This window comes from Pseudomonas sp. PSPC2-3 (genome assembly GCF_049898265.1).
Classification (GTDB): domain Bacteria; phylum Pseudomonadota; class Gammaproteobacteria; order Pseudomonadales; family Pseudomonadaceae; genus Aquipseudomonas; species Aquipseudomonas veronii.
Genome location: NZ_JAFCXJ010000012.1, coordinates 1 through 115343, shown reverse-complemented (window position 1 = coordinate 115343; position 115343 = coordinate 1). Strand labels below are relative to the sequence as shown.

At 62.4% G+C, this 115343-nt stretch carries 94 protein-coding genes and 4 pseudogenes (1 of these 98 running past the window's edge); 60 read left to right on the top strand and 38 right to left on the bottom strand.

What is annotated here, in order from left to right; genetic code table 11:
* The 5 genes from rfaP to glnE form a co-directional block, all read right to left on the bottom strand.
* Positions 1–175 carry the start of a lipopolysaccharide core heptose(I) kinase RfaP gene (gene rfaP / locus ACP7E3_RS26330; RefSeq protein WP_261753730.1) on the bottom strand. Its footprint begins 632 nt before the window's first position, so only the first 175 of its 807 coding nucleotides appear in the window; the start codon lies at positions 173–175; the stop codon falls past the left edge of the window.
* Positions 172–1296 carry a glycosyltransferase family 4 protein gene (locus ACP7E3_RS26325; protein WP_046384935.1) on the bottom strand — a complete coding sequence of 375 codons (1125 nt, stop codon included), beginning with the start codon at positions 1294–1296 and terminating at the stop codon, positions 172–174. Before ACP7E3_RS26325 ends, rfaP begins: the two co-directional genes overlap by 4 nt.
* Positions 1296–2357 carry a lipopolysaccharide heptosyltransferase I gene (waaC, locus tag ACP7E3_RS26320; RefSeq protein ID WP_017849805.1) on the bottom strand — a complete coding sequence of 354 codons (1062 nt, stop codon included), beginning with the start codon at positions 2355–2357 and terminating at the stop codon, positions 1296–1298. The genes ACP7E3_RS26325 and waaC overlap by 1 nt, the downstream gene beginning before the upstream one ends.
* 1 nt (position 2358) lies before the next feature.
* The gene (gene waaF / locus ACP7E3_RS26315) at positions 2359–3393 is read right to left on the bottom strand and encodes a lipopolysaccharide heptosyltransferase II (protein ID WP_201021750.1); all 1035 of its coding nucleotides are present in this window, start codon (positions 3391–3393) and stop codon (positions 2359–2361) included.
* A 204-nt stretch (positions 3394–3597) separates the two neighbouring features.
* Positions 3598–6537 (bottom strand): bifunctional [glutamate--ammonia ligase]-adenylyl-L-tyrosine phosphorylase/[glutamate--ammonia-ligase] adenylyltransferase, encoded by a 2940-nt coding sequence (gene glnE, locus ACP7E3_RS26310; protein WP_046384938.1) that lies wholly within the window; start codon positions 6535–6537, stop codon positions 3598–3600.
* Between the two features lie 383 nt (positions 6538–6920).
* Here glnE and aceE point away from each other — a divergent pair, with 383 nt between their 5' ends.
* From aceE to msrA, 4 genes are all read left to right on the top strand, one after another.
* A complete protein-coding gene (aceE, locus tag ACP7E3_RS26305; protein ID WP_046384939.1) occupies positions 6921–9566 on the top strand; it encodes a pyruvate dehydrogenase (acetyl-transferring), homodimeric type in 2646 nt (881 codons plus the stop codon).
* Between the two features lie 11 nt (positions 9567–9577).
* Complete coding sequence (gene aceF / locus ACP7E3_RS26300; protein WP_426124869.1) at positions 9578–11218, top strand: dihydrolipoyllysine-residue acetyltransferase; 1641 nt, start codon at positions 9578–9580, stop codon at positions 11216–11218.
* Between the two features lie 304 nt (positions 11219–11522).
* Entirely contained in the window at positions 11523–14216 is a 2694-nt protein-coding gene (locus ACP7E3_RS26295) for a putative bifunctional diguanylate cyclase/phosphodiesterase (protein ID WP_046384941.1), read from the top strand.
* A gap of 73 nt (positions 14217–14289) precedes the next feature.
* Positions 14290–14937: a peptide-methionine (S)-S-oxide reductase MsrA gene (gene msrA / locus ACP7E3_RS26290; protein WP_017849811.1), complete on the top strand. Its 648-nt coding sequence runs from the start codon at positions 14290–14292 to the stop codon at positions 14935–14937.
* 129 nt (positions 14938–15066) lie between these two features.
* Here msrA and ACP7E3_RS26285 read toward each other — a convergent pair whose 3' ends face one another.
* Positions 15067–15903 carry a 23S rRNA (adenine(2030)-N(6))-methyltransferase RlmJ gene (locus ACP7E3_RS26285; protein WP_017849812.1) on the bottom strand — a complete coding sequence of 279 codons (837 nt, stop codon included), beginning with the start codon at positions 15901–15903 and terminating at the stop codon, positions 15067–15069.
* A gap of 251 nt (positions 15904–16154) precedes the next feature.
* Between ACP7E3_RS26285 and ACP7E3_RS26280 the strand changes: the two genes are divergently transcribed.
* From ACP7E3_RS26280 to ACP7E3_RS26270, 3 genes are all read left to right on the top strand, one after another.
* Positions 16155–17432: an O-acetylhomoserine aminocarboxypropyltransferase/cysteine synthase family protein gene (locus ACP7E3_RS26280; protein WP_017849813.1), complete on the top strand. Its 1278-nt coding sequence runs from the start codon at positions 16155–16157 to the stop codon at positions 17430–17432.
* 299 nt (positions 17433–17731) lie between these two features.
* Positions 17732–18679 (top strand): hypothetical protein, encoded by a 948-nt coding sequence (locus ACP7E3_RS26275; protein WP_057003784.1) that lies wholly within the window; start codon positions 17732–17734, stop codon positions 18677–18679.
* Entirely contained in the window at positions 18669–19058 is a 390-nt protein-coding gene (locus ACP7E3_RS26270) for a hypothetical protein (RefSeq protein WP_108526067.1), read from the top strand. The genes ACP7E3_RS26275 and ACP7E3_RS26270 overlap by 11 nt, the downstream gene beginning before the upstream one ends.
* Positions 19059–19192: 134 nt before the next feature.
* Here ACP7E3_RS26270 and putP read toward each other — a convergent pair whose 3' ends face one another.
* On the bottom strand, positions 19193–20677 hold the full coding sequence (gene putP, locus ACP7E3_RS26265) for a sodium/proline symporter PutP (protein WP_046384943.1): 1485 nt from the start codon (positions 20675–20677) through the stop codon (positions 19193–19195).
* A 462-nt stretch (positions 20678–21139) separates the two neighbouring features.
* Here putP and putA point away from each other — a divergent pair, with 462 nt between their 5' ends.
* Together putA and ACP7E3_RS26255 are read left to right on the top strand one after the other, a co-directional pair.
* A complete protein-coding gene (putA, locus tag ACP7E3_RS26260; RefSeq protein WP_108526065.1) occupies positions 21140–25093 on the top strand; it encodes a trifunctional transcriptional regulator/proline dehydrogenase/L-glutamate gamma-semialdehyde dehydrogenase in 3954 nt (1317 codons plus the stop codon).
* Between the two features lie 167 nt (positions 25094–25260).
* Positions 25261–27063 carry an acyl-CoA dehydrogenase gene (locus tag ACP7E3_RS26255; RefSeq protein ID WP_261754550.1) on the top strand — a complete coding sequence of 601 codons (1803 nt, stop codon included), beginning with the start codon at positions 25261–25263 and terminating at the stop codon, positions 27061–27063.
* Here the strand turns inward: ACP7E3_RS26255 and ACP7E3_RS26250 are convergent.
* Entirely contained in the window at positions 27060–27353 is a 294-nt protein-coding gene (locus ACP7E3_RS26250) for a cell division protein ZapA (protein ID WP_017849820.1), read from the bottom strand. The genes ACP7E3_RS26255 and ACP7E3_RS26250 overlap by 4 nt on opposite strands.
* Positions 27350–27580 (bottom strand): hypothetical protein, encoded by a 231-nt coding sequence (locus ACP7E3_RS26245; RefSeq protein WP_017849821.1) that lies wholly within the window; start codon positions 27578–27580, stop codon positions 27350–27352. Before ACP7E3_RS26245 ends, ACP7E3_RS26250 begins: the two co-directional genes overlap by 4 nt.
* 246 nt (positions 27581–27826) lie before the next feature.
* Here ACP7E3_RS26245 and ACP7E3_RS26240 point away from each other — a divergent pair.
* The 5 genes and pseudogenes from ACP7E3_RS26240 to selO all read left to right on the top strand — a co-directional run.
* Positions 27827–28579, top strand: a pseudogene (locus tag ACP7E3_RS26240) (MCP four helix bundle domain-containing protein); the annotation flags it as partial.
* Positions 28580–28609: 30 nt separating this feature from the next.
* Positions 28610–29482 carry a methyl-accepting chemotaxis protein gene (locus tag ACP7E3_RS26235; protein WP_371928164.1) on the top strand — a complete coding sequence of 291 codons (873 nt, stop codon included), beginning with the start codon at positions 28610–28612 and terminating at the stop codon, positions 29480–29482.
* Positions 29483–29713: 231 nt separating this feature from the next.
* Positions 29714–31456: a potassium/proton antiporter gene (locus tag ACP7E3_RS26230; RefSeq protein ID WP_046384946.1), complete on the top strand. Its 1743-nt coding sequence runs from the start codon at positions 29714–29716 to the stop codon at positions 31454–31456.
* 49 nt (positions 31457–31505) lie between these two features.
* Positions 31506–34889 carry a mechanosensitive channel MscK gene (gene mscK, locus ACP7E3_RS26225; protein WP_046384947.1) on the top strand — a complete coding sequence of 1128 codons (3384 nt, stop codon included), beginning with the start codon at positions 31506–31508 and terminating at the stop codon, positions 34887–34889.
* 48 nt (positions 34890–34937) lie between these two features.
* The gene (gene selO, locus ACP7E3_RS26220; RefSeq protein WP_288075140.1) at positions 34938–36401 is read left to right on the top strand and encodes a protein adenylyltransferase SelO; all 1464 of its coding nucleotides are present in this window, start codon (positions 34938–34940) and stop codon (positions 36399–36401) included.
* A 6-nt stretch (positions 36402–36407) separates the two neighbouring features.
* On the opposite strand, the gene ACP7E3_RS26215 is transcribed toward selO, so the two are convergent.
* Entirely contained in the window at positions 36408–36809 is a 402-nt protein-coding gene (locus tag ACP7E3_RS26215) for a helix-turn-helix domain-containing protein (protein WP_017849826.1), read from the bottom strand.
* Complete coding sequence (locus ACP7E3_RS26210) at positions 36806–37102, bottom strand: type II toxin-antitoxin system HigB family toxin (RefSeq protein ID WP_017849827.1); 297 nt, start codon at positions 37100–37102, stop codon at positions 36806–36808. The genes ACP7E3_RS26215 and ACP7E3_RS26210 overlap by 4 nt, the downstream gene beginning before the upstream one ends.
* Positions 37103–37340: 238 nt before the next feature.
* Here ACP7E3_RS26210 and trxC point away from each other — a divergent pair, with 238 nt between their 5' ends.
* Positions 37341–37775 (top strand): thioredoxin TrxC, encoded by a 435-nt coding sequence (gene trxC / locus ACP7E3_RS26205; protein WP_017849828.1) that lies wholly within the window; start codon positions 37341–37343, stop codon positions 37773–37775.
* Between the two features lie 41 nt (positions 37776–37816).
* On the opposite strand, the gene ACP7E3_RS26200 is transcribed toward trxC, so the two are convergent.
* On the bottom strand, positions 37817–38587 hold the full coding sequence (locus ACP7E3_RS26200) for a ParA family protein (protein ID WP_017849829.1): 771 nt from the start codon (positions 38585–38587) through the stop codon (positions 37817–37819).
* 337 nt (positions 38588–38924) lie between these two features.
* On the opposite strand from ACP7E3_RS26200, the gene ACP7E3_RS26195 reads away from it, so the two are divergent.
* Genes ACP7E3_RS26195 through ACP7E3_RS26100 form a run of 20 tightly spaced genes read left to right on the top strand, consistent with a single transcriptional unit; the run spans position 38925 to position 56225 of the window.
* Positions 38925–39644, top strand: coding sequence for a beta-ketoacyl synthase chain length factor (locus ACP7E3_RS26195; RefSeq protein WP_046384950.1), 720 nt, complete (start codon positions 38925–38927; stop codon positions 39642–39644).
* The gene (locus ACP7E3_RS26190) at positions 39620–40432 is read left to right on the top strand and encodes a lysophospholipid acyltransferase family protein (RefSeq protein ID WP_426124860.1); all 813 of its coding nucleotides are present in this window, start codon (positions 39620–39622) and stop codon (positions 40430–40432) included. The genes ACP7E3_RS26195 and ACP7E3_RS26190 overlap by 25 nt, the downstream gene beginning before the upstream one ends.
* The gene (locus ACP7E3_RS26185) at positions 40410–40679 is read left to right on the top strand and encodes a phosphopantetheine-binding protein (protein WP_046384951.1); all 270 of its coding nucleotides are present in this window, start codon (positions 40410–40412) and stop codon (positions 40677–40679) included. Before ACP7E3_RS26190 ends, ACP7E3_RS26185 begins: the two co-directional genes overlap by 23 nt.
* 9 nt (positions 40680–40688) lie before the next feature.
* Positions 40689–40943 carry an acyl carrier protein gene (locus ACP7E3_RS26180; RefSeq protein ID WP_017849833.1) on the top strand — a complete coding sequence of 85 codons (255 nt, stop codon included), beginning with the start codon at positions 40689–40691 and terminating at the stop codon, positions 40941–40943.
* A complete protein-coding gene (locus tag ACP7E3_RS26175; protein ID WP_017849834.1) occupies positions 40940–41485 on the top strand; it encodes a membrane protein in 546 nt (181 codons plus the stop codon). Before ACP7E3_RS26180 ends, ACP7E3_RS26175 begins: the two co-directional genes overlap by 4 nt.
* Positions 41482–43152 (top strand): AMP-binding protein, encoded by a 1671-nt coding sequence (locus ACP7E3_RS26170; protein ID WP_426124858.1) that lies wholly within the window; start codon positions 41482–41484, stop codon positions 43150–43152. Before ACP7E3_RS26175 ends, ACP7E3_RS26170 begins: the two co-directional genes overlap by 4 nt.
* Positions 43145–43879: a glycosyltransferase family 2 protein gene (locus ACP7E3_RS26165; protein WP_079442695.1), complete on the top strand. Its 735-nt coding sequence runs from the start codon at positions 43145–43147 to the stop codon at positions 43877–43879. Before ACP7E3_RS26170 ends, ACP7E3_RS26165 begins: the two co-directional genes overlap by 8 nt.
* Entirely contained in the window at positions 43876–44811 is a 936-nt protein-coding gene (locus ACP7E3_RS26160; protein WP_057003644.1) for a glycosyl transferase, read from the top strand. Before ACP7E3_RS26165 ends, ACP7E3_RS26160 begins: the two co-directional genes overlap by 4 nt.
* Complete coding sequence (locus ACP7E3_RS26155; RefSeq protein WP_126588445.1) at positions 44795–46336, top strand: HAL/PAL/TAL family ammonia-lyase; 1542 nt, start codon at positions 44795–44797, stop codon at positions 46334–46336. Before ACP7E3_RS26160 ends, ACP7E3_RS26155 begins: the two co-directional genes overlap by 17 nt.
* Positions 46329–46757 (top strand): acyl-CoA thioesterase, encoded by a 429-nt coding sequence (locus ACP7E3_RS26150; RefSeq protein WP_426124855.1) that lies wholly within the window; start codon positions 46329–46331, stop codon positions 46755–46757. Before ACP7E3_RS26155 ends, ACP7E3_RS26150 begins: the two co-directional genes overlap by 8 nt.
* Positions 46751–47437: an outer membrane lipoprotein carrier protein LolA gene (locus ACP7E3_RS26145; protein WP_426124853.1), complete on the top strand. Its 687-nt coding sequence runs from the start codon at positions 46751–46753 to the stop codon at positions 47435–47437. The genes ACP7E3_RS26150 and ACP7E3_RS26145 overlap by 7 nt, the downstream gene beginning before the upstream one ends.
* On the top strand, positions 47409–49739 hold the full coding sequence (locus tag ACP7E3_RS26140) for an MMPL family transporter (RefSeq protein ID WP_046384957.1): 2331 nt from the start codon (positions 47409–47411) through the stop codon (positions 49737–49739). Before ACP7E3_RS26145 ends, ACP7E3_RS26140 begins: the two co-directional genes overlap by 29 nt.
* A 33-nt stretch (positions 49740–49772) precedes the next feature.
* The gene (locus ACP7E3_RS26135; RefSeq protein WP_026140390.1) at positions 49773–51020 is read left to right on the top strand and encodes an NAD(P)/FAD-dependent oxidoreductase; all 1248 of its coding nucleotides are present in this window, start codon (positions 49773–49775) and stop codon (positions 51018–51020) included.
* Positions 51017–51751: a class I SAM-dependent methyltransferase gene (locus ACP7E3_RS26130; RefSeq protein WP_261754549.1), complete on the top strand. Its 735-nt coding sequence runs from the start codon at positions 51017–51019 to the stop codon at positions 51749–51751. Before ACP7E3_RS26135 ends, ACP7E3_RS26130 begins: the two co-directional genes overlap by 4 nt.
* The gene (locus ACP7E3_RS26125) at positions 51748–52230 is read left to right on the top strand and encodes a hypothetical protein (RefSeq protein WP_046490803.1); all 483 of its coding nucleotides are present in this window, start codon (positions 51748–51750) and stop codon (positions 52228–52230) included. The genes ACP7E3_RS26130 and ACP7E3_RS26125 overlap by 4 nt, the downstream gene beginning before the upstream one ends.
* Positions 52227–53393: a beta-ketoacyl-[acyl-carrier-protein] synthase family protein gene (locus ACP7E3_RS26120; RefSeq protein ID WP_079442688.1), complete on the top strand. Its 1167-nt coding sequence runs from the start codon at positions 52227–52229 to the stop codon at positions 53391–53393. Before ACP7E3_RS26125 ends, ACP7E3_RS26120 begins: the two co-directional genes overlap by 4 nt.
* Positions 53390–53851 carry a hotdog family protein gene (locus ACP7E3_RS26115; RefSeq protein ID WP_177029556.1) on the top strand — a complete coding sequence of 154 codons (462 nt, stop codon included), beginning with the start codon at positions 53390–53392 and terminating at the stop codon, positions 53849–53851. The genes ACP7E3_RS26120 and ACP7E3_RS26115 overlap by 4 nt, the downstream gene beginning before the upstream one ends.
* Complete coding sequence (gene fabG, locus ACP7E3_RS26110; RefSeq protein ID WP_017849847.1) at positions 53848–54576, top strand: 3-oxoacyl-ACP reductase FabG; 729 nt, start codon at positions 53848–53850, stop codon at positions 54574–54576. Before ACP7E3_RS26115 ends, fabG begins: the two co-directional genes overlap by 4 nt.
* The gene (locus ACP7E3_RS26105) at positions 54576–55802 is read left to right on the top strand and encodes a beta-ketoacyl-ACP synthase (protein ID WP_046384962.1); all 1227 of its coding nucleotides are present in this window, start codon (positions 54576–54578) and stop codon (positions 55800–55802) included. Before fabG ends, ACP7E3_RS26105 begins: the two co-directional genes overlap by 1 nt.
* A 27-nt stretch (positions 55803–55829) precedes the next feature.
* Complete coding sequence (locus ACP7E3_RS26100) at positions 55830–56225, top strand: hypothetical protein (RefSeq protein WP_017849849.1); 396 nt, start codon at positions 55830–55832, stop codon at positions 56223–56225.
* Between the two features lie 108 nt (positions 56226–56333).
* Here ACP7E3_RS26100 and ACP7E3_RS26095 read toward each other — a convergent pair whose 3' ends face one another.
* Positions 56334–57248 (bottom strand): LysR family transcriptional regulator, encoded by a 915-nt coding sequence (locus ACP7E3_RS26095; protein ID WP_017849850.1) that lies wholly within the window; start codon positions 57246–57248, stop codon positions 56334–56336.
* 124 nt (positions 57249–57372) lie between these two features.
* Here ACP7E3_RS26095 and ACP7E3_RS26090 point away from each other — a divergent pair, with 124 nt between their 5' ends.
* Positions 57373–58641 (top strand): MFS transporter, encoded by a 1269-nt coding sequence (locus tag ACP7E3_RS26090; RefSeq protein WP_079442686.1) that lies wholly within the window; start codon positions 57373–57375, stop codon positions 58639–58641.
* Between the two features lie 11 nt (positions 58642–58652).
* Here the strand turns inward: ACP7E3_RS26090 and ACP7E3_RS26085 are convergent, their stop codons facing one another.
* The 11 genes and pseudogenes from ACP7E3_RS26085 to pilM form a co-directional block, all read right to left on the bottom strand.
* Entirely contained in the window at positions 58653–59162 is a 510-nt protein-coding gene (locus ACP7E3_RS26085; RefSeq protein ID WP_017849852.1) for a cytochrome b/b6 domain-containing protein, read from the bottom strand.
* 198 nt (positions 59163–59360) lie between these two features.
* Positions 59361–60428 (bottom strand): uroporphyrinogen decarboxylase, encoded by a 1068-nt coding sequence (hemE, locus tag ACP7E3_RS26080; RefSeq protein WP_017849853.1) that lies wholly within the window; start codon positions 60426–60428, stop codon positions 59361–59363.
* A gap of 242 nt (positions 60429–60670) precedes the next feature.
* On the bottom strand, positions 60671–62089 hold the full coding sequence (locus ACP7E3_RS26075) for an FAD-dependent oxidoreductase (protein ID WP_017849854.1): 1419 nt from the start codon (positions 62087–62089) through the stop codon (positions 60671–60673).
* Positions 62090–62121: 32 nt separating this feature from the next.
* Positions 62122–66567, bottom strand: a complete 4446-nt coding sequence (gene gltB / locus ACP7E3_RS26070; protein WP_046384965.1) for a glutamate synthase large subunit — start codon at positions 66565–66567, stop codon at positions 62122–62124.
* 350 nt (positions 66568–66917) lie between these two features.
* Positions 66918–68486 (bottom strand): SPOR domain-containing protein, encoded by a 1569-nt coding sequence (locus ACP7E3_RS26065; protein ID WP_057003635.1) that lies wholly within the window; start codon positions 68484–68486, stop codon positions 66918–66920.
* Between the two features lie 10 nt (positions 68487–68496).
* Positions 68497–69597 (bottom strand): 3-dehydroquinate synthase, encoded by a 1101-nt coding sequence (gene aroB, locus ACP7E3_RS26060; protein WP_017849857.1) that lies wholly within the window; start codon positions 69595–69597, stop codon positions 68497–68499.
* Positions 69598–69722: 125 nt separating this feature from the next.
* The gene (gene aroK / locus ACP7E3_RS26055; protein WP_026140392.1) at positions 69723–70241 is read right to left on the bottom strand and encodes a shikimate kinase AroK; all 519 of its coding nucleotides are present in this window, start codon (positions 70239–70241) and stop codon (positions 69723–69725) included.
* A gap of 4 nt (positions 70242–70245) precedes the next feature.
* Positions 70246–71499, bottom strand: a pseudogene (locus ACP7E3_RS26050) (type IV pilus secretin PilQ); the annotation flags it as partial.
* A gap of 141 nt (positions 71500–71640) precedes the next feature.
* Positions 71641–72612, bottom strand: a complete 972-nt coding sequence (locus ACP7E3_RS26045) for a pilus assembly protein PilP (protein WP_057003634.1) — start codon at positions 72610–72612, stop codon at positions 71641–71643.
* Positions 72609–73163, bottom strand: coding sequence for a PilN domain-containing protein (locus ACP7E3_RS26040; RefSeq protein WP_046384969.1), 555 nt, complete (start codon positions 73161–73163; stop codon positions 72609–72611). Before ACP7E3_RS26040 ends, ACP7E3_RS26045 begins: the two co-directional genes overlap by 4 nt.
* Complete coding sequence (pilM, locus tag ACP7E3_RS26035) at positions 73160–73813, bottom strand: type IV pilus biogenesis protein PilM (RefSeq protein WP_177029558.1); 654 nt, start codon at positions 73811–73813, stop codon at positions 73160–73162. Before pilM ends, ACP7E3_RS26040 begins: the two co-directional genes overlap by 4 nt.
* Positions 73814–74033: 220 nt before the next feature.
* Here pilM and ACP7E3_RS26030 point away from each other — a divergent pair, with 220 nt between their 5' ends.
* Positions 74034–76496, top strand: a complete 2463-nt coding sequence (locus ACP7E3_RS26030) for a penicillin-binding protein 1A (RefSeq protein ID WP_371920078.1) — start codon at positions 74034–74036, stop codon at positions 76494–76496.
* A gap of 199 nt (positions 76497–76695) precedes the next feature.
* Here ACP7E3_RS26030 and ACP7E3_RS26025 read toward each other — a convergent pair whose 3' ends face one another.
* Together ACP7E3_RS26025 and rpmE are read right to left on the bottom strand one after the other, a co-directional pair.
* Positions 76696–77964, bottom strand: a complete 1269-nt coding sequence (locus tag ACP7E3_RS26025; protein WP_017849864.1) for a malic enzyme-like NAD(P)-binding protein — start codon at positions 77962–77964, stop codon at positions 76696–76698.
* Between the two features lie 353 nt (positions 77965–78317).
* Positions 78318–78536: a 50S ribosomal protein L31 gene (gene rpmE, locus ACP7E3_RS26020; protein WP_128192084.1), complete on the bottom strand. Its 219-nt coding sequence runs from the start codon at positions 78534–78536 to the stop codon at positions 78318–78320.
* A gap of 225 nt (positions 78537–78761) precedes the next feature.
* Here rpmE and ACP7E3_RS26015 point away from each other — a divergent pair, with 225 nt between their 5' ends.
* From ACP7E3_RS26015 to ACP7E3_RS25970, 10 genes are all read left to right on the top strand, one after another.
* Positions 78762–80981, top strand: coding sequence for a primosomal protein N' (locus ACP7E3_RS26015; protein WP_108526685.1), 2220 nt, complete (start codon positions 78762–78764; stop codon positions 80979–80981).
* Positions 80982–81212: 231 nt separating this feature from the next.
* Entirely contained in the window at positions 81213–82949 is a 1737-nt protein-coding gene (argS, locus tag ACP7E3_RS26010; protein WP_057003632.1) for an arginine--tRNA ligase, read from the top strand.
* 1 nt (position 82950) lies between these two features.
* On the top strand, positions 82951–83652 hold the full coding sequence (locus ACP7E3_RS26005) for an SPOR domain-containing protein (RefSeq protein WP_017849870.1): 702 nt from the start codon (positions 82951–82953) through the stop codon (positions 83650–83652).
* Positions 83653–83924: 272 nt separating this feature from the next.
* Positions 83925–84455 (top strand): ATP-dependent protease subunit HslV, encoded by a 531-nt coding sequence (hslV, locus tag ACP7E3_RS26000; RefSeq protein ID WP_010563201.1) that lies wholly within the window; start codon positions 83925–83927, stop codon positions 84453–84455.
* Positions 84456–84493: 38 nt separating this feature from the next.
* Positions 84494–85831, top strand: coding sequence for an ATP-dependent protease ATPase subunit HslU (gene hslU / locus ACP7E3_RS25995; protein WP_046384972.1), 1338 nt, complete (start codon positions 84494–84496; stop codon positions 85829–85831).
* 146 nt (positions 85832–85977) lie between these two features.
* Positions 85978–86355 carry a gamma-butyrobetaine hydroxylase-like domain-containing protein gene (locus ACP7E3_RS25990; protein ID WP_057003631.1) on the top strand — a complete coding sequence of 126 codons (378 nt, stop codon included), beginning with the start codon at positions 85978–85980 and terminating at the stop codon, positions 86353–86355.
* Positions 86356–86604: 249 nt separating this feature from the next.
* Positions 86605–88284: a class II poly(R)-hydroxyalkanoic acid synthase gene (phaC, locus tag ACP7E3_RS25985; protein ID WP_046384973.1), complete on the top strand. Its 1680-nt coding sequence runs from the start codon at positions 86605–86607 to the stop codon at positions 88282–88284.
* Positions 88285–88447: 163 nt separating this feature from the next.
* Positions 88448–89293 carry a poly(3-hydroxyalkanoate) depolymerase gene (gene phaZ, locus ACP7E3_RS25980; RefSeq protein ID WP_017849874.1) on the top strand — a complete coding sequence of 282 codons (846 nt, stop codon included), beginning with the start codon at positions 88448–88450 and terminating at the stop codon, positions 89291–89293.
* Between the two features lie 88 nt (positions 89294–89381).
* Complete coding sequence (gene phaC / locus ACP7E3_RS25975) at positions 89382–91064, top strand: class II poly(R)-hydroxyalkanoic acid synthase (protein ID WP_079442680.1); 1683 nt, start codon at positions 89382–89384, stop codon at positions 91062–91064.
* Between the two features lie 28 nt (positions 91065–91092).
* Entirely contained in the window at positions 91093–91713 is a 621-nt protein-coding gene (locus ACP7E3_RS25970) for a TetR/AcrR family transcriptional regulator (protein WP_017849876.1), read from the top strand.
* Between the two features lie 113 nt (positions 91714–91826).
* Here ACP7E3_RS25970 and ACP7E3_RS25965 read toward each other — a convergent pair whose 3' ends face one another.
* From ACP7E3_RS25965 to ACP7E3_RS25955, 3 genes are all read right to left on the bottom strand, one after another.
* Entirely contained in the window at positions 91827–92696 is an 870-nt protein-coding gene (locus ACP7E3_RS25965) for a phasin family protein (RefSeq protein WP_057003629.1), read from the bottom strand.
* A 12-nt stretch (positions 92697–92708) separates the two neighbouring features.
* Complete coding sequence (locus ACP7E3_RS25960; RefSeq protein WP_046384976.1) at positions 92709–93131, bottom strand: phasin family protein; 423 nt, start codon at positions 93129–93131, stop codon at positions 92709–92711.
* A gap of 104 nt (positions 93132–93235) precedes the next feature.
* On the bottom strand, positions 93236–93511 hold the full coding sequence (locus ACP7E3_RS25955; protein WP_017849879.1) for a polyhydroxyalkanoic acid system family protein: 276 nt from the start codon (positions 93509–93511) through the stop codon (positions 93236–93238).
* A gap of 144 nt (positions 93512–93655) precedes the next feature.
* Between ACP7E3_RS25955 and ubiE the strand changes: the two genes are divergently transcribed.
* The 12 genes and pseudogenes from ubiE to ACP7E3_RS25895 all read left to right on the top strand — a co-directional run bounded on the left by ubiE (position 93656) and on the right by ACP7E3_RS25895 (position 103686).
* The gene (gene ubiE, locus ACP7E3_RS25950; protein ID WP_017849881.1) at positions 93656–94426 is read left to right on the top strand and encodes a bifunctional demethylmenaquinone methyltransferase/2-methoxy-6-polyprenyl-1,4-benzoquinol methylase UbiE; all 771 of its coding nucleotides are present in this window, start codon (positions 93656–93658) and stop codon (positions 94424–94426) included.
* Complete coding sequence (locus ACP7E3_RS25945; protein ID WP_017849882.1) at positions 94426–95049, top strand: ubiquinone biosynthesis accessory factor UbiJ; 624 nt, start codon at positions 94426–94428, stop codon at positions 95047–95049. The genes ubiE and ACP7E3_RS25945 overlap by 1 nt, the downstream gene beginning before the upstream one ends.
* Entirely contained in the window at positions 95046–96650 is a 1605-nt protein-coding gene (ubiB, locus tag ACP7E3_RS25940; RefSeq protein WP_046384977.1) for a ubiquinone biosynthesis regulatory protein kinase UbiB, read from the top strand. The genes ACP7E3_RS25945 and ubiB overlap by 4 nt, the downstream gene beginning before the upstream one ends.
* 41 nt (positions 96651–96691) lie before the next feature.
* Entirely contained in the window at positions 96692–97084 is a 393-nt protein-coding gene (hisI, locus tag ACP7E3_RS25935) for a phosphoribosyl-AMP cyclohydrolase (protein WP_017849884.1), read from the top strand.
* 2 nt (positions 97085–97086) lie between these two features.
* Complete coding sequence (locus ACP7E3_RS25930) at positions 97087–97419, top strand: phosphoribosyl-ATP diphosphatase (RefSeq protein ID WP_017849885.1); 333 nt, start codon at positions 97087–97089, stop codon at positions 97417–97419.
* 25 nt (positions 97420–97444) lie between these two features.
* Positions 97445–97723, top strand: coding sequence for a twin-arginine translocase TatA/TatE family subunit (locus tag ACP7E3_RS25925; protein ID WP_017849886.1), 279 nt, complete (start codon positions 97445–97447; stop codon positions 97721–97723).
* Positions 97724–97733: 10 nt separating this feature from the next.
* Positions 97734–98144: a Sec-independent protein translocase protein TatB gene (tatB, locus tag ACP7E3_RS25920; RefSeq protein ID WP_017849887.1), complete on the top strand. Its 411-nt coding sequence runs from the start codon at positions 97734–97736 to the stop codon at positions 98142–98144.
* Positions 98141–98935 carry a twin-arginine translocase subunit TatC gene (tatC, locus tag ACP7E3_RS25915; protein WP_017849888.1) on the top strand — a complete coding sequence of 265 codons (795 nt, stop codon included), beginning with the start codon at positions 98141–98143 and terminating at the stop codon, positions 98933–98935. The genes tatB and tatC overlap by 4 nt, the downstream gene beginning before the upstream one ends.
* Positions 98932–99639 (top strand): 16S rRNA (uracil(1498)-N(3))-methyltransferase, encoded by a 708-nt coding sequence (locus tag ACP7E3_RS25910; RefSeq protein ID WP_057003627.1) that lies wholly within the window; start codon positions 98932–98934, stop codon positions 99637–99639. The genes tatC and ACP7E3_RS25910 overlap by 4 nt, the downstream gene beginning before the upstream one ends.
* Positions 99640–99719: 80 nt before the next feature.
* Positions 99720–100778 (top strand): annotated as a pseudogene (locus ACP7E3_RS25905) (methyl-accepting chemotaxis protein); the annotation flags it as partial.
* Positions 100764–101636 carry a methyl-accepting chemotaxis protein gene (locus ACP7E3_RS25900; protein ID WP_371928175.1) on the top strand — a complete coding sequence of 291 codons (873 nt, stop codon included), beginning with the start codon at positions 100764–100766 and terminating at the stop codon, positions 101634–101636. The pseudogene ACP7E3_RS25905 and the gene ACP7E3_RS25900, both read left to right, overlap by 15 nt.
* Before the next feature lie 142 nt (positions 101637–101778).
* Positions 101779–103686: a methyl-accepting chemotaxis protein gene (locus ACP7E3_RS25895; protein ID WP_426124836.1), complete on the top strand. Its 1908-nt coding sequence runs from the start codon at positions 101779–101781 to the stop codon at positions 103684–103686.
* A gap of 3 nt (positions 103687–103689) precedes the next feature.
* On the opposite strand, the gene ACP7E3_RS25890 is transcribed toward ACP7E3_RS25895, so the two are convergent.
* The 9 genes and pseudogenes from ACP7E3_RS25890 to ACP7E3_RS25850 all read right to left on the bottom strand — a co-directional run bounded on the left by ACP7E3_RS25890 (position 103690) and on the right by ACP7E3_RS25850 (position 113855).
* Entirely contained in the window at positions 103690–104424 is a 735-nt protein-coding gene (locus ACP7E3_RS25890; protein ID WP_017849892.1) for an amino acid ABC transporter ATP-binding protein, read from the bottom strand.
* Positions 104417–105376, bottom strand: coding sequence for an amino acid ABC transporter permease (locus ACP7E3_RS25885; protein WP_017849893.1), 960 nt, complete (start codon positions 105374–105376; stop codon positions 104417–104419). Before ACP7E3_RS25885 ends, ACP7E3_RS25890 begins: the two co-directional genes overlap by 8 nt.
* A gap of 208 nt (positions 105377–105584) precedes the next feature.
* Positions 105585–106382: a transporter substrate-binding domain-containing protein gene (locus ACP7E3_RS25880; RefSeq protein ID WP_046384982.1), complete on the bottom strand. Its 798-nt coding sequence runs from the start codon at positions 106380–106382 to the stop codon at positions 105585–105587.
* A gap of 220 nt (positions 106383–106602) precedes the next feature.
* Positions 106603–107403: a transporter substrate-binding domain-containing protein gene (locus tag ACP7E3_RS25875; protein ID WP_046384983.1), complete on the bottom strand. Its 801-nt coding sequence runs from the start codon at positions 107401–107403 to the stop codon at positions 106603–106605.
* Positions 107404–107553: 150 nt separating this feature from the next.
* A pseudogene (mdoH, locus tag ACP7E3_RS25870) lies at positions 107554–110162 on the bottom strand (glucans biosynthesis glucosyltransferase MdoH).
* Positions 110155–111834, bottom strand: coding sequence for a glucan biosynthesis protein G (locus tag ACP7E3_RS25865; RefSeq protein ID WP_186354518.1), 1680 nt, complete (start codon positions 111832–111834; stop codon positions 110155–110157). The pseudogene mdoH and the gene ACP7E3_RS25865 overlap by 8 nt, the downstream one beginning before the upstream one ends.
* Positions 111835–112157: 323 nt before the next feature.
* Positions 112158–112595, bottom strand: coding sequence for a D-aminoacyl-tRNA deacylase (gene dtd / locus ACP7E3_RS25860; RefSeq protein ID WP_017849898.1), 438 nt, complete (start codon positions 112593–112595; stop codon positions 112158–112160).
* Positions 112592–113563: a prolyl aminopeptidase gene (gene pip / locus ACP7E3_RS25855; protein ID WP_017849899.1), complete on the bottom strand. Its 972-nt coding sequence runs from the start codon at positions 113561–113563 to the stop codon at positions 112592–112594. The genes dtd and pip overlap by 4 nt, the downstream gene beginning before the upstream one ends.
* A gap of 103 nt (positions 113564–113666) precedes the next feature.
* Positions 113667–113855, bottom strand: a complete 189-nt coding sequence (locus ACP7E3_RS25850; protein ID WP_426124831.1) for a hypothetical protein — start codon at positions 113853–113855, stop codon at positions 113667–113669.
* A gap of 97 nt (positions 113856–113952) precedes the next feature.
* On the opposite strand from ACP7E3_RS25850, the gene ACP7E3_RS25845 reads away from it, so the two are divergent.
* The coding region (locus tag ACP7E3_RS25845; RefSeq protein ID WP_426124829.1) for a DUF6531 domain-containing protein at positions 113953–115343 on the top strand (1391 nt) is incomplete at its 3' end.

The window sequence follows — 115343 nt, the reverse complement described above, 5'->3', positions numbered from 1 at the left end:
CCCAGCCGATACCACGGTGAATCTTCACGAAATAACCGCGGCCCTCGACCTCTGTACGCAAGGTACGACGGGCATCGAGTTCGCGGTACACCAGGCCGTCCAGCTTCTCGACTTCGGCGAACGCATCGCGTCCGGCCCAAAGGGTCTTGAACGGTTCGGCAAGCATCAACTTCATCGGTTCGGCTCCGCCAGGATCAGGTCCGCAGCGTACTGCGGCATGCTATAGAGGTCGGCCGTCTCGGCGAAGGCCAGACCATTGCGACTCATGGTCGCGCGCGCTTGTGGATCGTCGAGCATATCGACCAGGTATTGATTGAGTTGAGCCTGTTCGAACGGCTCGTCCAACACCCGGCCATTGCCGGCCTTGTCGATATAGAAGGCATAACCGCAGACCTTGCTCACCAGCACCGGCAGGCCGGCGACAACCGCCTCGATCAGCACCATGCCGGCCGCTTCGTTGTAGGCCGGGTGGATCAACAGGTCGGCCCCCAGCAGAAAGCGCGGAATATCGCTGCGCCCCTTGAAGAAATGCACTTGCTCGCCCAGGCCCAGTGCGGCGCTCTGTAATTGGAATACTTTGGGGTCGTCCTGGCCGATTACAAACAGCCGGGTACGTTTCTTCAGCGCCGACGGCAATGCGGCCACAGCCTTGAGGCTGCGGTCGACGCCCTTGGTCTTGAAGCCGGAACCGATCTGCACCAACAGCAAATCGTCCTCGGCCAGGCCGAACTCATCGCGAAACTGTGCGCGGATCTGCGCGGCATTCGGCGGCGCGCGCCGGTCACGGGCGATGCCCGGCGGCAGCAAATGAAAGCGCTGCGCCTGGGTGCCGTAGTAACGCGTGAACAATTCCTGCTGATGGGCCGAGAGCACCATGATCTGGGTCTTGGCGCTCTGTTCGAAAACGGCGCGCTCGTACTCGGCAAAGTGTTTGTAGCGGCCGAACCAGCGGTACATCGGGTTGCGCAGGGTTTGTGCCTTGTCTTCAAACACGCCATCGGCGGCGAAGTACAGGTCCAGCCCGGGCATTTTATTGAACCCGACCACGCGGTCCACCGGGCGCTTGGCCAGGTCGGCCTGAATCCAGGCGTAGAGTTTTTCGTTGCGGCGATGGTTGAACAGCGCCTTGACCGGCGCCACCAGCACTTCGAAACCGGGCGGTACATCGCCTTCCCAGATCAGGGTGTAGACACGGATCTGATGACCGCGCTGCTGGCACTCCAGGGCGATACGCATGAAGTCGCGCTGCAAGCCACCGAACGGAAAATACTTGTACAGAACAAACGCCAGTTGCATCAGTGCATCTCCTCGGCCAGTAACAACGTGCTCAGCCGGCTCGCCACACGCTCAGGGTTCAGCCGCGTGAAGCACAGGGGCGATTCGCGCTTGATGTCGAACCGACGCAGATCGTCGGCCGTGGGTTGATAGGTACACTGTTTCAGCAGGCAGGGCGCACACGGGAAGTCGCTGGCCAGGTGAATCTGGCTCTTGCCGTAGGCGCCGGTCAGGCCGGGGTTGGTGGGGCCGAACAGCGAAATGGTCGGCACGTCCAGGGCTGCAGCCAGGTGCCCGAGGCCGGTGTCCACCGCAACGCAGGCGCGGGCGCCGGCGAGCACGCGGGCGACGCCGGCCAGGTTCAGTTTGGGCAGCACCTCGGCGTTGTCCAGGCCCAGGGCCAGGCGTTCGGCGCGGGCCTTTTCGGCGGCATTGCCCCATGGCAACTTCACGTCCACGCCCAGGCGGCCCATGCGCTCGGCCAGCTCGCGCCAGTAGGCTTCGGGCCAGTGCTTGGTGTCCCAGGTGGTGCCGTGCAGCAACAACACAAACGGCTTTTTCGGCGGCAGGCCGAGCAGCTTGTCGACGCTCAGGCCGTAGTCGCCCAGGGCCTTGGGCAAGTCATAGCCGAGGGCCACGGCGAACAGCTGGCGCAGGCGCTCCACCGCGTGCTGCCCGCGGGCCACGGCCAGGCGCCGCGAATAAAAGCGCGCCGCGATCGGTTCACGCGCCGAGTTTTTGTCAAACCCGGCCACCGGGGCGCGCACGTAGCGGGTCAGCCAGGCGCTTTTGAGCAGGCCCTGGGCGTCGATCACCAGGTCGTATTTGGTTGACTGGATACGCTGCTTGAAGCGCCGCCATTCGCCACTTTTGAAGGTTTGCCAGAGGTTCTTGCGCCAGCGGCGAATCGCCACCGGGATCACCTTGTCCACCGCCGGGTGCCAGGTGGGGATCTCGGCAAAGCCTTCTTCCACCACCCAGTCGAATCGAATGCCCGGGATCGCCCGCGCCGCATCGGTCAGTGCCGGCAACGCATGAATCACGTCGCCCAGGGATGAGGTCTTGATTACCAGTACCCGCAACTCAGTGAACCTCGACCACAGTGCCCTGCAACCGCTGCAAGGCTTCGTTGACCGGTTGCGGCAATAACTGGCGCAGGCAGTTGTAGTGGCCGAAACGGCAGGTGCGGTCAAAACACGGGCTGCATTCCAGGCCCAGGCGCACCACTTCGACCTTGTCGGCCAACGGCGGGGTAAACCCTGGGGAGGTCGAGCCGTACACCGCGACCAGCGGGCGGTTCAGCGCCGCCGCGACGTGCATCAGCCCGGAGTCGTTGGACACCACCGCATCCGCGCAGGACAGCAAGTCGATGGCCTCGGCCAGCGAGGTGTCGCCACTGAGGTTCACCGCTTCTTCGCGCAGGCCGGGGATCAGGCGCTGGCGGATGTCTTCACCCACCGCATGATCGTTCTTCGAGCCGAACAGCCACACCTGCCAGCCTTCGCGGATCTTCGTCTCCGCGACTTTGGCGTAATGCTCCGACGGCCAGCGCTTGGACTCGCCAAACTCGGCACCGGGGCACAGCGCGAGCACCGGACGGTCGAGGGCCAGGCTGAACTTGGCCAGGGCCGCGTCGCGGGTGATCGGGTCGATCTGCAGGCTCGGGCGCGGATACGGCGTCGGCAACTCGGCACCCGGCGCGTAGGCCAGGGCCATGAAGCGTTCGATCATCAGCGGGTAGCGCGCCTTGTCGAGCTTGCGCACGTCGGTGAGCAGACCGTAGCGAAACTCGCCACGCCAGCCGGTGCGCTTGGGAATGCCGGCGAAAAACGGCACCAGCGCCGATTTCATCGAGTTGGGCAGCAAGATCGCCTGGTCGTACTGCCCGGCCAGGGATTTGCCGATGCGACGGCGGGTCGCCAGTTCGAGGGCGCCATGGCCGAGCGGGAAGCTCAAGGCCTGGCGCACTTGCGGCATGCGCTCAAGGATCGGCCGGCTCCACTCAGGGGCGAGCACGTCGATTTGGCAGTCGGGATGACGTTGTTTGAGGCACTGGAACAGTGTCTGCGCCATCACCATGTCACCGACCCAGCTGGGCCCAACGATCAGAATATTCATGTAGTTTCCACAAACGATGCGGGGAGGCTTACGCCTCCCCGCCTCGATGATTACTGTAGATCGCACTTTGTGTGGCAGCGGGCTCGCTCGCGATAGCATCACCGCGGTCCGCTAGACAGACCGCAGCGCCTGCATCACGAGCAAGCCTGCTCCCACATGAAGCCGGTTTCCACATTAGATTGGCGTCGCTCATTTAATCGAGTGTCAGCTTAACCCCAGCGCCTGCCAGATTCGCATCACCTGGCGCCGTTCGTCGGCGAACTGATCCCCGGCCACCGTACCGGCTTCGTTCTGCAAAGCCTGGCGGTGCGCCGCGGAACGGTAGGCCTTATATACCTCGCGCAGTAAATGGGCATCGGCGGCGGGCATCAGCCCGACCTGCTCCAGGCCCTCCAGAATGCGGATATTGTCGGTGTAGCGCAGCAACGATGGATGTTGCGCAGACCATGCCAAAGCGGCGTATTGCACCATAAATTCAATATCGACGATACCTCCGGCGTCCTGCTTGAGGTCGAACGCCACCGTCGGTTCGAAGGCATTCGCGCCGGTACCGGCCGCCGTGGCCCGGGTCCCGAGGTTATCGCGCATCTTGGCGCGCATCTCGCTGACCTCCTGGCGCAGCTTCGTCAGGTCGCGTTCACGGCCCAACACCTTGGCCCGCACCTGCTCGAAGGCGCGGCCCACGTCCTGGCTGCCCACCAACACCCGCGCGCGGATCAGGGCCTGATGTTCCCAGGTCCAGGCTTCGTTTTCCTGATAGCGCGCGAAGGCGCCGAGGGAACTCACCAGCAAACCGGATGCGCCCGACGGCCGCAGGCGCATGTCCACTTCATACAATTGCCCCGAGTTGGTCTGGGTGGTCAGCAAGTGGATGATCCGCTGGCCCAGGCGCGTGAAAAACTGCGCGCCGTCGATCGGCTTGGCGCCATCGGTTTCGGCCTGCGGGTCGCCGTCATGGATAAACACCAGGTCCAGGTCCGAACCATGCCCCAATTCGATGCCGCCGACTTTCCCATAACCGACAATGATGAATCCAGGATCGCACACGCTGCCATCCAACCGCTGCGGCGCGCCGTGGCGGGCGACGGTCTGGCGCCAGGCCAGGGCCAGCACTTGTTCGAGGATGGCTTCGGCGAGCCAGGTCAGGTAATCACTGACTTTCATCAGCGGCAGGCTGCCGGCGATTTCCGAGGCGGCCACGCGCAAGCGGTGAGCCAGCTTGAAGTGCCGCAGCGCTTCCATCTGCTGCTCAAGGTCGTCTTCGGGGATACGCGTAAGGCGTTCGCGCAGTTCGGCGGCGAGTTCCGGCGCCAACGGCGGCTTGAACAAGCGGCCTTCGTTGAGCAATTCGTCAAGCAGCAGCGGGAAGCGGGTGATCTGTTCGGCGATCCACGGGCTGGCGGCGCACAAGGTCAACAGGCGCCGCAGGGCGTCGGGGTTTTCCGTGAGCAACACTAGGTAGGCGGACCGCCGGGCGACGGCTTCCACCAGCGGCAAGACGCGCTCCAGCACCAGGTCCGGGTTGGCGTGCTCGACGGCCTGCGCCAGCAGACGCGGGATAAACGCATCCAGGCGCTCGCGACCGAGGCGCTGCATGGCGCGCAATTGCGGGCTGCCGCGCAGGCCGGCCAAGGCTTTGAGCGCTTTGGGCGCGTCAGTGAAGCCACCTTCGGCCAGTTGGCGGCAGGCGGCGTCTTCGTCCTGGGACTCTTCCCACAGTGGCAACCATTCCCCACCGACGACCAATTCGCTTTCTTCGCCGTCTTCTTCATCCGGATCGGCGATCACCTGGCGGAAGTGCCAGTCTACCCGCCCACGCCAGTACATCAGGCGCTCATGGAACGCGGCCCAATCGGCGAAGCCGAGCATAAAGGCAATGCGCGCCTGGTCTTCGGGGCTGTCCGGCAGCATCTGGGTCTGGCGGTCGGCAATCGCCTGGATCGCATGCTCGGTGTAACGCAGGAATTCGTAGCCATCGCGCAACTCGGCGATCACCGCCGGCGGCAGGTAGCCCTGGCCTTCCAGGGTGCCCAGCACCTTGAGCAACGGCCGTTGCTGCAGGCTGAGGTCGCGCCCGCCATGGATCAACTGGAACGCCTGGGCAATAAATTCCACTTCGCGGATGCCGCCCGAACCGAGCTTGATGTTGTCGGCCATGCCCTTGCGCCGCACTTCCTGCTGGATCAACTGCTTCATGGTGCGCAGCGCTTCGATGGCGGAGAAGTCCAAATAGCGGCGGTAGACGAACGGTCGCAGCATGTCGAGCAGTTGCGCACCGGCCACCTGATCGCCGGCTACCACGCGTGCCTTGATCATGGCGTAGCGCTCCCAGTCGCGGCCCTGGTCCTGGTAATACTGTTCCAACGCATTGAAGCTGAGCACCAGCGCGCCCGCCGAACCGTAAGGCCGCAGGCGCATGTCGACACGGAAGACAAAACCGTCGACGGTCATCGGGTCGAGGGCCTTGATCAGTTTTTGCCCCAGGCGAATGAAGAACTCCTGGTTATCCAGGGCGCGCTTCACCCCCACCGTCTCGCCGCCTTCGGGGTAGGCGAAGATCAAGTCGATGTCGGATGACAGGTTCAGCTCCACCGCGCCGAGCTTGCCCATGCCGAGGATCACCATCTGCTGCGGCTCACCGCTGCGGCGCCCGGTCGGCGTGCCGAACTGCGCGCAATGGCGCTGGTACAGCCACTGGTAGGCCTGGTCGATGCTGGCGTCGGCCATGTCGGAGAGGTCGCGACAGGTTTGCACCAGATCCGCCTGGCGGGTCAGGTCGCGCCAGATGATGCGGACTTGCTGGCGGGTACGCTGGCGGCGCAGCACGCGGCCCAACTCATCTTCTGTTTCAGCCTGTTGCACGGCACCGGCGATCTGCCCGCACAGCTCGCCCGGCGCAAAGCCACGGTCCAACTCGCCCCAGGCGACCAGTTCGAGCAACATCAACGGGTCACGAACACTCTGTTCAATCACGAAATCACTGGCCGCGCACACCCGCGCGAAATCGGCCCAGCGTTGCGGCGTCCATTCAGAAAGGCCATGATCGTCGTCCAGCGCGGCCACTGCGTCACGGAATGACTGTTCGGCCCGAATGGCGAACGGCAAGAGAACGGCCGGCAGCTCGGCCAGCGTTGGAAGGCTCATGGTCTATCCTTGAACGGCGCGTAAAGGCCTTGTTGTGGTGAACGCAGGAGGCAGGCGCGATGAATGACTGTCGAACAAAAGTTAGAAATAGCTGAAAATTCATAAATTTTGGCAGGTAACATTAAATTTCTACCTTTTCTTCTTCGCAAAAGATCAACAATAACGATTATGCTCACCTAACGGACCGAGCAATCCGCTCAGTCTTGTGTAGTTTTACTACTCGTATATACATTCGAAAGGCTGAAATGGCCGACGATTTGTAGTAAAACTACAGGACGCCGGAGCAACCTCCGGCCATCCAAGAATTTATGTCGTCTGCCCACAAGGCCAGTCGCAAACTTCAGGCAACCGATTCTGGTAGCCTTTCCGCCCTGGAGCAAGCCATGCAAGACCTCGATCCCGTCGAAACCCAGGAATGGCTGGACGCCCTGGAATCGGTTCTCGACAAAGAAGGCGAAGACCGTGCTCACTATCTGATGACCCGTATGGGCGAACTCGCGACCCGCAGCGGCTCGCAACTGCCCTACGCCATCACCACGCCATATCGCAATACCATCCCTGTTACCCACGAAGCACGCATGCCTGGCGACCTGTTCATGGAACGCCGCATTCGCTCGCTGGTACGTTGGAACGCCATGGCGATGGTAATGCGTACGAACTTGAAAGATTCTGACCTGGGCGGTCACATCTCCAGCTTCGCTTCCAGCGCAACGCTCTATGACATCGGCTTCAACTACTTCTTCCAGGCCCCGACCGACGAACACGGCGGCGACCTGATCTACTTCCAGGGCCACACCTCGCCAGGCGTCTACGCCCGTGCGTTCATGGAAGGTCGCATCAGCGAAGAACAGATGAACAACTTCCGCCAGGAAGTCGACGGCCAGGGCCTGTCGTCCTACCCGCACCCTTGGCTGATGCCTGATTTCTGGCAGTTCCCGACCGTTTCCATGGGGCTGGGCCCGATCCAGGCGATCTACCAGGCGCGCTTCATGAAGTACATGGAAGCCCGTGGTTTCATCCCCGAAGGCAAGCAGAAAGTCTGGTGCTTCCTGGGCGACGGCGAGTGCGACGAGCCGGAATCCCTGGGTGCCATCTCCCTGGCCGGCCGCGAGAAGCTGGACAACCTGATCTTCGTCATCAACTGCAACCTGCAGCGCCTCGACGGCCCGGTTCGCGGCAACGGCAAGATCATCCAGGAACTCGAAGGCGTGTTCCGCGGTGCTCAGTGGAACGTGACCAAAGTCATCTGGGGCCGTTTCTGGGACCCACTGCTGGCCAAGGACGTCGACGGTATCCTGCAACGTCGCATGGACGAAGTCATCGACGGCGAGTACCAGAACTACAAGGCCAAAGACGGCGCGTTCGTGCGTGAACACTTCTTCAACACGCCTGAACTCAAGGCGATGGTTGCCGACCTGTCCGACGACGAGATCTGGAAACTCAACCGTGGCGGCCACGACCCGTACAAGGTCTACGCGGCGTACCACGAAGCGGTCAACCACAAAGAACAACCGACCGTCATCCTGGCCAAGACCATCAAGGGTTATGGCACCGGTGCCGGCGAAGCGAAGAACACTGCGCACAACACCAAGAAAGTCGATGTCGGCAGCCTGAAGCTGTTCCGCGACCGCTTCGACATCCCGGTCAAGGACGAAGAGCTGGAAAACCTGCCGTTCTTCAAGCCAGAGCCGAACAGCGCCGAAGCCCGCTACCTGAGCGAGCGTCGTGCCGCACTGGGCGGTTTCGTGCCACAGCGCCGTGCCAAGAGCGTCAACATCCCAACACCGGCGCTGGATACCCTCAAGGCCATCCTCGACGGCTCGGGCGACCGTGAAATCTCCACCACCATGGCCTTCGTGCGGATCCTCGCGCAGCTGGTCAAGGATAAGGAAGTCGGTTCGCGCATCGTGCCGATCATCCCGGACGAAGCCCGTACCTTCGGCATGGAAGGCATGTTCCGTCAGTTGGGCATCTACTCCTCCGTCGGCCAGCTCTACGAGCCAGTCGATAAAGACCAGGTGATGTTCTACAAGGAAGACAAGAAGGGCCAGATCCTCGAAGAAGGCATCAACGAAGCGGGCGCCATGAGCTCCTTCATCGCTGCCGGTACGTCGTACTCCTGCCACAACCAGCCGATGCTGCCGTTCTACATCTTCTACTCGATGTTCGGCTTCCAGCGTATCGGCGACCTGGCCTGGGCAGCAGGCGACAGCCGTACCCGTGGTTTCCTGATCGGCGGCACCGCCGGCCGCACCACGCTGAACGGCGAAGGCCTGCAACACGAAGACGGTCACAGCCACATCCTGGCGGCCACCATTCCGAACTGCCGCACCTTTGATCCAACCTACGGCTATGAGCTGGCGGTGATCATCCAGGACGGCATGAAGAAGATGACCCAGGAGCAGCAGGACGTTTTCTACTACATCACCGTGATGAACGAGTCCTACCAGCAACCTGCCATGCCGGCCGGTGTCGAGGAAGGCATCATCAAGGGCATGTACCTGCTCGAAGAAGACACCAAGGAAGCAGCGCATCACGTGCAACTGATGGGCTCCGGCACCATCCTGCGCGAAGTGCGTGAAGCGGCGAAGATCCTGCGTGACGAATTCAACGTCGGCGCCGACGTGTGGAGCGTGACCAGCTTCAACGAACTGCGTCGCGACGGCCTGGCCGTAGAACGCAACAACCGCCTGCACCCAGGTCAGAAGCCTGAGCTGAGCTACGTCGAAGAATGCCTGACTGGCCGTAAAGGTCCGGTGATCGCATCCACCGACTACATGAAACTGTTTGCTGAACAAATTCGCCAGTGGGTCCCGTCCAAGGAATTCAAAGTCCTGGGCACCGACGGTTTCGGCCGCAGTGACAGCCGCAAGAAGCTGCGTCACTTCTTCGAAGTCGACCGTCACTTTGTGGTGTTGGCAGCCCTGGAAGCCTTGGCTGACCGCGGTGAGATCGAACCCAAGGTGGTGGCTGACGCCATCGTCAAGTTCGGGATCAACCCGGAAAAACGCAACCCACTGGACTGCTGAGGAGACTTTTTGTGAGCGAACTCATTCGCGTACCTGACATCGGCAGCGGTGAAGGTGAAGTAATCGAGCTGTTTGTGAAGGTCGGCGACACCGTCGAAGCCGACCAGAGCATCCTGACCCTGGAATCGGACAAGGCGAGCATGGAAATCCCTGCTCCCAAGGCCGGCGTGGTCAAGAGCCTGAAAGTGAAGCTGGGCGATCGCCTGAAAGAAGGCGACGAACTGCTGGAGCTGGAAATCGAGGGCGCCGCCGCTGCGGCCCCTGCTCCAGCTGCCGCGGCAGCACCGGCGCCAGCGCCGGCTGAAAAACCTGCTGCTGCCGAGGCCCCTGCGGCCCCGGCTGCCGCACCGGCCGCAGCCACCATCCAGGACATTCATGTCCCGGACATCGGCTCGTCGGGCAAGGCCAAGATCATCGAACTGCTGGTCAAGGTCGGCGACACCGTCGAAGCCGACCAGTCGCTGATCACCCTGGAGTCCGACAAGGCTTCCATGGAAATCCCTTCGCCGGCTGCCGGCGTGGTGGAAAGCATCGCGGTCAAGCTGGAAGACGAAGTCGGCACTGGCGACTTCATCCTCAAGCTGAAAGTCCAAGGCGCTGCGTCGGCTGCTGCCCCGGCACCGGCCGCTGCGCCGGCTGCCAAGGCTGAAGCCGCACCGGCCGCCGCAGCTCCAGCGCCTGCCGCAAACGCCGAGGCCGCACCGGCCCCGGCGGCGGCACCGGCACGAAGCGGTGCCAAGGTTCACGCCGGCCCTGCCGTGCGCCAACTGGCCCGCGAGTTCGGCGTCGAGCTGAACGCCGTCACGGCCACCGGCCCGCACGGTCGCGTGCTCAAGGAAGACGTGCAGGTTTACGTCAAATCCATGATGCAGAAAGCCAAGGAAGCCCCGGCTGCCGGCAATGCTACCGGTGGTGCTGGCATTCCGCCGATCCCGGTCGTGGACTTCAGCCGCTTCGGCGAAACCGAAGAAGTGCAGATGACCCGCCTGATGCAAATCGGCGCGTCGAGCCTGCACCGCAGCTGGCTGAACATCCCGCACGTGACCCAGTTCGACCAGGCCGACATCACCGACCTGGAAGCTTTCCGCGTTGCGCAGAAAGCCGTGGCCGAGAAGGCCGGCGTGAAACTGACCGTGCTGCCACTGTTGCTCAAGGCCTGCGCGCACCTGCTCAAGGAGATGCCGGACTTCAACAGTTCGCTGGCGCCAAGCGGCAAGGCGATCATTCGCAAGAAGTACGTTCACATCGGCTTTGCCGTCGACACCCCGGATGGCCTGCTGGTACCGGTCATCAAGAACGTCGACCAGAAGAGCCTGCTGCAACTGGCTGCCGAAGCCGCTGCGCTGGCTGCCAAGGCCCGCGACAAGAAGCTCACCGCGGACGACATGCAGGGCGCATGCTTCACCATCTCCAGCCTCGGCCACATTGGCGGCACTGGCTTCACGCCAATCGTCAATGCGCCGGAAGTGGCGATCCTGGGCGTTTCCAAGGCGACCATCCAGCCGGTATGGGACGGTAAAGCCTTCCAGCCGAAGCTGATGCTGCCACTGTCGCTGTCCTACGATCACCGCGTGATCAACGGCGCCGCGGCGGCACGCTTCACCCAGCGCCTGAGCCAACTGCTGAACGACATCCGCACCATCTTGCTGTAAGCCGCGACGGGCCTCCCTTGCACGAGGGAGGCCCGATTGCATCGATTTCCGAGCGCCACGCTCGTACCTCAACCCCGCCACTTGGCGGGGCTTTTTTTGCGCGTTTCTTGGACAGTAAAAACAGGGTTGTACACCACCTATCACCCCGATTGCAGAAATCGACCGCGTAGCCGATATAACCCTTATAGCACTTAGCCTTCATCCTCTCTTGTCAGCCTGGGCTGCATGATGCAACCTTGCTGCAGGCAACAGTAAAGAGGGCGTGAGCCCGGCGCCGAGTGCGTTTTTTCAAGTGAGCTTCCCCATGAAAAGCCAACCCGATGTCGCCCGGACGGCGGCCGAGGTAGTGACGCAATTACCGGTGCCTTCGCGCCTCGGTATGCTGCGTTTCGAGCGGCTGAATGAGGCAAGCTGGGCCCTGCTCTACCTAGACCCCAATTGCGAGCGCCAATTCGGCCTGCCGGCGGTTGAACTGTGCGCGCTGATCGGCTCGCCCTACGCCAGCCTGATGGAGCCACAGGCGCGCTATCAACTGCACGATGCCATCCAGCAGCAACTGGCCGAGAGCCCTCATTACCTGGTGCGCTACACCCTGCACACCAACGACGGCCCTCTAAGCCTGCTGGAACTGGGCGAAGCCTACAAACAACACAATCGCCACCTGCTGCGGGGCTACCTGATGGTGGTCGACGGCCTGTTCAGCGAGATCCCGTCGACAGCGCCGACAGCAGACCTGGAAAGCCAGAACAGCCGCCTGCAGATCGCCCTGGAACTCAACCAGCGCGCGCAACAGGAACAGTTGCTGCACCTGGAACGGGTACGCGCCCAGCAAGAGCTGATCCTGCTGCTCGCACGCCAGCGCTACACCACGAATAATTCGCTGCAGGAAGCCGCCGAGCTGATCACCCGCAGCGCCTGCGATATCTACCAGATCGATTGCGCCAGCATCTGGAACCTCGAAGGCCAGCGCCTGGTGCCGATTTCGGCGTACCAGCGCGCCGATCAGCGCCACCACTTGCCTGAGCCAATTGACGCCAGTGGCTTTCCGGACTATCTCGAAGCCCTGCAGACCAGCCGGGCGATCGATGCTACCAATGTCATGCGCGACCCACGCACCCGCGAAATGGCCGAATCGCTGCAGGCCAACGACGTGTATGCAATGCTCGACGCGAGCATCCGTGTCGATGGCCAGGTCGTGGGTGTGCTGTGCCTGGAACAAAGCGGCTGCACACGCGTCTGGCAGTCCGACGAGATCGCCTTTGCCGGCGAGCTGGCGGATCAGTTCGCGCAAGTGATCAACAATCACAACCGTCGTACCGCCACCAGCGCCCTGCACCTGTTTCAGCGCGCGGTGGAACAAAGCGCCAACGCCTTCCTGCTGGTCAATTGCGATGGCGTGGTGGAGTACGTCAACCCCAGTTTTACCGCGATCACCCAGTACAGTACCGAAGAGGTCCACGGCCATCGCCTGGCGCAATTGCCCGCGCTGGAAAACCTCAGCGAATTGCTGTTCGACGCGCCGTCGAGCCTGGCCAAGAGCAACAGCTGGCAGGGCGAGTTCAAGAGCCGACGCAAGAACCTGGAACCCTATTGGGGCCAGCTGTCGATCTCCAAGGTCTATGGCGACAATCGCGAGCTGACCCACTACATCGGCATCTACGAAGACATCACCCAGACCAAGCTGGCCCAGCAGCGCATCGAGCGCCTGGCCTATACCGACAACCTGACCAACCTGGGCAACCGTCCGGCGTTTATCCGCAACCTCGACGAACGCTTTGCCCGCGACAGCGACAGCCCGATCTGTCTGTTGCTGGTGGACATCGACAACTTCAAGCGGATCAACGACAGCCTCGGCCACCAGACCGGCGACAAGCTGCTGATCAGCCTGGCCCGGCGCCTGCGCAACAGCCTCAGCGCCGGTGGCAGCCTGGCGCGCTTTGCCAGTAACGAATTTGCGGTATTGCTCGACGACACCGACCTGGAGAGCGGCCAGCTCGTTGCCAGCCAACTGCTGGCGACCCTCGACAAGCCGATGTTCGTCGACAACCAATTGATCAGCGTCACCGGCTCCGTGGGCCTGGCCTGCGCGCCGCTGCATGGCCGCGACCCGCAAACCCTGATGCGCAACGCCGGCTTGGCCCTGCACAAGGCCAAAGCCAACGGCAAACACCAGGTACAAGTGTTTACCGAAGCGTTGAACGCCGAGGCCAGCTACAAACTGTTCGTGGAAAACAACCTGCGCCGCGCCCTGACCCAGAACGAGCTGGACGTGTTCTACCAGCCCAAGCTGTGCCTGCGCAGTGGCCGCTTGTTGGGCATGGAGGCGCTGCTGCGCTGGAACCACCCGGAAAAGGGCATGATCCGCCCCGACCAGTTCATCAGCGTGGCCGAAGAAACCGGCCTGATCATCCCCATCGGCAAATGGATCGCCCGCCAGGCCTGCCGCATGAGCAAGCAACTGAGCGCCGCCGGCCTGGGCAACCTGCAGGTGGCGATCAACCTGTCGCCCAAACAGTTCTCCGACCCGGACCTGGTGGCCTCGATTGCCTCGATCCTCAAGGAAGAAGAACTGCCGGCCAACCTGCTCGAACTTGAGTTGACCGAAGGCCTGCTGCTGGAGGCCACCGAGGACACCCGTCTGCAACTGGACCAGTTGAAAAGCCTGGGCCTGACCCTGGCCATGGACGACTTCGGCACCGGTTACTCGTCGCTGAGCTACTTGAAAAAATTCCCGATCGACATCATCAAGATCGATCGCAGCTTTATCCACGAAATCCCGGACAACCAGGACGACATGGAAATCACCTCAGCCGTGATCGCCATGGCCCACAACCTCAAGCTCAAGGTCGTGGCCGAAGGCATCGAGACCGCCGAGCAGTTGGCGTTCCTGCGTCGGCACCGTTGCGACGTCGGCCAGGGCTATCTGTTCGACCGGCCCATCCCCGGTTCAGAGCTGCTCGAGAAGCTTAAACGCTACCCTCGCGGGCCAATCGCCTGACAGCGCTGTAACACTCGGGCACACTGGCTGTCTGATTCTTTACTGTTAACTCAACCTGACGAGAGGACTGCTCATGGTCTTGCGCTCGGAAATTCTGGTGAACAAAAACGTGCTTCCTACTGCAGAACAAGCTTTGCCTGGCCGCGAAACCCCGATGACGCTGCCGGAGACGCACTTCGTCAACGGCAACCCGCTGCTCGGCCCGTTCCTCGACGACGTCGGCTTCGCGATCTTCGGCCTGGGCTGCTTCTGGGGCGCAGAACGCAAATTCTGGCAGCGCGATGGCGTAGTCAGTACCGTGGTCGGTTATGCCGGCGGCTACACGCCGAACCCGACTTACGAAGAAGTCTGCTCGGGCCTGACCGGCCATAGCGAAGTGGTGCTGGTGGTGTATGACCAGGCCAAGGTGAAATACGAAGACTTGCTGAAGATGTTCTGGGAACTGCACAACCCGACCCAGGGCATGCGCCAGGGCAACGACATCGGCAGCCAGTACCGTTCAGTGATCTACGCCACCACGCCGGAGCAATTGGCGGCGGCGCAGGCCAGTGCGCAGGCGTATCAGCAAGAGCTGACCAAGGCTGGCCTGGGCCCCATCACCACGGAAATCGACGAGGCCCCGACGGTGTACTTTGCCGAGGCGTATCACCAGCAGTACCTGGCGAAGAATCCGCAGGGGTATTGCGGGATTGGCGGTACAGGCGTGACCTGCCCGATCTAAAAAAATGTGGGAGGGGCGGTGCGACGGTTCGACTTGCCCCCGATAGCAATGTATCAGGTACAGATGTATGGACTGACACACCGTTATCGGGGGCAAGCCCCCTCCCACATGGGCCTGCGCCAGACTCGGTTACTCAGCAATCAGCCAATCCATCTGCCACCCGCCCTGGGTCTGGCCCAATTGCTTGGACAGCCACGGCAGCAGCTCACGCAACTCCTCTTCCAAGCCCCACGGCGGGTTGGCAATCGCCAGGCCCGAGCCGGTCAGGGTGTTGGGCGTGTCCAACGGATGCACCAGCAATTCGACGCGCAGCAGCTTCGGCGCACCGGTGCCGGCCAGGTCCTGGTAGAAACGGCGCAGCATGCGCTGGTCCTTCACCGGGTACCAGATCGCTGCGACCGTCTGGCGCATGCGGCCGACCGCCTCTTTGAGCGACGCCGCACAGCGCTGCATTTCGTCGAGCTGTTCAAACGGCGGGTCGATCAGCATCAGCGCACGCTTTTCCGGCACCGGCAGCAACGCGCGTGGCACATGCCAGCCTTCGCCCAGGTGAACCTTGACGCGACGATCGCCCTTCATGTTGTCCTTGAGCAGCACGCCGTCTTCCGGGTGCTTTTCATTGAGCAGCACGCGGTCCTGGGGGCGGGTCAGGCGGCGTGCCAGCTCCGGCGAACCGGGGTAGTAGCGCAACTGGCCATCCGGGTTCATCTCGTGCAGCACGCGCATGTAGTCGGCGGTCAATGGCGGCAGATCGCTCTTGCCCCACAGACGGGCGATGCCTTCCAGGTATTCACCGGTGCGGTTGGCCTGATCGCCCTGCAGGTCGTACAGACCGATCCCGGCATGGGTATCGAGGTAGGCGAACGGCTGCTCCTTGCGCGACATCAAGGCGATGAGGCGGGTCAAGGTCAGGTGTTTGAAGACATCGGCGTGGTTGCCGGCGTGAAAGGCGTGACGATAATTCATGGTTGCTCCTGCGCAGGGGGCGAAGTTTACCTGCTACACGGGCAAAGGTGCAGGGCCGCATGCCGGGCGGTCCTTATGCCGCAAAGACAGGCGTCCTTGTGAAAACAATCTAATCCTTACAGCATGTGCGGGCTTGCCCGCGACACAAGCGACGCGGTATTACCTGCACTCCGCGATGATGCCATCGCAGCCAAGCCAGCTCCCACCCTGCCCGGGGGTGCCCTTAAAAACCAAGGAGGTCAACAATAACCATGAAAGACGCCACCATCGCCCTGCACCACGGCTTCAAGTCCGACCCGACCACCAAGGCCGTCGCGGTGCCGATCTACCAGAACGTCGCCTTCGAATTCGATAACGCCCAGCACGGCGCCGACCTGTTCAACCTGGACGTACCCGGCAATATCTACACGCGGATCATGAACCCGACCAACGATGTGCTGGAGCAACGCATGGCCGCGCTCGAAGGCGGTATCGCCGCGCTGGCCGTGTCCGCCGGCAGCGCAGCGATCCACTATGCGATCCAGACCCTGACCCGCGCCGGTGACAACATCGTCACCACGCCGCAGCTCTATGGCGGCACCTACACCCTGTTCGCCCACCTGCTGCCGAGCTTTGGCGTCGATGTGCGCTTCGCCCGCGACGATTCCGCCGCCGCCATCGCCGAACTGATCGATGACAACACCAAACTGGTCTACTGCGAGAGCATCGGCAACCCGGCGGGCAACATCATCGACCTGCAAGCCCTCGCCGACGTGGCCCACGCCCGTGGCGTACCGCTGATGGTGGACAACACCGTGGCCACGCCGATCCTGTGCAAACCGATCCAGTTCGGTGCCGATATCGTGGTGCATTCGGTGACCAAATACGTTGGCGGCCATGGCAACTCCCTGGGCGGCGTGATTGTCGACAGCGGCACGTTCCCGTGGGCGAAATACGCGGAAAAATTCCCCGGCCTCAACCAGCCCGAACCGGCTTACCACGGCGTGGTCTACACCGAAAAATTCGGCCCCGCCGCCTTCATCGCACGCGCCCGCACCGTACCGCTGCGCAACACCGGCGCAGCGCTGGCGCCGATGAACGCCTTCCTGCTGCTGCAAGGCCTGGAAACCCTGGCCCTGCGCATGGAACGCCACACCGAGAATGCCTTGAAGGTCGCGCAGTTCCTGCAAGATCACGCCGAAGTCGAATGGGTCAGCTACGCCGGGCTGCCCGATCATCCGCACCACGCACTCGCGCAGAAATACATGCAGGGCAAACCGTCGGCGATCCTGTCGTTTGGTCTGAAGGGCGGTTACGAAGCCGGTGTACGCTTCTACGACGCCCTGCAAATCTTCAAACGCCTGGTGAACATCGGCGACGCCAAATCCCTGGCCTGCCACCCGGCGTCCACCACCCATCGCCAGATGAACGAGCAGGAACAGGCCAAGGCCGGCGTGAAGCCGGAGATGATTCGCCTGTCGGTGGGGATCGAGGCGATTGAAGACTTGATCGAGGATCTGCAACAGGCGCTGGCTGCAACACACGCCTGAGGCCAGATAAGCGACCCGCGCGCCATGGCTAACATCTGCATGGCGCGTGAAGCAGGCGACCTTGTGCCGCAAGGTCGTCGGCGCAAAGGCAGTGAACATTCACGCCTCTGTCGGAAACCTGGCGCAACTCAGTAGCCCTTTTCCCAAAAGCAAAAAACCACCGAAAAATCCCCCGCCAAAACCACGACACCGCTCGAATCGCTATTTAAATTGCGCAGCCATGCTCATTCAAAAAGGACTGTTTTCATGGCAAGCAGCGACCGCCCTTCGAACCGATCACCATGGCTGGGGAGTCGCTAATGCCTCAGCCCTATGCCTTCATCAATGACCGCCAACAAACCTCGGTGGAGCTCAAGGCAAGTTTGCACTTGAACCCATACGCCGAAGCCAAGTTCGACACCCTCAATACTCACATCCGCAATGTTGTCGTACTGCCGGGACAGTTAGTGATCATCGGTGACGAAAGCACTGCGATCTGCACCCCGCAAGAGTCACACTTGATGCGAGCTGCCTGGGATATTCGGCATAGCGTGATGGCCGAAGGCGGGGATGCTTTTGCACTGCACAACTATGACTTGCTGAAAAAACTGCTGGGCTACGCTTCGCTGGGGATAGGCACGGCGGGTGATGCCTGGAGTCGACACTTGCAAAACATTGCAAAGACTCTCGAAGAAATTGATGCACTGCACAAACAATTCCTGCGCCGGGGAGGCGGTGCTACGCGAGATGAGTTCCTCGCTCGACGCCAAACCCTGTTTGCCAAACTGGACGCGCAAATGCGTAGTTTTGCGCGCTACGGCACAGGGCTACGCAATGAAGGTTCGATCAAAAAAATGCTGGGAATCTCGACCAAGAGCTATTTGCACAGCGGAGAGATAAAGAGGTACAGCGAAACGATTGCGCGGGTTTCGAAGACGGCAAAGCTGCTGAAAAAAGGCACGCCGCTGGGCATCGCGTTGAGTACGACTGCAACGGCGTTGGAGATCAAGGAGGCGTGTTCCACTGGAAGAGAGGAGCACTGCAGGAAAGCGAAGTATGTAGAGGCAGGTAAATTGACCTTCGGTGTAGCAGGAGGAATCCTTGGAGGTCAGATCGGAATGGGCTTGTGTGTCGCCGTAATGGCTCCTACAACCGGGCCATTCGCCTTGAGCTGTCTTTTGATAGCCGGCGGAGTCGGAGGCGCTGTTTTCGGGCACTGGGGTGGTGAAATTGGCGCTACGGCTGGAGAGGTTCTGTATGAATATTGAGTACTTCCTCAATCTCCCCACGAAAGACCAAATAGCACTTGGGTCAGCGGCCGCAATGCTCATAGCGGTTATTCTCGATCTATTTCTGGCCTATCGGAAATTAGAGGTGATGGAGCGCTATTTGGATCAGTGCAGCCTCTTGAGCACGTACAAACATCTTTTGAGCAACTCCTTACGTGGAAGATTGGGCAGGCTATGCGTGGTCTACGTGGCAATCGCTCTGCCGCGATGGAATGCAAAACGTGGCGTCGTTGATTTACAGCAGGTGGAGGCGTTTCCGAGCTGCCTAAAACTTGCTCTTCACGGGACAGCCCTGATCGGACTAGTCGGAGTTGCAGGCGCGATGATCTTTCATTTCCGTGATCAATTGAACGTATAAGCACCCGATTGCAGGGGCCAGATTTTGTTTGGTCGCTATCTACTTTGCTTAAGCACCAGAAGGAAAAACGGCCCGCTATCCAAAAGATAGCGAGCCGTTTTCTTCAACACATCAGGCGCATAACGCCCGAGGTTTTATTTGTTGAGGTTGTAGTCTTTCTCGGCAGCATCAAAGCGCTCAACCATACCCGCAGTCGGCGCGCCCAGCTTGCTGACGATGTAGATCGCCAGGCTGGCGAAGATGAAGCCTGGGATGATTTCGTACAGGCCCAGCAATTCGAAATGCTTCCACACGATCACGGTGATCGCGCCGACCAGAATGCCAGCCAGTGCGCCATTGCGGGTCATCTGCTTCCAGATCACCGAGATCAGCACCACAGGGCCGAACGCGGCGCCGAAGCCGGCCCAGGCGTAGCTCACCAGGCCCAATACGCGGTTATTCGGGTTGGCGGCCAGGCCGATGGCGATCACGGCCACCAGCAGCACCATGGCGCGGCCGACCCACACTAGCTCAACCTGGGAAGCGTTCTTGCGCAGGAAGGTCTTGTAGAAGTCCTCGGTCAGGGCGCTGGAGCACACCAGCAATTGGCAGCTCAAAGTGCTCATGACCGCCGCCAGAATCGCCGACAGCAGAACGCCAGCAATCCATGGGTTGAACAGCAGCTTGGCCAGCTCGATAAACACGCGCTCGTGGTTCTCGGTCACGGGGCCGGCCACTTCCGGGTGCGCCGAGAAGTAGGCGATGCCGAAGAAGCCCACGGCCACGGTGCCGCCCAGGCACAGGATCATCCAGGTCATGGAGATGCGACGCGCCTTGGCGATCGACTTCACCGAATCCGCCGCCATGAAGCGCGCGAGGATGTGCGGCTGGCCGAAGTAACCCAGGCCCCAGCCCATCAGCGAGATGATGCCGATGAAGCTGGTGTTTTTCAGCATGTTGAAGTTGTCGGGGTTCTTCGCTTCGATCGCCAGGAACGTGGTATCGATACCGCCGGTGGCCAGCAGCACGATGATCGGCGTCAGGATCAGCGCGAAGATCATCAGGGTGGCTTGTACGGTGTCGGTCCAGCTCACGGCCAGGAAACCACCGACAAAGGTGTAGGCAATCGTCGCCGCCGCGCCGGCCCACAGCGCAGTCTCGTAGGACATGCCGAAGGTGCTTTCGAACAGGCGGGCACCGGCCACGATGCCGGAAGCGCAATAGATGGTGAAGAACACCAGGATCACTACTGCGGAGATGATCCGCAGCAGGCCGCTTTTATCTTCGAAACGGCTGGAAAAGTAATCCGGCAGCGTCAGGGCGTCGCCGTTGTGCTCGGTCTGCACGCGCAGGCGACCGGCCACGAACAGCCAGTTGAGGTACGCACCGACGATCAGGCCGATGGCGATCCAGCTTTCCGACAGGCCGGACATGTAGATCGCGCCCGGCAGGCCCATCAACAACCAGCCGCTCATGTCGGAAGCACCGGCTGACAAGGCAGTCACCACGCTACCGAGGCTGCGACCGCCCAGGATGTAATCGGAAAGGTTGTTGGTGGAGCGATAGGCCATGAAGCCGATCAGCACCATTGCTGCGATGTAGATCACGAACGTGATCAGGGTTGGATTACTAACGCTCATAGAAGTGACGCCCTGGCTTTGTTTTTATGTAGCGGCGGTCTGTCAGACGGCCACCCACTGATCCAGTGAGTAAACGTAGCTGCATCGCGCGCATTTATGACTGACGTTTCCCCAGGAAAGCCGTCAGCCGATGAACCACACCATACGGGTGGTTGCACCTTGGCCGCGAATGCTATTCAACAAAGCAAATAAGGTGCAACCAGTTTCTCGCGAATAAGTTGCACCTCGATGTGTTTTACAGAAAACACCGCGTTTTTGCTCCTTTTCGGAGCAAGAACAGCCGATCTCAGAAGCAAATGCACCAAAGTGCAGCGGATTCGGTCGAGTGTCGATTTTTTCCCGATGGAACGGCGAAAAATTCATGCATAAAAAGGGTTGCACCCGGTTGCACCCCTTCCAGACCGAAGCTAATCTTGCCGCCAGCTGATGCCACTCGGTAGTGGCACCCATGAGGATAAGAAAATGGCTACAACCACCCTTGGGGTCAAACTCGACGACCCGACCCGCGAGCGCCTGAAGGCGGCCGCGACCTCCATTGATCGCACGCCGCACTGGCTGATCAAGCAGGCGATTTTCAATTACCTGGAGAAACTCGAGGGTGGTGCAACCCTGACCGAGCTCAATGGCTTGAGCAGCAAGGAGGCCGATGACGCCGGCGAGGTCCAGGCCGACCACGCCCATCAGTGCTTCCTCGAGTTCGCCGAGAGCATCCTGCCGCAATCCGTACTGCGCGCCTCGATCACCGCCGCTTACCGCCGCCCGGAGCCGGAAGTGGTGCCGATGCTGATCGAACAGGCTCGCCTGCCGGCCCAGATGGCCGAAGCCACGAATAAGCTGGCCGCGTCGATTGCAGAAAAACTGCGCAATCAGAAGAGCGCCGGCGGCCGTGCCGGCATCGTCCAGGGTTTGCTGCAGGAATTCTCCCTGTCGTCCCAGGAAGGCGTGGCACTGATGTGCCTGGCCGAAGCGCTGCTGCGCATCCCCGACAAAGGCACCCGCGACGCACTGATCCGCGACAAGATCAGCACCGGTAACTGGCAACCGCACCTGGGCAACAGCCCGTCGCTGTTCGTCAACGCGGCCACCTGGGGCCTGCTGCTGACCGGCAAACTGGTCGCCACCCACAACGAAGCAGGCCTGACCTCATCCCTGAGCCGCATCATCGGCAAGAGCGGCGAGCCGATGATCCGCAAGGGCGTCGACATGGCCATGCGCCTGATGGGCGAGCAGTTCGTCACCGGCGAAACCATCGCCGAAGCCCTGGCCAATGCGAGCAAGTTCGAAGCCAAGGGTTTCCGCTATTCCTACGACATGCTCGGTGAAGCCGCACTCACCGAACACGATGCGCAGAAGTACCTCGCCTCTTACGAACAAGCCATTCATTCCATCGGCAAAGCCTCGAACGGCCGTGGGATTTATGAAGGCCCGGGCATTTCCATCAAGCTGTCGGCCCTGCACCCACGTTACAGCCGTGCCCAGTACGAACGGGTGATGGACGAGCTGTACCCGCGCTTGCTGTCCCTGACCCTGCTGGCCAAGCAATACGACATCGGCCTGAACATCGATGCCGAAGAAGCCGACCGCCTGGAACTGTCCCTGGACCTGCTCGAACGCCTGTGCTTCGAGCCGCAACTGAGCGGCTGGAACGGCATCGGTTTCGTGATCCAGGCCTACCAGAAGCGCTGCCCGTATGTGATCGACTACGTCATCGACCTGGCGCGCCGCAGCCGCCACCGCCTGATGATCCGCCTGGTAAAAGGCGCGTACTGGGACAGCGAAATCAAGCGCGCCCAGGTCGAAGGCCTGGAAGGCTACCCGGTCTACACCCGCAAGGTTTATACCGACGTGTCCTACATTGCCTGCGCACGCAAACTGCTGTCGGTGCCGGAAGTCATCTACCCGCAGTTCGCCACGCATAACGCCCACACCCTGTCGGCTATCTACCATATCGCCGGTCAGAACTATTACCCCGGCCAGTACGAGTTCCAATGCCTGCACGGCATGGGCGAACCGCTCTACGAACAGGTCGTCGGCAAAGTGGCCGAGGGCAAGCTGAACCGTCCGTGCCGCGTGTACGCCCCGGTCGGCACCCACGAAACCCTGCTGGCCTACCTGGTGCGTCGCCTGTTGGAAAACGGCGCCAACACCTCGTTCGTCAACCGCATTGCCGACCAGTCCATCTCGATCCAGGAGCTGGTGGCCGATCCAGTGGCCAGCATCGAGCAAATGGCGACGCTGGAAGGCGGCTTCGGCCTGCCGCACCCGCGTATTCCACTGCCGCGTGACCTGTACGGCAGCGACCGCGCCAACTCGGCCGGTATCGACCTGGCCAACGAACACCGCTTGGCGTCGCTGTCTTGCGCCTTGCTGGCCACCGCGCACAACCACTGGAAAGCCGCGCCGATGCTGGGTTGCGCCACCAGCAATGAAGCCGCTGCGCCGGTGCTGAACCCGTCCGACCTGCGTGATGTGGTCGGCCACGTACAGGAAGCCACCGTCGATGACGTCGACAACGCGATCCAGTGCGCCATCAACGCCGGCCCGATCTGGCAGGCGACCCCGCCCGCCGAGCGCGCCGCGATCCTTGAACGCGCCGCCGACCTGATGGAAGGCGAGATCCAGCCGCTGATGGGCCTGCTGGCCCGCGAAGCCGGCAAGACCTTCGCCAACGCCATCGCCGAAGTGCGCGAAGCTGTGGATTTCCTGCGTTACTACGCGGTGCAGGCGCGTCACGATTTCACCAACGACGCCCACCGCCCATTGGGCCCGGTGGTCTGCATCAGCCCGTGGAACTTCCCGCTGGCGATTTTCAGTGGGCAAGTCGCCGCCGCACTGGCCGCCGGCAACCCGGTATTGGCCAAGCCTGCCGAGCAAACCCCGCTGGTGGCCGCACAAGCGGTACGTATCCTGCTCGAAGCCGGTATTCCGGAAGGCGTGCTGCAACTGCTGCCGGGCCAGGGCGAAACCGTTGGTGCGCGCCTGGTCGGCGATGATCGCGTCAAAGGCGTGATGTTCACCGGTTCCACCGAAGTCGCGCGCCTGCTGCAACGCAATGTCGCCGGACGCCTGGATGCCCAGGGCCGACCGATCCCGCTGATCGCCGAAACCGGTGGCCAGAACGCGATGATCGTCGACTCCTCGGCCCTGACCGAACAAGTGGTCATCGACGTGGTGTCGTCGGCCTTCGACAGCGCCGGCCAGCGTTGCTCGGCCCTGCGTGTACTGTGCCTGCAGGAAGATTCTGCAGACCGCGTCATCGAAATGCTCAAGGGCGCCATGGCTGAATGCCGTTTGGGCAACCCGGAGCGCCTGTCGGTGGATATCGGCCCGGTGATCGACGCCGAAGCCAAGGCCGGCATCGAGAAACACATCCAGGCCATGCGCGACAAAGGCCGCGCGGTGTACCAAGTGGCGATCGCCGACGGCGAAGAGATCAAGCGCGGCACCTTCGTGATGCCCACCCTGATCGAGCTGGAAAGCTTCGACGAGCTGCAACGGGAGATCTTCGGCCCGGTGCTGCACGTGGTGCGCTACAAGCGCAAGGAGATCGACCAGTTGATCGGCCAGATCAACGCTTCCGGCTACGGCCTGACCCTGGGCGTACACACGCGCATCGACGAGACCATCGCCAAGGTGATCGACAACGTTCATGCCGGCAACGTCTACGTCAACCGCAACATTGTCGGGGCGGTGGTCGGCGTGCAGCCGTTTGGCGGCGAAGGTTTGTCGGGCACCGGCCCGAAAGCCGGTGGTCCGCTGTACCTGTACCGCCTGCTGTCGACGCGTCCTACCGATGCGATCGAGCAGTCCTTCGTTCGCGGCGATGCATTGTCCGCACCGGATGTGCGCTTGCGCGACGCCATGAGCCAACCGCTGACCGCTTTGAAAGCCTGGGCCGACAGCCACACGCTCAGCGACCTGAGCGCGCTGTGCAGCCGGTTCGCCACGCAATCGCAAAGCGGTATCACCCGCCTGTTGGCCGGCCCGACCGGCGAGCGCAACAGCTACGCCATCCTGCCCCGCGAGCACGTACTGTGCCTGGCAGAAGTAGAAGGTGACCTGCTGACCCAACTGGCGGCGGTATTAGCCGTCGGCGGTTCGGCGGTATGGCCGGAAACCGAGCTGACCAAAGCCTTGTTCCCACGCCTGCCGAAAGAGATTCAGGCGAAGATCAAGCGCGTGGCCGACTGGACCAAGGACGATGTGCTGTTCGACGCAGTCCTGCACCACGGCGATTCCGATCAACTGCGCGCGGTTTGCCAGCAAGTGGCCCAGCGTGGCGGGGCGATTGTCGGGGTACATGGCTTGTCCCAAGGCGAGACGGCAATTGCCCTGGAGCGTCTGGTGATCGAGCGTGCGCTGAGCGTCAACACCGCAGCGGCGGGCGGTAACGCCAGCCTGATGACCATCGGCTAACTGCCGAAACGCGGTAAACATGTGGGAGGGGCTTGCCCCCTCCCACATTTTGGCTGTATTTCAATTCCTCGTCCGCGTTCTGCCCCTCCATCACCCAGATCAATCTTGCTATCCAGCCTTTATTCGCGCACTTAGACTCAGGCTCCTTCCCACACAGGTAAGCCGCCATGTCCGAGACGCTCCTCAGTTCCCGCAATCTGGCTTTCGAGCTGTACGAAGTCCTCGATGCCGAGGGCCTGACCCAGCGCGAGCGGTTTGCCGAACATAATCGCGAAACCTTCGACGCGGCCATCAGTACCGCCCGCACCATCGCCGAAAAGTACTTCGCACCGCATAACCGCAAAAACGACGAAAACGAACCGCGCTACGAGGACGGCAAGGCCATCCTGATCCCGGAAGTCAAACCGGCCGTGGACGCCTTCCTGGAAGCCGGCTTCCTCAATGCCGCGCGCAGTTTCGAAGCCGGCGGCATGCAGTTGCCGACATTGCTGTCCCAGGCCTGCTTCGCGCACTTCCAGGCGGCCAACGCGGCGTCAACGTCCTACCCGTTCCTGACCATGGGCGCCGCCAACCTGATCGAAAGTTTCGGCACCGAGGAGCAGAAGCAACGCTTCCTGCAGCCGATGATCGAGGGCCGCTTCTTCGGCACCATGGCCCTGACCGAGCCGCATGCCGGCTCGTCGCTGTCGGACATTCGTACCCGCGCAGAGCCTGCGGCGGACGGCAGCTATCGGCTCAAGGGCAACAAGATCTTTATCTCCGGCGGCGACCACCCGCTGTCGGAAAACATCGTGCATATGGTGCTGGCCAAACTGCCGGACGCGCCGGCCGGGGTGAAGGGCATTTCGCTGTTTATCGTGCCCAAATTCCTGGTCAACGACGATGGCAGCCTGGGTGAGCGCAACGATGTGCTGCTGGCCGGGCTGTTTCACAAGATGGGTTGGCGCGGCACCACGTCCACGGCGCTGAATTTCGGCGATAACGGGCACTGTGTCGGCTATCTGGTGGGCAAACCGCACCAGGGCCTGAGCTGCATGTTCCAGATGATGAACGAAGCGCGCATCGGCGTCGGCATGGGCGCGGTGATGCTCGGTTACGCCGGCTACCTGTATTCCCTGGAATACGCCCGCGAACGCCCGCAAGGCCGCCTGCCGGACAGCAAAGACCCGAGTACCGCGCCGGTGTCGATCATCCAGCACGCCGATATCAAGCGCATGTTGCTGACCCAGAAAGCCTACGTCGAAGGCGCCTTCGACCTCGGCCTGTTTGCCGCGCGCCTGTTCGACGACACCACCACCCTGGCAACCGACGTCGAACGCAAGCACGCTCACGAACTGCTCGACCTGCTGACGCCGATCGTCAAATCCTGGCCCTCGGAGTTCTGCCTCAAGGCCAACGAGCTGGCGATCCAGATCCTCGGCGGCCACGGCTACACCCGCGAATACCCGGTGGAACAGTATTACCGCGACAACCGCCTCAACCCGATCCATGAAGGCACCCACGGTATCCAGTCCCTCGACCTGCTGGGGCGCAAGCTCGCGCAGAACGGCGGCGCGGGCCTGAAGCAACTGATTCGGTTGATCGCCGAAACAGGCGCGCGGGCGCAGCAATATCCATCGCTGAAGGCCATGAGAGAACCGCTGGAACAGTTGGTGGCGCGCCTGCAAAGCGTGACGATCGGCCTGCTGACGGATCTCGCCCAAGGCAAGGTCAACAGCAGCCTGGCGAATTCGGCGCTGTACCTGAAGGTGTTCGGGCACACAGTGATTGGCTGGCGCTGGCTGGAGCAGGCGATTCGCGCCGAAGAAGGCCTGGCCAAGGGCAATGCGGCGGACACCGCGTTCTATAAAGGCAAGCTCCAGGCGGCCCGCTACTTCCTGACCTGGGAAGTACCGGGCTGCCATCATGAACTGGCAATACTGGAGGCCCGCGACGATACGTGCCTCGGCATGCAGGATGAGTGGTTCTAAGGCTGTCCGATAGCCTTGGAAATCACCTCGACCGTGGCGCTGACTTGCTCTTGGTAACGGTCGAGTTCCTGCTGGTGACGCTGTTGCATTTCGATCTGCTCGGCGCACAGGTTCAGCGCGGCCAGTACCAATAGCTTGTCACCGATCAGGGTCGGGTACTTTTTCTTGGTGGTGGCCAGGGAGGCCTTGAGCAGGGTCACGGCGTGCATCAGGGTTTGATCTTCCCCGGCCGGAGCCTTGATCGAGTAATCCTCTCCGAGAATCGAAACGACCTTTATCCCTTCGTTCATGCGCTGACAGGCCCTGCGCTCACACGCTCAACCAACGCCTGGATACGCGCAGCGGTGGCGCCGTTCTTTTCTTCCTGTTCCATCAGGTTCAATTGCAGGCTGTCGTTCTCATCCTTGGCGCGGGCCAATTGCGCCTTGAGGGATTCATTGGTGCCCAACAGGTCTTGATTCTGCTGTACCAGGTCGCTGACCAGTTGTTCCAGCTGGCTGAGGGATGCTTCTAACATTTTGATTTCCTGGGCTTTTTAAAAGGGCGGTGACGATAAAGAAAATTCGCCTCGGATGCCAGGGTTATCCCCGGCGCGCAGCCCGATTGTTAAGGGCCGGGCCGCACTTTCGAGCCTTAGTGACTGCATTTCCCCCATCTGGTTCCTGAATCGACCCGGCCCCTCGTCAGATGCGATAAAAACACACGCCACTTTAGACTTTAGTCGTACTGCCGATAGGTAATACTCACCCTGTCTCATAGCCGCATGGATCGCGCTTCTTCCCAGGACTCCCGCATGTCTCTTCGTAATATGAATATCGCGCCGCGCGCGTTCCTAGGCTTCGCGTTGATTGGTGCACTCATGTTGTTTCTCGGTGTGTTCGCCCTGAACCAAATGAGCAAAATCCGCGCGGCGGCAGAAGACATCACGCTGTCCAGCGTGCCGAGTATTCGCGCCCTCGATGAGTTCACCCAGCTGACATTGCGCCTGCGGGTGCTGTCATACCGCTTGCTGACCAACCGCGGGCCAGACGTGCAGCAAAAAACCCTGGAAACCATCGAACAGCGCAACCAGCAGATTCGGACCGCCCAGGGCATCTACGAAAAACTCATCGACAGCAGCGAAGAACGCGCGGCCTACGACGAATACGTGCGCCTGCTAGCCCAGTACCATCAGATCGAAGAGCGCATGAAGAGCATGTCGCGGGCCAATCAGGTCGACGAGCTGCGCGAGTTGCTCAACAGCGAGTTGCTGAGCAACGCCGAGCAGACCAACGCCGTGCTGGCGCGCCTGGCGGACATCAACAACAAGATGGCCCTGACCACCAATCAGCAGGCCAAAGACCAATACAACCTGGCCTTCGACCTGGTGGTTGGGCTGCTGGTCATCGCCACGACGCTGACCCTGTTGTTCGCCTGGCTGCTGACCCGCAGCATCACCCTGCCGATCGCCCAGGCCCTGGACGCGGCTGAAGAAATCGCCGAAGGCAACCTGACACGCCCGATCAAGGTCGATGGCCACGACGAAGCCGGCCGCCTGCTGGCTGCCATGGCCAAGATGCAGGACAAGCTGCGCGACACCCTGCAACGCATCGCCGGCTCGGCCACTCAGTTGGCTTCTGCCGCCGAAGAGCTTAACGCCGTGACCGACGAAAGCGCCCGTGGCCTGACCCAACAAAACAACGAAATCGAACAGGCCGCCACCGCGGTCAACGAGATGACCAGCGCCGTCGAGGAAGTCGCGCGCAATGCGGTGAGCACCTCCGAGGCCTCGCGCAACGCCACCACCTCCGCCGGTGACGGCCGCGACCTGGTGCAGGAAACCGTCAGCGCCATCGAGCGCATGAGCGGCGACGTGCAAGCCACCGCGACGCTAATCGGCGACCTGGCCAATGAGTCGCGCGACATCGGCAAGGTGCTCGACGTGATTCGTGGCCTTGCCGACCAGACCAACCTGCTGGCCCTGAACGCGGCGATTGAAGCCGCACGCGCCGGGGAAGCCGGCCGTGGCTTTGCCGTAGTGGCCGACGAAGTGCGTGCGCTGGCGCATCGCACCCAGCAGTCGACCAGCGAGATCGAACGGATGATCGGCAGTATCCAGGCCGGCACCGAGCATGCCGTGGATTCGATGCGCAACAGCACCGAGCGCGCGGAATCGACGCTGAACATCGCCAAAGGCGCGGGGATGTCGCTGGATACGATCAACACGGCGATTGTCGAGATCAATGAACGCAACCTGGTGATCGCCAGCGCGGCGGAGGAACAGGCGCAGGTGGCACGGGAAGTGGACCGCAACCTGGTGAACATTCGTGATCTGTCGGTGCAATCGGCAACCGGCGCCGGCCAGACCAGTGCCGCGAGCAGCGAGTTGTCGCGCCTGGCGGTGGACTTGAACGGGATGGTCGGGCGGTTTCGCCTCTAAGAATGTGGGAGGGGCGGTGCGACGATTCGACTTGCCCCCGATTGCGATTTGTCAGCTAGCTTATCTACAGCTGACCCACCGCAATCGGGGGCAAGCCCCCTCCCACATTTAGATCGGCGCCCGCCGCTAAAACCTTTTTGACAGCGCGGCAATTCAACAGGTTAGAATCGCTGGCACGCAGACTGCATGGTCAGAATGCGTCCGTCTTATTTTGCCCATGGAGTACTGCCTTTGAATGCGACCACCATCAACAGCCTGTTCTTGATCGGCGCGTTGCTGGTGAGTGCGAGCATTCTGGTGAGCTCTCTTTCGTCCCGCCTGGGCATTCCGATCCTGGTGATCATCCTGGCCGTGGGCATGGTCGCCGGCGTCGACGGCGGCGGCATCATCTTCGATAACTACCCGACCGCCTACCTGGTGGGCAACCTCGCCCTGGCCGTGATCCTGCTCGACGGCGGCTTGCGCACCCGGGTGGCGAGTTTTCGCGTGGCACTCTGGCCGGCGTTGTCGCTGGCCACGGTGGGGGTGTTGATTACCACCGGTCTCACTGGCATGGCCGCGGCCTGGCTGTTTGACCTCAACATCATTCAAGGCTTGCTGATCGGCGCGATTGTCGGCTCCACCGACGCCGCCGCGGTGTTCTCGCTGCTCGGCGGCAAGGGGCTCAACGAACGGGTCTCCGCCAGCCTGGAAATCGAATCCGGCAGCAACGACCCGATGGCGGTGTTCCTCACCGTCACCCTGATCGACATGCTCGCCAGCGGCCAGACCGGCCTGCACTGGAACCTGCTGTTGCACCTGGTGCGCGAGTTCGGCATCGGCGGCCTCATCGGCCTGGGCGGCGGCTGGCTGATGCTGCAGATGGTCAACCGCATCAACCTGGCCAACGGCCTGTACCCGATCCTGGTGATCGCCGGCGGCCTGTTCGTCTTCGCCCTGACCAACGCCCTGCACGGCAGCGGCTTCCTCGCCGTGTACCTGTGCGGCCTGGTGATCGGCAACCGCCCGGTGCGCAGCCGTCATGGCATTTTGCATATGCTCGACGGCATGGCCTGGCTCGCCCAGATCGGCATGTTCCTGGTGCTGGGCCTGCTGGTCACGCCCCACGACCTGCTGCCGATTGCGCTGCCCGCCCTGGGCCTGGCGCTGTGGATGATCCTGTTTGCGCGGCCGCTGTCGGTGATGGTCGGCCTGCTGCCGTTCAAGGCGTTCCACGGCCGCGAAAAAGCCTTTATCGCCTGGGTCGGCCTGCGCGGCGCGGTGCCGATCATTCTTGCGGTGTTCCCGCTGATGGCCGGCCTGCCCCATGCACAGCTGTACTTCAACCTGGCGTTCTTTATCGTGCTGGTCTCGCTGCTGGTGCAAGGCACCAGCCTGCCGTGGGTGGCCAAGCTGCTGAAAGTGACCGTGCCACCGGAGCCGGCGCCGATTTCCCGCGCCGCCCTGGAAGTTCACGTCACCAGTGAGTGGGAACTGTTCGTCTACCGCCTGGGCGCGGAAAAATGGTGCATCGGCGCAGCCCTGCGCGAGCTGAAAATGCCCGAAGGCACGCGTATCGCTGCACTGTTCCGTGGCCAGCAACTGCTCCATCCGTCGGGTAGTACGGTGCTGGAAGCCGACGATCTGCTCTGCGTGATCGGTCACGAACACAACCTGCCGGCCCTGGGCAAACTGTTCAGCCAGGCGCCGCAACGCGGCTTGGATTTGCGCTTCTTCGGCGACTTCATCCTCGAAGGCGACGCCCAACTGGGCGCAGTCTCGGCGCTGTACGGCCTGCAGCTCGAAGGCATCGACCCGGACATGCCACTGAGCCACTTCATCACCCAGAAAGTCGGCGGCGCGCCGGTGGTCGGCGACCAGGTGGAGTGGAACAACACGATCTGGACCGTCGCAGTCATGGACGGGAACAAGATTGGCAAAGTCGGCGTCAGATTCCCCGAAGGAAGTCGCCCGGGCCCCGGACTCTTCCTCTAAACTGCGGGGCAATACTGCCCCGATTCTTCACCTTGCTCGACCGGTCTCTATGCCAACCCTGCGCACTTTTCTCGCCACTGCCCTGCTGGGCCTGACCCTTTGTGTCGGCAGCGTATACGCCGCCGACCCGCCCAGCGCCGACGCTATCCAGCAAACCCTGGACAAGCTGCCCGACCGCAAGCTGCCCGACGCCGACATGAAGGCGCTGCAGGCGATCCTGCAGCAGACGCTGACTCACCTGGGCAACAAGCAGGATTACGAGCAGCGCCTGGTCGATCTCAAGCGCCAGTTGCAAGACGCCCCGCGCCAGACCAGCGAAAACCAGCGCGAACTGACCCGGCTCAAGGCCACCAAAGTCGTCCCGGTGGCCCAGCGCTACGCCACCTTGCCGGTGCCGCAACTGGAACAACTGCTGGTGCAGCGCACCACCCAGCAAGGCGACCTGCAAAAAGACCTGGCCGACGCCAACAGCCTGACCATCGCCGCCCAGACCCGCCCCGAGCGCGCGCAGACCGAAATCAGCAGCAGCCAGACGCGCATCCAGCAGATCAACGCGACCCTCAAGGCCGGCAAGGACAATGGCAAAACCCTCAGCGCCGACCAACGCAACCAGTTGAACGCCGAACTGGCGTCGCTCAATGCCCTGATCCCACTGCGCCGCCAGGAACTGGCCGGCAACAGCCAACTGCAAGACCTGGGCAACAGCCAGCATGACCTGGTGGTGGAAAAAACCGCGCGCCTGGAACAAGAGATCCAGGACCTGCAAACCCTGATCAACCAGAAACGCCTGGCCCAGTCCCAACAGACGGTGACCCAACAGTCCATCGAAGCGCAGAAAGCCGGCAGCAGCAGCCTGTTGGCCACGGAAAGCGCGGCCAACCTGAAGCTGTCCGACTACCTGCTCAAAAGCACCGACCGCCTCAACGACCTGACCCAGAAGAACCTGCAGACCAAGCAGCAACTGGACACCGTGACCCAGAGCGACTCGGCGCTGGACGAACAGATCAACGTGCTCAAGGGCAGCCTGCTGCTGTCGAAGATTCTGTACAAACAGAAACAGGCCTTGCCGCGCCTCACGGTCGACCGCAACCTCGCCGACGACATCGCCAACATTCGCCTGTACCAGTTCGAGGTCAACCAGCAGCGCGAACTGATCAGCTCGCCCAGCACCTATGTGGATAACCTGCTGGCCAACCAGCCGCCGGATGAGGTCACCCCGCAATTGCGGCGCACTCTGCTGGAACTGGCGATCACCCGCAGCGACCTGCTCGAGCGCCTGAGCCGCGAGCTGAGCGCGCTGCTCAATGAATCGATCACCCTGCAACTGAACCAGAAACAACTGCTGAGCACCGCCACCACCCTGCGTGCGACCCTCGATGAGCAGATGTTCTGGATTCCCAGCAACAAGCCGCTGGACACCGAGTGGCTGGAAACCGTCCCGGATCACCTGAGCAAGCAAGTCACCTCCCTGCCCTGGGCCTCCAGCGTCAGCGAACTGTACGACGGCCTGACCCAGCGCCCGCTGCTGTTCCTGCCGTTGCTGCTGTTGATCGGCGCACTGTTGTGGCGGCGCAATGCCTTGTACGCGCGGCTGAAAAAGGTTCACATGGACATCGGCCACTTCAAGCGTGACAGCCAATGGCACACGCCCCAGGCGATCCTGGTGAATATCCTGCTGGCCATGCCCGTGGCCTTGGGCCTGGCGTTATGCGGTTATGCGTTGCAGATCGACGCCCGCGGGCAAAACGCCAACCTGGGTGCCGCGCTGTTGCAGATCGCCCAGGCGTGGTTGGTGTTCTACACCGCCTACCGAATCCTCGCGCCAGGCGGCGTCGCCGAATTGCACTTCCGCTGGGAACGACCGCAGGTCGCATTCCTGCAAGGTTGGGTACGCAAGCTCGGGCTGGTGGTGCTGGCGCTGGTGGCCGTGGTGGCCATTGCCGAGCACCAGCCGGCAGCCCTGGCCGACGACGTGCTGGGCATCGGCGTGGTGCTGACCTGCTATGCGCTGATGGCCTGGCTGCTGGGTCGCCTGCTGTTGCACAGCACGACCCACGAGAAAGCCTCACTGTTCCGCAAAACCGCGGGCCTGTTGTTTACCGCGCTGCCCATCGCACTGTTTATCGCCGTGTGCTTCGGCTATTACTACACCGCGCTGAAGCTCAGCGACCGGTTGATCAACACCCTGTACCTGTTGATGTTCTGGCTGGTGATCGAAGCCACATTCGCCCGCGGCCTGGGCGTCGCCGCCCGGCGCCTGGCCTATTCGCGGGCATTGGCAAAACGCCAGGCCGCCAAGGAAGCCGGCGAAGGCGAAGCGGTGATCGAAGAGCCGACCCTGGACATCGAACAGGTCAACGAACAATCCATGCGCCTGATCCGCCTGGCCCTGCTCGGCGGCTTCATCGCGGCGCTGTACTGGGTGTGGTCGGACCTGATCTCGGTGTTCTCCTACCTCGACAACGTCACCCTCTACGAATACACCAGCGGCACCGGGGCCAATATCAGCATGGTGCCGATCAGCATCGGCGACATGCTCGGCGCGCTGATCATCATCGGCATCACCTTCGCCCTGGCGCGCAACCTGCCCGGCTTGCTGGAAGTGCTGGTGCTGTCCAAGCTGGACCTGGCCCAGGGCAGCGCCTACGCCACCACCACGTTGCTGTCCTACGTGATTGCCGGCGTGGGGTTTGTGGCGACCCTATCGACCCTCGGCGTGAGCTGGGACAAGTTGCAATGGCTGGTGGCGGCGCTGTCGGTGGGCCTGGGCTTCGGTATGCAGGAGATCTTCGCCAACTTTATCTCCGGCATCATGATCCTGTTCGAGCGCCCGGTGCGGATCGGCGACACCATCACCATCGGCAACCTGTCGGGCACGGTGAGCAAGATCCGCATCCGCGCCACCACCATCACCGACTTCGACCGCAAGGACATCATTGTCCCGAACAAGACGTTCATCACCGGGCAACTGATCAACTGGTCGCTGACCGACACCATCACCCGGGTCACCCTCAAGCTCGGCGTGGACTACGGCTCCGACCTCGACCTGGTGAAAGCCCTGCTGCTCCAGGCCGCGCGCGAAAACCCGCGGGTGCTGAAAGAACCCGAACCCCACGTGTACTTCCTCAACTTCGGCGAAAGCACCCTCGACCACGAACTGCGCATGCACGTGCGCGACCTCGGTGACCGCAACCCGGTGATCGACGAGGTGAACCGTTTTATCAACCGCGAGTTCAAGAACAACCACATCAACATCTCGTTCCGGCAGATGGAGGTTTACCTGAAGAACCTGCACGGCCAGGAGTACAAGCTGGTGCCGGTAGAAGACGAAAAACGCACCATCGCCAACCCGGCAGAGACGCACGACGCACCGGAACCGCCGCCGGGCAAAGTGGTGGACGCCCCCGAGCCGCCACCCTCCAAGCTCGACTAAAACGCCTATCCCCAGCAGAATGCTCGGACATTCTGCTGGAGATGGCCGGTGAAAGCCCTCGACGAACTGACCTTCGACAATCGCTTCGCACGCCTGGGCGACGCGTTCTCAACCCACGTCCTGCCCGAGCCCCTCGACGAACCGCGCCTGGTCGTGGCGAGCGACGCCGCCATGGCCCTGCTCGACCTCGACCCAGCCGTGGCCGAAACGCCAGTGTTCGCCGAACTGTTCGGCGGCCACAAGCTGTGGGCCGAAGCCGAACCGCGGGCGATGGTGTATTCCGGGCATCAGTTCGGCTCCTACAACCCGCAGTTGGGCGATGGCCGTGGCTTGCTGCTCGGCGAGGTGTATAACCGCGCCGGCGAACACTGGGACTTGCACCTCAAGGGCGCCGGGCAGACGCCGTACTCGCGGATGGGCGATGGCCGCGCCGTGCTGCGCTCTTCGATTCGGGAGTTTCTGGCATCAGAAGCCCTGCACGCATTGAACATCCCTAGCAGCCGGGCGCTGTGTGTGATCGGCTCGAGCACGCCGGTTTGGCGCGAGAAGCAGGAACGCGGGGCGATGGTGTTGCGCTTGGCCCGTAGCCATGTCCGCTTCGGCCATTTCGAGTACTTCTACTACACCCAGAAGCCCGAGCAGCAGGCGGCACTGGCCGAGCACGTGTTGAAGCTGCACTTTCCCGAGTGCCGGGAACAGCCCGAACCGTACCTGGCGATGTTCCGCGAAGTCGTCGAACGCAACGCCGCACTGATCGCCAAATGGCAGGCCTATGGCTTCTGCCACGGGGTGATGAACACCGACAACATGTCGATCCTCGGCATCACCTTCGATTTCGGACCGTTTGCGTTTCTCGACGATTTTGACGCGCACTTCGTCTGCAACCATTCCGATCATGAAGGGCGCTACTCCTTCAGCAATCAAGTGCCGATCGGGCAGTGGAACCTCAGCGCGCTGGCGCAGGCGCTCACACCGTTTATCAGCGTCGACGCCTTGAAGGAAACCCTCGGCCTGTACCTGCCGCTGTACCAGGCGCACTACCTGGACCTGATGCGCCGCCGCCTGGGGCTGACCAGCGCCGAAGACGATGACCAGAAACTGCTGGAGCGCCTGCTGCAATTGATGCAGAACAGCGGCGTGGACTACACGCTGTTCTTCCGCCGCCTGGGCGATGAACCGGCCGCGCTCGCAGTGGCGCGGTTGCGCGACGAGTTTGTCGACAGGAACGGCTTCGATGCCTGGGCGGATGCGTACAAGGCCCGCGTGGCGCGTGATGGCGAGTACAGCGAAGAACAGCGCCGAGCACGGATGCATGCGGTCAACCCGCTGTACATCCTGCGCAACTACCTCGCACAGAACGCTATCACCGCCGCCGAGTCTGGGGATTACAGCGAAGTGCGGCGGCTGCATGAGGTGTTGCGCAAACCGTTCGAGGAGCAGGCCGGGATGGAGCAGTATGCGCAGCGGCCGCCGGATTGGGGCAAGCATTTGGAGATCAGTTGTTCTTCGTAGAGTCGGCTAGATGAACGTCTCCACGGAAACCCCAAAGCGTTCGGCCAACCATTTAATCTGTCGCAGATTGAGCTTACGCTTACCGCTCAGAATCTCGGAAACGACTGACTGTGTGCCTAAGCCTGGCAGATCACTTTGATTCAAGCCGTGTTCGCGCATCATCGCGCGCAACACGTCAACACCACTGACGATGGGCATCGGACGATGCTCGTGATCGTAGGCTTCGATCCAGTCACTGAGAATATCCACCAAACTCATAAGCGGATTTGATTCGTCCTCCCCGACCAAATCCAGCAACTCGTCGAGGGCAGCAACCAGTGCATCGTAATCCGCCTCGTTTTTTGGCTTGCGCAGTAATGGTGAAACAAATTGCCAATGTTCAGCGGCGAGCTGAATGAGTGCGCTCATCTGATTGTCTCCTTCCACTTGTCTTGTTCGTATTCGCGGTGATCGAGCAGATGCTTGATGTAAATTCGTTGTGCTGGGTACCGCACGAAAGCAATTAACCTCAGTTTATTGCCACCGATGTCGAACACATGGAACTGCCCGACTTTATCCGTCGCAGGAAAAATGCCTTTCATTGACGCGAAATCTCCTGGGCTATTGCGCTTTATCCGTCGGTACCACTCATCCAAAGCACTCGCTGAGCGCGGCCACTTTTCCTTTGCTTCCCAGATCCTTTTCTCACTAATCACTCGCATGCAACATCCTTATCGCATCTTGCTATGAAGGTTAAACCCGAACTCAAACTATCGCAATTTGCTATAACCGCAAACAGACAGATGGCGGAAAACAGAACGCGCTCCAACAGCCTAGATAAGCGGCTTCACATCGACATGGCAGAAACTGTGAACGGATGAGTCACCGCTCCCACGCCTTGATAAACCCCAGACCTGACTCCAAATAGGATCTATTGGCCAGTCTCAAAGGAGCGCCACCATGTCCAACCCTCTCGTCATTCCCTGCCCGCACTGCAACGGCCTCAATCGCATCCCCGGCGAACGCCTGGGCGATGCGCCGAAGTGCGGGCGCTGCAAGCAGCCGGTGCTGCTGAACAAACCTTTTGAACTGAAACAGGGCGACTACGCCAGCCAGATCAAGGGCGACCTGCCGTTGCTGGTGGATGTGTGGGCCGATTGGTGTGGGCCGTGCAAGTCGTTCGCACCCATCTTCGAGCAGGCCGCTGCGCAGTTGGAAGGCAAGTGCCGGTTGGCCAAGCTGGACAGCGAGGCCAATCAGCAGTTGTCGGCGCAGTTGGGGATTCGCTCGATTCCCAGCTTGATTCTGTTCAAGAACGGCCGCGAAGTGGCGCGTCAGAGTGGGGCGTTTCCGTTACCGCAGTTGATGAGCTGGTTGCGTAGCCAAGGGGTGTAACTCGACCTTGAGCACAACGCAGGCCAGTGTGGTGCTTTGGGTCAGGCGTTTTCCAGCAGGTTATGCAACTCCACAAACTGCTGCGTCAGCTTGTGCCGTGGGTCCAGGTGGATCAGCGGTTTGTTCTGCTGGTGCGACTCACGCATGCGTACCGAACTCGCCAGGTACACCGGCAGCACCGGCAAGCCTTCGGCAATCAACTCATCGAGCATCTGCTGCGGCAAGCTCGCTCGCGCCTGGAACTGGTTGACCACGATGCCTTCGACTTCCAGGCCTTCGTTGTGGTCTTCCTTCAATTCTTCGATTTCCGCCAGCAGGCCATACAGCGCCTGGCGCGAGAAACTGTCGCAATCGAAGGGGATCAACACACGATCAGCAGCAATCAGCGCCGAAACCGCATAAAAATTCAACGCTGGCGGGGTATCCAGGTAAATCCGGTCGTAGTCTTCGCTCAGTTCATCCAGCAGCTTTCGCAGCTTGTTGATCTTGTGCTTGGCTTCGAGCTTGGGCTGCAAGTCCGCCAGCTCAGCGGTGGCGGTGATCACGTGCAGGTTGTCGAAGGGCGTTTCGTAGATATCCACCCGGTTTTTCTTGGCGAACGGCCCCGAAGACAGGGTTTGCTTGAAGAACTCGGCAATACCCATCGGTATATCGTCGCCGGTCAGCCCGGTGAGGTACTGAGTAGAGTTGGCTTGTGCATCGAGGTCCACCAACAGGGTTCGATAACCTTCACTGGCGCTGACCGCCGCCAGGTTGCAGGCGATGCTGGACTTGCCAACCCCGCCTTTTTGATTGAACACCACGCGCCGCATGGAAAAACCTCCGTGTACCAATGAATGCCCGAGTGTAGAGGGCAAAAGCGCCGGTTAGCTACCTCGTTCATCCATGCACTGCTGCATTAATGGTCAGGGCTAGCATCTAACGTACAAATGAAAAGGAACAGTCCGACAATCCAGCTCGGTTCTCAGTGAAGGACAATCTGTAAATCTTCCCCAGCAAATTGTAATCGGCCGTGAACAAATATTTACCAAAGTTTGCTAGAACCCCACAGCACCGGGATAATGCGCGCCATTCGGCTGCTGCTCCCTGTCCCGGTATTCGGGGCCAGTGGCCGCGCATGGAAGCCCGCAGGGGCGGGATATCTTCTCAGTGATCAATTTCAATATCAGCCAATGGCGCGCCTGGGCTCCGGGCCTCGAAAGTGCGGACGACTGGCGCGCCTGGTGCCAGGCGCCAGTGTTGCTACCCGCCAGCGAAGCCTCCCCCGACGTCTCGTTTTTACCGGCCATGCAGCGCCGCCGCCTGAGCCGTCTGGCGCGCATGGCTTTCAGCGTGGGCTGGCCGCTGGCCGAGGGCCTGCAAGACCTGCCGCTGGTGTTCGTTTCCCGCCACGGCGAAACCCCGCGCACCCTCGACATCCTCAGCGACCTGGCCAACGATCAGCCGCTGTCGCCGACTCAGTTCAGCCTGTCGGTGCATAACGCGGTGATTGGCCTGTGGTCGATCCTGCGCAATGAAACCAGCGAAATGACCGCCCTCGCCGCCGCCGGCGATGGCCTGGAACACGGCATGCTCGAAGCAGCGGCCCTGCTCAACGAAGGCGCCCCGGCGGTATTGCTGGTGATCAGCGAGGAACAGCCCCCCGAGGCCTACGCCAACTGGATCCACGACGTGCCCTTCCCCTACGCCCTCGGCCTGTTACTGACGCCGGGCGACGAGTGGCAACTGGAACTGCGCACCGGCACGGTCCAACACACTCACACCCAGTGGCCTCATGCCCTGAACCTGCTACGCACCCTGTTGACCGAACAGGGCGCCTGCCAACACGCCTGGAAGAACCGCGTATGGAACTGGCAACGCAAGCCCTGAACGACAAGCCACGGGACGCCTACTACTGGCGCCTGTTCGCCACCGCCGCCAGCTTCGCGCTGTTTGGCGTCGGCGGGCTGTGCCTGCGCTTACTGGTATTTCCGTTGCTCAATTGCCTGCCGGGGACTGCCAAGCAGCACCAACGGCGCGCGCGGCATACCATCAGTCGCCTGTTCTGGTTGTTCATTCGGTGGATGCAGCGCCTGGGCATTCTCACGTTCAGCGTCGACGGCGTCGACAAACTCGGGCGCCCCGGCCAGATGATCGTCGCCAACCACCCGTCACTGATCGACGTGGTGTTCCTGATCGGCCTGATGCGCCAGACCAACTGCGTGGTCAAGCAGAGCCTGTTTCAAAACCCGTTCACCCGTGGGCCGGTGCGCGATGCCGGCTACATCAGCAATGACGGCAGCGCGGACATGCTCGACGCCGCCGCCGATGCGCTGCGCGAAGGTCAGACCCTGATCATCTTTCCAGAAGGCACCCGCACCACACCCGGCGCGGCGCCTGCCTTTCATCGCGGCGGCGCCGCGATTGCGTTGCGTGGTGCGACAATCATCACCCCCGTGGTAATCAAGGTCAGCCCGACCACCCTGACCAAGGCCGAACCCTGGTATCGCATTCCCAAACGCCGCTTTCACTTCAGTTTACGGGTGGGTGCCGATATAGAACCACAAGCGTTCGCCGCACTCGGCCCCGCGCCCCAGGCCTCACGCAAGCTCAACGATTACCTGCATCACTATTTTATTAAGGAGCTCGCCGAAGATGAGCAACTCAAACAGCCTTGAGCACGACATAAAGACGCTGATCATCGAGGCCCTGGGCCTGGAAGACATCAGCGTCGACGACATCAACAGCGACCAAACCCTGTTCGGCGAAGGCCTGGGCCTGGACTCAGTCGACGCCCTGGAACTGGGCCTGGCGATCCAGAAAAAGTACGGCTTCAAGATCGATGCCGACGCCAAGGACACCCGCAATCACTTCACCAACGTGGCCAGCCTTGCGGCGTTCGTCACGGCCAAACAGGCAGCTTGAGACCGTACCATGCAAACTCGTGACGATATTTTCAACACCCTGCGCGCTGCCTTGGTGGAACTGTTTGAACTGGAACCTGAACGCATCACCCTCGAAGCCAACCTGTACCAGGACCTGGAAATCGACAGCATCGACGCCGTGGACCTGATCGACCACATCAAACGCCAGACCGGCAAAAAAATCGCCGCCGAAGAGTTCAAGGCTGTGCGTACCGTGAACGACGTGGTTGAGGCGGTGTACCGTCTGGTCCAACCGGCCGCATGAGCCGGCTGATCGGCCTTGGCCTGTTGCTGGCGGGGTTGCTGTACCCTTTCGCGGTGTATTACGGCACCGAGCACTTTGCACCGTGGCAATTCGGCCTGCTGCTCGGCAGCCTGTGGTTGCTGCGTGCGCTCACGGGTGCGCGGCGCCCCGGCAGCCGCTGGATGGCGGTGGCGATCATCCTGTTCTGCTTGGCCCTGGCCTGGTTCGACAACCCGCACCTGCTGCGCTGGTACCCGAGCCTGGTCAGCGCGTTCATGTTGGCGCTGTTCGGCCTGAGCCTGAAATACGGCCCGCCGATGGTCGAGCGCCTGGCACGCATGACCGACCCGCAACTGCCGCCGAAAGCCATTGTGTATACGCGCCAGGTCACCGTGGTGTGGAGCGTGTTTTTTCTGTGTAATGGCCTGCTGGCCGCCGCCCTCACCCTGTGGGCGCCGCTGAGCTGGTGGACGTTGTACAACGGCCTGATCGCCTACGGGCTGATGGGGCTGTTGTTTGCCGTGGAATGGCTGGTACGACAAAGGGTTCGAGGCCGCGTATGAATGGGTTGAAACTTGAGCACCTGCTGCTTGAGCCGTTGGAACAGCGCTTGGTCACCACCGAGCCTGCGATGAATCACGCCCAGCTGTGGGAGCAATCCCTGCGCCTGGCGGCAGGCCTGCACGCGCGCGGTATCCAGCGCGTGGCGGTGCATCTGGAAGACGCCGGCCTGCTGGCGATCGCCCTGCTGGGGGCCTGGCGCGCCGGGGTCGGCGTGTTGCTGCCCGCCGACCTGCAACCGCAGACTCGCCAACGCTGGGCCGACGCTGTCGACACCTGGCTGACCGACGCCGCGGACCTGGACGCGTTGTATCAGGCGCCGTTGAGCCCGGCCGCCCTCGACCTGGATGCGTGCCAATTGAGCCTGTGTACCTCCGGCTCCAGCGGCGAACCCAAGCGCATCGACAAGACCCTGCGCCAGCTGGCCAACGAGGTGCAGGCCCTGGAAACGCTGTGGGGCGCGGACCTCAACGACGCCTGCATCATCGGCAGCGTCGCCACCCAACACATCTACGGCTTGTTGTTCCGCGTGCTGTGGCCGTTGTGCGCCGGCCGCAGCTTCGTGCGCCGCCAGTTGGCCTTCCCGGAGGATTTGCAGCGCGCCAGCCGCGAGCACCCACGGTTCGCCTGGGTCGCCAGCCCGGCGCTGCTCAAGCGGATGGGCGACAACCTCGACTGGCCGGCCCTGAGCCGAGTGTCGCGGGTGTTCTCCTCCGGCGGCGCCATGCCCATCGACGCGGCCGCCAGCCTGTACGAACGCTTGCAACAATGGCCGACGGAAATCCTCGGCAGCTCGGAAACCGGCGGCATTGCCTGGCGCCAAGGCGCGCAGCCGTGGCAGCCGTTCGCCGGGGTAGAACTGAGCCAGGACGCCGACGGTGCCCTGCGCATTGCCTCGCCGTACCTGCCCGCCGGGCATATCGAACAGACCGCCGACGCCGCCCGCCTGCATGCCGACGGCCGCTTCGAGCTGCTCGGGCGCCTGGATCGCATCGTCAAACTGGAAGAAAAACGTATCTCCCTGCCCATGCTCGAACAGGCCCTGATGGCGCACCCCTGGGTCGCCGAAACGCGCCTGGGCGTGGTCCAGGAAAACCGCGCCAGCCTCGGCGCTCTCGTGGTGCTGAGCGCCGACGGCCTGCATGCCCTGCGCAACCAGGGCCGGCGTACCGTCACGCAAACCCTGCGCCAACACTTGAGCCAACACTGCGAAGCCCTGGCCTTGCCGCGTCGCTGGCGTTTACTGCGACAGTTGCCGCTGAACAGCCAAGGCAAGCTGCCCCAGGCCGAGATCGAAGCGCTGCTGCTGGCGCCCCGGCCGAAAGCCCCGGAGGTGCTGGAGCAAGTCGAAGCCGATGGCGAATGGACCTTGCAACTGAGCATCCCGCCGGACCTGGCCTACTTCAGCGGCCACTTCCCGGTGACGCCGGTGCTGCCGGGCGTGGTGCAGGTCGAGTGGGCGTTCAATCTCGGCCAGCAACTGCTCGACCTGCCGGCGACCTTTGCCGGCATGGAAGTGCTCAAGTTCCAGCAACTGGTGCGCCCCGGCGACCACGTCGAACTGCACCTGCGCTTCGACCCGCAACGCAGCAAGCTGTATTTCGCCTACCGCAACGGCGTCGCGGCCTGCTCCAGTGGCCGGATTCAACTGGAGCCTGCGCATGCATAACCCCTGCGCCCTGATCCCGGTCTACAACCATGAAACCGCCGTGCCGGCCGTGGTCCACAGCCTGCTCGACAGCGGCCTGCCATGCCTGTTGGTGGACGATGGCAGCAGCCCGGCGTGCGCGGCGGTGCTGGCGCAATTGGCGACCCTCGACAACGTCAGCCTGCTCACCCTGCCGAACAACCAAGGCAAGGGCAGCGCGGTGATGGCCGGCTTTCGCGAAGCGGCGCGCCTGGGCTTCACCCATGCCCTGCAAGTGGACGCCGACGGCCAACATGACTTGCGCGAAGTCGAGAGCTTCATCGATACCTCGCGCCGACACCCCACGGCGGTGATCTGCGGCTACCCCGAATACGACGACAGCGTGCCCAAGGGCCGCCTGTACGCACGCTACCTGACCCACGTGTGGGTGTGGATCAACACCCTGTCGCTGCAGATTCGCGATTCGATGTGCGGCTTTCGCGTGTACCCGCTGGGGCCGACCCTGGCGCTGATGGACTCGGCCTACATCGGCACCCACATGGATTTCGACTCGGACATCCTGGTGCGCCTGGCCTGGCGCAACCAGCCGATGCGCTGGCTGCCGACGAAGGTGCATTACCCCGCCGACGGCCTGTCGCACTTCCGCCTGTTCCGCGACAACGTGCGTATCTCGGCCATGCACACCCGGCTGTTCTTCGGCATGTTGGTGCGCGCACCGATGATTCTGTGGCGACGGTGGCAGGCATGAGCGACAGCAGCAAACACTGGGCCGACCGCGAAGAGCGTGGCAGTTTCTGGCTGATGAAACTCACCGCAGTCGCCGCCAGGCTGCTCGGGCGCCGGCTGTTGAGCCCGCTGCTGTACGGCATCGTGCTGTACTTCTTCCTGTTCGGCCGTACCGCGCGCCAGAGCACCTGGCAATACCAGCAGCGTCTGGCGCAATGGAGCGGCCGCGATGAGCTGCGCCCGACCCGGCGCAAAGTCTTCGGCCAGTTCATGGCATTTGCCGATGCGCTGCTGGACAAGCTCGACGTGTGGAACGGCAAGCTGCGCATCGAGCAGATCGAAATCCACGACCCGGCGCAATTGCGCGGCCAACTGCGCGGCGAACGCGGGCAGATGCTGGTGGGCGCGCACCTGGGCAACCTCGAAGTGTGCCGCGCGCTCGCGGAGATCGGCGAAAAAGTCACCATGAACGTGCTGGTCCACACCAAGCACGCCGAACGCTTCAACCGCCTGCTGGGCGAAGCCGGCGCGACCCACTTGCGCCTGATCCAGGTCAGCGAGCTGGACCCGGCCACCATGCTGCTGCTCAGCCAGCGCCTGGACGACGGCGAATGGCTGGCGATTGCCGGCGACCGCGTGCCACTGCACGGCGGGCGCACGGTGCGCGTGGACTTCCTCGGCCATGACGCTGCCTTCCCCCAGGGCCCGTGGCTGCTGGCCGGCCTGCTGAAATGCCCGGTCAACCTGCTGATGTGCCTCAAGCACCAGGGCCGCTATCGCCTGAGCATCGAACCGTTTGCCCAACTGATCGAATGGAAACGCAGCACCCGCGAGCAGGTCATCGCCCTGTGGACCGCACGCTATGCCGCACGCCTGGGCCAGTTCTGCCTGGAAGCGCCCCAACAATGGTTCAACTTTTACCCTTTCTGGAAGACCGATGACGACGCATCTTGAGCCGGTAACGTTTGGCGAACGCGCTTTGCGCATTGAAGACGTATTGGCCCTGGCCAATCGTCAGGCGCCCACGCACTTGCAGGATGATGCCGCGTATCGCCAGCGCATCGCCAAGGGCGCGCAGTTCCTCGACTCGCTGCTGGACAAGGAAGGCGTGATCTACGGCGTGACCACCGGCTATGGCGACTCGTGCGTGGTGGCGGTGCCGTTGCAGCACGTCGAAGCCCTGCCGCGGCACCTGTACACCTTCCACGGTTGCGGCCTGGGCAAGTTGCTCGACGCGCAAGCCACCCGCGCCGTGCTCGCGGCGCGTTTGCAGTCGCTGTGCCACGGCGTGTCCGGGGTGCGCGTGGAACTGCTCGAACGCCTGCACGCGTTCCTCGAACACGACGTGCTGCCGCTGATCCCGGAAGAAGGCTCGGTGGGCGCCAGCGGCGACCTGACGCCGCTGTCCTACGTGGCCGCGACGCTCTCCGGCGAACGCGACGTGCTGTTCCGTGGCGAACGCCGCCAGGCCATCGACGTCCACCGCGAACTGGGCTGGGCGCCGCTGGTCCTGCGGCCCAAGGAAGCCCTCGCACTGATGAACGGCACCGCCGTGATGACCGGCCTCGCCTGCCTGGCCTTCGCCCGCGCCGATTACCTGCTGCAATTGGCCACGCGCATCACCGCGCTGAACGTGGTGGCGCTGCAAGGCAACCCGGAACACTTCGACGAGCGCCTGTTCGCCGCCAAGCCGCACCCTGGGCAGATGCAAGTCGCCGCGTGGTTGCGCCAGGACCTGGCCATCGATGCGCCGACTGCGCCGCTGCACCGTTTGCAGGACCGCTACTCGCTGCGTTGCGCGCCCCATGTTCTCGGCGTGCTGGCCGACAGCCTGAACTGGCTGCGCTCGTTCATCGAGATCGAACTCAACAGCGCCAACGACAACCCGATCATCGACGCCGAAGCAGAGCGCGTGCTGCACGGCGGGCACTTCTACGGCGGGCACATCGCCTTCGCCATGGACAGCCTCAAGACCCTGGTGGCCAACGTCGCCGACCTGCTCGACCGCCAGCTCGCCCTGCTGGTGGACGTGCGTTACAACCACGGCCTGCCGAGCAACCTGTCCGGCGCCCCGGCCGACCGCGCGATGATCAACCACGGCTTCAAGGCAGTGCAGATCGGCACCAGCGCCTGGACCGCCGAAGCGCTGAAGAACACCATGCCGGCCAGCGTGTTTTCACGCTCCACCGAGTGCCACAACCAGGACAAAGTGAGCATGGGCACCATCGCCGCCCGCGATGCGATCCGTGTGCTGGAGCTGACCGAACAGGTCGCCGCCGCCACCCTGCTCGCCGCCAACCAGGGCGTGTGGCTGCGCGCCCAGGCCGCCGAGGCGCGCCCGTTGCCGCCGGCGTTGGCAGCGATGCACAGCGAGCTGGCCAAGGACTTCCCGCCGGTGATCGAAGACCGCGCCCTCGAAGGCGAGCTGCGCCTGTGCCTGCAACGCATCGCCGAGCAACACTGGAGGCTGCATGCGTAGCCCGGGCGTACTGCATTGCGACACGGAAATCCTCGTGCCGTTTTTCGACATCGACACCATGAACGTGGTCTGGCACGGGCACTACGTGAAGTACCTGGAAATCGCCCGCTGCGCCCTGCTCGACAAGATCGGCCATAACTACGCAGCGATGCTCGAGTCGGGCTACGCCTGGCCGGTGATCGACATGCAACTGCGCTATGTGCGCGGCGCCACCTTCGGCCAGACGCTCAACGTGCGCGCCAGCCTGGTGGAGTGGGAGAACCGTTTGAAGGTCAATTACCTGATCACCGATCTCGCCAGCGGCGAGCGTTTGACCCGCGCCATGACCGTGCAAGTGGCGGTGGACATCGCCAGCCGCGAGATGCAACTGGCCTCACCCACCGTCTTCACCCACGCCGTCGAAAAGGCCCTGAAATGCTGACCCTCGTAGGAGCGAGCTTGCTCGCGAAGATCGTCAACGATAACGCTGGCCACCTGACACCCCGCGGTGCCCTCAGGTTTTTCGCGAGCAAGCTCGCTCCTACAGTGTTCGCGTTGTTTGGTTTTTCGGCGGCGGCCCATGGGTTCGACTTACAGCAACTGAGCGATCAGTTGGCCAAACCCAGCGTGATCCACGGCAGCTTCATCCAGGAAAAACACCTGCGCGCCCTGCCGCAGCCCTTGGTCAGCAAAGGCACCTTCGTCCTGGCCAAAGACCACGGCCTGCTGTGGCTGCTCAAAACCCCGCTGCAACAGGATTACCGCATCAGTACCCAAGGCATTGCGCGGCGTGACGCCAACGGCTGGCAGACGCTGCCGAACAAGAGCGCCGGGGCCGAGCAGAACCGCCTGTTCCTCGCCGTGCTGCAGGGCGACAGCAGCGGCTTGCAGCGTGACTTCGACCTGCAACTGCAGGGTGAAGCCGAGCAGTGGCAGTTGACGCTGACCCCGCGCTCGCTGCTGCTCAAGCAAGTGTTCAAGCAGATCAATATCGACGGCGGCACGCTGGTCCACAGCATCGAACTGCTGGAAACCCAGGGCGACAGCACCGTGCTGCGCATGCAGGACAGCAGCGCCGACCTTCCCCTGAGCGATGCGGAGCAACACGACTTTGCCCAGTGAGCGTTTATTGCCGCGCCTGTTCCTGACCCTGCTGGTGGCCGTGCTGGCCCTGGCCGGCTGGCAATGGCGCCATGGCGCGCCGTTGTCGGCCAACCTGATGGAACTGGTGCCGGGCAACACGCCGGACGCCCTCGAACTGCAAGCCGAACAGCGCATGCAGGAACCGTTGAACCGCGAAATCCTGGTCCTCGTGGGGCACGCCGACCGCCAGCAAGCGGTCAACGTGGCCGAGCAACTGGGCGCGCGCTGGCAAGCCAGCGGCCTGTTTGAAAAGGTCCAATGGAACCTGCAAGCCGACCTGCCGGCACTGCGCGCGCAATTGTTGCGCGGGCGTTTGTCGATGCTCGCGGCCAAGGACCGCGAGCAACTGATCGACCACCCCGACGCCTTCATCCAGCAGCGTGTGCAAGCGCTGTTCGACCCGTTCACCGGGTTCAGCCTGGTGCCGAGCCAGGACGACTGGCTGGGCCTGACCGGACGCATTCAGAACAGCCAGCCGCAGAGCGGCGCGGTGCAATTGGATATCGGCAGCGGCGCATTGATCGCCGATGCCGACGGCAAGAGCTGGGTGCTGCTGCGTGCGCGCACCACCGGCAATGCCTTCGATATGAAACTGCCGCTGCAGGTCGCGGACCTGCTCCAGGCCAGTCGCGCCCAGGCCACCGAGCACGGTGCGCAACTGCTCGCGGCCAGCGGTTTGCTCTACGCTGCCAGCGGGCAACAGCAAGCCAGCCGCGAAATCACCTGGGTCGGCGGCGGCGCCACCCTCGGCATTCTGCTGCTGTTGCTCCTGGCGTTCCGCCGCTGGCGCGTGCTGCTGGCCTTCGTGCCGGTGCTGGTGGGCATGCTGTTCGGCGCGGTGGCCTGTGTGGCGCTGTTCGGGCATATGCATGTGATGACACTGGTGCTCGGCTCCAGCCTGATCGGCGTGGCGGTGGACTACCCGCTGCACTATTTGTCGAAAAGCTGGAGCCTGCAGCCGTGGCGCAGTTGGCCGGCGTTGCGCCTGACCCTGCCGGGCCTGAGCCTGAGCCTGGCGACCAGTTGCATCGGTTACCTGGCGCTGGCCTGGACGCCGTTCCCGGCGCTGACCCAGATCGCCGTATTCTCCGCTGCCGGCCTGGTCGGTGCGTACCTGTCGGCCGTGTGCCTGTTGCCGGCGCTGCTCAAGGGTGTCGACCTGCGCCCGGCGCAATGGCCGTTGCACATCGCCGAGCGCCTGTGGCTGATGCGTTCCGGGTTGATCAAGCGCGTGCCGAGCGCGGTGCTGCTGGTGTGGGTGCTGCTGTTTTGCGCCGGCGGCTTGTGGCAGTTGAACAGTAAAAACGATCTGCGCCAGTGGATCGGCGCCCCGCCGCAATTACTGCAGGAAGCCCAGGCCGTGGCGCGGATCACCGGGTTCCAACCCACCAGCCAGTTCTTCCTGGTGCGCGCCGACAATCAGCAGCAGTTGCTGGAACGCCAGGCCGCCCTGGGCCAGCGCCTGGAACAGCTGGTGAATATGGACAAACTCCAGGGTTATCTGGCGCTGAACCAGCTGGTCAACCTGCCCGCCGAGCAACAACAGCTGCGCGAGGCGCTGAATGCACTTCCCGCGCACTGGCAACCGCTGCTGGACCTCGGCGTGCCCGTCGGCGCGCTGCAAGCCGAAGTCGCTCAACTGCAAGCGCTGCCCACCCAAGACATCGACGCTGCGCTGCTCGGGCCACTGGCCGAACCCTGGCGCACGCTGTGGCTGGGCCCGGTCGACGGCGGTGTGGCAGCCATGATCAGCCTGCAAGGCTTGAGCGACCCGGCGCTGCTGCAGGTGCAGGCCGCGGATTTGCCGGGGGTGCAACTGGTGGATCGCCTGGGGGAGTTGAACCGGGTGTTCGCCGCCACGCAGATCAGCGCGGCTGAATTGAAGTTGATGTCGTGCGGGCTGATCGTGCTGTTGCTGATCGTGCCCTTCGGCTTTGGCGGCGCGCTGCGCATCGTCGCCCTGCCGTTGCTGGCCGCGCTGTGCAGCCTGGCCAGCCTCGGTTGGCTGGGCCAGCCGCTGACGCTGTTCAGCCTGTTCGGCCTGCTGCTGGTCACCGCCATCAGCGTCGACTACGCGATCCTGATGCGTGAACAGATCGGCGGGCCTGCGGTCAGCCTATTAGGAACACTGCTGGCGGCACTGACGACCTGGTTGTCGTTCGGCCTGCTGGCGCTGTCGAGTACACCCGCGGTGAGTAATTTCGGCCTGTCGGTCAGCCTGGGCCTGGCCTTCAGCTTTATGCTGGCGCCCTGGGCCGGCCGACAGAAGCACGCCTCATGAATGTGATTATCGCCAAAGCGGCAAGGAGCCCTCGTGCCCATAGTTGAAATGGAACGTCGCCAGGTGGTGGTGATCGGTGCCGGCCCGTCCGGTGCCATCGCTGCAGCGCTGTTAAAGCGTAAAGGGCATGATGTATTGATTATCGAGCGCCAGCATTTCCCACGCTTTTCGATCGGTGAAAGCCTGCTGTCGCACTGCATCGACTTTATCGAAGAGGCCGGCATGCTCGACGCCGTGCAGGCCGCGGGTTTCCAGGTGAAAACCGGTGCCGCATTCGCCTGGGGCGAGCGCTACAGTGCGTTTGATTTCGGCGATACGTTCAGCCACGGCAAGCCGACCACCTTCCAGGTGCAGCGCGGCGAGTTCGACAAGTTGCTGGCCGATCAGGCGGCGCTGCAAGGCGTCGACATCCGTTACGGCGAAACCATCGTCGGCGTGGATTTCAGCGGTGAAACCCACTACCTGCATGTGCGCCGGGAGAACGGCAGCGAGTACCACATCAAAGCCAAGTTCGTGCTCGACGCCAGCGGCTACGGCCGCGTCCTGCCGCGCCTGCTGGACCTGGAAGCGCCGTCGGATTTCCCGTTGCGCCAGGCGGTGTTCAGCCATGTCGAGGACCGCATCGAACACCCAGGCTTCGACCGCACCAAGATCCTCGTGACGACCCACCCGACCCAGCGCGACATCTGGTTCTGGACCATCCCGTTCAGCAACGGCCGTTGCTCCGTGGGCGTGGTGGCGGCCAAGGAACATTTCGCCGGCCGCGACAACGACCTGGACGCGTGCCTGCGCGGGTTCATCGACGAAACCCCAAGCCTCAGCAGCGTGCTGCAGAACGCCGTATGGGACACCCCCGCGCGTACCATCGGCGGCTACTCGGCCAACGTCAAAACCTTGCATGGCCCGGGCTTCGCGCTGCTGGGCAATGCCGCAGAATTCCTCGACCCGGTGTTCTCCTCCGGCGTGACCATCGCCATGCGTTCGGCGAGCATGGCCGCGGGCGTGCTGCATCGTCAGCTCAACGGCGAAACCGTGGACTGGCAGCGCGAGTTTGCCGAGCCGTTGAAGCGCGGCGTCGACACCTTCCGCTGCTACGTCGAAGGCTGGTACGCCGGGACGTTCCAGGATGTTATTTTTCACGCCGGCAGCTCGCCGGAGATTCGCCGGATGATCAGTTCGATCCTCGCCGGCTACGCCTGGGACGAGCGCAACCCGTTTGTCAGCGAGCCCAAGCGGCGGTTACGGATGTTGTCGGAAATTTGTGCAGGGGATGCCGTGTGAGCAGTCAGTACTTGAGTAAGAACTACGTCGAAGAAACCAAGTTCGGCTTCTGGTTCCTGCGCAGCCACACCTGGCAGCACCATGTGTTGCGCGTGGCGATCAACGACCTGCGCAGCCTGTTCAGCGAACCGCTGCCGGTGGCGCCGGTACTGCTGGACGCCGGCTGCGGCCAGGGCAAATCCTTCAAGCTGTTGCAGCAAGTGTTTGCGCCGTCCCGCCTGATCGGGCTGGACGCCGACCCGCACAGCCTTGAGCTGAGCAAGGCGGAAGCCGCGCACCAGGGGCTGGACGTCGAGCTGATCGGCAGCGACTGCGCCACCCTCGACATCGCCGACGCCAGCGTCGATATCCTGTTCTGCCACCAGACCTTCCATCATCTGGTTGAGCAGCACCGTGCATTGAAAGAGTTCTACCGGGTCCTCAAGCCCGGCGGCTACCTGCTGTTTGCCGAGTCCACCGAAGCCTATATCGACACCTGGGTGATTCGCTGGCTGTTCCGCCACCCTATGCAGGTGCAGAAAAGCGCCGAAGAGTACCTGCAGATGCTGCACGAGCAGGGCTTTGAATTCGGCGCGCAGAACGTCTCCTACCCATACCTGTGGTGGAGCCGGGCCAGCGATTTCGGCCTGCTGGAACGCTGGGGCCTGCGCCAGGCTCCGCCGGTGGGCCAGCGCGAAGAAACCCTGGTCAACTGCGTGGCACGCAAACCCCTGGCGAGCGCGGCACCATGATGCGTGCGCTGCTGATCGGCTGCCTGTTGCTGCTGAGCGCCTGCGCCAGCCAACCGCCCTTGCCGGCAAAAAACCCGGCCCTGGCCCTGCCGATGCAACTGCACGTGCAGCGCCTGGCGGACGGCCAGAGCCAGGACTGGTTGCTGGTGATCCAGCGCGAAGGCAACGCGATCCGCTGGTCGATGATGGACCCGCTGGGCATCCCCCAGGCCCGGCAGAAGCTGATCGACGGCCAGTGGCAGGCCGACGGGTTGCTGCCGCCCAATCCCCAGGCGCGCGAGCTGTTCGCCGCGTTGCTGTTTGCACTGACTTCGGCGGATGACCTCCGCGCGCTGTACCCGAACGCCCAAGCGATGGACCTGACACGCACCCTGCCGGGCCATTGGCAAATCGTCTATCAGTCATCCGAGGTGTTCAGCGTGAACATGCGCGGGCAACCGCTGAGCTATCGCATCACCCCGCTGGGAATGGCGCGATGACCGCGTATCTGAATGCCCTCGGCGTGATCTGCGCTCTCGGGCGCGGCCAGGCCGACGTCAGCCGCAGCCTGTTTGCCGGCGACTGCTCCGGCATGCGCGCCGAAAGCGACTGGGTGCCGGAGCGCGTGTTGCCGGTTGCCGGCGTATCGGGCGCATTGGCGACCATCCCGCCCGAGCTGGGCCAGCAAAGCAGCCGCAATAACCAGTTGCTGCTCGAAGCCGCGTTGCAGATCGACGGCGAGATCCGCCAGGCGATCCAACGCTACGGCGCGGCGCGGGTCGGCATTGTGCTCGGCACCAGCACCTCGGGCATCGACGAAGCCAGTCGCGGCATTGCCCGTTACCTGAGCGATCACCGGTTCCCCGACGACTACGACTACCAGCAACAGGAACTCAGCGCCCCGGCGAACTTCCTCGCCGACTGGCTGCAACTGAGCGGCCCGGCCTATGTGATTTCCACCGCCTGCACCTCCAGCGCCCGCGCGTTGATGAGTGCCCGGCGCCTGCTGGAGCTGGGCCTGTGCGATGCAGTGATCTGCGGCGGCGTCGACAGCCTGTGCAAGCTGACGCTTAACGGCTTTACCGCGCTGGAGGCGGTCTCGAGCGAGCGTTGCAACCCGTTTTCGGTGAACCGCAACGGCATCAACATCGGCGAAGCGGCGGTGTTGTTTTTGATGACTCGCGAGCCCGCCCCCATCGCGCTGCTAGGCAGTGGCGCGAGTTGCGACGCACACCATATTTCCGCGCCGGAGCCCACTGGCAAAGGCGCGTTGCTGGCGATGCGCAAGGCCCTGGCCAGCGCGCGCTTGAAGCCGGAGCAGATCGGCTACCTGAACCTGCACGGCACCGCCACCCAACACAACGACGCCATGGAAAGCCTGGCCGTCGCCAACCTGTTCCCCGACGGCGTGGCCTGTTCATCGACCAAACCGATGAGCGGCCACACCCTGGGCGCGGCCGGCGCACTGGAAGCAGCGTTCTGCTGGCTGAGCCTGGCCCACGGCCGGCTGCCGCCCCACGTATGGGACGGCCAGGCCGACCCGGCGCTGCCCGCCTTGCAGTGGGCACGCCGAGGTGACACCTTGAAAAAACGCTGCCTGATGAGCAACTCGTTTGCCTTCGGCGGCAATAATGTCAGCCTGATTATCGCAGAGGCCCCATGATCGATTGGCCACTCGCCGCACTGCTGCCCCACGCGGGCGACATGATCCTGATCGACCAGGTGCTGTCGTTCGACGAAGAGCAGATTCACACCCGCCTCACCGTCAAGCCCAGTGGCTTGTTCAACCGCCCCGACGGCAGCCTGCCGGCCTGGGTCGGCATCGAGCTGATGGCGCAAAGCGTCGCCGCCTATGCCGGTTGCCGCGCGCGCCAGAACGGCCAGGCGGTGGAGCTGGGCTTCCTGTTGGGCACGCGTAAGTTCGAGTGCAACGTGGAGCACTTCCCGGCCGGTGCCGAGTTGACCATCCACGGCCTGCGCTCCCTGGAAGACGACAACGGCATGGGTGTGTTCGAATGCCACCTGACCGGCGACGGTATCCACGCCAGCGCCCGCTTGAACGTATTTCGACCGCCCCAGGCGGCCACCTATTTAGATGAATCGAAGGACGAAACGCCATGACTGAATCCGTACTGGTCACCGGCTCCAGCCGTGGCATCGGCCGCGCCATTGCCCTGCGCCTGGCGCAGGCCGGGCACGACATCGTGTTGCATTGCCGCAGCGGTCGAGCAGAAGCCGACGCGGTGCAGGTCGAGATCGAAGCCCTGGGCCGCAAGGCGCGGGTGCTGCAATTCGACGTTTCCGAGCGGGCCGAGTGCAAGGCAATCCTCGAAGCCGACGTGGAACGACACGGCGCGTATTACGGCGTGGTGCTCAACGCCGGCCTGACCCGCGACGGCGCGTTCCCGGCCTTGTCGGAAGACGACTGGGACGTGGTGATGCGTACCAACCTCGACGGTTTCTACAACGTGCTGCACCCGGTGATGATGCCGATGATCCGCCGTCGCGCCGCCGGGCGTATCGTGTGCATCACCTCGGTGTCCGGGCTGATCGGCAATCGCGGCCAGGTCAACTACAGCGCCTCCAAGGCCGGCCTGATCGGCGCGGCCAAGGCCCTGGCTATCGAGCTGGGCAAGCGCAAGATCACCGTCAACTGCGTCGCACCGGGCCTGATCGACACCGCGATGCTCGATGAAAACGTACCGGTCGAAGAGCTGATGAAAATGATCCCGGCGCAGCGCATGGGCACGCCGGAAGAAGTGGCCGGCGCGGTGAATTTCCTGATGTCGGCCGAAGCCGGCTATATCACCCGCCAGGTCTTGGCCGTGAACGGAGGTCTGTGTTGATGAAGCGCGTGGTCGTAACCGGCATGGCCGGCATCACCTCCCTGGGCAGCGACTGGAACACCATCGCCGCCAACTTTCGCGCCAACCGCAGCGGCATCCGGCGCATGGACGAGTGGGACCGTTTCAGCGAATTGAACACGCGCCTGGCCGGGCCGATCGACGACTTCGTCGTGCCCGCGCACTGGACCCGCAAGCAACTGCGCAGCATGGGCCGCGTATCGCGCCTGGCGGTGTGGGCGGCGGAGCAGGCGCTGAAAGACGCCGGCTTGCTCGGTGACGAGTCGATCAAGGACGGGCGCATGGGCGTGGCCTGCGGCTCGTCCACCGGCAGCACCGACGAGATCAAGGCGTTCGGCAACATGCTGCTCAACTCGGTGGCCGAGGGGCTGAACGCCAACTCCTATGTCCGCATGATGCCCCACACCACGGCGGCGAATATCAGCATCTTCTTTGGCCTCACCGGGCGCTTGATTCCCACGTCCAGCGCTTGCACCAGCGGCAGCCAGGGCATCGGCTATGCCTATGAGGCGATCAAGTTCGGACGCCTGCCGCTGATGCTCGCCGGCGGCGCCGAAGAGCTGTGCCCCACCGAAGCCATGGTGTTTGACGCGCTCTACGCCACCAGCCTGAAGAACGATGCGCCACAGACCAGCCCGCGCCCCTACGACAGCGGCCGCGACGGCCTGGTGATCGGCGAAGGCGGCGGCATGCTGGTGCTCGAAGAACTGGAACACGCCCTGGCCCGTGGCGCGCATATCCACGCCGAAATTGTCGGTTTCGGCAGCAACGCCGACGGCCAGCACACCACGCGCCCGGAACAGAAAACCATGCGCCGCGCCATGGAGCTGGCCCTGGAAGACGCCGGGCTCGAGCCCTCGGTCATCGGCTACGTGAACGGCCATGGCACCGCCACCGACCAGGGCGACATCGCCGAAACCCTGGCCACCAACAGCCTGTTCGGCAGCCGCATGCCCATCAGCTCGCAGAAGAGCTTCCTCGGCCACACCCTGGGCGCGTGCGGGGCGCTGGAGTCGTGGTTCAGCATCGAGATGATGAACCGCGACCAGTACGTACACACCTTCAACCTGGACTCCGTCGACCCGCAGTGCGGCGAGCTGGATTACCTGCAAGGTGAGTTTCGCGAGATGCACCACGACTACGTGATGAACAACAATTTTGCCTTCGGCGGCGTCAACACCTCGTTGATCTTCCGCCGCTGGTCCTGACTTTTTACATCGACTGGAGAAAACGGAATGTCTTCCTTGCTACGCGCCACCCTGATCACCCTGGCCCTGCTGACCGGCGCCGGTTGCACCAGCAAACCGGTGCTCAACACCCAGCACGACTTGCCAGCGGGTGCCCAGGTCAGCGAAGAACAAGTCAAACAGGTGATCGTCACCGCCCTGCAAAAACGCGAATGGACCGTGCAACGCCTGAGCCCGCAACTGGTGCAGGCCGAGATCACCGTGCGCAATCAGTTCTACGCCGCCATCGACATCCGCTACACCCGCAACAGCTACGCGATCACCTACCGCGACAGCCGCGACCTGGGCTACAAGGACGGCAAGATCCATCGCAACTACAACCGTTGGGTGAGCATGCTGGATCGGGACATCATGGCGGGGTTGCGTTCGGCGGGGATGCAGTAACCCCGGAAACGACAAAGGGCGCCGTTCGGCGCCCTCTTCACAAACCGGTGGGCTTGTCATCGCCACGTCCTGCCTGGCTCTGCAAGCGCTGGCAAAACACAGCTGAACTCACCGCCCCCCAAGCGCGCTGCGAACCGCCGCCTTACGCGTCAACAACTCCACAAACGCCTGCGCCATCGGCGTTTGCGCGCCCTTGCGCTGCACCAGCCATACCGCCGTCACCGCCTCCTGGTCAAGCAAGGTGCGATAGACCACGCCATCGATGCGGATGCGCTGGTAGGACGCCGGCAGCACCGACACGCCCAACCCCGCCGCGACCAACCCGATGATCGTCATCGCCTCCCCGGCTTCCTGGGCAAAGCGCGGGCTGAAGCCGGCGTCGCGGGCCAGGTTGAGCAGTTGCGCGTAGAGACCGCTGCCGTAGCTGCGCGGGAAAAACACGAACGGCTCCTCGGCCAACTGCGCCAGGTGCAAGCCCCGCTCGCTGCCTTGCACCAAGGGATGATCGGCGTTGAGCACCGCCACCAGAGGTTCGCGCATCAACTCCACCACACTCAGCGAGTCTGGCAACGGCAGCGGCCGCATCAAGCCGACCTGGATCGACTCATCCACCAGCGACTCGGCCACCTCGGTGCTGCTCATTTCCTGCAAACTCAGGTGGACCGCCGGGAACGCCTGGCGAAACGCAAAGATCGCCTGGGGGATGCTCGAATTGAACGGCGCCGACGACGTGAAGCCGATCTTCAGTTCGCCCAGCTCACCCAACTGCGCCCGGCGTGCCACATCCGCGGCCTTATCGACTTGCGCCAGCACCAGTCGCGCCTCGTGCAGGAACAAGCGCCCGGCTTCGCTCAGTTCGACCCGACGGTTGGTCCGCTCGAACAAACGCGCGCCCACCTCGTGCTCCAGCGCCTGGATCTGCTGGCTCAGAGGCGGTTGCGAGATGCCCAGCACCTGCGCGGCCCGGCCAAAATGCAGCTCTTCGGCGACGGCGATGAAGTACCGCAGGTGACGTAATTCCATAGCAGCCTCATTAGGTCGTTAAAGCTATCAAACAGGTCGAACAATATATTGGAAAGAATCATTAGGCAGCTATATTCTTTTTTGCATTGCCGGTCCTGGCAGGCTTTTCCTCCCCGAGGTCCCCGTGAAATCTGCTGTCGCTCCATTCGCTCAAGAAGTCCCGCCGACCGCCCTGGATAAGAGGGTGGAGCAGCTCACTGACACGTACATCGAAAAAGGTACACCGATGTTCATGCGGACCGTGCTGGCGCTGTTCTGCGGCGGCTTCGCGACGTTTGCCCTGCTGTATTGCGTGCAGCCGATGATGCCGGCGTTGTCCCACGAATTTTCCATCAACGCGGCGCAAAGCAGCCTGGTGCTGTCGGTGTCCACGGCGATGCTCGCCCTGGGCCTGCTGATCACCGGGCCGATTTCCGACACCCTGGGGCGCAAGCCGGTGATGGTCGCCGCGTTGTTCTGTGCCGCCCTGTCCACCATCGCCAGCGGCCTGATGCCGAGCTGGGAAGGGATTCTGCTGATGCGCGCGCTGCTGGGGCTGTCGCTGAGTGGCCTGGCCGCCGTGGCGATGACTTACCTGAGCGAAGAGATCCACCCGCAGCACATCGGCCTGGCCATGGGCCTGTACATCGGCGGTAACGCCATCGGCGGCATGAGCGGGCGCCTGATCATCGGCGTATTGATCGACTTCGTCAGCTGGCACACCGCCGTGCTGATCATCGGCGCCCTGGCCCTGATCGCCGCGACGGTGTTCTGGAAAATCCTCCCCGAATCGCGCAACTTCCGCGCCAGCAGCCTCAAGCCGCGCAGCCTGGTGGACGGCTTCGTCATGCACTTCAAGGACGCGGGCCTGCCGTGGTTGTTCCTCGAAGCCTTCCTGCTGATGGGCGCGTTTGTGACGATGTTCAACTACATCGGCTATCGCCTGCTGGCCGCCCCGTATGACCTGAGCCAGGCCGTGGTCGGCCTGCTGTCGCTGGTGTACCTCTCGGGCATCTACAGCTCGGCGAAAATCGGCGCGCTGGCCGACCGCCTCGGCCGCCGCCGTGTGCTGTGGGCCACCATCGTGTCGATGCTTGGCGGCATCGGCCTGACCCTGTTCACTCCGCTGTGGCTGGTGATACCCGGCATGCTGGTGTTCACCTTCGGTTTCTTCGGCGCGCACTCGGTGGCCAGCAGCTGGATCGGCCGTCGCGCGGTGAAAGCCAAGGGGCAAGCGTCGTCGCTGTACCTGTTCTGCTACTACGCGGGGTCAAGCGTCGCCGGCACCACGGGGGGGTTCTTCTGGCATTTGGCCGGGTGGAACGGGATTGGCGGGTTTATCGTCGCGCTGTTGCTCGGCGCGTTGCTGGTGGCGTTGAAGTTGGCGAAATTGCCGCCGCTGGCCTCGGCTTGAGGCGCAGCGCCCTAGAACGACATCCGCACCATCACCCGCTTGCCCCGGCGCTCGTGCATAACCACGGCACCGATGTGCATCACCAGCATCAGCAACAAGGCCACGCAGGACAGCACATGCACGCGGGAGTACCAGACGATGCTGGCCGGGTCACTGTGAAACGGTGCGAAGGAGACCAGGTTAAAGAGGTTGATCGGGCGATCCATCATCAGTACCCCTGTTGCCAGCACCATTGCCAACACCACATACATGGCCTTATGCACCCATAGCGCCAGGTATTCCCGCGGTGAACGCCTGACGGAAAAATCCAGGCCGTGGGTAAAGGAGCAATAAACCCGCACGACAAACACCGGGATGTACAGGGTGGTCAATGACACATTGAAAAAAAACACCCACGCTTTGACCGAGGCCGGCACGGCGAATATCGCCACGACAGAACCTGACAATAGCGCCCACACGATGATGACGGCCGAAACCCAATGCAGCAGTTTCTGGCACGTTGAATAGTCAGCGGTATTCATCCAGCGATCACCTGACAACGGACGCCAATCACTGGCGAGTGGAAAAGTTGGGCAGGATTTTTTCTTGGGCGGACAACGGCAGCCGTAGGAGAAGTCCTAAAGACCACAGACTACCAAGGCAGGACTTAACAAGAGCTGAAGCGCAACGAGCCCCCGCCTGCCGGGCAGACGGGGGCTCGATTCAGGCGGGGACGCTGGTTACTCGTGATACTGCGCCGACAACTCATGCACCGCGCGCAAGAACGCGCCGGCATGTTCCGGGTTCACTTCCGGCGTAATGCCGTGACCCAGGTTGAACACATGCCCGCTGCCCTTGCCGTAGCTGGCCAGGATGCGCCCGACTTCAGTGCAGATGGCTTCTGGCTTGGCGTACAGCACGGTCGGGTCCATGTTGCCTTGCAGCGCAACCTGGTTGCCGACGCGACGGCGGGCGTCGCCGATGTCGCAGGTCCAGTCCAGGCCCAGGGCATCCGCGCCGGCATCGGCGATGCTTTCCAGCCACAGGCCGCCGCCCTTGGTGAACAGGATCACCGGCACTTTACGGCCTTCGTGTTCGCGGATCAGGCCGCTGACGATCTTGCGCATGTAGGCCAGGGAGAACTCCTGGTACGCCGCCGCCGACAGGTTGCCGCCCCAGGTGTCGAAGATCTGCACCGCTTGCGCGCCGGCCATGATCTGGCCGTTGAGGTACGAGGTGACCGACTGCGCCAGCTTGTCCAGCAGCAGGTGCATGGCCTGCGGGTTGTCGTAGAGCATGGCCTTGGTCTTGCGGAAGTCTTTCGACGAGCCGCCTTCGACCATGTAGGTGGCCAGGGTCCAGGGGCTGCCGGAGAAGCCGATCAGCGGCACGCGGCCATTGAGCTCGCGGCGGATGGTGCTGACGGCGTCCATCACGTAACCGAGGTCTTTGTGCGGGTCCGGGATCGGCAGCGCTTCGATGTCGGCCAGGGTGCTGATGACTTTCTTGAAACGCGGGCCTTCGCCGGTCTCGAAGTACAGGCCTTGGCCCATGGCGTCAGGAATGGTGAGGATATCGGAGAAGAGGATGGCCGCATCCAGCTCCGGGTAGCGGTCCAACGGCTGCAGGGTGACTTCGCAGGCGAACTCCGGGTTCATGCACAGGCTCATGAAATCGCCGGCCTGGGCGCGGCTGGCGCGGTATTCCGGCAGGTAGCGACCGGCTTGACGCATCATCCACACAGGGGTGACGTCTACGGGCTGCTTGAGCAGGGCACGAAGGAAACGGTCGTTCTTGAGGGCAGTCATGTCGGCATCCGCAAAAAAAGTACGGGCATTTTCTCAGAGCGCGACGCAAAAGGCACGGGATGAGCCGTGCCTTTTATCTATCGGGTTGATTTACGACAATCTCTTGGGCACATCAACACCAAATGTGGGAGGGGGCTTGCCCCCGATTGCAGTGTGTCAGTCTCAGTATCTTTAACTGGACTACCGCTATCGGGGGCAAGCCCCCTCCCACATGTTGATCCCATTTCAACTCGGGATCGGGGTCAGACCTGCAGGTAGTCCAGGATACCTTCGGCGGCGTTGCGGCCTTCGAAGATCGCCGTCACTACCAGGTCAGAGCCGCGCACCATGTCGCCACCGGCGAAGATCTTCGGGTTGCTGGTCTGGTGCTTGTACTGGCCTTGTTCCGGGGCGACGACGCGGCCCTGGCTGTCGGTCTGGATCTGGAACTGCTCGAACCACGGCGCCGGGCTTGGGCGGAAGCCGAAGGCGATGACCACGGCGTCGGCCGGGATGATCTCTTCGGAACCCGGGATCGGCTCAGGGCTGCGACGGCCACGGGCGTCCGGTTCGCCGAGACGGGTCTCGACCACCTTCACGCCTTCGACGCGGTCTTCACCGACAATCGCGATCGGCTGGCGGTTGTAGAGGAATTTCACGCCTTCTTCCTTGGCGTTCTTCACCTCTTTGCGCGAGCCCGGCATGTTCGCTTCGTCACGACGATACGCACAGGTCACCGACTTGGCGCCCTGGCGGATCGAGGTACGGTTACAGTCCATCGCGGTGTCGCCACCGCCCAGCACCACGACCTTCTTGCCTTTCATGTCGATGAAGTCTTCCGGCGACTTTTCAAAGCCCAGGTTGCGGTTGACGTTGGCGATCAGGAAGTCGAGCGCGTCGTACACGCCCGGCAGGTCCTCGCCGGCAAAGCCGCCCTTCATGTAGGTGTAGGTGCCCATGCCCATGAACACCGCATCGTATTCGGCGAGCAGTTGTTCCATGGTCACGTCTTTGCCGACTTCGGTGTTCAGGCGGAACTCGATGCCCATGCCAGTGAACACTTCACGACGATTGCTCAGCACGGTTTTTTCCAGCTTGAACTCGGGGATGCCGAAGGTCAGCAGGCCGCCGATTTCCGGGTTCTTGTCGAACACCACCGGGGTCACGCCGCCACGCACCAGCACGTCGGCACAGCCCAGGCCCGCCGGGCCCGCGCCGATGATCGCGACGCGCTTGCCGTTCGGCTTGACCTTGGACATGTCCGGGCGCCAGCCCATGGCGAAGGCGGTGTCAGTGATGTACTTCTCCACCGAACCGATGGTCACCGCGCCAAAACCGTCGTTGAGGGTGCAGGCACCCTCGCACAGACGGTCCTGCGGGCACACCCGGCCGCAGACTTCCGGCAGGGTGTTGGTCTGGTGCGACAGCTCGGCGGCGGCGAGGATGTTGCCCTCGGCCACCAGTTTCAGCCAGTTGGGAATGAAGTTGTGTACCGGACACTTCCATTCGCAATACGGGTTACCGCACCCCAGGCAGCGGTGGGCCTGGTCGGCCGACTGCTGGGGTTTGAAGGGTTCGTAGATTTCCACGAACTCTTTCTTGCGTTGACGCAACAGTTTCTTCTTCGGATCTTTGCGCCCGACATCGATGAACTGGAAGTCGTTATTCAGACGTTCAGCCATGTTAAAACCTCATCAAACTCTTCAGGCGCATATCACTGCGGGTTGGCACGGATGCTGGAAAGCAACGATTTCAGGTTGGCAGCCTTGGGCTTGACCAGCCAGAAACGACGCAGGAAATCATCAAGGTTCTCGGCGAGGTTACGACCCCATTCGCTGCCGGTTTCCTCGACGTACTCGTCCAGCACGTGCTGCAAGTGGTTACGGTGGGATTCCATCGCTTCGCCGCTGATCCGCTGGATCTCGACCAACTCGTGGTTGACCCGGTCGACGAAGGTGTTGTCCTGGTCGAGCACGTAGGCGAAACCGCCGGTCATGCCCGAACCGAAGTTGTAACCGGTCTTGCCCAGTACTGCGACAAAGCCCCCGGTCATGTACTCGCAGCAGTGATCGCCAGTGCCTTCCACCACGGTGTGGGCACCGGAGTTACGCACGGCGAAACGCTCACCGGCGGTCCCCGCGGCGAACAGCTTGCCGCCGGTGGCGCCGTACAAGCAGGTGTTGCCGATGATGGCACTGTCCTGGGTCTTGTAGACGCTGCCTTTAGGCGGAACGATCACCAGCTTGCCGCCGGTCATGCCCTTGCCCACGTAGTCGTTGGCGTCACCTTCCAGGTACATGTGCAGGCCACCGGCGTTCCATACGCCGAAGCTCTGGCCCGCGGTGCCCGTGAAGCGGAAGGTGATCGGCGCCTTGGCCATGCCCTGGTTGCCGTGCTTGCGCGCGATTTCGCCGGAGATGCGTGCGCCGATGGAACGGTCGCAGTTGCAAATGTCCAGGCTGAATTCGCCGCCGCTGGCGTCGTTGATCGACGAAGCGGCCATCTCGACCATCTTCTCGGCCAGCAGGCCCTTGTCGAACGGTGGGTTGCGGTCCACCTGGCAGAATTGCGGCTTGTCGGCCGGGATGTGATCGCTGCCCAACAGCGGCGTCAGGTCCAGGTGTTGTTGCTTGGCGGTCTGGCCTTCGAGGATGTCCAGCAGATCGGTGCGGCCGATCAGCTCTTCGAGGGAGCGCACGCCCAGCTTGGCCAGCCACTCACGGGTTTCTTCGGCGACGTAGGTGAAGAAATTCACCACCATGTCGACGGTGCCGATGTAGTGATCCTTGCGCAGCTTCTCGTTCTGAGTGGCGACGCCGGTGGCGCAGTTGTTCAGGTGGCAGATGCGCAGGTATTTGCAGCCCAGGGCGATCATCGGCGCGGTGCCGAAGCCGAAGCTTTCGGCGCCGAGGATTGCGGCCTTGATCACGTCGAGGCCGGTTTTCAGGCCGCCGTCGGTTTGCACCCGGACCTTGCCGCGCAGGTCGTTGCCGCGCAGGGTCTGGTGCGTCTCGGCCAGGCCCAGCTCCCACGGAGCGCCGGCGTACTTGATCGAGGTCAGCGGCGAAGCGCCGGTGCCGCCGTCGTAGCCGGAGATGGTGATCAGGTCGGCATAGGCCTTGGCCACACCGGCGGCGATGGTGCCCACGCCGGCTTCGGCGACCAGTTTCACCGAAACCAGGGCCTGCGGGTTGACTTGTTTGAGGTCGAAAATCAGCTGCGACAAGTCTTCGATCGAGTAGATGTCGTGGTGCGGCGGTGGCGAGATCAGGGTCACGCCCGGCACCGCATAACGCAGCTTGGCGATCAGACCATTGACCTTGCCGCCTGGCAGCTGGCCGCCTTCACCGGGCTTGGCGCCCTGGGCGACTTTGATCTGCAGCACTTCGGCGTTGACCAGGTATTCCGGGGTTACACCGAAACGGCCAGTCGCCACTTGCTTGATTTTCGAGCTCTTGATGGTGCCATAGCGCGCCGGGTCTTCGCCGCCTTCGCCGGAGTTGGAACGCGCACCCAGGCGGTTCATGGCTTCGGCCAGGGCTTCGTGCGCCTCGGGCGACAAGGCGCCCAGGGAAATACCGGCGGAGTCGAAGCGCTTGAGGACCGATTCGAGCGGTTCGATTTCGCTGAGGGCCAGCGGCGTATCCAGGGTTTTCACCTTGAACAGGTCGCGGATCATCGACACCGGGCGGTTATCCACCAGCGCGGTGTATTCCTTGAACTTGGCGTAGTCGCCCTGCTGCACGGCGGCTTGCAGGGTGCTGACCACGTCCGGGTTGTAGGCGTGATACTCGCCACCGTGTACGAACTTGAGCAGGCCGCCTTGCTGGATCGGCTTGCGCGCACTCCAGGCTTCGGCCGCCAGGGCTTTCTGCTCGGCTTCGATGTCGACGAAACGCGCACCCTTGATGCGGCTCGGTACGCCACGGAAGCTCAGCTCGCAGACTTCTTCCGACAGGCCAATGGCCTCGAACAACTGCGCACCACGGTAGGAAGTGACGGTGGAGATGCCCATCTTCGACAGGATCTTCAGCAGGCCCTTGGTGATGCCTTTACGGTAGTTCTTGAACACCTCGTAGAGGTCGCCCAGCACTTCACCGGTACGGATCAGGTCACCGAGCACTTCGTAGGCGAGGAACGGGTACACCGCCGAGGCGCCGAAACCGATCAGCACCGCGAAGTGATGCGGGTCTCGGGCGGTGGCGGTTTCCACAAGGATGTTGGAGTCGCAGCGCAGGCCTTTTTCGGTCAGGCGGTGATGGACCGCGCCGGTGGCCAGGGAGGCGTGGATCGGCAACTTGCCCGGTGCGATGTGACGGTCGGTCAGCACGATCTGGGTACGCCCGGCGCGCACGGCTTCTTCGGCCTGGTCCGCGACATTGCGCACCGCGGCTTCAAGGCCGAGGCTCTCGTCGTAGTTCAGGTCGATGATCTGGCGGTCGAAGCCCGGACGCTCCAGGGTCATCAGCGAACGCCACTTGGCCGGGGAAATGACCGGCGAGCTGAGGATCACACGGGAGGCGTGCTCAGGCGATTCCTGGAAGATGTTGCGCTCGGCGCCGAGACACACTTCCAGGGACATCACGATGGCTTCACGCAGCGGGTCGATCGGTGGGTTGGTAACCTGGGCGAACTGCTGGCGGAAATAGTCGTATGGCGTGCGAACGCGCTGGGACAGCACGGCCATCGGCGTGTCGTCGCCCATCGAGCCGACCGCCTCGTAGCCTTGCTCGCCGAGCGGACGCAGCACCTGGTCGCGCTCTTCGAACGTGACCTGGTACATCTTCATGTACTGCTTGAGCTGGTCGATGTCGTAGAACGCCGAACCGTGGTCGTTGTCTTCCATGGTCGCCTGGATGCGCAGGGCATTCTTGCGCAGCCATTGCTTGTACGGGTGACGGGACTTCAAGCGGTTGTCGATCGCATCGGTGTCGAGGATCTGCCCGGTTTCGGTGTCCACGGCGAGGATCTGGCCAGGGCCGACGCGGCCTTTGGCGATCACATCTTCCGGCTGGTAGTTCCACACGCCGATTTCCGACGCGAGGGTGATGAAACCGTTGGTAGTGGTGACCCAACGCGCCGGGCGCAGACCGTTACGGTCGAGCAGGCACACCGCGTAGCGGCCGTCGGTCATGACCACGCCGGCCGGGCCGTCCCACGGTTCCATGTGCATCGAGTTGTACTCATAGAACGCCCGCAGATCGGGGTCCATGGTCTCGACGTTCTGCCACGCAGGCGGAATGATCATCCGCACGCCACGGAACAGGTCGATGCCGCCGGTGACCATCAGTTCGAGCATGTTGTCCATGCTGGAGGAGTCGGAGCCGACGCGGTTGACCAGCGGGCCGAGCTCTTCCAGGTCCATCAAATCGTTGGCGAACTTAGTGCGACGGGCCACGGCCCAGTTGCGGTTGCCGGTGATGGTGTTGATCTCGCCGTTGTGGGCGAGGAAGCGGAATGGCTGGGCCAGCGGCCATTTCGGCAGGGTGTTGGTGGAGAAGCGCTGGTGGAACACGCAGATCGCGGTTTGCAGGCGCTCATCGCTCAGGTCCGGATAGAAGGCGGTCAAGTCCGCCGGCATCATCAGGCCTTTATAAATGATGGTCTTGTGCGAAAAGCTGCAGATGTAGTGGTCGGTGTCGGCGGCATTCGACACGGACGAGCGACGACGCGAGGTGAACAGCTTGATCGCCATGTCCTGGTCGCTCAGGCCGTCGCCCGCGATGAACACCTGTTCGATCTGCGGCAGGCGCTCCAGGGCCAGGCGGCCGAGCACACTGGTGTCGATCGGCACTTTGCGCCAGCCGACGAGTTGCAGGCCGGCCGCGAGGATTTCGCGGTTCATGTTCTCGCGAGCGGCTTCGGCTTTGACCGGGTCCTGGTTGAAAAACACCATGCCCACGGCGTACTGCTTGGGCAGCTCGACCGCGAAATGCTGTTTGGCGATGGCGCGCAGGAACAAGTCGGGCTTTTGAATGAGCAAGCCACAACCGTCACCGGTCTTGCCGTCGGCGTTGATCCCACCGCGGTGGGTCATGCAGGTCAGGGCCTCGATGGCCGTTTGCAAAAGGGTATGACTGGGCTCGCCCTGCATATGGGCAATCAGGCCGAAACCGCAGTTATCCTTGAATTCATCGGGTTGGTACAGACCTGCTTTCATAGACACTTTCTCACCAGGCTGCCTCTTATATCGAGGCAAATTTCTTTTCAATTCAACCAGTTACCTTCCACGCCGAACGTTCGCCGGCTTTGCAGGGGCAAAAGGGAGGTCATTGTACACACCGACACAGACGCTCACAAATTTAGCGACGAGATGTCGCAAATCTATGTCGCATTTATGAAAGGTTTAAAGCGATATGCTGTGCTAGTCAAAACTTTTTTAATTTTGACCGCTACGACTCAAAAGCCACTGTGACGCAGACACCACAATGCGCGCGGCCTTGAGGGCTGCACGCACTTGCGGTTTTTTTGAGGTGCCGGGAGGGCGGCCTGGGTAAGGCCGCCGAATCTTCAGCGAGTTGCTGCCAGTTCTTGTTGAACGCTGGCAACAGTGCGAGGCCAAGGTTTACCAGCCTGAACCTTCGCTGGCAAGGCTTTGATAGCGGTATCGGCGGCGGCACGGCTGGAGAAGCTGCCGTAAGTGATCACGTAAAGCGGCTTGCCGTTGAGCACCTTCTTGAAATAACGGTACTCGCCGCCCTGCTCTTTGACGAAGGCTTGAGCATTGGCTTCGGAGCTGGTGCCGAGGATCTGCACCACGAAGTTACCGCTGGGCTGGCTGGTGTACCAGCTGCTGCCGGTGGCGCCGGCCTTGGCGACAGTCACCGGTTTTTCCGCCGGTTTGGCGGCCGGGGCCGGAGCTGGCTTGGCGACAGGCGCTGGCGCGACCGGCTTGGCGACAGGCGCCGGTTTGGCGGTCGCGACCGTAGGCGCAGGTACAGGCACAGGCGTTGGTTTTGCCGCCGGTTGACCGGCAGGCACGCCCACTGGCGGCGCGGTGGTGGTCACGGTCGGCGGTGTGCTGCTGGAGCCTTCCACTGGCACGCCGTCGTCGCCTTCGGAGATACCGCCGGCCGCTTCGGCGAGCGGGCCGCGCATGACGGGCTGGCCGACCATCGGCAGGTTGGTCGGTTGGCCGGAGTTGGCGAACTCGACATTCGGCGTGGGTTTACCCAGTGGTAACTGCGCCTGTTCGGTTGGCGCGCCGGCAGGCGTCGGTGCCTTGCTGCGACCTGGGATCAACCAGGCGGCGGCGACAGCGACCACGACAACGGCGGAAATAGCCAATACGTGCTTTTTAGGCATAGTGAACCCCATCTTTGGACGCTTGACCGCAGAGCGGCTGGCAATCATGGCTTCAATCATCGCATCGCGGGCAACCTGGTTGATGGTGCCAGGCCAGCCGTCGGAGCTTTCGTGAATATCAGAGATCTGCTGAGCGGAGAAAAGTTCGATGCCCTGCCCGGCGCCTTCGAGGCGTTGTGCCAGATATTCGCGGGTTTCTTCCTCTTCATACGGCTGCAATTCGATGACGTGGAACAGCTCCTGCTCGCCGCTGATCTGCTCCAGAGCGGCGATCAGGGACGATTCACCGAACAGGAACACATGCGGACGACCTTCCGGCGTACCCGCCGCCAGCGCCAGCAGCGCTTCGAGGGCCGACTCGTCAAGCTGCTCGGCGTCGTCCACCAGCAGGTAGACTTCCTGGCCGGTCAGGCCCAGTTGCACCACTTGCTTGAGAATCGCATTCGGCTCGGCGCTGGCAACGTCCAGGGCCTGGGCCACCTGACGCAGCACGCCCGCCGCATCGCCGGCGCCACGCGCCGACACCACTACGCTTTGCACCGATTGCTTGTTGGTGCTGGCGACCAGCGCCTGGCGCAGCAAGGTCTTGCCGCTGCCCAGCGGGCCGGTGACGACCAGCAACAACTGGCTGTAGCGCGCCAGGTGATGCAACTGCCCGAGCACCGGCTTGCGCTGCGCAGGGAAGAATTTGAAACCAGGCACCCGTGGAGCGAAGGGGTCGTGGCTTAACTGGTAATGGCCGAGGAACGCCTCGTCGGCATGCAAACTAGTCATCGGGCTCTTATTAACCTTTAAGCTGGGCCAGGGCGCGGTAATCCGCTCCCAGCGTGGCCTGTAGAATCTCTTTCGGATAATCGTCGGTCACCACCGCTTCGCCCATGCGGCGCAGCAGCACCAGTCGCAGTCGACCGTCGATCACTTTCTTGTCTATCGCCATATGTTCGAGGAAATCCGCCTCGCTCATTTCCTCGGGCGGGATCACCGGCAACCCGGCGCGCTGGAACAGGCGGATGCCCCGATCCCGCTCCTGGGCGCTGATCCAGCCCAGGCGTTGCGACATCTCCAATGCCATCACTGTGCCAGCCGCTACGGCTTCCCCATGCAACCACACACCATAGCCCATGTGCGTTTCGATCGCATGGCCGAAGGTGTGGCCCAGGTTCAAGGTGGCCCGTACACCGGACTCCCGTTCGTCGGCATTCACCACCAGCGCCTTGGCCGCACAGGAACGGGAGATCGCTTCGGTCAGCGCCACCTGGTCCAGCGCGCGCAGGGCGTCGACATGTTCTTCCAGCCAGGTCAGGAACGGCTCGTCGCAGATCAGCCCGTACTTGATGACTTCCGCCAGGCCCGCCGACAGCTCGCGCGGGGGCAAGGTGTTGAGGGTCGCGGTGTCGATCAGCACAGCCTGGGGCTGGTAGAACGCGCCCACCATGTTTTTGCCCAGCGGATGGTTGATGCCGGTCTTGCCGCCCACCGACGAATCGACCTGGGACAGCAAGGTGGTCGGCACCTGGATGAAATCCACGCCGCGCTGGTAACAGGCGGCCGCAAAACCGGCCATGTCACCAATCACGCCGCCACCGAGGGCGACCACGGTGGTGCGCCGGTCATGGCGTGCGGTCAGCAGGCCATCGAAGATCAGTTGCAGGGTTTCCCAGTTCTTGTGGGCTTCGCCGTCGGGCAGCACCACGGAGATCACCGAGTACGCCGCCAGGCTGCGGCTCAGACGCTCAAGATACAGCGGCGCGACCGTTTCGTTGGAGATGATCGCCACTTGCCGCCCGGCAATATGCGGTGCGAGCAACTCGGGCTGGTCGAGCAGACCTTCGCCAATATGGATCGGGTAGCTGCGCTCGCCTAGATCGACCTTAAGTGTCTGCATGTGTCCCCGCGTTGAAGATGTATTAACGACCGGCAACGTCGTGATCCGACGTCGCCTGATGGCTCTACGCCACACCCCGCAGGGTGATGACGCGCCGCCGAGAATAGCGCATTTCGGGCCTGGCTTTAACGGGGTGGCAGCCGTTGCAGGCGCTCGAGAATGTCGAGCACCACCATCCGAGGTGGCCGCTCATCGGTTTCCACCACCAGATCGGCGATTTCCCGATACAGCGGATCGCGCAGCGCCAGCAGATCCCGCAGGGTCTTCGCCGGGTCGGCGGTGCGCAGCAGTGGGCGATTGCGATCACGCGCGGTGCGCCCCACCTGCTGCTCGACCGACGCATGCAGATAGACCACCCGACCACCGGCATGCAATGCCCGGCGGTTCTCCTCGCGCATCACGGCACCGCCGCCGGTCGCCAGGACCACGCCATCGCAAGCGCACAGCTCGGCAATCATCGCCTGCTCACGGTCACGAAAGCCCAGTTCGCCTTCCTTATCGAAGATCCACGGGATATTGGCACCCGAGCGCACTTCAATTTCCTTATCGGAGTCTTTGAATGGCAGGCGCAGCTCTTTGGCCAGCAAACGGCCGATGGTGCTTTTTCCAGCCCCCATCGGTCCTACAAGAATCAAATTTCGCACAGAATCAACGACTCACAGCAATCGCCTGGTTATTCATAATACGCGGAGTCAGGAATACCAGCAGCTCGGATTTTTTTTCTGCCAGCACATCGCGCCGGAAAAGGCGGCCAAGATACGGCACATCGCCCAAAAATGGCACTTTATCTAGCACTTTGCTTTGGGTATTGGAGAAAACTCCGCCGATGACGATGGTCTCGCCGTCCCTGACCAGCACCTTGGCGTTGACCTCGTTTTTCTTGATCGGCGGTACGTCGTTGAGCTTGTTCAGGTAATCCGGCTCATCCTTGGTGACTTTGACCTCCATGATCACGCGGTCGTCGGGGGTGATTTGCGGGGTGACTTCCAGGGACAGCGAAGCCTCCTTGAACGACACCGAGGTGGCGCCGCTGGAGCTGGACTCCTGGTAGGGAATCTCGGTGCCCTTGAGGATGCGCGCGGGCTCCTTGTCGGACGTGACCACCTTGGGCTGCGAGACAATCTCGCCGTTGCCGGTTTTTTCCATCGCGGTCAGTTCCAGGTCCAGCAGCAGGTTGTCGGTGATAAACGCGACACCCAGGCCAGAAGTGTTGGTGAGCGCCCCCAAGTCGACAAAGGGCGAGCCGGACGGGTTTTCCACAGGCTCGGTGCCTGGCTCCGGAGGTTTCTCGACACCGCCGGCGCCCCAGTTGCCGCGATTGATCCGCCCTCCCCAGCGCACGCCCAGGCTTTTGTCGTAGTCGACATTGGCCTCAACAATCCGCGCCTCGATCATCACCTGGCGCACCGGAATATCCAGCTGCGCCACGATGCGTCGCAGCTCTTCCAGGCGTTCGCCGGTCTGGTAGGCGATGATGTTGTTGGTGCGGTCATCCACCGCCACCGAGCCGCGTTCGTCGGTGGCGCCTTCCAGGCCGGTCACCGATTGGAACAACTTGGCCAGGTCCGCAGCCTTGGCGTAATTGACCTGCAACAGTTCGCGCCGCAATGGCGCCAGTTCAGCCATCTGCTTGCGCGACTCCAGCGTCAGCAGCTCGCGCGCGGCCAACTCGTCGGCGGGCGCCACCAACAGCACCCCGGCCTTTATCCGCTGGTCCAGCCCCTTGCTTTGCAACACCAGGTCCAGCGCCTGGTCCCAAGGCACGTCCTTGAGCCGCAGGGTGATCGAACCTTGCACATCGTCGCTGGCGACCAGATTCAGGCCCGCCACATCGGCAATCTGCTGCAACACGGCGCGCAGCTCGATGTTCTGGAAATTGAGGTTCAGCTTGTCGCCGGTATAGGTACCTGATGCCGCACCGCCGGGAGGCGGCAGCTGGATCAGATCCACACGATTGGGCACAGCAGCAGCCATCGGTGCCGTGAACGCTATCCATAGCGCCACACCGAAGGACGAGAAAGTCCTTTTCATTGTTTGATTCCGTTATGAGTTGACGTTCAGCACGAGGGTCCGCGGGCGTTCCAGCCACGCGCCCTGTTCATCGGGAAACAGTTCGAGCAATTCCACATGGCCCTCATCAATAGCCGTGACCCGACCGTGGTCCGGCCCCAGGTAATCGCCGACCGCCAGCCTGTGGACGCTGGCAGCGGCACGCAGCAGAGCGAAGGTCTGCGCGCCTCGGGACAGCGTGCCGACCATTTCGAACTGGTCGACGGCGATACCTTCCAGGGCACCGCGGGCACGCCCGAGGTCCGGTGCGAGCGCGGGCCGGCCGGGTACGTGACCGACCTGCAAGGCGCGCGGCTGGAACGGATCACGCAAGGCCAGCGCGTCATAGACAAAGCGCGGCCCCGGCTCGACGGCCGGGGTCGACTGACCGCCCGACGACGGATTGCGATAGGTCTTGGCCACCAACTCCAGGCGCAACCCGGCCGCATCAGCCCGAAGCGCCACATCATGCACCGTGACGATGCGCGGTAAGCCGCCCAAAGCGCTCACAAACATCGCCAGGTCGTGATAAGCCCCGGTGACGCCCAGGCGTAACGGCTGCTCGATATAGAGTGGCCGGGGCTGCTCATCCAACACCACGATAGCGTCGACGAGCACCCCATTGACCGCCCCCAGCCGGGCGATATCTTCGAGCAATGCGGGTACCCCGAACGCACCGGGCAACTGCTGCATCAGCCCGGCAAAACGCGCCTGCATCGCCTGAAGCTGCTGGCTGCGCGCCTCCAGGCTGGCGGCAAGGCCAGCCTTCTGGGCCACCTGTCGCTGCAAGACGACGCCCTGCGCCTCGACCGCCTGCAACCGTTGCCGCGAGGGGCTCAGGTACGTCCCATCGCCCACCCACAGCACCAGGCCGGCGAGCGCGCAGCCGAGCACGACCTTGGCGGGCAAGGGCCATTTCGCAGCGTTGTGGGTGAGAGCGGAAAAGTCGAGCCTGGGCAGGCTCACGGTTGAGCCTCGGCGGACTCTCCCTGGCGCACCATCAATTGAAACTCGTTGCTGCCCTGGCCATCTTCCATCCGCACATGTTGCAGCCGAGTGGCATGGGCGCCTTCGGAGGCTTGCAGGCGACGCATCAGTTGGGCGATGTCCTGGCTGGAATCGGCGCTGCCACGGATGCTGACCGTATCACCCTTCGCCACGACCTCGTGCAAATGCACGCCGTCTGGCACCGCGCGGGCCAACTGATCCAAGAGCTGGGCACCGGCCGAGCGGGCTTCGTTCAAGTCCTGCACGACCTTCATGCGCTCCGCCAATTGCTGGCTTTGTTCCTGCAGGTCATCGATGGTCTTGATGCGCGAGTCGAGGACGGCAGCGTCCTTGTCCAGGTGGCTATTGCGCGTCACCTGTCGATCAATCGCCCGGTCGATCACCTGATCGGCCAACCACACGGTTGCGAACGCCACGCAGGCAAACGCCAGCAGCAACCCCAGAAAGAATTTGCGCCGCCGTTCCGCCAGCGCCTGGCGCCAGGGCAAAAGGTTGATTAGTGTCTTCAAGCGAAACTCCTCAGGGCCAACCCGCAAGCAATTCCCATCCCGCGGGCATCCGCGGCCCATTGTGCGCCATCGACTCGATGGCCCGGCGTGAAGCTGGCGAAATCCTGACTGCAAGCGCGTGCGAATGCAAATGCTTCCACATCCACCACCTTCGGCACCAGCCCAGCCAGGGTCAAAACCGCGACCCGAGCCTCTACCTGGGCCTTATGGCACGCCGCGAGCAATACATCAACCCGCGCCAGGTTCTGGGCCGATGGCCCGCGAACCTGGAAATCCAGGGCCATCTCATCCAGCGGATAAGGGATGTACTGGTCGGCCTCCATCTGGATCATCCAGGTCATTTCTTCCTCACTGAGCCCCGCCTCTAACTCGATCACCCGGGTAATCACCGAAGCTCCCGCCACGGCCACGGCCGCGTGGCGGGCCGAGGTGCGCGAGCGGGCCAATGCCTGGGACAACGTCTGCCCCACGCCGTCGAGGTCGAGCACGCTGCTGTCGACCACCGCCTGGGGCGGTAGCGCCTGTGTGGCGTAGCTTTGCACGCTGTAACCGGCGGGTGAGCGGCCGAGTTCGATCAATCGGATGCCGGTGTCCTGGATGTCGACGCCCAGGACGGTATCGACTTTTCGCCTGAAAAATCCCTTTTCCATAAAACTCCCTAAAACTTTCCCTGTCATACCGCCTGATTGGCGCGTGGCAGCGTGCATTCGGTCGCCTTGTTTGCGAGGCGCGAATGACGCCCCAAGCCGAAAATGCTTTAATGCCCAGCGTTTTTTCCCGCTTTTTATCTGCAGCCAGGGTCGATTCATCGTTTGCCATACATGCCCCGGCGCCTAACCCATTCTTTTCTCTGGAAATCCAAAAGCCTTGATTCGTCTGCTGAAGTTTTTCGGGTACTCCATTGTCGCCATCGTTTGCGGGCTGCTGCTCGTCCTCAGCGGCGCCTACCTCTACCTTAGTCCGGGTTTGCCCTCCGTAGAGGCCCTGAGAAGCATCCAGTTGCAGATTCCTTTGCGGGTCTACAGCAGCGATGAAAAACTGATCGCGGAGTTCGGCGAAATGCGCCGTACCCCGATTCGTTTCGCGGATATTCCACCCAATTTCATCAACGCCCTGCTGTCGGCCGAGGACGATAATTTCGCCAACCACTACGGCGTCGACCCCAGCAGCCTGGTGCGGGCCGCCACGCAATTGGTAAAAAGCGGACACATTCAATCCGGCGGCAGCACGATCACCATGCAGGTGGCGAAGAACTTCTTCCTCACCAGCGAACGCAGCTTTTCACGCAAAGCCACCGAGATCCTGCTGGCACTGCAGATCGAGCGACAGCTGACCAAGGACGAGATCCTTGAGCTGTACGTCAATAAAATCTACCTGGGCAACCGCGCCTACGGCATCGAAGCCGCGTCCCAGGTCTACTACGGCAAGTCGATTCGCGACGCCAGCCTGGCGCAGATGGCCATGATTGCCGGCCTGCCCAAGGCACCCTCGCGCTTCAACCCGTTGGCCAACCCGGCACGCAGCAAAGAGCGGCGCGACTGGATTCTGGGGCGCATGTACAAGCTGGGCAAAATCAGCCAGAGCGCCTATGAAAGCGCAGTGGCCGAGCCGCTGAACGCCAGCTACCACGTACCGACCCCGGAAGTGAACGCCCCTTATATCGCGGAGATGGCACGGGCTGAGATGGTCGGCCGTTATGGCAGCGAGGCCTACACCGAAGGCTTCCGTGTGACCACGACCGTTCCGAGCGACTTGCAGGAAATCGCCAACAACGCGGTGCATGAAGGCCTGATCACCTACGACCAGCGCCATGGCTACCGCGGCCCCGAATCGCGCCTGCCGGGCAAGACCCTGAGCGCCTGGACCACCGAACTCGGCAAACAGCGCACGATCAGCGGCCTGGAACCGGCCATCGTCACCCAGGTGAAGAAGGACGGCGTGCAGGTACTGACCCGCACCGGCGAAGCGCATGTGGCGTGGGACAGCATGAAATGGGCGCGCCCATTCCTGAACACCAACAGCATGGGGCCGATGCCCAAGCAGCCGTCGGACGTGGCGCAGGTGGGTGATTTGATCCGCGTGCAACGCCAGAAGGACGACAGCCTGAAATTCAGCCAGGTGCCGGTCGCCCAAGGCGCCCTGGTCTCCCTCGACCCGCAGAACGGCGCGATCCGTGCCCTGGTCGGCGGTTTCGCGTTCGAGCAGAGCAACTACAACCGTGCCACCCAGGCCAAGCGCCAGCCGGGTTCGAGCTTCAAGCCGTTCGTCTACAGTGCCGCCCTGGACAACGGCTACACCGCCGCCAGCCTGGTCAACGATGCACCGATCGTGTTTGTCGACGAGTACCTGGACAAGGTCTGGCGTCCGAAGAACGACACCAACACCTTCCTCGGCCCGATCCGCATCCGCGAGGCGCTGTACAAGTCGCGTAACCTGGTGTCGATCCGCTTGCTGCAGGCGATGGGCGTGGGCAAGACCATCGACTACATCACCCGCTTTGGTTTCAACAAGGCGGACCTGCCGCCGAACCTGTCCCTGGCCCTGGGGACGGCGACTCTCACGCCGATGGAAATCGCCACCGGCTGGAGCACGTTTGCCAACGGCGGCTACAAGATCACGCCGTACCTGATCGACAAGATCGAAAGCCGCAATGGCGACACCCTGTTCACCGCCAACCCGCCACGGGTGCCGGGTGATGTGGTCAACGGCGTGGCCGCCAGCGATGGCCTGGCCGCACCGAGCAACGGCGGTATCACCATCGAGCCGACCCCAGGCGTCACGCCGGCGGCGAACCCGAGCGCCGCGCCTGAACCGCAAGCGCCGGCAGTGGCCGAACGCGTGGTGGATGGCCGCACCACCTACATCCTCAACAGCATCCTGGAAGACGTGATCAAGAAAGGCACCGGCCGCCGTGCACTGGCCCTGGGCCGCGCGGACATCGCGGGCAAGACCGGTACCACCAACGAATCCAAGGACGCCTGGTTCTCCGGCTACAACGCCGACTACGTGACCACCGTATGGACCGGCTACGACCAGCCGGAAAGCCTCGGCCGCCGCGAGTTCGGCGGTACCGTCGCGCTGCCGATCTGGATGAGCTACATGGGCGCCGCCTTGAAGGACAAGCCGCTGCATACCCAGCCGGAACCGGAAGGCATCCTCAGCCTGCGGATCGACCCGGTCAGTGGCCGCGCAGCATCGCCGAGCACGCCGAATGCGTACTTCGAGCTGTTCAAGAGCGAGGACACGCCGCCGTCGATCAACGAATTGGGCAATGGCGTGGCGCCGGGCAGCCCGCTGCCGGCGGATGAGGCGGCACCGATCGATCTGTTCTAAACCAATGCGGTCAACCCTGTGGGAGGGAGCTTGCTCCCGATGGCGGTGTGTCAGTCACCAGATTCATTGACTGACAGTCCGCCATCGGGGGCAAGCCCCCTCCCACATGTGGATCTGCACAAGGCTTGCGTCAATCGCCAGACAGCAAAAAGCCCCGACTCGCAAGAGCCGGGGCTTTTTGTTGGTGCGCTACAACGGCTTAGCCGTTGAACACATCATCCACGCTTTGCAGCGGGTAGTTTTTCGGATACGGCAGGGTGGCCACACCGGTCTCGATCGCAGCTTTGGCCACGGCGTCGGAGATCACGGTGATCAGGCGCTTGTCCATTGGTTTCGGAATGATGTACTCACGACCGAATTCCAGCTTGGCACCACCGTAGGCATCGCACACGTCCTGAGGCACCGGCAGCTTGGCCAGTTCACGCAGGGCGTTGGCGGCCGCCACTTTCATTTCTTCGTTGATGCGCTTGGCGCGAACGTCCAGGGCACCGCGGAAGATGAACGGGAAGCCCAGCACGTTGTTGACCTGGTTCGGGTAATCCGAACGGCCAGTCGCCATGATCACGTCGTCGCGGGTGGCGTGTGCCAGTTCCGGCGCGATCTCTGGGTCCGGGTTGGAGCAGGCGAACACGATCGGGTTGGCTGCCATGGCCTTCAGGCCTTCAGCGCTCAGCAGGTTCGGACCGGACAGGCCGACGAATACGTCGGCACCGTCGAGGGCCTCAGCCAGGGTGCGCTTGGAGGACGGATGCGCAAACATCGCCTTGTACTGGTTCAGGTCGGTACGCTCGGACTGGATCACGCCCTTGCTGTCGACCATGTAGATGTTTTCCAGCTTGGCGCCCATGCTGACGATCAGCTTCATGCACGAGATGGCCGCAGCGCCAGCGCCCAGGCAGACGATCTTGGCGTCAGCCAGGGTTTTGCCAGCGATTTCCAGGGCGTTGATCATGCCGGCCGCGGTAACGATCGCGGTGCCGTGCTGGTCATCGTGGAATACCGGAATGTCGCACTGTTCGATCAGAGCCTTTTCGATCTCGAAGCACTCAGGTGCCTTGATGTCTTCCAGGTTGATGCCACCGAAGGTGATGGAAATGCGCTTGACGGTGTCGATGAAAGCCTGCGGGCTCTCGGAATCGACTTCGATGTCGAACACATCGATGCCGGCAAAGCGCTTGAACAGCACGCCTTTACCTTCCATGACTGGCTTGGAAGCCAATGGACCGAGGTTACCCAGGCCAAGAATCGCGGTGCCATCGGAAATCACTGCAACCAGGTTGCCTTTGCCGGTGTATTTGTACGCCAACTCAGGGTCACGGGCGATTTCACGGACGGGCTCGGCAACGCCAGGGCTGTAGGCCAGCGACAGGTCGCGAGCGGTGGCAGTGGCTTTGGTGAGCTCTACACTCAGCTTTCCTGGACGAGGAAGGGCATGATATTCGAGAGCGGCAGTTTTCAAATCAGACATATCGGCATTCCGCTTTTACTGTTGGTCGACGGACCGCCGAGGATACTCGTGTCGTAAAGCCCCTACAAGACTGGGCAGTCACCGGTGTCAAGCGCCGTACACTACGACTTTCGGCCAAGAGCCACGGGACACAAGGACCCAACTGCTCACAACCTAACCATAAGATGTATACAATTATTCTCGGAATGCGGATTTCAACCACCGCAATCGTGCTGGAAGGCTGCCTACCCGCGCGAAGACTGACGGCCCTGCCGGGCCTCAACCGCCGAATCGCGGGCACAAAAAAGGCGCCTGCAAGAGGCGCCTTTTTCATCAACAGGGAAAATCGGTAAGGCTTCCCAAGTTGACAGGCCTTAGGCCTTTTTGGCGCCGAAAGCACCAAAGCGATCTGCGAAGCGCTGTACACGGCCGCCAGTGTCCAGAGTTTTCTGCTTACCGGTGTAGAACGGGTGGCACTCGTTGCATACGTCAGTGCCCAGTGGCTTGCACAGGTTCGAACGGGTTTCGAACTTGTTGCCGCAGCTGCAGGTGACTTCGATGGTTTCGTACGCTGGATGGATACCGGCTTTCATGGTGACTTCCTCAGGCTAGCGTGCCGCCACTCGACACCATTGTCGAATACCGCACGTAATTAGGCCGCGGATTCTACCAGACCTTTTTAAACGCGCAAGCGCCGCTCTGCATCGATTCAGCACACCAAAGCCCCTTTCATCCGAAAACCGCGGCATACCCAACGCATCCCTCGTCTGCTAGGCTCCCGCCCTTCGTCATCACCCTCCTTTATAGAGAACCCCTGCGTGCCCGACGCCATTTTGCGCCTAGCCCTGCCCTCGCCCCTGCGCCGCCTGTTCGACTACCGGGCCCCGGCCGGCGTGCTGCGGGCGCAGTTGCAGCCAGGCATGCGGGTGCGGGTGCCGTTCGGGCGCAGGGAAATGATCGGCATCCTGGTGGAGGTGGCCGATCACAGTGAAGTGCCGGCGGAAAAGCTCAAGCCGGCCGTGGCCATCCTCGACACCACGCCGCCGCTGCCGCCGGCGTTGTTCAAGCTGTGCCTGTGGACCGCCCAGTATTACCAGCACAGCCTGGGCGACACCTTGAGCTGGGCGCTGCCGGTGCTGCTGCGCCAGGGCGAACTGGCCGAAGCGCGCCAGGAACGCTTCTGGTCGACGGTGCCCGGCGCGCGCCTCGACGACCCGCGCATCGCCCGCGCCCCGCGTCAGCGTGACGCCCTGGCGACACTGGCGCAGCATCCCCATGGCGTGGCCCACCAGCTCTTGAGCAAGCTGATGCTGAGCAAAGACAGCCTCGACCTGCTGCTCGCCAAAGGCCTGGTGCAGGTCGAGATCCGCAAGCACGCCCCGGACCCGCGCCATGAACACTGGCTGGCCCAACCGGAATTGCCGCTGAACCCCGAGCAACGTGCGGCCTATGAAGCCATTCGCGCAGGTTTTGACTGCTTTCACGCGTTCCTGCTGGCCGGCGTGACCGGCAGCGGCAAGACCGAAGTCTATCTGCAGTTGATCCGCGAAACCCTGCAAGCGGGCAAACAGGCGCTGGTGCTGATCCCCGAGATCAACCTCGGCCCGCAGACCCTGGCGCGTTTCGAGCAGCGTTTCAACGCACGCATCGCCCTGGTGCATTCGGCGGTCAACGACCGTGAACGCCTGGAATCGTGGCTGGCGGCGCGGGACGGCGAGGCCGACATTATTATCGGCACCCGCTCGGCGCTGTTCACCCCGATGAAAAACCCCGGGCTGATCATCATCGACGAAGAACACGACGGTTCGTACAAACAGCAGGAAGGTCTGCGCTACCACGCCCGCGACCTGGCCCTGGTGCGGGCGCGTCAGGAAGACATTCCGATCGTGCTGGGTTCGGCCACGCCGTCCCTGGAAAGCCTGCATAACGCCTACACCGGCCGCTATGGCCTGCTGCGCCTGAATGAGCGCGCAGGCGGCGCCAAGCAACCGCGCTTCCTACGCCTGGATGTAAAAAGCCGGCCATTGGACAGCGGTATTTCCGGGCCGATGCAACAAGCCATCGGCCAGACCCTCGCCGCCGGCCAGCAAGTCCTGGTGTTTCTCAACCGTCGCGGCTTCGCGCCGACCTTGCTGTGCCATGACTGCGGCTGGATGTCCGAATGCGAACGCTGCGATGCGCGCATGACCGTACACCAGCGCCATGGCGAGTTGCGCTGCCATCACTGCGGCCATGTGGAACGAGTACCGCGCCATTGCCCGCAATGCGGCAAAGTCGACCTGCGACCGGTCGGCGCGGGCACCGAACGCGCCGAAGAACGCCTGGGCATCCTGTTCCCGGACTACCCGGTGCTGCGGGTCGATCGCGACAGCACCTCGCGCAAGGACGCGATGAACCAGCTGTTCGCCACCATCCAGAAGGGCCAGCCGTGCATCCTGGTAGGCACGCAGATGCTGGCCAAGGGGCATCACTTCCCACGGGTGACCCTGGTGTCGATCCTGGATGCCGACGGCGGCTTGTTCTCCGGCGACTTCCGCGCCAGCGAGCGCATGGCGCAGTTGATCGTGCAGGTCGCCGGCCGTGCCGGGCGCGCCGAGGAGCCGGGCAAGGTGATCATCCAGACCCACCTGGCCGACCATCCGCTGCTGATCCAACTGACCGAACAAGGTTATTTCGCGTTTGCCGAGCAGGCCTTGAGCGAACGCCGCGCCGCCGGCCTGCCGCCCTTTGCCCACCTCGCGCTGCTGCGCGCCGAGGCGCACAAGCCAGGGCAGGCGGAAGGTTTTCTCGATGAAGCCTGCAGCACTGCCGAGCGCCTGCTCGGCGAGTTGGGCCTGAGCGGCATCGAATTGCTCGGCCCGGTGCCCGCGCCCATGGAACGCCGCGCCGGACGCTACCGCGCTCAGCTACTCTTGCAGGCAACGTCCCGCGCACCGCTGCATCGGCTGTTAAGTAGCTGGTTACTTGCGCTGGAGCAAATGCCCAGCGGTCGCCAGGTGCGATGGTCGTTGGATGTGGACCCGGTCGATTTGTACTAGCCCTGTAGGAGCGAGCTTGCTCGCGAAAACCCCGAGAGCGCCACGTAAACCCGAATATCCGCGTTATCGTTGACGATTTTCGCGAGCAAGCTCGCTCCTACAAGTGGGCAGGATGCCCTTAAAAAGCCCCGCAGGTCTGGAACGGTTGGCAAGCCCGCCCTCGCCACGGATAATGCCCAGTTTTTCCACCTGCGCATCGCGCGCCACCGCTTGCGGTCGAAAGAGAACACCATGAAAGACACCATTCGCCAGCTGATCCAACAAGCCCTCACCCAACTCGTCAACGAAGGTGTGTTGCCTGAAGGCCTGACGCCGGCGATCCAGGTGGAAAACACCCGCGACAAGACCCACGGTGACTTCGCCAGCAACATCGCGATGATGCTGGCCAAGCCGGCCGGCATGAAGCCGCGCGACCTGGCGGAGAAAATCATCGCCGCGCTGCCGGCCGACCCGCAGGTGAGCAAGGCCGAAATCGCCGGCCCGGGCTTTATCAATGTCTTCCAGAACACCGAGGCCCTGGCTTCGCGCCTGGACGCGGCGCTGGCCGATGCCAAAATCGGCGTGCGCAAGGCCGGCCCTGCCGAGCGCGTGGCCATCGACCTGTCGGCGCCCAACCTGGCCAAAGAGATGCACGTCGGCCACCTGCGCTCGACCATCATCGGCGACGGCGTGGCGCGGGTGCTGGAGTTTCTCGGCGACACCGTGATCCGTCAGAACCACGTCGGTGACTGGGGCACCCAGTTCGGCATGCTGATGGCCTACCTGCAGGAAAACCCAATCACCAGCAACGAGCTGTCGGACCTGGAAAACTTCTACCGCGCCGCGAAGAAGCGTTTCGACGAATCCGAAGCGTTCGCCGACCGCGCCCGTGGCCTGGTGGTCAAGCTGCAAGCCGGCGACACGGAATGCCTGGAGCTGTGGTCGCGTTTTCGCGATATCTCGCTGGCCCACTGCCAGCACATCTACGAACTGCTCAACGTCAAGTTGACCATGGCCGACGTCATGGGCGAAAGCGCCTACAACGACGACCTGATCAACGTGGTCAACGACCTCAAGGCCAAAGGCCTGCTGGTAGAAAGCAACGGCGCGCAGTGCGTGTTCCTCGAAGAATTCAAGACCGCCGAGGGCGAGCCGCTGCCGGTGATCATCGTCAAGGCCGATGGCGGCTACCTCTACGCCACCACCGACCTGGCCGCCGTGCGCTACCGCAGCGGCGTGCTCAAGGCGGATCGCGCGTTGTATTTCGTCGACCAGCGCCAGGCCCTGCACTTCCAGCAGGTGTTCGAAGTGGCGCGCCGCGCCGGTTTCGTCACGCACCCGATGCACATGGAACACATGGGCTTCGGCACCATGAACGGCGCCGACGGCCGCCCGTTCAAGACCCGCGACGGCGGCACCGTGAAGCTGATCGACCTGCTGAACGAAGCCCAAGAACGTGCCTACAACCTGGTGAAGGAAAAGAACCCGGAGCTGGCGGACGCCGACCTGCGCAACATTGCCCGCGTGGTGGGCATTGGCGCGGTGAAATACGCCGACCTGTCCAAGCACCGCACCAGCGACTACAGCTTCAACTTCGAGCTGATGCTCAACTTCGAAGGCAACACCGCGCCGTACCTGCTGTACGCCTACACCCGCGTGGCCGGGGTGTTCCGCAAGCTGGGCAAGGACTTCAGCGAAGTGCAAGGGCAGATCGTATTGCAAGCGCCCCAGGAACAGGAACTGGGCGCCAAGCTGGCGCAATTCGGCGAAGTGCTGAACAGCGTCGGCGAGAAAGGCACGCCGCACATCCTCTGCACCTACCTGTACGAAGTCGCCGGGCTGTTCTCCAGCTTCTACGAGAACTGCCCGATCCTCACCGCCGACGACGAAGCCCACAAGCAGAGTCGCCTGCGCCTCGCCGCACTGGCTGGACGGACCCTCAAGCAAGGCCTGGAACTGTTGGGCCTGGAAACTCTGGAGCGTATGTAAGTTGGCTGCCAAGAAAAAACCTGCACCCAAGCGCGGCGCCAGCCGCTACCAGGCACCGGCGAAGAAGCCCATTCCGGGCTGGTTGTGGATGGCCATCGGCCTCACGGTCGGCGCGTTTATCGTATTCCTGATGAAGCTGGACCCCGGCCAGGGCGATGACGTCAAACGGGTCAAACAGGAGCAGCAAAAAGCCACGAAAATGGCCGAAGCCAACAAGACCGCGCCAAGCCCGACCGCGCCGGTGAAGCCCAAGTACGACTTCTACACCCTGCTGCCGGAATCGGAAGTGATCGTGCCGCCCGACGCCGTGCCGGAGAAAACCCTGCCGACGCCGCAAGTACCGACCACACCGGTCACCCCGGCGGAAGCGGCCAAAATCGACACGGCACGGGCCCAGGCCGCGCTGGCCGGGATCACCCCGCCGCCACCGCCGCCGGTTGCGACCACCAAGGCCGCGCCGGTGACCAAGTTCTTCCTGCAGGCGGGCTCGTTCCCGAAACAGGCGGACGCCGATCGCGTGCGTGCACAGATCATCCTGCTGGGCCAGGCGGTCACGGTGGAGTCCGGCACGGTGAAAGAGGCAACGTGGTATCGCGTGTTGGTGGGCCCGTTCAGCAACCGCGAGCAACTGACCGTGGCGCAGAAACAATTGGCCGGCGCGGGCTTTAGCAACCTGTTGTTACAACAGCGCCAGAGCCGCTGACCTAAAGCCAACACCAATCAAAATGTGGGAGGGGCGGTGCGACGATTCGACTTGCCCCCGATAGCGGTAGATCAGTCAATATTTTCGGCGACTGATACACCGCGATCGGGGGCAAGCCCCCTCCCACATTGGTTTTAGGCGGTTCTCGAAAGGGTGTCAGACCAATAGACACCATTCGTCCGTACCAACCTCCCAAGGTTGAAATCATCCCCGCTACCCCCATATCAGTTCCCACCAGGGCATTTTCGCCCCGCTGCGTGGAGACTCTCCCCTTGACCACCATCGTTTCAGTACGTCGCCACGGCAAAGTCGTCATGGGCGGCGACGGCCAGGTTTCCCTTGGCAATACCGTGATGAAAGGCAACGCGAAGAAAGTGCGTCGCCTGTACCACGGCCAGGTGCTCGCAGGCTTTGCCGGCGCCACCGCAGACGCCTTCACCCTGTTCGAGCGTTTCGAAGGCCAGCTGGAAAAACACCAGGGCCACCTGGTTCGCGCCGCCGTCGAACTCGCCAAAGAATGGCGCACCGACCGCTCCCTCAGCCGCCTCGAAGCCATGCTGGCCGTTGCCAACAAAGACGCGTCGCTGATCATCACCGGTAACGGCGATGTGGTTGAGCCTGAACACGGCCTGATCGCCATGGGCTCCGGCGGTGGCTATGCCCAAGCGGCAGCCAGCGCACTGTTGAAGAAAACCGACCTGTCGGCCCGCGAAATCGTCGAAACCGCCCTGGGTATCGCTGGCGATATCTGCGTGTTCACCAACCACAACTTCACCATTGAGGAGCAGGACCTCGCCGAGTAAGCCGTAGGCTTATTCCCGCTTGAGGACCGCCAAACATTATGTCCATGACTCCCCGCGAAATCGTCCATGAACTCAATCGCCATATCATCGGCCAGGACGATGCCAAGCGCGCCGTTGCCATCGCGCTGCGTAACCGCTGGCGCCGGATGCAACTGCCGGAAGAACTGCGCGTTGAAGTAACGCCCAAGAACATCCTGATGATCGGCCCGACCGGCGTCGGTAAAACCGAAATCGCCCGGCGCCTGGCCAAGTTGGCCAATGCCCCGTTCATCAAGGTCGAAGCGACCAAGTTCACCGAAGTCGGCTACGTGGGCCGCGACGTCGAGTCGATCATTCGTGACCTGGCCGACGCTGCCTTGAAGCTGCTGCGCGAACAGGAAATGACCAAGGTCAGCCACCGCGCCGAAGACGCCGCCGAAGAACGTATCCTCGACGCCCTGCTGCCACCGGCGCGCATGGGTTTCAACGAAGACGCCGCGCCAGCCTCGGACTCCAACACCCGTCAGCTGTTCCGCAAACGCCTGCGTGAAGGCCAGCTGGACGACAAGGAAATCGAGATCGAAGTCGCCGAAATGTCCGGCGTCGACATCTCCGCGCCGCCCGGCATGGAAGAAATGACCAGCCAGCTGCAGAACCTCTTCGCCAACATGGGCAAGGGCAAGAAGAAAAGCCGCAAGCTCAAGGTCAAGGAAGCGCTGAAACTGGTGCGCGACGAAGAAGCCGGGCGCCTGGTGAACGAGGAAGAACTCAAGGCCAAGGCCCTGGAAGCGGTCGAGCAGCATGGCATCGTGTTTATCGATGAGATCGACAAGGTGGCCAAGCGCGGTAACTCCGGTGGCGTCGACGTGTCCCGCGAGGGCGTACAGCGCGACCTGCTGCCGCTGATCGAAGGCTGCACCGTCAATACCAAGCTGGGCATGGTCAAGACCGACCACATCCTGTTTATCGCCTCCGGTGCGTTCCACCTGAGCAAGCCAAGCGACCTGGTGCCGGAGCTGCAAGGCCGCCTGCCGATTCGCGTGGAGCTCAAGGCGCTGACCCCGGGCGACTTCGAACGCATCCTCAGCGAGCCGCATGCCTCGCTCACCGAGCAATACCGCGAGCTGCTGAAAACCGAAGGCCTCGCCATCGAGTTCCTGCCGGACGGCATCAAGCGCCTGGCGGAAATCGCCTGGCAGGTCAACGAGAAGACCGAGAACATCGGCGCCCGTCGCCTGCACACCTTGCTGGAGCGCCTGCTCGAGGAAGTGTCGTTCAGCGCCGGCGACCTGGCCGGTGCGCAGAATGGCGAAGCGATCCAGATCGACGCCGCCTACGTCAACAGCCACTTGGGCGAATTGGCGCAGAACGAAGATCTGTCTCGCTATATCCTGTAAGCCTCACACAGCACTGCTTTGCTTCAATGTGGAGGGGGCTTGCCCCCGATAGCGGTCGGTCAGACAGATGTATGCTGACTGACACACCGCCATCGGGAGCAAGCCCCCTCCCACATTTTGAAGCCGGTTTATTCAGGATCTCATCAATGTCGAAATTTCCTACTGCTGTAAACCTGCACAAAACCTCCAACACCCTCGGCCTCACCTACGGGCCCGACGAGGCCTACCAGTTGCCCGCCGAATTCCTACGGGTACATTCGCCTTCCGCCGAAGTCCAGGGCCACGGCAAACCCATCCTGCAATTCGGCAAGCTCAACGTGCGCTTGAACAAGATCGAACCGGCCGGCCAATACGCACTGAAATTGATCTTCGACGACGGACACGACAGCGGATTGTTCACCTGGGACTACCTCTACCAACTGGCCGTGCGTCAGGACGCGCTGTGGGCCGATTACCTCGCCGAACTCAAAGCGGCCGGAAAAACCCGCGACCCGGATCAGTCAGTCGTGCGGCTGATGCTCTAGCCCAGGCTTCTTGCGCTTTAGAGGGCATTTTCTAATTCCATCTGCTTGAATGCCCACTCCTGTGGCCAACGATTGGCCCGCTTGCGAAAAAAATTAAACTCGGGTAACCAATGGAACTGGCAAGTTCCCTGCATTTGACGATGCGGTATCAACGGTCACCCGAGTCGCAGTACCTGGCTTGTGTTGTGTATCGAAACGTGGTGCGCAGCGGTACCCGGTACTCGTCTTTCGGACAATGGAGCGTCGTAGATGAGTAACAAGAATAACGATGACTTGAAACGCCAGGCCTCGGAAAACACCTTGGGGCTGAACCCGATCATCGCGTTACGTAAAAAGGACTTATTGGCCTCAGCGAAGATGGTGCTGAGCCAAGCCATCAGACAACCGTTGCACAGCGTCAAGCATGTCGCCCACTTTGGCGTCGAATTGAAAAATGTGATGTTCGGCAAATCCGCGCTGATGCCCGAAAGCGATGACCGTCGCTTTCACGACCCGGCCTGGAGCCAGAACCCACTCTACAAGCGTTACCTGCAAACCTACCTGGCGTGGCGCAAGGAACTGCACGACTGGATCGGTGACAGCAACCTGTCGGAACAGGACATCAGCCGCGGTCACTTCGTGATCAACCTGATGACCGAAGCCATGGCCCCCTCCAACACGGCGGCCAACCCGGCGGCGGTCAAGCGCTTCTTTGAAACCGGCGGCAAAAGCCTGCTCGACGGCCTGTCCCACCTGGCCAAGGACATGGTTCACAACGGCGGCATGCCGAGCCAGGTCAACATGGGCGCGTTTGAGGTCGGCAAGTCCCTGGGCACCAGCGAAGGTTCGGTGGTGTTTCGCAATGACGTGCTGGAGCTGATCCAGTACAAGCCGATCACCGAACAGGTCCACGAACGCCCGCTGCTGGTGGTGCCGCCGCAGATCAACAAATTCTATGTCTTCGACCTGAGCCCGGATAAGAGCCTGGCGCGCTTCTGCCTGCGCAACGGCCAGCAGACGTTTATCGTCAGCTGGCGCAACCCGACCAAGGCCCAGCGCGAGTGGGGCCTGTCGACCTATATCGAGGCGCTCAAGGAAGCGGTCGATGTGGTCACCGCGATTACCGGCAGCCAAGACATCAACATGCTCGGCGCTTGCTCCGGCGGCATCACCTGCACCGCCCTGCTCGGCCACTACGCGGCGCTGGGGGAGAAGAAGGTCAACGCCCTGACCCTGCTGGTGAGCGTACTGGACACCACCCTGGACACCCAGGTGGCGCTGTTCGTCGACGAGCAGACGCTGGAAGCGGCCAAGCGCCACTCCTACCAGGCCGGCGTGTTGGAAGGTCGCGACATGGCCAAGGTGTTTGCCTGGATGCGCCCCAACGACCTGATCTGGAACTACTGGGTCAACAACTACCTGCTGGGCAACGAGCCGCCGGTGTTCGACATCCTGTTCTGGAACAACGACACCACGCGCTTGCCGGCGGCATTCCACGGCGACCTGATCGAACTGTTCAAGAACAACCCGCTGGTGCGCGCCAATGCCCTGGAAGTGTGCGGCACGCCGATCGACCTCAAGCAGGTCACGGCCGATATCTACTCATTGGCCGGCACCAACGACCACATCACACCGTGGCAGTCCTGCTACAAGTCGGCGCAGCTGTTTGGCGGCAAGGTGGAGTTTGTGCTGTCGAGCAGCGGGCATATCCAGAGCATCCTCAACCCGCCGGGCAACCCCAAGGCGCGCTACCAGACCAGCGACGGCCTGGCGGGCAAGCCGCTGGAATGGCAGGAAAATGCGACCAAGCACACCGACTCGTGGTGGTTGCATTGGCAGGCGTGGCAGGCGGAGCGGGCGGGCAAGTTGAAGAAGGCACCGACGACATTAGGCAATAAAACCTACGCCGCAGCCGAAGCGGCACCGGGTACCTATGTGCATGAACGCTAGAGCACACTTTTTTGGGATTGAAATGAGATCAAATGTGGGAGGGAGCTTACTCCCGATAGCGGTGTATCAGTCGCCAGATCCATTGACTGACCGAACGTCATCGGGAGCAAGCCCCCTCCCACACTGACCTCACTCGGACTGCAATACTTCACAGGGCTTGAGCATGCCGCAACCGTTCATTTTCCGCACCATCGACCTGGATGGCCAGACCATCCGCACGGCGGTACGCCCGGGCAAGTCGCACTTGACGCCACTGCTGATCTTCAACGGCATCGGCGCCAACCTCGAGCTGGTGTTTCCGTTCGTCCAGGCCCTGGACCCGGACCTGGAAGTGATCGCCTTCGATGTGCCGGGCGTGGGCGGCTCGTCGACACCCAAGCGGCCGTATCGCTTTCCCGGCCTGGCCAAGCTCACCGCGCGCATGCTCGATTACCTGGACTACGGCCAGGTGAATGCGGTGGGCGTGTCCTGGGGCGGCGCGTTGGCGCAGCAGTTTGCCTACGACTACCCGGAGCGCTGCAAGAAGCTGATTCTCGCCGCGACCGCCGCCGGTGCGGTGATGGTGCCGGGCAAGCCGAAAGTGCTGTGGCTGATGGCGAGCCCGCGGCGCTATATCCAGCCGTCTCACGTGGTGCGTATTGCACCGATGATTTATGGCGGTTCGTTCCGCCGCGATTCGAACCTGGCCGCCGAACACGCGAGCAAAGTGCGCTCGGCCGGCAAGCTGGGTTACTACTGGCAACTGTTCGCCGGGCTGGGCTGGACCAGCATCCACTGGCTGCACAAGATCCGTCAGCCGACCCTGGTGCTGGCCGGGGACGACGACCCGCTGATCCCACTGATCAACATGCGGATGCTCGCCTGGCGCATTCCCAACGCACAGCTGCACATCATCGATGATGGCCACCTGTTCCTGATCACTCGCGCCGAAGCCGTGGCGCCGATCATCATGAAATTTCTCGAGGAGGAGCGCCTGCGCGCGGTGATTCATCCCCGTCCGGCGGTGTAAGGACCACACCGCCGCGCAACTTGCCGAGAACCGACTATGGTTCTGAATTGGCGTGCCTGTTGATGACTTGACGAAGGAGTGTTGGCTCATGCGAGAACGACCCGTGACGAACCCGGCGCCCACCCCTGCCGCGTTCATCAATGCGCAAAATGCGATCACCGGCCTGCGCGGCCGGGACTTGCTGTCGACCCTGCGCAGCGTCGCCGCCCACGGCTTGCGCAACCCGGTGCATACCGCTCGTCATGCCCTGGCCCTGGGCGGTCAACTGGGGCGCGTGCTGCTGGGCGAAACCGTGCATGAACCCAACCCCCACGACAGCCGCTTCATCGACCCGACCTGGGCCCTCAACCCGCTGTACCGACGCAGCCTGCAGGCGTACCTGAGCTGGCAGAAGCAAACCCGCAGCTGGATCGATGACAGCACCCTGAGCGCCGATGACCGCGCCCGCGCGCACTTCGCGTTCACCCTGATCAACGATGCGGTATCGCCCTCCAACACCTTGCTCAACCCGCTGGCCATCAAGGAACTGCTCAACTCCGGCGGTAACAGCGTGGTGCGCGGCGTGAGCAACCTGTTCGAAGACATGCTGCACAACAACGGCCTGCCGCGCCAGGTCAGCAAGCACGCCTTTGAAGTGGGCAAGACCGTCGCCACCACGCCAGGCTCGGTGGTGTTTCGCAATGAGCTGCTGGAGCTGATCCAGTACAAGCCCATGAGCGAAAAGCAGTACGCCAAGCCCCTGTTGATCGTGCCGCCGCAAATCAACAAGTACTACATCTTCGACCTGAGCCCGGCCAACAGCTTCGTGCAGTACGCCCTGAAAAACAGCCTGCAGACCTTCATCGTCAGCTGGCGCAACCCGGATGTGCGCCACCGCGAATGGGGCCTGTCCACCTACGTGGCCGCGCTGGAGGAAGCACTCAACGTCTGCCGCGCAATCACCGGCGCCCGCGAGGTCAACCTGATGGGCGCCTGCGCCGGCGGCCTGACCATCGCCGCGCTGCAAGGCCACCTGCAAGCCAAGCGCCAGTTGCGCCGCGTCGCCAGCGCCAGCTATCTGGTGAGCCTGCTCGACAGCCAGATCGACAGCCCCGCCACCCTGTTCGCCGACGAGCAAACCCTGGAAGCCGCCAAGCGCCGCTCCTACCAGCAAGGCGTGCTGGACGGTCGCGACATGGCCAAGGTATTTGCCTGGATGCGCCCCAACGACCTGATCTGGAACTACTGGATCAACAACTACCTGCTGGGCAAGGAACCGCCGGCCTTCGACATCCTGTACTGGAACAACGACAACACGCGCCTGCCCGCCGCCCTGCATGGCGACCTGCTGGACTTCTTCAAACACAACCCGCTGAGCCGTCCCGGTGGCCTGGAGGTGTGCGGCACGCCCATCGACTTGCAGAAGGTCACGGTGGACAGCTTCAGCGTGGCCGGGATCAACGACCACATCACGCCATGGGACGCGGTGTACCGCTCCACGCAGTTGCTGGGCGGCGAGCGGCGCTTCGTGCTGTCCAACAGCGGGCATATCCAGAGCATCCTCAACCCGCCGGGCAACCCCAAGGCCAACTACGTCGAGAACCTCAAGCTGAGCAGCGACCCACGCGCCTGGTACTACGACGCCAGCCACGTCGAAGGCAGTTGGTGGCCAGAGTGGCTGGCGTGGATTCAAGCGCGCTCGGGCGTACAACGCGAAACCCTCACCGCCCTGGGCAACCAGAATTACCCACCGATGGAAGCAGCGCCAGGCACTTACGTGCGGGTCCGCTGAGCTCAACGATCCTATTTAAGAAGACCGGATGAAAACCCGCGACCGTATCCTTGAATGTGCCCTGCTGCTGTTCAACCACAAGGGCGAACCGAACGTGTCGACCATGGAGGTGGCCAATGAAATGGGGATCAGCCCCGGCAATCTCTACTACCACTTCCATGGCAAGGAACCGCTGGTGCTCGGGCTGTTCGAGCGTTTCCAGAGTGAGCTGGCGCCCCTGCTCGACCCACCGCCAGGCGCGCAACTGGAGGCCCAGGATTACTGGCTGTTCCTGCACCTGATCGTCGAGCGCATGGCCCATTACCGGTTCCTGTTCCAGGACCTGTCGAACCTGGCGGGGCGCCTGCCGAAACTGGCAAGGGGCATTCGCCACCTGCTCACGGCGCTCAAGCGCACCCTGGCGTCATTACTCGCACGGCTGCAGGCGGCGGGGCAGTTGGTCAGCAGCACCCAGGCGCTGGGCCAATTGGTGGAGCAGATCACCATGACCCTGCTGTTTTCCCTGGACTACCAACGCATTCTCGACCGTGAAGGCGAGGTGCAGGTGGTGGTCTACCAGATCATGATGCTGGTCGCGCCGCACCTGTTGCCAGCGGCGCGGGAAACCACGGAGCGCCTGGCGCTGCGCTATATGGACGATCCGGGTTAAACGTGTGCCTTACAGGCACTGCGCGAGAACCGTGCGGCAATCGAATGGACTGACCGATCATAAAAACGCCCGACCTTCACAGGCCGGGCGCTTTTTCAGGTGCCCCGAAAAGATCAGGACTGACTGGATGGCGTCGGGGTTACCGATGCGGCAGTCGGTGCAGGCGCAGCGGTCGGCGCGGCTGCCGAGTTGGCGCTGGAAGCGGCGAGTGCCGCAGGCGCAGGCTTGGCGGCCACGGCCGGCTTCGCTGCTGCGGGCTTTTTCGCGGCGACCGGCTTCTTCGCGGCGGCAGGTTTGGCCGCAGCAGGTTTGGCGGCGACCGCTTTAGCGGCGGGTTTGGCAGCAGGCTTGGCAGCGGCTTTAGCGGCCACTGGTTTAGCGGCTGGCTTGGCCGCAGGTTTGGCCGCTGCAACTTTCGCCGCTGGCTTGGCCGCAGGTTTAGCCACGGCTTTGGCTGGCGCTTTGGCCGCAGGTTTGGCAGCCGGCTTGGCGGCGGCTTTGACCAGTGGCTTGGCGGCCGTTTTCGCAGCCGGTTTGGCGGCAGCGGTTTTAGCGGCAGGCTTGGACGCAGCAGCCTTCACCGGGGTGACTTTGGCACCGGTGAGTTTTTCGATTTGCTTGGTCAGGGTCTCGACCTTGCTGTGCAGTGCTTTCACTTCAGCACGGCTGGGTACGCCCAGTCGCGAAATCGCACTGTTAAGGCGCTTGTCGAAAGTTTCTTCCAACTTGTTCCAAGTCTCGGAAATGCTCGACTTGGCGGAACCGGCGCTGGCCTTGGCCGCATCGACTTTTTTACCCACGGTGCTTTTGGTCAACTTCTCGGCCTTCTCGCCGTCTTTAACCAACGTCTCGAAGAGTTTGCTGCCGTCACTGTCGATCTTCGAGTAAACGCCTAAACCAGCCAGCCAGATCTTGCGGGAATATTCTTCAACTTTCCCGACCCACGAGCTGCCTTCTTTCTGAGTAGTCTTTTTAACAGCCATCCCGATGTCTCCTTAGTGTTTACGCGCGACACGTTCGAGCAATGCCGTCAGCTCTTCGAGCTTAGCAGAGAGTGTCTCCACGTCATGTTTAGACGCAATGCCGATTCGATTCAAGGCACTTGCAACACGAGTGTCAAAAGCTTTTTCAACTTTATCCAGTTGAACTTCAACCCGGCCTTTGACGCTGGAGAGATTACTCTTTACTTGGTCAATCTGACTGTTGGCAGCATCAAGTTGTTCAACGGCAACTTTTTTACCTTTACTTTCAACATGTTGCCCAGTCTTTACCAGCTCTTTGAAGTACGCGCCGCCCTCGTTTCCGACCCTGGCATAGGCACCCAGGCCTGCCAGCCAGATCTTGCGGGCATAGGTTTTAACCTCGTCCAGGGCGTGGCTCGGGGCGTCGATTTTTTTCTTCAGGGTAACTTTGGCCATGGTGCACCTCACGCAAAAAGGGTGGAGGAACGGCCCGCAGAAGTTGAGGGCTTGGGCACAAAGTAGGCAGAAAAATTAGAATCGGCACCCTAACAACAGTCGGATCAGGCCAAGGCTTTATCCAGGGCTTTCTCGATTTCAGTCTTGATGGTGCCACTCATGGCCGACATCAGCAGGCCCAGTTCCACATCGATACGCAACAGATCAGCGGCAACCTGCACCGTGCCTTTAACCCCCGAACGCTTGAGGTTCAACGTATCGCCAGACCACGAAGGCTCCAGGCCATATTGATCCTGGAGTTTCTGTGCCAGCTTCTCGGCCTTCGCCCGTGCGCCTTCTTTACCCAGGGTGTGTGCACGTTCAACAGTGATACGGGCCATTGCAACGACTCCTCTTTATAACGACTTGAACACCTGCCATGCGGCAAAAGGTCTCGGTGAGCACCTATCTTACCTTCAGCCTTGCCAAGACAAAGCAGGCCTTGGGGATTATCATGTCCCGCATTCTCTTTTGGTGACAGCGATATGACTGATCAGCGCAAAGGCAGCGATGCCGAACCCACCACTCACTTCGGCTTCAAGAACGTCCCGGAAAGCCAGAAAGCGCAGAAAGTCGCTGAAGTGTTCCACTCCGTTGCGGCCAAGTACGACCTGATGAACGACGTGCTGTCCGGCGGCATGCACCGCCTGTGGAAGCGCTTCACCATCGAACTGTCGGGCGTGCGTACCGGCAACCGCGTGCTGGACATCGCTGGCGGCACGGGCGACCTGGCGGCCAAGTTCTCCAAGCTGGTCGGCCCGACCGGCCAGGTGGTGCTGGCGGATATCAACGGCTCGATGCTCAAGGTCGGCCGCGATCGCCTGCTCGACAAAGGCGTGGCCGGCAATATCGAATTCGTCCAGGCCGATGCGGAAAAGCTGCCGTTCCCCGACAACCATTTCGACTGCGTGACCATCGCCTTCGGCCTGCGCAACGTGACCCACAAGGAAGACGCGATCCGCTCGATGCTGCGCGTGCTCAAGCCCGGCGGCCGGCTGTTGGTGCTGGAGTTCTCCAAGCCGACCAACGCGCTGATGTCCAAGGTCTACGACACCTACTCGTTCGCCTTCATGCCGTTGATGGGCAAGCTGATCACCAACGACGCCGAGAGCTATCGCTACCTGGCCGAATCGATCCGCATGCACCCCGACCAGGAAACCCTGAAGTCGATGATGGTGGACGCCGGTTTCGACCGCGTGACCTACCACAACATGACCTCGGGCATCGTCGCCCTGCACCGCGGCATCAAGCCCTGATGCTGTTCCAAGGCCTGCTCGCCAGCGTCGAACACGGCGTCAACCGCGTGCTGCGCCTGGACAGCACCGCCCTGGCGCGGCTGGCGCACTTGAACGGCAAGATCATCGCCGTCGACTGCACGAGCCCCGCCTTGCAGCTGTTTATCCTGCCCAGCGACGAAGGCCTGTTGCTCGCGACCCATTGGGCCGCCGAGGCCGACTGCACCCTGCGTGCGCCGGCCTCGAGCCTGTTGCACCTGGCGCTGAGCCGCAACAAGACCGCCATCCTCCACGGCCCCGAAGTGGCGCTGGAAGGCGACAGCGCGGTGCTGATGGACCTGGCCGCCGTGCTGCAGGACCTGGAACTGGACTGGGAATACGAACTGTCGCGCTGGATCGGCCCCGTGCCCACCCAGTTGATCAGCGGCCACCTGCGCAGTCGCACGCGCTGGTACCAGCAGGGGTTCGCCAGCCTCAACCAGAACCTCGCCGAATACCTGAGCGAAGAATCGCGCACCCTGGTCGGACAACGGGAAGCGCAAGCGCGCTTTCGTGAACTCGACAAGGCCAAAATCGACCTGGAACGCCTTGAGGCCCGCTTCGAGCGCCTGAGCCGTTCCCTTGATCCAAGCGATAACGCATGAAGCTGCTCGCCGTCCGCCGTTTGTTCCGTATCCAGCGCGTCGTAATCCGCTACCGCCTCGATGACCTGCTGTTCGCCCTGCCGTTGCCGTGGTTCCTGCTTGCCGTGCGCTATGTGCTGCCGTGGCGCTGGTTCCCGCGCAAGCCGCTGGACCTGAGCCGTGGCGCGCGCCTGCGCCTGGCCTTGCAGGATCTGGGGCCGATCTTTATCAAGTTCGGGCAGATCCTCTCGACCCGTCGCGACCTGCTGCCCGAAGACATCGCCGACGAACTGATGCTGCTGCAGGACCGCGTGCCGCCGTTCGATTCGCAGCAGTCGATGAAGCTGATCGAAGAGCAGTTGGGCCAGAAGATCAGCGACGTGTTCAGCCGTTTCGACGTCGAGCCCCTGGCCTCGGCCTCGGTGGCGCAAGTGCATGCGGCGCAGCTCAAGACCGGCGAAGAAGTGGTGGTGAAGGTGATTCGCCCGGGCCTCAAACCGATCATCGGCCAAGACCTGGCGTGGCTGTTCATTCTCGCCCGCGCCGCCGAACGCTTCTCCGCCGACGCGCGCCTGTTGCACCCGGTGGACGTGGTCGCCGACTACGAAAAAACCATCTACGACGAACTCGACCTGCTGCGCGAAGCGGCCAACGCCAGCCAGCTCAAGCGCAACTTTGAAGGCTCACCGCTGCTGTATGTGCCGCAAGTGTATTGGGACTGGTGCCGCCCTAAAGTGTTGGTGATGGAGCGCATCTACGGCGTGCAGGTCACCGACCTCGCGACCCTGGCCGACCAGCGCACCAACATGAAGATGCTCGCCGAGCGCGGCGTGGAGATCTTCTTCACCCAGGTGTTCCGCGACAGTTTCTTCCATGCCGACATGCACCCCGGCAATATCTTCGTCAGCACCCTCAACCCGTGGAGCCCGCAGTACATTGCGATCGACTGCGGCATCGTCGGCAGCCTGACCCCGGAAGACCAGGACTACCTGGCGCGCAACCTGTTCGCCTTCTTCAAGCGCGATTACCGCCGCGTGGCGCAGTTGCACATCGATTCGGGTTGGGTGCCGGCGGAAACCAAGCTCAACGAATTCGAAGCGGCGATCCGCACCGTGTGCGAGCCGATTTTCGAAAAGCCGCTGAAAGACATTTCCTTCGGCCAGGTGCTGATGCGCCTGTTCCAGACCGCGCGGCGCTTCAATATGGAAGTGCAGCCGCAGTTGGTGCTGCTGCAGAAAACCCTGCTGAACATTGAAGGCCTGGGCCGCCAGCTGTACCCCGACCTCGACCTGTGGAACACCGCCCAGCCGTTCCTCGAACGCTGGATGCGCGAGCGGGTCAGCCCGAAAACCCTGCTGGGCAACCTGCAGAGCCAGGTGGAGCAACTGCCGCACCTGGCCAACATGACCCGCGACCTGCTGGAACGCATGTCCCAGCCCCACGCCAAAGACCCGACGCCGCCGTGGCACACGCGCAAGGACGACTGGTTCCTGCGCCTGCTGGGCGCCGCGCATCTGGTCGGCGGGGTGATGCTGGCCATCGGCGGGCCGCTGAATCAACTGGGCCACTGGCCGGCCGGCATCATGGTCGCCGTGGGTGTTTATCTGATCGTGCGTCGGTAGCCAATCCGGTTATACACTGTCGCAAATTGCCGGAGCCGAAGATGAAAGACTGGCTGGATGAGATCAAGTGGGACAGTGACGGCCTGGTGCCGGCCATTGCCCAGGACTACAAGACCGGGCGCGTGCTGATGATGGCCTGGATGAACCGCGAGGCCCTGAGCCTCACCGCCGCTGAGCAGCGCGCCATTTACTGGTCACGTTCGCGTGGCAAACTGTGGCGCAAGGGCGAAGAGTCCGGGCACGTGCAAACCCTGCACGAGATACGCCTGGACTGCGACGCCGACGTGGTGATCCTCAAGGTCGAGCAGATCGGCGGCATCGCCTGCCACACCGGCCGCCACAGCTGCTTCTATCGCGTGTTCGAGAACGGCGAGTGGAAGGTTGTGGAGCCGGTACTCAAAGACCCGCACGCCATTTACTCGGCAGGACACTGAACATGAGCGATACCCTGAACCGTGTGGCCCAGGTGCTGGAAGAGCGCAAAGGCGCGGATGCCGAAAGCTCCTACGTCGCCAGCCTGTACCACAAGGGCCTGAACAAGATCCTGGAAAAACTCGGCGAAGAATCCGTCGAGACCATCATCGCCGCCAAGGATGCCGAGATCAGCGGCGACTGCAGCGATGTGATCTACGAAACCGCCGACCTATGGTTCCACAGCCTGGTCATGCTCGCCCAACTGGGGCAGCATCCGCAGGCCGTGCTGGATGAACTGGACCGTCGCTTCGGCTTGTCCGGGCATGCCGAAAAGGCCTCGCGCCCGTCCGCCTGAATAACTTTTACAGAGGAATTGCAGCATGGGCATTTTTGACTGGAAACATTGGATCGTCATCTTGGTGGTGGTCGTTCTGGTATTTGGCACCAAGAAACTGAAAAACCTCGGCACCGACGTGGGCGAGTCGATCAAGGGCTTTCGCAAGGCCATGAACGACGACGAAAAACCCGCCGAACCCGCCGCCAACCCGGTGCCGCCGGCCCAACCGGTCCACCCGCAGGCGACCCAGCCGATCACCGAGCGTCGCACCTTCGACGTGCAGGCTGAAAAAGTCGAAGAGCCGATCCGCAAAGACTCGTGAGCACTGACTAATGTTTGGTATCAGCTTCTCTGAACTGCTGCTCGTCGGCCTCGTGGCCTTGCTGGTACTCGGGCCGGAACGCCTGCCCGGTGCCGCGCGCACGGCCGGTTTGTGGATCGGGCGTCTGAAACGCAGTTTCAACGCCATCAAACAGGAAGTTGAACGGGAAATCGGCGCCGACGAAATCCGCCGCCAACTGCACAACGAACACATCCTGTCGTTGGAGCAGGAGGCGCGCAATATTCTGACGCCGGTGCAGGAGCAGGCCAAGCCGGTGACACCGGTGGCCGAACACAGCATTGCGCCCACGCCCGTTGTTGAAGCAGCGCCCGCTACCCCGACCGCTCCAACCGAGCCAGCGCCGACGCCAACCGCGCCGCCCGCTCCCCATGACCCTACATTGCCGCCGCGAGCCCCATGAGCGCTGATAAACCGGAAAACGACCAGCACATGCCACTGGTCTCGCACCTCACCGAGCTGCGTACCCGCCTGCTGCGTTGCGTGGCGGCGATCTTCGTGATCTTTGCCGGGCTGTTCGCCTTTACCCAGCAGATCTACACCTTCGTCTCCACGCCACTGCGCCATTACCTGCCGGCCGGCGCGACGATGATCGCCACCGACGTGTCGTCGCCGTTCCTGACGCCGTTGAAGCTGACCATGATGGTCTCGCTGTTCCTGGCGATCCCGGTGATCCTGCACCAGATCTGGGGCTTCATCGCCCCCGGCCTGTACAAGCATGAGAAGCGCATCGCGGTGCCGCTGCTGGTGTCGAGCATCCTGCTGTTCTACACCGGCATGGCGTTCGCTTACTTCCTGGTGTTCCCGCTGATCTTCAAGTTCTTCGCCGCCGCCACCCCAGCCGGCGTGGAGATGATGACCGACATCACCAGCTACCTCGACTTCGTGATGACGCTGTTCTTCGCCTTCGGCGTGGCCTTCGAAATTCCGGTGGCCGTGGTGTTGCTGGTGTGGATCGGCGTGGTCAACGTGCAGTACCTGAAGAAGATCCGTCCCTACGTGGTCATCGGCTGCTTCGTGGTCGGCATGATCCTGACCCCGCCGGACATTTTCTCCCAGACCCTGCTGGCCGTGCCGATGTGGATGCTGTTCGAGATCGGCATCCTGTTCAGCAGCCTGATCACCAAGCGTGGCGAACACCCCGACGACCAAGCCGCCGACGACAACGACCAGCCGCCAGCGACCCAGCCGTGAACCTGTTGCTGCTTGAAGAGGCCGACTTTATCGCGGCCGACCGGGTGGTCCTGCGTGACCGGCGCCTGGTGCATATGCAGGACGTCCACCGCGCGACGGTGGGCGACAACCTGCGGGTCGGGCGTATCGGCGGGCTGATGGGCAATGCCCAGGTGCTGCGCCTGGAAGCCCACGAAGCCGAGCTGCAAGTGGCCTTCGACCTGCCGCCGCCGGCCAAACTGCCGCTGACCCTGCTGCTGGCCCTGCCACGCCCGAAAATGCTGCGCCGCGTGCTGCAGACCGTCGCCGCCATGGGCGTGCCGAAGGTGGTGCTGGTCAACAGCTACCGCGTGGAAAAGAGCTTCTGGCAAACCCCCTTCCTGGAGCCCGAGGCGATTCGCGAGCAATTGATCCTCGGCCTGGAACAGGCGCGCGACACAGTGCTACCGGAAATCGTCATCGAAAAACGCTTCAAGCCCTTCGTCGAAGACCGCCTGCCCGCCATGACCGCAGGCACCCTCGGCCTGATCGGCCATCCCGGCGATTACCCGCCGTGCCCGCGCGGTCTGGACGAGCCGGTAACCCTGGCCATCGGCCCGGAAGGCGGCTGGATACCCTACGAGGTCGACCTGCTGAGCAAGGCCGGTTTGCAACCGGTGCAACTGGGTGCGCGCATCCTGCGCGTGGAAACCGCCGTCACCGCCCTACTCGCCCGGCTGTTCTAGCCACCCATCCCTACAGATTCCTGCTGCGCTGCCGATAACCTTCGAATAAGTCCAAGTCTTGTTCCACGGGAGTTCGCAGCATGTATCGTTGGTTAGCCGAAAAGCTGGGGAATGTCAGCGTCAACCACAAGCTGGGCGTGGGCTTTGGCCTGGTGTTGCTCCTTACCTTGTTGATCACCTTCACCGGCTGGACCGGCCTGGGCGATGTGACCAGCCGCGGCGACAAACTGGGGTATATCTCCAGCCTGAGTGTCTTGACCAAAGACCTGCGTATCGCTCGCCTGGACTATGAAATGCGCCGTGGCGAACAAGGCACGGCGGCCGTCAGCGAGCTGCTGAACCGCCTGGACAGCGGCATGAAGACCGCCCGCACGCTGATCGAACAACCCGCCGACATCGCGCTGGTCGATGAACAATTGGCCGCCGTGGACCAATACAAACGCGCATTCAGCGATATGGCGCAAGCCGGGGCCAACCGTGAGGATGCGCGCAGCAAGCTGGGCAATACCGCCGACAATGCGGTGCTCAAGGTGACTGAAGTCGAGAAGTCCCTGCTGCAAGGCGACAGCGTCACCCAGTTCAATAGCGTGGTCGACCTGAGCAAGCTGATCCAGCAAGCGCGCTTCCAGGTCCGCGGTTACACCTACAGCGGCAAGGTCGAGGCTGAGCAACCCGCGCTCGACGCCATCGACAACGCGCTGAAGAAGATCACTGAACTGCAAGGCTCATTGCAGGAGCAATACCAGGCCAACCTGCAGCAGGCCAGTGTCTCGCTGCAAGCCTATCGCGCCGCCGTCAGCCAGTTCCGCGACTCCCAGGTGGCCACCGCCGTCGCACTCAAAACCATGAGCGAGCAAGGCGATATCCTGCTGAACCGCAGCGATAAACTGACGATTTCCCAGACCGCGGTGCGCGACACCGATGCCGCCCAGGCCAAGTACCTGCTCCTGCTGGCCACCGTGCTGGCATTGATCTTTGGCCTGGTGGCCGCCTGGGCGATCACGCGTCAGATCGTCATCCCGCTGAATCAGACCCTCAAGGTGGCCGAGCGCGTTGCCTCCGGCGACCTGAGCCACGACCTGACGTCCACGCGCCAGGACGAACTGGGCCAACTGCAACGTGCCATGCAAAGCATGACCGTAGGCCTGCGCGAATTGATCGGCGGCATCAGCGACGGCGTCACCCAGATCGCCAGCGCCGCCGAGCAATTGTCGTCGGTCACCGAGCAGACCAGCGCTGGGGTCAACAATCAGAAAATCGAGACCGACCAAGTCGCTACGGCCATGAATGAAATGGCCGCGACCGTGCAGGAAGTTGCGCGCAACGCCGAGGAAGCGTCCGAAGCCGCCGTGGCAGCGGACCAGCAGGCCCGCGAAGGCGACAAGGTGGTCGGTGAAGCCATCGCCCAGATCGAACGCCTGGCCACCGAAGTCGGCAACTCCACCGAGGCCATGGGCCATCTCAAGCGCGAAAGCGACAAGATCGGCAGCGTGCTCGACGTGATCAAGTCGGTGGCCCAGCAAACCAACCTGCTCGCGCTGAACGCCGCGATTGAAGCAGCGCGTGCCGGTGAAGCCGGGCGCGGCTTCGCGGTGGTGGCCGATGAAGTGCGCAGCCTGGCCCAGCGCACGCAAAAATCCACGGAAGAGATCGAAGAGCTGATCGTCGGCTTGCAAACGGGCACCCAGCAAGTGGCGACCATCATGGACAACAGCCGTGGGCTGACCGACAGCAGCGTCGAATTGACGCGCCGCGCCGGCAGCGCCCTGGCGAACATCACCCGTACCGTATCGACGATCCAGGCGATGAACTCGCAGATCGCCACCGCCGCCGAGCAACAAAGCGCCGTGGCCGAAGAGATCAACCGCAGCGTGCTGAACGTGCGCGATGTGTCAGAACAGACGTCCTCGGCCAGTGAAGAGACCGCCGCTTCCAGCGCCGAACTGGCGCGCCTGGGCATCTACCTGCAAACCCTGGTCGGACGTTTCCGCATCTGACCGGGCTGGGCGGCGACCCATCCGGGTCGCCGCACTTCAGCATCTTGTGAAATTTCCTACACGCTTATCAGCCCGCCCTCACCCCAAATCGTTTTAGCGTTTGCCTTGTTGCGCAGCGCTTTTTCAGATTTGGAGGTTCATCATGTTTCCTCGGCTGACCCGCTTGCTGGTCAACGCCAGCGTCCGACTCAAACTCGCCCTGGGTTTTGGCCAGGTGCTGGTCCTCAGTTTCATCATCGCCATGACAGGCTGGCAGGCCTTGAATGCCGCACTGTTCCGCTCCAGCAACCTGACGGTGCTGGGCCAACTGGCCGCCGACGCGGAGGCCATGCGCGCCGACCGCATCGTGTACCGAACGCTCACCGACACGGCCAGCCTGGGCAAAATGACGCGGCAGATCGAAAAAATCGACCAGCACCTCGACTACCTGTCAAAACACATGAAAGACCCGACCGACCTGCAACGTCTCGAGGAAGCTGAACGCCTGGTGGCCGCCTTCAAAGCGGTGCTGGTGGAATTGCCGCCGTTGATCGAACAGCGGGAAAACGCCCGGCCACCGCTGCAAAAAGCCGCCCTGCAAGCCAGCGACACCCTCGCGCAACTGTCCAGCGAACTGCCTGACCAGCAAGACCAGCAGGCGCTCGACGCCATCGAAGATCTGCGCCAGGCCATGGAACAGGCCGAAGATCGCGCGCGCAGCCCCGCCTGGGCCGCCGAGTCGTTGCAGGCCTATGCCGAAGCGGTGGGCAAGGCCCTCGACGCCCTGGACGTCGCTCAAGTCGCCGTCACCAGCCTGCCCGTGGACGCCACCCTGCTCAAAACCGACCTCGCGCAATACCGTGCGCTGCTGACCACGCTCAAGCAGGCACAACTCGACACCGAGACCGTGCAAAACCGCTTTGAACAACAACTCAATCAGTTGCTGGCGCAAAGCGATCTGGTCAGCCAGGGCCAGGTGTTCAAACGCGACCGGGAAGCGCAGCACACCCGAACCCTGCTGATCAGCGTCACCCTTGCCGCACTGCTGCTGGGGGCCTTGGCGGCCTGGTGGATCGCCCGGCAAATCGCCGTGCCGTTGCGCGAGGCCTTGGCCGTCGCCAACCGCATTGCCGCGGGCGACTTAAGCGAAAACCCCGCCGTGGAGCGCCGCGACGAACTGGGCCAGTTGCAGCAGAGCATGGCGCAGATGATCCGCAACCTGCGCGGCCTGATCAGCGGCATCGGCGACAGCGCCCGGCAAATCGCCAGCGCGGCTACGCAGCTATCCACCGTCACCGAGCAAACCCGCGCCGGGGTCAACAACCAAAAGGACGAAACCGACCAGGTGGCCACGGCCATGAATGAAATGCTCGCCACCGCCCAGGAGGTCGCCCGACATGCCGAGCAAGCGTCGATCGCGGCGAGCGAAGCCGACCAACAGACCCACCTCGGCGACAAAGTGGTTGCGCAGGCGGTGGAGCAGATCGGCCACCTGGCCAGTGAAATGGCGCTGTCCAGCCGGGCGATGCTGGCGTTGCAGCAGGAGAGCCAACAGATCGGCAGCGTGCTCGACGTGATCAAGTCAGTCTCCCAGCAGACCAACCTGCTGGCCTTGAACGCCGCCATCGAAGCGGCGCGCGCGGGCAGTGCCGGGGAAGGTTTCGCGGTGGTCGCCGATGAAGTGCGCAGCCTGGCCCTACGCACGCAGGAATCGGCCGAGGAAATTGAAGGACTGATCTTGCGTCTGCATACCGGCACCCAGCAGGTGGCGGACATCATGGACAGCAGTCGCAGCCTCACGGACAACAGCGTCAGCCTGACCCGCGACGCCGGCGACGCCCTGGCGGCCATTGCGCGCACGGTGTCGGTCATCCAGGAAATGAACCCGCAGATTGCCGCCGCCGCCGAGGAACAAAGCGCGGTGGCCGAGGAGATCAATCGCAGTGTGTTGAAGGTGCGCGATGTGTCCGAGCAAACCGCCGCGGCCAGTGAAGAAACGGCGGCGGCGAGCGCTCAGTTAAGCCAGTTGAGCCTGGATTTGCAGACACTGGTCGGCAAGTTCAGGCTCTGAGGCTCATAGCACCTGGCGCAGGAAGGCCTGGGCTCGCGGGTCTTTCGGCGCATCGAAGAACTCGGCCGGGGACGCGTCTTCGAGCAGCTTGCCGTGATCGAAGAACAACACCCGGTCCGCCACTTCACGGGCGAAGCCCATTTCGTGGGTGACGCAGACCATGGTCATGCCTTCCAGGGCCAGGGTTTTCATGACGTCGAGCACTTCGCCGACCATTTCCGGGTCGAGGGCCGAGGTGGGCTCGTCAAACAGCATCACCTTGGGCTCCATCGCCAGCGCGCGGGCTATCGCCACCCGCTGCTGCTGGCCGCCGGACAGACGCGAGGGAAACTCGTTGGCCTTTTGCGCGATGCCGACCTTTTCCAGCAACGCCAGGGCCTTGGCTTCACGCTCTTTTTTGCCGCGCTTGCGCACGACTTTCTGCGCCAGGCACAGGTTCTCCAGCACGGTCATGTGGGGGAACAGGTTGAAGTGCTGGAACACCATGCCGACTTCGCGGCGGTAGGCGTTCACGTCGGTTTTCGGATCGGCCAGTTGCAGGCCGTCGATGCTCACCGACCCCGAATCGAACTCTTCCAGGCCGTTGAGGCAGCGCAGGAAGGTCGACTTGCCGGAGCCGGACGGGCCGATCACCACCAGCACTTCGCCCTTGGCGACCTGGGTGGTGACGTGGTCCACCGCGCGCACCACATGGCCACGGGTGTCGAAGACTTTTACCAGATCGCGGACTTCAATCACTTTGCGCGAGCCTCCGCTCAAGCCGGCTGGCCATTTTCGACAGCGGCAGGTTGATCAACAGGTACAGGCCTGCCACGCAGAACAGGATTTCAAACGGCGAAAACGAAGTGGTGATGACTTCGCGGCCGCTCTTGAGCAACTCGGTGATCGCGATCACCGACACCAGCGAAGTGTCTTTCACCAGGCTGATAAATTGCCCGGCCAGGGGCGGCAGCACGCGCTTGAACGCCTGCGGCAGCACCACATGGCGCATCGACTGGCTGGCACTCAAGCCCAACGAGCGCGCGGCTTCGTTCTGGCCACGGGTGATCGACTGCACACCAGCGCGGACGATTTCCGCCACATAGGCCCCGGTGAACAGCGACAGCGCGGCGATCCCGGCAAACTCCCGGGACAGGTTGAGCACCGTGCCGATAAAGAAATAGAAGATGAAGATCTGCACCAACAGCGGCGTGCCGCGCACCAGTTCGACGTAGATCGTCGACAGATCGCGCAAGGTCGGGTTGCTGGACAGCCGGCACAGGCCCGTCGCCAGGCCAATCGCCAAGCCCAGCACGCCGGACACGAAGGACAGCCACAAGGTGGTCCACAAGCCCCACATCAACGGGCCCAGCGCCCACTGCCGGGTCACGCCCACTACATCGCCTTCCGCCACGTCATCGCCGCGCGCCACTTTCAGGCTGTTGTCGGCCACGCTGAGCTTTTGCTCCGTGCCCGCGTCGTTGCGCAGGGTGACTTCGGCCACATCGCCTTTGCGCACCAGCTCGACAACGGTGGAGATATCCGCCGCGCGCTGCGATGTTTCGGCCTGATAGGCGAAATATTGCGGTACGCGGTTCCAGCGCCATTCGTAGGACATCAGCGACGTGGCGTAGTACAAGGCGCCCGCCAGGCCGACGAGCACGACCACGGTCAGCAGGTGCCAGGGCCATTGGGCTTTTTTCTGTTTCATTACTCAACATCCAAAAGGGTCGGGTAAGCCCCCACCTTTGTGGCGGGCGGGCTTGCCCTAATGCCATTCAGTCAAGGCATTTTGTAGGAGCGAGCTTGCTCGCGAAAAACTCAAAGACACCGCGTTTATTCAGCAAGCCAGCGTTATCGTTGACGGCCTTCGCGAGCAAGCTCGCTCCTACAGAAAGCAGGAGCCATAGGAGCCGGCGTTATTCCATGTCCTTGAGCCACTCGGAGCTCTTGAACCACTTGTCATGGATGCGATCGTAGGTGCCGTCGTTCTTGATCTGGTGCAGGAAGTTGTTGATGAAGTTGATGCTGTCGTAATCGCCTTTCTTCAGACCGAAGGCCAGCGGTTCAAAGGTGAAGGGTTCTTCGAGGAACACCAGCTTGCCATTACCGACTTTCTTCTCGGCGACGACGTTGTACGGTGCGTCATACACAAAGGCATCGGCCTTGCCGTTGACCACGTCCAGCACGCCTTCCTGTTCGTTGTCGTAGCCGTGGTATTTGGCCTTGGAGATCAGCTTCTTGGCGACCATCTCGCCGGTGGTGCCGAGCTTGGAGGTCAGGCGATATTTCTCGTCGTTCAGGTCTTTGTAGGACTTGATGGTGCCTTCCAGGTCCTTGCGGATCAGCAGGGTCTGACCAACCACGATGAACGGTTCGCTGAAGTTCAGGCGCAGGTTGCGTTCCTGGGTCAGGGTCATGCCGCTGCCGATCATGTCGAACTTGCCGGTGAGGAAGGCCGGGATGATGCCGTCGTAGCCGGTGGACACCAGCTCCAGCTTGACGCCCATGGACTTGGCCATGGCCTTGAGGATGTCGACTTCGAAGCCGATGATTTCACCACGCTTGTCGGTCATTTCGAATGGCATGTAGGTCGGGTCCATGCCGACCTTCAGCGTGCCGCGCTTGACCGCATCATCGATGGCCCCGGCCTGAGCCACATTGGCCGCGACCAGCGCGGTGACGCCGAGCAGCAGCATCGAAAGATACTTTTTCATCATCAAGTCCCCTGAACGATTCTTATGAAGTCGGCGCGCAAAAAGGGCTGCACCATTTCGGGGTGCGATCCTAACCCACTCGCTGCCCGGTACAAAGGTTTCACCGGTAATAGTTGTCGAGGTATGTCGGAATAGCCCTACAGCACTGCGGCAAAGCGCAGACGTAGACACTTCATTGTCGGGCGAGGGCAATTGATTGATGTGTAAGTAGGTATGACTTTCAGTCGACCTCGGCCATCCAGTCGGTGTCCTTGAACCACTTGTCGTACAGCCGATCGTAGGTGCCGTCCTGGGCCACTTGGTTGAGGAAATGGTTGATCCAGTTCAGGCTGTCGTAATCGCCTTTTTTCAGGCCGAACGCCAGGGGCTCGTAGGTGAAGGGTTGCTCCAGCGCCAGCAATGCCTGGTTTTCCGGCCGGGTCATGGCGATCAGGTTATAAGGCGCATCATGAATAAACGCATCGGCTACACCGCTCACCACCTGGCGCACCCCTTCCTCCGGCGTGGCGAAACTGCTGAGCCGAGCCGCCCCCAGAAACCGCTGCGCCGCCGCCTGCGCGGTAGTGCCTTCGGTGGTGGCGATGCGGTAGCCGGCCTCGTCCAGGTCTTCAATGCTGGCGACCTTGCCGGCCAGGCGCGGGTGCAGCAACACCGTTTGGCCGACCACGATAAACGAGTCGCTGAAATTCAGCTTGAGGTTGCGCTCCTGCGTGACGGTCATGCCGCTGCCGATCAGATCGAATTTCCTCGCCATCAGCCCCGACAGCAACTCGGTGTACGGCACCGCCACCAGTTCAAGCTCGACCCCCAGGGCGCGGCTCATCGCGTGCAGCAAGTCGACTTCAAAACCGACGATACGCCCCTGTTTATCGGTCATCTCGAACGGCACGTAGGTGGGCGTGGTGCCGACTTTCAGCACGCCACGCCGAACGGCGTCGTCCAGCGCGCCGGCCTGCACCAGAGCACCGTGAATCAATGCGACAGCGCCCATCAGCAATGCCGAACAATACCTTTTGATCATGAATCCCCCTGTGCTCGAGTCAAATTTCGGGGGGCGATGCTAACTCAGACACAGGCACGGCAATACGCCTTGAACCAGGGACTTTTGTTTCGAAATAACAAGGAGTTAGAGCTCAAAGGAAGAGACGGGAAACGCTGTAGGACCAGCGCTTCAAGCGCCCCCGAGGAGAACCCTCGGGGGCGTCTGAATCAGGCCGGTTGAGCCTGGGACGACAACGGTTGCAACGGCAGCAATGGCGCGTGCGGGTCGGACTTGAAGGACTGACGCCAGGCGCCCAGCCACTCGGCATGCCCTTCGCTCCAGACCTGCTCGTGCAGGCGGGCCAGGGCCACCGGGTCACTGAGCAGGGCCAGGCGTTCGGCGTTGTTGAGGCCGGTCGGGCCGACTTTCAACGCATAGCGCACGCGCTCGCCACGCAGGTACTCGATCGGCTCCGCCTCACGGTGACGCGAGGTCGCCAGGGCGCAGGCCAGGGCGTTCTGCTGCGGGTCGACTACCGAACGCACGAACCCATCATTGAGGGCGTGCCAGCGGTTTTCGTGGGTGTACTTCTCGGTCGACAGCAGCGCCTGCGGCGGATTGTATTCCTCAGGGATCAGGAACAGGCTCTCGTCACGGGACTTGAGGCCCAGCTTGACCCGGCTGGAAATCACCGACACCGGGATCGACAGCATCAACGAACCGACGATCGGGACCAGCCACCACAGGAAGCTCGGGTTCAACCACACCACCAGCAGCGCCCAGAGGAAGCCGAGCAAGGTTTGCGGACCGTGGCGCTTGACCGCTTCACCCCAGGGGGTGGAGTCGTCGTCACGCTGCGGCGAATTCCAGGTCGCGGCCCAGCCGAGGAACGCGGCGAGGACGAAGCGGGTGTGGAAGATCATCCGCACCGGCGCCAGCAGCATGGAGAACAGCATCTCCAGCAGCATCGACATTGTCACCTTGAACTTGCCACCGAACTCTTTCGCGCCCTTGGCCCAGATCAGGATGACGCTCAGCAACTTCGGCAGGAACAGCAGCACGACGGTGGTGGAGAACAGCGCCACCGCCTTGTCCGGATGCCATTGCGGCCACAGCGGGTACAACTGGCGCGGCGCCATGAAGTACTGCGGCTCCATCAAGGTGTTCACCGCCAGCAACGCCGTCGACAGCACCAGGAAGAAGAACCACAACGGGGCCGACAGGTAGGACATCACGCCGGTGAGGAACACCGCACGGTGGACCGGGTGCATGCCCTTGACCAGGAACAGGCGGAAGTTCATCAGGTTGCCGTGGCACCAGCGACGGTCGCGCTTGAGTTCGTCCAGCAGGTTCGGCGGCAGTTCTTCGTAGCTGCCCGGCAGGTCGTAGGCAATCCACACGCCCCAGCCGGCACGGCGCATCAGCGCGGCTTCGACGAAGTCGTGGGAGAGGATCGCACCGGCGAACGCGCCTTTACCCGGCAACGGCGCGAGGGCGCAGTGCTCGATAAACGGCTTCATGCGGATGATTGCGTTGTGACCCCAATAGTGGGACTCACCCAGCTGCCAGAAGTGCAGGCCGGCGGTGAACAGCGGGCCGTACACGCGGGTGGCGAACTGCTGCATGCGCGCATACAGGGTGTCCATGCCCGACGCCCGTGGCGCGGTCTGGATAATCCCGGCATCCGGCGTGGCTTCCATCAGGCGCACCAGGCTGGTCAGGCATTCGCCGCTCATCACGCTGTCGGCGTCGAGAACGACCATGTACTTGTAGTCACCGCCCCAGCGACGGCAGAAGTCGTCGAGGTTGCCGCTCTTGCGTTTGACACGACGGCGACGGCGGCGATAGAAGATCTTGCCGAAGCCACCGGCTTCGCGGCACACGTCGAGCCAGGCTTGCTGTTCGGCGATGCAGATGTCGGCGTCGTTACTGTCGCTGAGCACGAAGAAGTCGAAGCGGTCCAGGTCACCGGTCGCCGCGACCGACTCGAACGTCGCGCGCAGGCCAGCGAATACGCGGGGCACGTCTTCGTTGCAGATCGGCATCACCAGCGCGGTGCGCGCATTCTTCGGAATCGGCTCGTGACCGGCACTTTTACCGGAGATCCGGTACTTATCGTGGCCGGTCAGCAGCTCAAGGAAGCCCATCAACGCGGTCCAGAAACCGGCCGACACCCAGCAGAACAAGATCCCGAACATAATCAGGATGCTGGTTTGCAGGGCGTATGGCAGCACTTGGGTCGCGGTCTGCAGCAAGGTCTGGTTGCGGATCTCGTCGAAGTCGACCAGCGACCAGCCCTGGTACGGCATGATGCCTTTCATGTACCAGCCGGCCACGATGGTCTGGCCGAGCATCAACACCAGCAGGATATAGCGACGGATCGAACCAACCGTGCGCCAGCGCGCCGCCGGCAGCACGCGCTCGTCTTTCGGCGGCTTCGGCGGGTTGGTCCGGCCGGTCAGCCGGCGCCAGCCGCGCACCAGGATATTGGTGCGCCACGGCTCCGGTACCACCTTGGTCCGACGAATCGGCGGCGTCGCCTTGAGGCACACCCGGCCGCTGGCGTCGAGCGCCAGCATTTCGGCGTCCTCCAGCTCTTCGGCCGTGCTGAGGGTCAACCGGCGGCCAACCGACGCCTGGGCGGCGTCGACCGGCGCATCGAACGCCTTGGACGACAAACGTTCGTGCAGTTCGCTGAAGGATGTGCAGCCCGCCAGTTCGGCGCGCTGCTCTGCGGTCATCGGCAGATGCGCCAGGTACTCGGACAGAGTCTCTGGCTGGACTTGAGAATTACTCATCGGCAGGCAACTGATAGCTCCAGGTTTCGGTCAGGACTTGCTCGGTCTTGATCGGCTCCGGTGTGGCTGGGGCAGCTTCTGGCTGCTTGGCTTCCTTGTCTTTGGCGTCTTTCTTGGCTTGTTTCTCGTGCTGCTTGGCCAAAACCTTGTCAGCCTTGAGCACTTGGGTCGAGACCTTCTCGGGCTCAGGCTGCACGATGTCCTGGACCAGGGCCGCACGCATTTCGGTCGGCTTGCTTGCGTCCTTGATTTTCATGCGCAGGGTCAGGCGCCAGCCTTTGGTGTGCTCGTTGTAACGCACGCTGTTTTCCACCAGCTCGGCGTTGTCACCCACGCTCACCTGGCTGCGCACCGGGGCGTCCGGCAGCAGTTTCTTCAGGGCCGGGCCTTCGAAGTCCACCAGGTACGCGACGCTGCCATCCGGCTGACGGATCAGGTTGGACTGTTTCACGTCGCCGGTGGAACGCAGGGTCTGCTTGACCCAGGCGCTGTCCGGCGAATGGAACGCGGCGTCGTCCAGGGTCCAGTGCAGGCGGTAGGCAACATCCAGCGGCTGGCCGACTTCCGGCAGTTTTTCCGGGCTCCAGAAGGCAACGATGTTGTCGTTGGTTTCGTCGGCGGTCGGGATCTCTACCAGGTCGACGGAACCCTTGCCCCAGTCGCCTTCAGGCTCGATCCAGGCGCTTGGGCGCTTGTCGTAGTTGTCGTCCAGGTCTTCGTAGTGGCTGAAGTTGCGACCGCGTTGCAGCAGGCCGAAACCACGTGGGTTTTCCACGGTGAAGTTGCTGACCGACAAGTGTTTAGGGTTGTTCAGCGGGCGCCAGATCCACTCGCCATTGCCGGCATGGATCGACAGACCGCTGGAATCATGCAGCTCGCGACGGTAGTTGAGGACCTTGGACGGCTGGTTCGCGCCGAACAGGAACATCGAGGTCAACGGGGCAACGCCCAGCTTGCTGACCTTGTCGCGCAGGAACATCTGGGACTTGACGTCGACCACGGTGTCGGTGCCAGGGCGCAGGATCAGGCGATAGGCGCCGGTGGCGCGCGGCGAATCGAGCAGGGCGAAGATCACCAGATGCTTGTCACCCGGCTTCGGACGCTCGATCCAGAACTCGGTGAAACGCGGGAATTCTTCGCCGGACGGCAGCGCGGTATCGATCGCCATGCCACGGGCGGACAGGCCATACACTTGGTCCTTGCCCACGACGCGGAAATAGCTGGCGCCGAGCATGGTCATGATTTCGTCTTGCTTGTCGCCCTTGTTGATCGGGAACAGCACGCGGAAACCGGCATAACCCAGCTGCTCAGTGGCCTTGGGATCAAATTTGACGTCGCCGAAATCGAAGCGCGTCGGGTCGTATTTGATTTCCTGGACGCTGTCGGCGGTGACTTCGTTGATCTTCACCGGTGTATCGAAGTGCATACCCTGGTGATAGAAGGACAGCTTGAACGGGGTGTTCTGATCAGCCCACTCGGCTTTTTCGTTGCGGAAACGAATCTTCTGGTAGTCAGCGAACTTCATTTCGCGGAATTCGTTCGGCAGATTGCTGCGCGGAGCTTCGTATTTCTGCCCGGCCAGCTCTTTCGCCTTGGCCGACACATCATCCAGACTGAATGCCCACAGTTGACCCGCGCCGAACAGGCAAAACAGGGCGGAGCCCGTCACCAGTGCGTTTCGTAACCGTTTGGCAGACAATTTTGGTGCATTACAGGGACTAACAATCACGAGCAACCCTCGCCGAAAACAGATCAAAAAACCAACGGCCAGCTATCTATATGCCAGGTTGGCGAGCATTGTTCCGACTCCCCTGGGGCAAAATGATTCCCCTGAGGCTGTCGGACAAGTCTCTACCTAAGTCAAAAATGGACCAATCAACGCTGATCCCCGTAGCGCGCGATTATCTAGTAGCCCGCGAGACAACGCATCAGGGACAACGAAGTATTTGTAGCGAAACCCTGCGTTTTTAGGCATTAACGTCGTTTTTAATACATTCATGTCTGTAAGAGGAAGGTCACAGGGCCATCATTGACCAAATGAACCTGCATATCCGCACCAAAACGCCCTGACGCCACCTTGCCATGCAATTGTTGCGCTTGTAACAGCAAGTGCGCAAAAAGTGCCGCCCCCAGGGCCGGCGGCGCGGCGGTAGAGAAACTTGGCCGCAGCCCGCTTTTGGTATCCGCCGCCAGGGTGAATTGCGACACCAGCAGCAAACCGCCGTCGATATCCTTGAGCGACAAGTTCATCTTGCCATCGTCGTCGCTGAACACCCGATAGTTAAGCAGTTTGTGCAGCAGTTTGTCGGCGCTCTCGACAGTATCCCCCGGTTCGACGGCCACCAGCACCAGCAAACCCTGGTCGACCGCCCCCACGATTTCGCCCGCGACCTCGACCCGGGCGCCGCGCACCCGTTGCAACAGGCCCTTCATGCTTCTTCAGGCGGCAAGTCCAGCAGACGACGCGCCATCTCGCCGGTCGCGCGCACCAAGGCATCGGTGATGCCCGGCTCGGACGCCGCATGGCCCGCCTCGCGGATCACCTGCAGTTCACTGTTCGGCCAGGCCTGATGCAGCTCCCAAGCGTTATCCAGCGGACAGATCATATCGTAGCGGCCGTGAATGATTACGCCAGGCAGATGGGCGATCTTGTGCATGTCGCGAATCAGTTGGTCGGGTTCCAGGAAGGAATTATTGGTGAAGTAGTGGCACTCGATGCGGGCAATCGACAGCGCGCGCTGGGGCTCGGCGAAACGCTCGATCAACTGCGGGTTCGGGCACAGGCCCAACATGCGCCCTTCCCAGGTGGACCAGGCCTTGGCGGCGTGCATCTGGGCAATCTGGTCGTTGCCGGTCAGGCGCTTGTGGTATGCGGTGAGCAGGTCGTGGCGCTCGTCCTGGGGGATCGGTGCGAGGTAATCCTGCCAGTAATCCGGGAACAGGCGGCTGGCGCCTTCCTGGTAAAACCAGCGGATGTCCTGGGGCCGGGCCAGGAAAATCCCACGCACGATCAGGCCATGCACGCGCTCGGGATGGGTTTGCGCGTAGGCCAGCGCCAGGGTCGAACCCCAGGAGCCGCCGAACAACACCCATTTGTCGATGCCCAGGTGCTCGCGAATGCGCTCGAGGTCGGCGACCAGGTCCCAGGTGGTGTTGTTTTCCAGGCTGGCGCGGGGAGAGGAACGCCCGCAGCCCCGCTGGTCAAAGGTAACGATGTGGTACAGGTTCGGATCGAAATAGCAGCGGCTGTTGGCGTCGCAACCGGAACCAGGGCCACCATGGATGAATACGACGGGCAAGCCTTCGGGGGAGCCACTTTCATCGACATACAGGGTGTGGGTGTCATCGACGGCCAGATCGTGCCGGGCGTAGGGTTTGATCTGCGGGTACCAAGTCTGCATTGCGCGCTCCGTAGGGGGTCGGGTTCATCCCTGGGGGGACGTCTTTTATTTTGCCGTCTGGCACTATAAACCCGAATTGTGCAATGAGCATGTCCTTGAGCACTTAGACCTGTGTCAGCAGTTCGCTAGCCAGGTAAGCCAATAGGCCGTTGTAGAGCCGGTCGCCCTCCTCCACCTCGCTCTGCGCCCACAAACAGACGTGGGACAGGCCTTGGCCGCAGTACAGCAACGCGTTCACGCCCGCCGCTTGCAAGTGTTCGGCATACAAGTGGCGCGTTTGGCCAATTAACACCAAGAGCATTCCTACGAACGCATCGGAAAGTCTCACCTGAGCAAGGCAACCACCGCGTGATTTGATCCGGGTCTTTTTCAAACACGGATCGTTGCGCATGACTGACACGCCTTGGGCTGCCCGCGAGGGCGATGCGCTTCTGCACAGTTCCATGCTGGCCGACGTGTTAGGCGGCGTCCTGGAAATTGCGGCCAGCGTGGCCGTGACGGCCTTGGCGACAGCGGCGGTGGTTGCGGCGGCGGGTGTCACCGTGGCGACTGGCGGCCTCGGCTGCGTTGTACTCGGCGCCGTGGTGGGTGCGGTGGTCGGCGTCGGCATGAGCAAAACCGGCGCGGATAAAGGCCTCTCACGATTATGTGAGTATTTCGCCAATGCCCTGTTTCCTCCCGTCATCGACGCCTTCATCAGCAGCGGTTCGCCCAACGTATTCATCAACGGCAAACCCGCGGCGCGGGCGGCTGGCAAGATCTCGGATGTAATCGCAGCGTCAGAGGGTGAGCCTACTTATCTGGATATCGCTGAAGGGTTTTTCTCTCAGCTATGGCGCCCAACGGTGGCCTCTCCGGTGGCGGGCGCTGCGCCTTGTCCTGGCGATAAAGTCGACTGCCATAAACACGCGCCGATGCCAGAGCAATACATGGCCGAGGGTTCCAGTCGCGTATTTATCAACGGCCAGCCCGCCGTGCGCAGTGGTGATCGGAGCACCTGCGAGGCCAAGGTTGGGACGGTACAGATTTCGCCGAATGTGATCATCGGCGGAGCGCCCGTGGTGGTTCGCGAGATTCGCAGCGGCAAGACGCCCGGTGTCGGGCTGGCGGTGACGGCGCTGCTGACGTTGCGCGGCGGTGGCGCGAAGTTCTTCAGCACGTTGCCGTGCATGGTCGTGGGCGGGCTGGTGTCGTGGGGCAGCAGTCAGGTGAGCAATGCCATCACCTCGGCGGTCGTGGGTTCGCCCAACCCGGTACACAGCGCCACGGGCGCGAAAGTTCTCGACGGTGAAGACGACTTGGACTTCGCCCTGCCAGGCCTGTTGCCTATCGAGTGGCAGCGCTACTACAGCAGCCGGGATGAACGCCGCGATGGCCTGTTCGGCGCCGGTTGGAGTGTGATCTACGAAGTCTTCGTCGAGATGGGTGGGCTTCCTGAGGGCGGCGAGCGCCTGGTCTACACCGACGAGCAGGCCCGGCAGATCGACATGGGCGTGATCCCCTTGGGCGGCGCGGTGTTCAGCGCGGGCGAAGGCCTGAGCGTGCGGCGCCATGCCGACGGGCAGTTGCTGATTGAAAGCGTCGACGGGCTCTATCGGCTGTTCGAACCAACGCCCGGCAACCCGTCGCACCTGCGCTTGAGCCAATTAGGGGACCGCAACGACAACCGCATCCTCCTCGACTATGACGCCCAAGGTCGGCTGAGCCGGTTACGCGATTCCCTCAATGATGTGCGAATCGAACTCGGCTACAAACTCGGCCGGCTCGAGCAGATTGAACG

Bases quoted from the DNA above. Each gene is read 5' to 3' on its own strand.
- fabG (WP_017849847.1), top strand. From the start codon at position 53,848: ATGACTGAATCCGTACTGGTCACCGGCTCCAGCCGTGGCATCGGCCGC.
- waaF (WP_201021750.1), bottom strand. From the start codon at position 3,393: ATGAATATTCTGATCGTTGGGCCCAGCTGGGTCGGTGACATGGTGATG.
- ACP7E3_RS25885 (WP_017849893.1), bottom strand. From the start codon at position 105,376: ATGAAACAGAAAAAAGCCCAATGGCCCTGGCACCTGCTGACCGTGGTC.
- hisI (WP_017849884.1), top strand. From the start codon at position 96,692: ATGAAAGACTGGCTGGATGAGATCAAGTGGGACAGTGACGGCCTGGTG.
- ACP7E3_RS26250 (WP_017849820.1), bottom strand. From the start codon at position 27,353: ATGAACGAAGGGATAAAGGTCGTTTCGATTCTCGGAGAGGATTACTCG.
- ACP7E3_RS26235 (WP_371928164.1), top strand. From the start codon at position 28,610: ATGGCCAAGATGCAGGACAAGCTGCGCGACACCCTGCAACGCATCGCC.
- ACP7E3_RS26210 (WP_017849827.1), bottom strand. From the start codon at position 37,102: ATGCGAGTGATTAGTGAGAAAAGGATCTGGGAAGCAAAGGAAAAGTGG.
- ACP7E3_RS25965 (WP_057003629.1), bottom strand. From the start codon at position 92,696: ATGGCTGTTAAAAAGACTACTCAGAAAGAAGGCAGCTCGTGGGTCGGG.
- ACP7E3_RS25900 (WP_371928175.1), top strand. From the start codon at position 100,764: ATGCAAAGCATGACCGTAGGCCTGCGCGAATTGATCGGCGGCATCAGC.
- ACP7E3_RS25875 (WP_046384983.1), bottom strand. From the start codon at position 107,403: ATGATCAAAAGGTATTGTTCGGCATTGCTGATGGGCGCTGTCGCATTG.
- phaC (WP_079442680.1), top strand. From the start codon at position 89,382: ATGCGAGAACGACCCGTGACGAACCCGGCGCCCACCCCTGCCGCGTTC.
- ACP7E3_RS26140 (WP_046384957.1), top strand. From the start codon at position 47,409: ATGCGGAGCAACACGACTTTGCCCAGTGAGCGTTTATTGCCGCGCCTG.
- aceE (WP_046384939.1), top strand. From the start codon at position 6,921: ATGCAAGACCTCGATCCCGTCGAAACCCAGGAATGGCTGGACGCCCTG.
- ACP7E3_RS25955 (WP_017849879.1), bottom strand. From the start codon at position 93,511: ATGGCCCGTATCACTGTTGAACGTGCACACACCCTGGGTAAAGAAGGC.
- ACP7E3_RS25960 (WP_046384976.1), bottom strand. From the start codon at position 93,131: ATGGCCAAAGTTACCCTGAAGAAAAAAATCGACGCCCCGAGCCACGCC.
- tatB (WP_017849887.1), top strand. From the start codon at position 97,734: ATGTTTGGTATCAGCTTCTCTGAACTGCTGCTCGTCGGCCTCGTGGCC.
- ACP7E3_RS26255 (WP_261754550.1), top strand. From the start codon at position 25,261: ATGTCCGAGACGCTCCTCAGTTCCCGCAATCTGGCTTTCGAGCTGTAC.
- ubiB (WP_046384977.1), top strand. From the start codon at position 95,046: ATGAAGCTGCTCGCCGTCCGCCGTTTGTTCCGTATCCAGCGCGTCGTA.
- hemE (WP_017849853.1), bottom strand. From the start codon at position 60,428: ATGACTGCCCTCAAGAACGACCGTTTCCTTCGTGCCCTGCTCAAGCAG.
- pilM (WP_177029558.1), bottom strand. From the start codon at position 73,813: ATGGAAAAGGGATTTTTCAGGCGAAAAGTCGATACCGTCCTGGGCGTC.
- ACP7E3_RS26245 (WP_017849821.1), bottom strand. From the start codon at position 27,580: ATGTTAGAAGCATCCCTCAGCCAGCTGGAACAACTGGTCAGCGACCTG.
- dtd (WP_017849898.1), bottom strand. From the start codon at position 112,595: ATGAAGGGCCTGTTGCAACGGGTGCGCGGCGCCCGGGTCGAGGTCGCG.
- glnE (WP_046384938.1), bottom strand. From the start codon at position 6,537: ATGAGCCTTCCAACGCTGGCCGAGCTGCCGGCCGTTCTCTTGCCGTTC.
- trxC (WP_017849828.1), top strand. From the start codon at position 37,341: ATGTCCAACCCTCTCGTCATTCCCTGCCCGCACTGCAACGGCCTCAAT.
- aroB (WP_017849857.1), bottom strand. From the start codon at position 69,597: ATGCAGACACTTAAGGTCGATCTAGGCGAGCGCAGCTACCCGATCCAT.
- ubiE (WP_017849881.1), top strand. From the start codon at position 93,656: ATGACTGATCAGCGCAAAGGCAGCGATGCCGAACCCACCACTCACTTC.
- ACP7E3_RS25880 (WP_046384982.1), bottom strand. From the start codon at position 106,382: ATGAAAAAGTATCTTTCGATGCTGCTGCTCGGCGTCACCGCGCTGGTC.
- ACP7E3_RS26280 (WP_017849813.1), top strand. From the start codon at position 16,155: ATGAAAGACGCCACCATCGCCCTGCACCACGGCTTCAAGTCCGACCCG.
- ACP7E3_RS26190 (WP_426124860.1), top strand. From the start codon at position 39,620: ATGGAACTGGCAACGCAAGCCCTGAACGACAAGCCACGGGACGCCTAC.
- ACP7E3_RS26270 (WP_108526067.1), top strand. From the start codon at position 18,669: ATGAATATTGAGTACTTCCTCAATCTCCCCACGAAAGACCAAATAGCA.
- ACP7E3_RS25925 (WP_017849886.1), top strand. From the start codon at position 97,445: ATGGGCATTTTTGACTGGAAACATTGGATCGTCATCTTGGTGGTGGTC.
- ACP7E3_RS26150 (WP_426124855.1), top strand. From the start codon at position 46,329: ATGCGTAGCCCGGGCGTACTGCATTGCGACACGGAAATCCTCGTGCCG.
- ACP7E3_RS26155 (WP_126588445.1), top strand. From the start codon at position 44,795: ATGACGACGCATCTTGAGCCGGTAACGTTTGGCGAACGCGCTTTGCGC.
- ACP7E3_RS26160 (WP_057003644.1), top strand. From the start codon at position 43,876: ATGAGCGACAGCAGCAAACACTGGGCCGACCGCGAAGAGCGTGGCAGT.
- ACP7E3_RS26145 (WP_426124853.1), top strand. From the start codon at position 46,751: ATGCTGACCCTCGTAGGAGCGAGCTTGCTCGCGAAGATCGTCAACGAT.
- tatC (WP_017849888.1), top strand. From the start codon at position 98,141: ATGAGCGCTGATAAACCGGAAAACGACCAGCACATGCCACTGGTCTCG.
- ACP7E3_RS26275 (WP_057003784.1), top strand. From the start codon at position 17,732: ATGCCTCAGCCCTATGCCTTCATCAATGACCGCCAACAAACCTCGGTG.
- ACP7E3_RS26185 (WP_046384951.1), top strand. From the start codon at position 40,410: ATGAGCAACTCAAACAGCCTTGAGCACGACATAAAGACGCTGATCATC.
- phaZ (WP_017849874.1), top strand. From the start codon at position 88,448: ATGCCGCAACCGTTCATTTTCCGCACCATCGACCTGGATGGCCAGACC.
- ACP7E3_RS26085 (WP_017849852.1), bottom strand. From the start codon at position 59,162: ATGAATACCGCTGACTATTCAACGTGCCAGAAACTGCTGCATTGGGTT.
- ACP7E3_RS25970 (WP_017849876.1), top strand. From the start codon at position 91,093: ATGAAAACCCGCGACCGTATCCTTGAATGTGCCCTGCTGCTGTTCAAC.
- pip (WP_017849899.1), bottom strand. From the start codon at position 113,563: ATGCAGACTTGGTACCCGCAGATCAAACCCTACGCCCGGCACGATCTG.
- ACP7E3_RS26100 (WP_017849849.1), top strand. From the start codon at position 55,830: ATGTCTTCCTTGCTACGCGCCACCCTGATCACCCTGGCCCTGCTGACC.
- ACP7E3_RS26295 (WP_046384941.1), top strand. From the start codon at position 11,523: ATGAAAAGCCAACCCGATGTCGCCCGGACGGCGGCCGAGGTAGTGACG.
- ACP7E3_RS26285 (WP_017849812.1), bottom strand. From the start codon at position 15,903: ATGAATTATCGTCACGCCTTTCACGCCGGCAACCACGCCGATGTCTTC.
- ACP7E3_RS26200 (WP_017849829.1), bottom strand. From the start codon at position 38,587: ATGCGGCGCGTGGTGTTCAATCAAAAAGGCGGGGTTGGCAAGTCCAGC.
- ACP7E3_RS26065 (WP_057003635.1), bottom strand. From the start codon at position 68,486: ATGACTAGTTTGCATGCCGACGAGGCGTTCCTCGGCCATTACCAGTTA.
- putA (WP_108526065.1), top strand. From the start codon at position 21,140: ATGGCTACAACCACCCTTGGGGTCAAACTCGACGACCCGACCCGCGAG.
- ACP7E3_RS26325 (WP_046384935.1), bottom strand. From the start codon at position 1,296: ATGCAACTGGCGTTTGTTCTGTACAAGTATTTTCCGTTCGGTGGCTTG.
- ACP7E3_RS26125 (WP_046490803.1), top strand. From the start codon at position 51,748: ATGATGCGTGCGCTGCTGATCGGCTGCCTGTTGCTGCTGAGCGCCTGC.
- ACP7E3_RS25990 (WP_057003631.1), top strand. From the start codon at position 85,978: ATGTCGAAATTTCCTACTGCTGTAAACCTGCACAAAACCTCCAACACC.
- putP (WP_046384943.1), bottom strand. From the start codon at position 20,677: ATGAGCGTTAGTAATCCAACCCTGATCACGTTCGTGATCTACATCGCA.
- ACP7E3_RS26095 (WP_017849850.1), bottom strand. From the start codon at position 57,248: ATGGAATTACGTCACCTGCGGTACTTCATCGCCGTCGCCGAAGAGCTG.
- ACP7E3_RS26120 (WP_079442688.1), top strand. From the start codon at position 52,227: ATGACCGCGTATCTGAATGCCCTCGGCGTGATCTGCGCTCTCGGGCGC.
- ACP7E3_RS26215 (WP_017849826.1), bottom strand. From the start codon at position 36,809: ATGAGCGCACTCATTCAGCTCGCCGCTGAACATTGGCAATTTGTTTCA.
- rpmE (WP_128192084.1), bottom strand. From the start codon at position 78,536: ATGAAAGCCGGTATCCATCCAGCGTACGAAACCATCGAAGTCACCTGC.
- ACP7E3_RS25945 (WP_017849882.1), top strand. From the start codon at position 94,426: ATGCTGTTCCAAGGCCTGCTCGCCAGCGTCGAACACGGCGTCAACCGC.
- ACP7E3_RS25930 (WP_017849885.1), top strand. From the start codon at position 97,087: ATGAGCGATACCCTGAACCGTGTGGCCCAGGTGCTGGAAGAGCGCAAA.
- ACP7E3_RS25895 (WP_426124836.1), top strand. From the start codon at position 101,779: ATGTTTCCTCGGCTGACCCGCTTGCTGGTCAACGCCAGCGTCCGACTC.
- hslU (WP_046384972.1), top strand. From the start codon at position 84,494: ATGTCCATGACTCCCCGCGAAATCGTCCATGAACTCAATCGCCATATC.
- mscK (WP_046384947.1), top strand. From the start codon at position 31,506: ATGCCAACCCTGCGCACTTTTCTCGCCACTGCCCTGCTGGGCCTGACC.
- ACP7E3_RS26075 (WP_017849854.1), bottom strand. From the start codon at position 62,089: ATGGCTGAACGTCTGAATAACGACTTCCAGTTCATCGATGTCGGGCGC.
- ACP7E3_RS26025 (WP_017849864.1), bottom strand. From the start codon at position 77,964: ATGTCTGATTTGAAAACTGCCGCTCTCGAATATCATGCCCTTCCTCGT.
- ACP7E3_RS26170 (WP_426124858.1), top strand. From the start codon at position 41,482: ATGAATGGGTTGAAACTTGAGCACCTGCTGCTTGAGCCGTTGGAACAG.
- argS (WP_057003632.1), top strand. From the start codon at position 81,213: ATGAAAGACACCATTCGCCAGCTGATCCAACAAGCCCTCACCCAACTC.
- ACP7E3_RS26175 (WP_017849834.1), top strand. From the start codon at position 40,940: ATGAGCCGGCTGATCGGCCTTGGCCTGTTGCTGGCGGGGTTGCTGTAC.
- ACP7E3_RS26115 (WP_177029556.1), top strand. From the start codon at position 53,390: ATGATCGATTGGCCACTCGCCGCACTGCTGCCCCACGCGGGCGACATG.
- ACP7E3_RS26180 (WP_017849833.1), top strand. From the start codon at position 40,689: ATGCAAACTCGTGACGATATTTTCAACACCCTGCGCGCTGCCTTGGTG.
- phaC (WP_046384973.1), top strand. From the start codon at position 86,605: ATGAGTAACAAGAATAACGATGACTTGAAACGCCAGGCCTCGGAAAAC.
- ACP7E3_RS26165 (WP_079442695.1), top strand. From the start codon at position 43,145: ATGCATAACCCCTGCGCCCTGATCCCGGTCTACAACCATGAAACCGCC.
- gltB (WP_046384965.1), bottom strand. From the start codon at position 66,567: ATGAAAGCAGGTCTGTACCAACCCGATGAATTCAAGGATAACTGCGGT.
- msrA (WP_017849811.1), top strand. From the start codon at position 14,290: ATGGTCTTGCGCTCGGAAATTCTGGTGAACAAAAACGTGCTTCCTACT.
- ACP7E3_RS26105 (WP_046384962.1), top strand. From the start codon at position 54,576: ATGAAGCGCGTGGTCGTAACCGGCATGGCCGGCATCACCTCCCTGGGC.